Here is a 115,343-nt window from a genome sequence, read left to right on the forward strand (position 1 = left end):
CCTAGCTGCGATTCATTGCTTCGGCAATCTGCGCCAGCAGAACAAGATCTTCGCGCGAATCTGACAGAGATGTCTTGGGCGTCGTGCCTTCGGTCACATGGCCGTGGAACACGTCGAGCTCGACCTGAAAAGGGTCAAGGAAGTCCGGACCGTGCAGAGTGGTTCTGGTTTCGTCGTCATCAGACGTGACCACTTTCAGTTGGGTCGGCAGGTTTCGGATGTAGGGTGTGTCATAGCTGACCTCGAGGTGCTGGCGGTCAGACAGCACGTCGATCCGCGCTTCAAAGCGGGCAATGTTGTCGATCATGGCCTCGTAAACCGCTAGAAAAGGGCCGTAATCAAACACCACAACGATCGATTCACCGCCCTGCCGCCAGTTGGCGGAGATCACACGTTTTGGCAGGCCAATCAATTCGCGCATTGCCGACAGCGAATGCGACGACAGTCCCGTCAGCACCTGATACGCGCGTTTCAAACCGTCCGGTGCGTCCTCTCCGACAACTGTGCGTAGCAGGGCATCCGTTTCGGCCCGCCCCTGTGCGATGATCTCGGGATCAACGTCGCTGGAATAGTGAATCCGACGCGATTGCCCGATGAAGAACGGCCCTTCAGCAATCAGATCGCGAACCCGTACCGTGCGGATTTCAGAAGGATCCGGCATCATGTCCCTGGCCTTGATAAACGGCCGTGAGTAGCGGCGCATATAAGCGACGAAGAGTGTTTTGTCGCTCTGCTCTGCCAACGGCGCTGCCGCGTCGATTTCGCCTACGGTCAGGCACGCGGGTTTCTCCAGAAAGATGTGCTTGTCGGCTTTCAGCGACAATTCCAGTAGGCGGCCATGCGTGTTGTCCGGCGTCAGAATGAAGACAGCGTCGATATCCTGGTCGGCTATCAGCGCTTCTGCGCTCTCGAATGCTCTGGCGGTGGGGTAGCGCGCGCAGGCGTTGTCGATTGCGCTTTGTGATACGTCGAAGACACCCGCGATGGTGAAATTGTGGGCGTTATCCGCCAGGATCGGCAGGTGCATCAACTGACTTACTTCACCAAGTCCGATGATGCCGACGCGAATGGGATTTGTCATATTATTCTCCGATGAGATCGAGGGTCAGCCTTTTACCGCACCTGCTGTAAGACCAGCCATGATGCGCTTCTGGAAGATGAGGGCGAGTATAACCAGCGGGACGGTAACGATCGTCGACGCCGCCATGATCGCGCCAAACGGTGTCTCAAAGCGACTGTCGCCAGAGATAAGGGCGATAGCCACCGGAACAGTCCGGTTTTCGTCCGTAAGGATGAAGGTCAACGCGAACATAAACTCGTTCCATGCGGCGATGAACGCCAGCAGGCCGGTAGAGATCATGGCCGGGACCATCATCGGCAGGAAAATGTGAGTAAGGATTCGCAGCGGTGAACAGCCGTCCATGATCGCTGCCTCTTCAACCTCTTTCGGAAGGTTGCGCATGAACGCCGTCAATACCCAGATGTTGAACGGCAGCGTGAAGATCATATAGGCCACGATCAATGAGCCGATATGGTTGTACAGCCCCAGCCAGGTGATCAGTTCAAACAGGCCGGACAGCAACGCGACCTGAGGGAACATAGATACTGCAAGGACTGTCATCATGATCGAGCTGCGACCGCGAAAACTAACGCGGGCCAAAGCATAGGCCGCTCCAATGGCCAGTCCCAGCGAGATGAAGACGACGGACGTGGCCACAATGAACGAGTTCAGGATCGATCCGACAAAGACCTTGTCTTCCAGCATGATCTTGAAATTGGTCAGGTCGAAATCCGGCAGAAAGCTGGAATCGAACAGGGCCTGGCTGGATTTCAGCGCGGATGCGATCATCCAGTAGAATGGAAACAGGGTGTAGAGTGCTACGACGCCGAACAGGACGTAAATCGCGATTATGCGGGCGCGCTTTGTACCTTTTCCTCTTACCATCTCAGGCCCCCATGGTTTTACGGTTGACGCGGAAGATGGTCAGATAAACGACCGTGATGAACGCAAGCAGGAAAAACACCGCAGTCGAGGCGGCCGAGCCGTAGCCCATTTCCTGAAAGTTCACCAAAGTTTCGCGCGCGTAGATCGATACCGTTTTGGTGTCGTCACTGTTGGCTGAAAGCACATAGGCCAGATCGAACATTCGAAGCGCATCGAGCATCCGGAAGAGTGCTGCCACCGCAATGCCCGGCCCGACCAGCGGCAAAGTGATTGAGGTGAATTGCTTCCACGCGGGAACACCGTCGACGGCAGCCACTTCATAAAGGTTGCGGGGCAGCATTGTCAGCGCAGCCAGGATCAGCAAGACCATGAAGGGCGTCGTGATCCACACGTCAACGGCAATGATAACAGGCATGGCAAGGCTGGCCTTGGCAGTCCATGCGATCCCGCGCTCGATCAAACCAAGATTGATCAGGATGTTGTTGATAACGCCAAACTGGTCGTGCAGCATCCATTGCCACATCCGGGCACTGACGACGACAGGGATAGACCAGGGGATAAGAATGATCGCCCGCATCAGGCCACGTCCGCGCAGGTGCGACGACAACAGCAACGCAATCGCCAGCCCCAAAGCGGTTTCAATCGTGACGGAGACACTGGTGAAAATCAGTGTATTGCCGACCGATTTCCACCAAAGGGCGTCCGTTGCAAGGGCGTAGTAGTTGTCGAGACCGACCAGCGAGTAGTCTCCCGGGAGGGTGAGAATGGCATCCGTAAAAGAGAAATAGATGGTCCGGACAAGGGGCCAGAGGGCGACGGCCGACAGCACAACCAGGCTGGGCAGCAGGAAAAGCCAGGCCGTCCGGGTTTTCTTGCGGGCCAGCACGCTGGGGGCGTCATCCGCCAATGTGGGTTCTGCGGGAATTTGCTCGGTCGCGGCCATCAGCCCAGCTCCCGCTTCGGCCAGATCGCTGTATCGTCAGCACCAAAGACATAAGAATTGGCAAAATTGGCTCCGACGGTGATCGTTTCATCTTCGGCAAAAGCCGGCATACCGGTGTGGCGCGCCACAAGCTTCTGGCCGTCATGAAGTTGGAGGTGGACCAGTGCTTCTCCGCCCAAAGGCTCAACAAGAACCACTTTGGCACCAAAGTTGATGTCCGCTGGCCCAAACACAACGGACTCCGGGCGGATTCCGAAATTGACCGTGCCTTGGTGCAAGATCGGGAACTCGCGGCTCTCACCGGCGACCGTGATCTGTGTACCTTCCATTTCGGCCGTCAGAAAGTTCATTCTGGGTGATCCGATGAAGCCGGCGACAAACTTGTTGGCCGGAAATGAATAGAGTTCCATCGGTGATCCGACCTGAGCGACCTGACCGTCCTTGAGCACAACGATACGGTCGGCGAGTGTCATCGCCTCCATCTGATCGTGGGTCACATAGATTGTGGTTGCATCAAGCCGTTCGTGCAGTTTTGCGATTTCAACACGCATCTCCATCCGAAGGTCCGCATCCAGATTGGACAGCGGCTCATCGAACAGAAACAATTTCTGACTGCGAACCACTGCGCGCCCGATTGCGACGCGCTGTTGCTGCCCACCCGAAAGCTGGCTGGGTTTACGTTTCAAAAGATGTTCGATCTGCAAAATTTTGGCTGCGCGGTGCACCCGATCTTGAATCTCACCTTTCTCCATTCCGGCGGTTTCAAGCGCAAAACCGAGGTTTCTCTCGATATTGAAATGGGGGTAAAGCGCGTAGGATTGAAACACCATTGCGATGCCCCGCTTCGACGGCGGCACGTCATTTACACGATCTTCGCCAATCGCAAGGTCGCCGCCATTGATTTCTTCTAGGCCAGCGATCATCCGCAACAAGGTTGACTTGCCGGAACCCGATGGTCCGACGAATACGATGAACTCACCGGGGCGGACATCCAGATCAACGCCTTTGATTACGTCGACACCACCGAATTTCTTCCGGATCTGCCTGAGCGTCAAAGAAGTCATTTGCTAACATCCTTTTCTTGAAGTTCGGCTAGAAAGACAGCGCCAATTGCAGCAGCGTTGCCGTTAAGATTGCTGGCGGCGATGGGCAGGTTGCGCGCGCCTTCCGCCCAGATAAAATCTCTCGTCCGCCGAGACAGACGGTCAAAAACATCTGGCCGAGTGCCCATTCCCCCACCAATCACCATCGCGGCAGGATCAAGAGTATTGATCAGCTGACCGAGATAGGATGAGAGGGAATCTATGACCTCATCGACTAATTTTCGGGCGCCAGCGTCATTTTGACAGGCTTCGAACAGGTCCCGGGCCGAGAGATCCGGATTACCTTTCAACTCAGCATACCGTTCCCCTAGGGCCCGGCCTCCGGCAAAAAGCTCCAGATTAAATGGCGACAGGGTTTTGCACGTGTCGCATTGGGTCAGCAGATCACTGCCGGCAAAATGGAGGGCGTAACCGTTGGCTCCAGCATAAGGCTTTCCGTCGATCACCAGAGTATGGGCAATGCCCGTGGACAAGGTGACGTACAAAAACGGATCGGCATCTGCCAATCTGGACAGGCGGCTTTCGGCGAAGGCCGCGGCGCGGACATCGCTGACAATACGAACAGGCAGGCCCAGATCGAATGCGGTCTCAGGTTCCAGATCTCGCCAATCGAAATTCCAGTCAGAAGCGGGCTGGCCATTGTTGTCGACAAGTTCCGGTACAGCTACCCCAAGACACTGAACTTTCTGATCTGTCTCAGAGCAAAGTGTTCGGGCAAGTTCAGACGCCTGATCCAGAACCGCCTGTCCCCCTTCGCGCCGGGCTGTTGGCCAGGTGATTGACTTGACCGGTGCCTGCATGTCTCCGTCGAAAAGGCACCCCAACATCTTAGTGCCACCGATATCGATGCCGATGCTGACGCCGTTTCGCTCTTTGCCATAATCAAGCGCCATTTTGCACCTTCCCAGCGGCAGCGCGATCAGCATGGATCGCCGCGCGTTTACAAACGCTGGCTATTGTGGCGGGCCAGCTCGGTTCATAGGCTTTCGCTCGGGTGATCCTTTGAAAGGCATCCGTTTTGTCTGCACCCCAGAGGATCAACCCGACTTCATGGGATTGGTCTGCAATCGTTCCGATGCCGACAGTCAATCCGTGTTCGGGCACGTCGTCGACGCCGCAAAATTCCGGAAACGTGCTGAGATTGTCGATCTGAGTTTGGCGGGCAAGCCGTACTACGCGCGTCCGGCTGGCACGCTCCGCACCGGGAGGATTAAATGCAATGTGCCCGTCGCCAGCGCCAGATGCTAGGATGAAGTAATCCACCCCGCCCGCATCAGCGATCTTCTGGTCATAACCCAAAGGGTCGGAAAGATCGGGCACCCAAAGATTCCGCGACGGAATCTGACGTGATGCTGGAAGGTTGGCATTTATGAGCCCCAGAATGTCCCGCTCACCGAAACCACGGCAGGAAAAATGCGCGTTTCGGTCCGGTAGCTTCTGATCATCATCATGGCCGAGAACGTATTCATCCATCATGACAATGATCAGGTTTGACAGATCCAGACTCTGTTGGGCCGCCTTGTCGGCCAACGCATTGTAAATGGGTTTAGGACTGCGCCCGCCCGGGCACCCAAGCAGAAACGGCTTGCCGTGCCCCTTGGCTTCCAAAAGCAAGAGGATACGATCTGCAATCGCTTCACCGGCCATCCCGGGAGTGTCATATGTGAATACAGTGGCAGTCACAGCTTTGCCTCCGCGGATTGCGGAGTGGTCAGAAACGCCAGGTTTGATCTGGCAATCACCTCCGGGCTGCGGGGGTTTTCATCCCACAAGTCCTGCTCGACAACAACGAGACCTTGGAAATCGGTCTGTTTCAACGCGTCAACAACTGCACGTATGTCGACGCTTCCTTGATCCAAATCGGTCATGACGCCAATTTCGAACGCGGTATCGCAGTGGATGTTTTCCGCGTGAACGCGAGCCAGAACATCCGGATCGACATTCTTCAGGTGAACGGCAGAGATACGGTTGTGGTGTTTGTCGAAGAACGCAATCGGGTCAGCGTTCCAGTAGGCGTGATGCCCCGTATCCAGACACAGTTTCACCAGATCCGGATCGGTGTCATTCAGCAGCTTTTCGATCTGAAGTTCCGTTTCGACACAAGTTCCGACATGTGGATGGAACGAAAACTCAAGCTGGTGATCGCGGGCAATCTGAGCGGCTTCATTGATTTGAGTAACAACGTTTTTCCATTGCTCCGCAGTGACAACGCCCATTGCGTCCTTAGGATAAAACTCGGATTCGTCCATCAGAATGAATTGCGACGCACCGCAGGCAGAAAGCAGTTCGCACAACTCAGTCGTCTGCTGGCGCAGCTTCTCCATTGTTTCAATGTCGGCAAGTGTGTGTACATGCGCTGCGGCAACGATTTCGATGCCCTTTGCCTGGACAGAAGACTTCAGTTCATCTGCACTGGTTGGTCCGAAACCCAAAGGGCCCAGTTCAGTTTGCCGGTATCCCGCCTCGTGGATTTTCGACAGATACTCTTCCCAGGTCAGAGTATTGCCTTCAGGCCAGTAGACACCCCAACAGCAAGGAGCAATCGCAAAATTCATCGCTATTTCCACCTGATTAAAATAGAGTTTTTTAGGGTGCTCCGGCCATCACGACGGCGGCCAGAGCACCCTCTGGGAGATTCTATCTCCAGCCGCGCGACTTGATGCGCTCCAGATCGCTTTCGGCCTGCTCAACACCTTCAGCAGCCGTCACTTTACCGCTCAGAATATTGTGGACAGCGTTAAAGATTCGCTGTGAAGAACGGTTATAAGATGCACCAGTCACCTGCGAGGGCCGCGAAGCACTTTCAGCATAGGCCTGTTCCGCATCCTTCAGGAAAGGATTGGTTTCGAGAATTTCCTCGTCCTGATAAAGCGCCTCGATCGTTGGGCTATAGGCTTCCATTGCGCGTCGCTTCTGCTCGCGCGCGTTGGTCAGGAAAACTGCCAGGCTCGTCGCGGCTTCTGGGTCTTTCGAGTATTTCGAAACGCCCAGCATACCTGCGCCGTAACAACCGCTGGATTTTTCCCCTTCCGCTCCTACCGGCAGGGCCATTACGCCGACTTTATCCTGCAGCAGCGCGCCGTCTTCCTGCGACGTGCCCCAGACATAGCTCCAATTCCTGTGGAACACGGCATTTCCGGTTTCGAACACACCGCGCGACGCTTCCTCATCATAGTTCAGAACGCCCTCAGGGCTGATCGTACCGACCCAGGATGCCGCGAGGTCCAGCGCCTCGATGGCTTTAGGGTTGTTGACAGTAATGTCGCCATCCGGCGAAACGAAGTTACCGCCGCCAAAGGATGCAACCAGTTCGAGCGCATCACAGGTCAAACCCTCATAGGCACGACCTTGCCAGACGTATCCCCACATATCCGGGTTTCCGTCTTCGCGCTCAGCATTCTGTATGAACTCAGCGGTCTCGGTCAGTTCCTGCCAGGTTGTCGGCACCGGCTTGCCGTGCTTTTCCAGCAGATCCTTGCGATAGAACATCATCCCTGCGTCGATGTACCAGGGCATAGCCAGCAATTCGCCGTTGATCGTCGCGTCCGCAAGCGCGGAGTCAAAGTGTTGGTCCAGCTCTTCTGCTGGGACGTGTTCGCGAAGGTTCAGAAGATGCGGCGCAAGCGCGCCAACCCAGATATTGTCTAGCGTCATCAGGTCAATGTCACCGGACTTTCCCGCCAAAAGTTGCTGGTAAAGCGGTAGCGCTTCGCCCCAGCTGGCCGGCATCTTGTTGATCTTGACCGTGTTGCCGGTTTCTTCAGCCCATGCCTTGGACGCAGTTTCACAGAGCTCAAGCTCTGTGCCCGCAGAGCTGCAAAAAATCGATACTTCGGCCGCCGATACAGCGGTGCCGCCGGTGGTCAGGGCGACAGCTCCGGTGACCCCCCACAGAAAGTGCTTCGCCTCTGGTCTCATCTGAATTCCTCCCTTGCTGAAACTTGGCGCCTCCTCTGCCAAGTTGATTCCTTACTATACCGTCTGGACGGTATAGTCAATCGTAAGTAATCGCGCTGTTCACTCCCGTTGCTGATGTGGCCGTGCATCAAGCGGTGAGGGAGAAGTTATCGGGGGTTCTGATGGAAAGGACATCCCCTGATCTCTCCTCTGGTAAGTCTTGGAGATGGAAGCCATCAGGAAGTTAGCAAAAGGTTCTGAAGGTGTAGTCGCCCCTGCAGGCCCCAATGTGCTGTTGTGGGTTTGCAAACAGCCTAAATGAGGGCGTCTGTACCTTCAGAACCCGTCTACCATGAGTGTCGCCGCCGGCCCTAATCATGTCTTAGTTGGGGGAACAGGCGACCGCGCCAGCGCCCGGCGCAGTCACCTGTTTCACAGCGGCCGGTGGAGCTGCAGCCGAAACCTCAGCTGAATACCGCAATCGGTTCGCCCAGAACCTCAAGGATCGGACGGGTGCCGATGCCGGGAAGATCGGGCGCGGAGACAAAACGGCCCTCGCGGCGCGGAGGGTTGGTCACGGTTTCCTTCTTTATTCCCATCGGCATCAGGGCTGTCATCAAGCTGCGCGACGGGGTCGCCTGGCCCATGTGGGCAACTACAGCGCAGGCCAACTCGCTCCAGGAGGAATCCTGCAGGTCCATCGGCACCTTAAGCGCCGAGCAGACATCACGGATCACCCGCATCTTGGAAATACCGCCGACTTTGGCCAGCTTCAGGTTCAGCCCGTCCAGCACCCCGTCTGCCTTGGCGCGCAGCACAACATTCAGGTCGGAGGCACTTTCATCCAGGATCAGCGGTACGCCACTGCTGCGGCGCACGTCGCGGCATTCTTCGTAGGTGGCACAAGGTTGTTCGAACAGTACATCCACCTGCCCCGCCATGCGGGCGATCCGCAACGCTTCATCCACGCGCCAGCCGGCATTGGCGTCATATTTCAGGGACTCACCGGGGCGCATCAATTCACCAATGGTACGCAGGTATTCGATATCTGCTTCCGGGTCGCCGCTGGACTTTGACGAGAACCGCTTGTGGCCTTCATCTCGCAGCCGTTCTATCGCTTCGGCCAGTTCCGGGCCAACCGTGGGCGGAGCCGACCCGTAACATCCCAGTTTGGGCGTAAGCTTGCCGCCCAGAAGCATGTACAGCGGTGTGTTCAAGGCATGCCCCAGGATGTCCCAGCACGCCACATCCAGCGCAGTTTTGACATAGGGCTGACCGGTCATCTCCGCGTCCATCAGCTCGTTGATGGCTCCGGTCATGCGGGGGTCTTTGCCTATAAGCCCGGGGGCCAGCTCCATTAGGCCCGCACGCGCGCCAGCAGCAAAGGCCGGAATGAAGTTTGACCCCCAGGGCACACTGTCGCCCCAGCCTTCGATCCCGGAGTCTGTCTCGACCCGAACGATGGTCTCATCGAAGTTCTCCATGACCCGCCCATGGGAGATCTTGAAGGGCTCGATCGGGACATCGATCTGGTAGATGCTGATACGGGTAATTTTCATGCGATCTCGGTGCTTTCTTGTAGGTTGGAGGCGAGGCCGTTCAAGTCCTCCGCCTGGAGGTGGCAGGCAATTGCATGTCCGGGGCCTGTTGCCCGTTCCGGCGGCACGGTGCTGTCACAGGTGCCTGGGATCGCCAACGGGCAGCGCGCAAAGAACGGGCAGCCCGCCGCGTTGAGGTCAACTCCCCCGGAAATGCCCGCCTGGCTTTCACGCGACGCCATGGTGTCTTCCAACCAACCGGTGCGCATTTCGGGGACCGAGCCGATCAAAAGCTTGGTATAGGGGTGGAAGGGCGGTGCCAGAACCTGGGCGACCGGCCCCTTTTCTACCACTCGTCCGGCGTACAAAACCACGATTTCTTCCGCGAAGGACGCCACGGTACTGAGATCGTGGCTGATGAAGACGAAGGACACTCCGGTTTTTTCGCGCAAGCCCGACAGCAGCTTGATCACCGATGCGCCCACTATCGTATCCAGCGCCGAGGTCACCTCGTCGCAGAGGATGACCTCCGGATCCGCCGCCAGGGCGCGGGCCAGGTTGATCCGCTGTTTCTGCCCGCCCGACAACTCTCCTGGAAGGCGGTTGGCGAAACTGGGCGGCAACTCCACCATTTCAAGTATCTCTCCCACCCGCTGCTTGCGCTGACGGGCATTCAGGCCGGCATAAAATTTCAGCGGGCGGCCGATGATTTCGCCGATGGTCTGATGCGGGTTCAGCGCGGTATCGGCCATCTGGAAGACGAACTGTACCCGGCGCAGTTCTTCTCGGCTGCGGTTTTTCAGGTCAGCGGGCAGCTGCCTGCCCGAGAGCGAAACCGTACCATCCGCTGCAGGCAGCAGCCCGGCGATTACCCGCGCCAAGGTGGACTTGCCGCAGCCGGATTCTCCGATTACTCCGACCGCCTTGCCACGTCCGACAGTGACATTGATGTCCTTGAGAACCGGGAACTGCGGCTGGTGGTCGGTGATCGCGCCATATCCCGCAGTGACGGCTTTCACATCGAGACAATCCTCGTCTCCTCCGCCTGAGTCATTTGCGCTGTCCTTTGACTCCGGCATTGGATGCGCAGCGGCCATCAGCTTTTTCGTATAGGGGTGGCGCGGGTTGTTGATGATCTGTTCAACCGGCCCCTGTTCCATCACTTCGCCGCCATACAGCACGACGATATGGTCAGCGATCTGTGCCACAACGGCCAAGTCGTGGGTCACGTAGATCGCCGCCGAACCTTCCTCGCGGATCACTTTTTTGAAGGCCTTCAAAACCTCGATCTGTGTGGTGACGTCCAGCGCTGTCGTCGGCTCGTCCAAAACCAAGAGGTCGGGCTTTTCCACAAGCGCCATGGCAGCCATCAGCCTTTGCAGCTGCCCACCAGAGACCTGATGCGGGTAGCGCTCGCCAATGCCCTCCGGGTTAGGGAGTTCCAGCGCGCGGTAAAGCTCCAGTGCGCGGGCGTCGGCCTCTTCCTGGGTCATGGTGCCGTGCAGCATCACGCTTTCGGTGACCTGCTCGCCGATTTTCAGCGAGGGATTGAATGTAGCCGCCGCGGATTGTGCTAGATAAGCCACGTGCTTCCCGCGCATCAGGCGGCGCTCTTCGCTCTCGACCGTCAACATGTCGGTACCGCGCAGCAGCGCTTTGCCGCCGGCAAAATGCAGCCCCGGTTTGGTGTAACCAAGCGAGGACAGCGAAATGGTAGTCTTGCCCGACCCGGACTCGCCGATCAGCGCCACGACCTGACCTGCGGGCACATCAAAGGAGACACCTTTAACAATCGGAACTGGCGGCACCCCGAACGGCCGTGCTTCGATTTTAAGGTCTATGACCTGAAACAGCAGTTCGTTCATGTCATCTTCTCCGCCAATGCACCGCCGCTTTGGGCGGAAATGTCATCCACGATCAGGTTGATCGAAATGGTCAGGATCGCGATGGCGGCAGCCGGCGCTAGACAGGCGATGCCACCGTTCCAGAACCCATTGCCGAGGCCGGTCATGTTCTCGCGCATCATTGTGCCCCATTCGGCAAGGGGCGGACGCACACCCAGCCCAAGGAAGCTGAGGCTGGTGACGAAAAGGATTACAAAGACCAACCGCAGGCCAAAGTCCGTGGCCAGTGGCATGATCGCGTTGGGCAGCACCTCACGCGTGATGATCCACCACAGCCCCTCGCCGCGGGCGCGGGCGGCCTCGACAAAATCCTGTACCATGATGTCCAGCGCCAGCGCGCGGGCGATGCGGAACACGGCGGCGGCATAGACCACCCCGCCCAGAACGATCAGCAGCGGGATCGACGATCCGATGGCTGCAATCATGACCAGAGCCAGCATGATACTTGGGAAGGCCAGCACCGCATCATCGGCACGGCTGAGGATGGAGTCGGTCCAGCCGCCGGCCACAGCTGCGCCGATTCCCAATGTAATTCCTATCAGGTAGGCCAGCACTGTGGCGGCCAGGGAAATACCAATAGTTGTCCTTGCGCCGTAGATCAGCCGGGACAGCGTATCGCGGCCAAGATAATCGGTTCCCAGCCAGGCTTGTTCATTGGGTGGGCGATAGCCCGGGTCCAGAATGAACTCGCCAGTCAGGGTCTCTTCAATGAAATAGGCCTGATCGTAAGGAGCAATCATCGGGCCAAAGATCATCAGGAAGACAAAGCCCAGCAGGATACCTGCGCAGACCTTACTGGAAAGAGAAAGGCGGATGCGTTTTTTGGGCGGTGCATCGGGCAGATCGCCGAATTGCGCTGCATCGTCTGTACGTGTCGGTTGGGTCATTTCGGATGCCTCAAACGCGGGTTGGATAAGATAGAAGCCATATCGGCGATCAGGATGAGGACGATGTACGAGACGCAGAAGATCATCGCGCAGGCCTGAACCAGAGGCAGATCGCGCGACAGCACCCCATCAACCATCAGTTTCGCCAGACCCGGATAGGCAAAGATCGTTTCGACGATCACCACGCCGGACACCAGATAGGCCAGATTTAGGGCAATTACGTTCACGATTGGCCCGACGGCATTCAGCAGCGCGTGGCGCAATACGATACGTCTGCGCGGAATACCCTTGAGGATCGCCATCTCGATGTAAGGAGAGCCCATGACGTTCAGAACACCCGCGCGGGTCATCCGGACCATCTGGGCAGAAACTACGATCACCAGCGTCAAGATCGGCAGTGACAGAACGTAGAGAGATTGCCAAAACCCTTCGGTGCCGCTGAGATAGCTCACCGCAGGCGTCAGCCCCAGTTGAATCGCCAGCACGAAGATCAGGATTGTGGCGATCAGAAAGTCAGGCACCGAGATCAGCCCGAGGGTGGTGAGCGTCACCAGACGGTCAATCCGCCCGCCGGGGTTCATTGCCGCGATCAGGCCTAAGGATACGGACAGCGGAATGGCGATCATTGAAACCACCAGTGCCATGAAGGCCGTATTGCCGATCCGGTTGGCGATAAGGCTGGAAACGGTCGCCCCGCCGGCTTGGGAAATGCCTAGATCTCCGGTCAGAAGGTTACCCAGCCAGCCAAGATATTGTAGGGCCAGAGGCCGATCCAACCCCAGTTCTGCTCGCAGCGCCGCCAGGTTTTCCGCAGTGGCCTGTTGGCCTAGCCGGATTTCGGCAGCGTCGCCCGGCAGAATCTGGGTTGCGATGAAGATCAGCACCGACACAACCCAGACAAGAAGGGCGGCAATGCCTATTCGTTTCAATATCAGTCCAAACATTTCCCTGACCTAAAATAGATCATCCATGCCGCTGGCGGCGCGGATAAAGACGGTCGCAGGACACTCCTGCGACCGATCGGATTTTCAACAGGTTCAGCTGTCCAGCCAGGCGAACTCGGGCCATTCGTTGCCGCCAACAGGGCCGAGCGGCACCTTGGTCAGGCCGCGAACGTTTGAGGCAACGGCATCCTTGTAAGGAATATGCGCCGGAATGACCGAGCCGGAGCCATCCGCACACAGACGCTGCAGTTCGCAGTTCATCTCATAGCGTTTGGCAGGATCGGTGACGCCCCGCGATTCTATCAGGAGCTTATCGAACGTCTCGTTCTTCCAGGCGGATTCATTCCACTTCGCGTCCGAGATATTGCCCAGCGACATCATGATGTTGGCGGTCGGGCGTGCGTTCCAGTTCGTCACGAACAGTGGTTCTTTATTCCAGACAGCGCCCCAGAACCCATCGACTGGCACACGTTTCAGCTGCAGGTCAAACCCGGCCTTGGCCGCTTCGCGCTGAAGGATGACAGCCATATCCGTGAGGCCTGCGCTGACTTCCGCGACATTCAACTCAGCACCGGTTATCCCTGCTTTCTTGAAGTAGTGCTTGGCTTTGTCGAGATCATAGGGGTGCATGACCGGGTCGTTGATCTCTTTGCACCAGGACGCGCCGTAGGCGGGACCAATGGGCTGATCATTGCCGATATCGCCAAGCCCGCCGCTCGCAACCTGTAGGATTCGGTCGCGGCGCTGCAGGTGCTTCAGACCCTTGAGGAAATTGTAATGCTCCTTGGTGCCGCCGGCCGGGCTGTTGTCGTAGCGCGCAGCAATGCCGATATACTGGCCCGAGCTTACAACATAAGGCTCGACACCGGCGGCGGCCTCAATCTGGGGCACGGACTTGGTGTCCAGATTGGTCATGATCTGGACGTCGCCATTGATCAGCGCATTGACGCGGGCAACGGGATCGGTGATGCCGAACGTTTCGATCTCGTCCAGATAGGGGCCTTCGGACCCCCAGTAATTGTCGTTGCGCACCGCAACCGAGCGCACGCCGGGGACAAATTCCTTCAACTTGAAAGGACCGGTGCCGTTTGCGGTCGAGAAATCGGTGGTGCCGTCTTTGATGATCTTGAAGTGGTAGGTTGCCAGAATGATCGGCAACTCCGCCTGCGGTTCGCTCAGCACGGCTTTGACCGTGTGTTGGTCAACCTTCACCCATTCAGAGACCGGTTTTACCAAGATTGCGGCAAGAGATTTACTTTCGTCGCCCATGTGGCGATTCATCGAATAGATCACATCGTCAGCGGTCAGTTTGGAGCCATCGTGGAATTCCACGTCGTCGCGCAACTGGAAGGTCCATTCGGTGGCGCCCTGGTTGGCTTCGAAGCTATGCGCCAGCTCCGGTCCAGCCGTCAGGTCGTCCTGCATGCGGGTCAGGCTGTTAAAGTGCAGACGCCCCCGGATATAGTCGATCGATCCGTTCTGCAGGATCGGGTCCAGCGTGTCAGCCGGGCCGTGCTGGGCAAAGGCCGCACGAATCTTGCCGCCGCGCTTGGGCGTTGCGGCGACGGCTTCGGTGGCGCTGGCAACAATAGCACCAGCGCTGGTGGCCGTTGCGCCCATCGCCATCAGCCAGCCCATTACCTGACGCCGCGATGCGCCTTGTTTCAAGGACCGACCGGCAAACTCCCGGTCCGCCTCGCCCATGTCCCCAAAGCGGATACTGCTGGATATGTCTTTCCCAGATTTAATAGTCATTCTGCTTGCTCCCTATGGTCTGCTGTGTGGCACCGGAAGCCCCATGATTAAGAGCCTCCCGCATGCCGGGTCCCTCTTAATAGGGGTGGGGATAAGCTGTTCTATCTACCCTTTTTGCGCGAAAATTTACCCCAAAATGGGTGCTCGAATTAAGAATCCGGAGCATTTCTTGCGGCGCGTTTCATTGATCTGCGCTCTTGTGACGAAGGTGAAACACCGCACTGCCGACGTTTTCAGAAGGTTCCCGTTTCCGCTCGGCTGACGTGAATTTTTTCCTAAAAAGGAAACTTGTCAGCGCAATTGGGGCAGCGGGAAATCTGGTTCGGCAAAAGGGTACAATATGGATTCGTAAGCGGTCTGATCCGCCGCGGTGGAAGAAACGGCACCACACTTTGGGCGTGCCGGTTTTTTGGAGTTCCTGATAATGCCTGTTAAAAACAGATTGGCAGAATTGCACGATGAAATCACTGCCTGGCGGCAGGACTTCCACAAGCACCCGGAACTGGGCTTTGAGGTCCTCCGCACTGCAGGCATCGTCGCCAAAAAGCTGCGCGAATTCGGCTGCGACGAAGTGGTCGAAGGCATTGGCGAAACCGGCGTTGTTGCTGTGATAAAGGGCAATTCGAACAGCTCTGGCATGGTCATTGGCCTGCGCGCCGACATGGATGCACTGCCGATTCCAGAGGAGACCGGAGTGGACTATGCCTCTATCCACGAAGGCAAGATGCACGCTTGCGGTCATGACGGCCATACGGCGATGTTGCTGGGTGCCGCGAAATATCTGGCCGAAACCCGCAACTTCGACGGCACTGCAGTAATGATCTTCCAACCCGCCGAAGAAGGCGGCGGCGGCGGCGAGAAAGTGGTGCAGGATGGCATGATGGACCGTTGGAACATCCAGGAGGTCTACGCGATCCACAATATGCCGGGCTTTCCCTTGGGGGAATTCCGCTCGCGAACAGGGCCGGTCACGGCCGCGGGGGACTCGTTTGAGATCTATCTGGAAGGCAAGGGCGGACACGCCTCAGAGCCGCACAAGTCGGTCGACACCATGATGATCGCCTGCCACATGGTGCTGGCGCTCCAGACCATCCCGGCGCGCAACATCGATCCGGTGGATCCGATTGTGCTGTCGATCACCTCGATCGAAAGCTCGTCGAAGGCGACGAACGTGATCCCGCAGAAGATCACCGTCAAAGGTACCCTGCGTACCATGTCACGCGAGACCCGCGCTGTGGCCCGCGAACGCATTAGGGAACTGGCCGAAGGCACTGCCGCCATGTTCGGCGGCACCGTGACGCTGGATATGCCGTTGGGCTATCCGGCATCCATCAATACCGCCGAAGAAGTCGGCCACGCCGCGCAGATGGCGGAAATCGTCAGTGGTCAATACACTGAGTTGCCGTTGCTTATGGGATCCGAGGATTTCTCTTACATGCTGGAGGAACGCCCCGGTGCCTTCCTGTTCATGGGTATCGGCGACGGGGCGGCGCTGCACCATCCGGAATACAACTTCAATGATGAGGCCATTCCCTATGGCTGTTCCTGGTTTGCAGAGATGATTGAACGCAGCATGCCGACGGCTTGAAGAGACAGCCGTATGAAAATCAAAGAGAGTCATATCTACGCCCATGACCTGCCGGTCCGGGACGGCCCTTACACGATGGCGAGCGGCACGGTCTGGTCTTTGGATACGACCCTTGTGAAGCTGATTGCCGAAGACGGTACATCCGGCGCCCGGCTAGGCGTTGTGCGGGACGACAGTCTCTTTGGCGCCCCTGTGGCCTCATTCTAAGAAGGAAAAGAAATGATCCCTGAAACGATGCATGCGGTCCAGCTGACCGGGCACGGCGGTCTGGAAAAACTTGAGTACCGCACGGATGTACCTGTACCCCGCCCCGGACCGGGAGAAGTCCTGATTCAGGTCACTGCCGCCGGTGTGAACAACACCGATATCAACACCCGCATCGGTTGGTATTCCAAGGCCGTGACCAGTGACACCGACTCGGGCGGTGCGGGCGGCTATGACACATTGAACGATAATGATGCCAGCTGGTCTGGCACGTCGCTGACCTTCCCTCGAATCCAGGGGGCCGATGTCTGCGGCTATGTAGCCGCGGCAGGCGAAGGCGTGGACCCGGCCCGCATCGGCGAACGGGTGATTGTACGCAACATGCTACGGACCTATGTGGACTACCGCCCCTACGAATGCTGGACGATAGGCAGTGAATGCGACGGCGGTTTCGCGCAGTTCACAGTTGCACCCGCCCGCGAAACACATACCGTTGCATGCGACTGGGAGGATGCGGAATTGGCAGCGATCCCCTGTGCCTATTCTACCGCTGAAAATATGCTCCACCGAGCACAGTTAAAGGCTGAAACCGTTCTGATCACTGGGGCGTCGGGTGGCGTGGGGTCGGCTGCCGTCCAGTTGGCCAAGCGGCGCGGCGCGACGGTTATTGCGCTCTGCTCTCCGGCCAAAGCAGAGGCAGTCCGCGCGCTTGGTGCCGATCAAGTGCTGGGCCGCAACGCCGATCTTGTGGCTGAACTGGGCGAAGGCAGCGTCGACGTTGTGATCGACCTTGTTGCCGGTCCCGGCTGGGGAAGTCTGCTGGACGTGCTGCGGCGTGGCGGACGCTATGCCACCGCCGGGGCTATCGCAGGGCCGATCTGCGAGATCGACATCCGTACTCTCTACCTCAAGGATCTGACCCTTTTCGGGTGCACCTTCCAAGAGGACGAGGTCTTTGCCAATCTGGTGAAATATATCGAAGCCGGAGAAATCCGCCCGCTGGTCGCCCAAACCTACGCGCTGAAAGACATCGCCCGGGCGCAGGAGGATTTTCTGGAAAAATCCCACGCCGGTCAGTTGGTTCTGCTGCCGCCGCAGGCCCAGTCATGACACCGAATAAAGGCATGATGCTCTGAACTCTTGCGGCCGACGGAATCGAAATGACTTCAACCGCCGTCCGCAGGGAGCGACGAAAGAGGCAAACCCTGTGCGAATATTTTTGATTTCTGCTCCTCAAGGGCTTTTCTCATATGGCCTTTTCTTGCGCGGTCGAGCCGCTGCGCCTGGCCAATCATGTAGCGGGCAGGAGCTTTATCGCATTCGCCTCGCCTCGGAAGACGGTCGCTCTGCCGTCTGTCTTCAGGGTTTAGAACTCGCGGTTCACACGAGTTTAGCAGACCTGCCGAAATCCGACCAACGTGCGGCGCTCAGTGCAAAGCGGTGGTACGCCCAGAGGTTTCTGTCTGCGCATGACCGGATCAACTTAATTTTCCGTCTTCGCCGATACCAACTCACCGCAATCTCGTACCGCCACAAACGCTCAAATGCGTTCACCATCTGGGAATGTTACACAGCAGAAACGGAACCCTGAGAGCCGCGCAATAACACTTTTCATGCAGCCTCAAATGCCTTGTCTATACTCCTTCGACGGCTAAGTTTTCGAGCGTGAACGGCCAAAATTTTTGCACCAAAACTGAGGTGCACACTGATGCCAGTGGGGATAAAGAAGGAATCCGTGACCAACCCGCCGCGAGGGCCGCTTTGTCTCCGCGCCCGATCTTCCTGATTTCGGCGCCTGTCGGATCCTCGAGGTTCTGGGCGAAGCGATTGCTGTCTTCGGCTGAAGCTTCGGCTTCAGTTCCACCGGCCGCTGTGCAACAGGTGGCTGCGCCGGGCACTGGCGCGGTCACCGGTTGGAGAGCGGCCGAACTTCTTTCTATAAGCCGCGGAAAACTTTGATGCACTGGAATAGCCGCAGGCCGCGGAAATTTCCGCAAAGGACATCGTGGTCTCTGCCACAAGATCTTTCGCTTTGTTCAGCCGCAGGGTGAGGTAGTAGACCTTTGGGGTCATTCCTGCGCGTTCGGAAAACAATTCCTCAATCCGGCGACGGGACAGGCCCGCATGCTGGCAAAGCGTTTCGATGCTCAGGGGTGTTTCGATGTTGTCCCGCATCAGTGCAACCACCGTCTGCAACGCCGTTGGAAGCGACTGCTGCAATTGCTGTTCGCCCAGCGGGTCTTGTTGTTTATTGCTGCCCGGCAGCCCGCCGTGAAGTACGGTACGGGCTACTTCATCCGCGATACGTTGGCCCGAAATTGAGGCCAGAAGGTCGAGAGCAAGGTCAATTGTCGCCAGCCCGCCCGAGCTGGTCATAATATTGCCGTCGGCCGTAAAGCCCGCGGCGGTGACCTGCACTTTGGGGAACATCTCAGCAAAGGGCGCCAAGAAGTCGTAATGAACGGTCGCCTGCTTTCCGTCCAAAAGCCCGAGAGCGCCGAGGATGAAACCGCCCGAACTGATGCTGACCAAACGGGTACCACGCGACAGCCAACGGGTCAGCAGCGGACGGAGCCTGTCTGCCGGAAAATGATGCGGCACAAGGCTCGCGGAAAGGATCATAATATCGGGCCGAACGCCCAACTCGTCCAATGCGCAGGTCTCAACTTGAATCCCGCTCGAGGCTTTCACCCGCCCTCCGTCAAGTGAGACAAATTCCCATGCGAAAACTTCCCGCTCGGAGCGCAGGTTGCAGATCCGGAAAGGATCAACAAAGCCGAGCGTGGTGAAGAGGTTGAACTCAGGCAGCACTAAGATCGTAATTCTGGTTTGTTCTACCATTCTGGTCCACGTTGGCAGGCTTTTGTACGGGTCTGCAGCCTATCGGAAGGGGGTTGCAACTGGAAGCGCGCAGCTACCCTGTTTCTTTCGCATTTTTTCCATTGCCTCCGGCTCGAAGTGAACTTAGTTAAAGAAGTTATGTGCTGTTAGTATATTTGCACTGCGCAGGCGGCTAGGTTTTGACGGTAATCAGCAGAGCCAACGGTGGAATTGCGTGATGATGTTGGATCCCAAGAAGCCTTCTGCAGTTTTAGTGTAGCGAGGGGTACTGCCATTTGTGGACGGCCCCGATTTTGCAAGAGCAATCGAAGTGATGACGATCAATGCAGCCTCAATCGGAACACCCCGTGGTATTGCTAGGGCGTAGCAGCCCGTCAACTTGATAGGGATCCGGTCTGCGGACTTCATCAAGGCCGGCGGGCATATGCACCGCGTAAACAGGCCGGACAAATGAGGGCTAGCTAAAATCTCAGGCACTAACAAAACTCTTGCAAAATCGGGGCCGTCCACAAATGGCAGTACCGGTTCAACATCTTCCGCGGCTTTTATCTGTTCTACGGATTTCGGATCGAGATCTGCCATTGCCTGAATGTCGCCAGAAATAAGTGCGTTTACACGGGCAACCGGGTCTTCGATGCCGAAAACTTCGAACTCCTCAAAATAGGGCCCGTCATTTTCCCAATAATTGTCATTGCGGGTCTGAACAGAACGAATTCCTGGTTTGAATTCTTTCGAAATGAAGGGCCCGGTCCCGACAGGTGTTTGGAACTCGGTTTCGTCTGCCTTGTGCACCTTGATGTGGTAAGTGCCTAGGATAATAGGCAGTTCGGCGTTTGGCGAATTCAGCTATGCTTTAACTGTATGGTTATCGACCTTGATCCATTCATCAACATCCTTCACCAGCGGATTGGCTAGGTATTTGCTTTCCTCACCCAAATGGCGAGACATGGAGGCAACAACTTCGTCTGCGGTGAGTTTGGATCCGTCGTGAAACTCAACATCCTTGCGGAGCTTGAATACCCGTTCCATCGCGTCTGCATTGGCTTCGAATGAAGCCTGCAAGCTCAGGCGAGGCGGTCAAATCATCATTCAACCGGCAAAGGCCGTTATACATCGCTTTTGCGCGCGAGTAGTCTTGGGACCCGTTTTGTAGAATGGGATCCAATGTGTCCGATGGACTTCCGCCGTTTTTGGCAAACTGGACGCGTCCACCACGTTTGAGCGTGGCGCCGGTTACAATGGTGTCGGTCGTCGCAATTGTTGCCCCCATCGACATCAACCAGCCTATAACTTGCCGCCGGTTTGCACCTTTCTTGAGAGCATTAACTGCAAATTCTTTATCTGCTTCGGGCAGACTTCCGAATTTTGGTGTATCACCTATCGGCGCACTTGTTTTTTACTTTCGTCGTTTTCACTTTTCTTTTCCCTGTACTTTTACCCAGTTTAAGCTGGGCTCTTTCTAAAAGTCCGGTTCTGGCGCTCCCACGATTGAGTGGTTTGTTCGACGGTGTGCCCGGGGCACTAGTTGTGCAGCAGAGGAAATTGACGCGCTCTTGGGGTACGTATTCACCGCCCGCGAAGATCCAGTCACAGTTATCCGCTCCTTGATTGTTTGAGAGCGCATGGAGGTGTCAGGAAAAGCGATGTCAGGTATACCGTCCGCTAGGAGATCATCGGTTCCGTCAATGATTGTCGCATTGTCGATGGCTCTGTTTTTGTTGCCAAAACGTGCATTTTGGTCCGTGTTTTTTGCAAAGAAAACAGCGGCCCGCGGCGAAACGCACGCCTCACCTGGTACCGGCGGCGGGACAACTTCTGGGCTAGTCGGCACCTCATTTCCGCTGTTTGAGATGGAGCTCACAGAGGTCACTTTTTTGGGGGGCATACTTTGCCGCTCACTTGTCGTCGCTCCAAGGGTCATTGACAACGACAGCATCGGCCATGCGTGAATTCTCACGCAAACGATGTTTTCTCCGGTCTTTAGGCTTAAAAAAGTAATACAACACCCTAAACCTGTGCGTTCGAATGAGCCCTCAGAAATTATTTTTCAATCAGCGCTCGGCGCTGATTAATAAGTGTTTGGTATCAATGTGTTAAGAACACGATTTAGGCATTTGAAGGATGCGAAATACAAATCGACGCCAAAAACGGCAACCAACCCTATCTAAGCTCAAGCATATCGCCCCACCTAAATTCAATGGTTACGCCGACCCGTGCGAAGTGGTGAATCGTTACTTGGAATTACTTCCTGAATCCCGACCCGCGGTCTCTGACAACCACCTGAATAGAACCCTCGTTCGATCAGACGCTTGATTGTGTAACTTGACGTAAAAATCCAAAGGCGACGACACGGTTTCTGGTAACAGCTTAACCAGCTTGCCTGAGGCAACCAATTCCGAGGTCAATCCTTCCCAGCCGAGCACGGCACCCATGTCATCTCGCGCTGCTTGAAGCGCAATCACGTAGTTGTTCACACGGTGCCCAGATCGCAGTTGAAGGGATTGGCCCAATGCGTTTGCCCAAGCTTGCCAATCCGTCCAGCCGGATTCAGCTGCATCGAGATGGATGAGCGGGATGCGCGCCAGGTCCTCGACGCTGGCAGGCTTATGCTCACGGGCAAATCGTGGGCTGCCAAGAACCATTATCCGATCATGAAACAGGGCACGACAGTTGCTCGAATCTTCATCCATTCGACCATAATGAATGCTTAGGTCGCAATCCGCCGCGTTTGTGTTCTGGTCGCTCACCACCTGCGCCACAGAAATGTGGGGGTGGCGCTTCCAGAATTGCGCCAACCTTGGAGTCAGCCAGAGTGAACTGACGGCGGTTGTAGATCGTATGGTGACCGAACTACGCCCGTGCTGAGCGCGCAGTTGTCCAATCGCTTCATTGATCCCCTCAAAGCCACGTTGCAGCGCTACGAGCAAATATGCCCCACTTTCCGACAGTTCGACTCCGCGATGGAAACGGTGAAACAGGCTGCATTGCAACTCTTGTTCTAGCGCCTTGATCTGATGGCTGATCGCAGCGGACGTGACATTGAGCTCGTTGGCGGCTGCCTTGAAACTGACATTACGCGCTGCAGCTTCGAAGCTGACCAATGCAGTCATTGGAGGCAGGTCATATGGGTGAGAACGGCGGCCGTTGGACAATTTATTCTCGCATGACATTTTCCAGTTTGACCGCTTTTCAGTACAAACAGGAAGGTTTGGGTTACTTCAAATAATGCATGCTGAATTTTTTTGCAATTGTGTGATGAGCCAATTGATACAAAATAGCCTGGTTCGAGATCTGGTGCGCGAAAAGGAGCCCGGTGGTCATGAGTGTTACTCCAATCCGGCCCCAATCAGTCCCAGAGGAAAAGCTGACCGAACTTGGAAACAGGGCGGTCGCCGTTAACGCGGCAAAAAAACGGAAACACGAAACGACGATGAAGCCCACCGGCATTCCTGAAGGAAAAACACGATGAAGTCACATGCGAGAGTTGTGGTTGTTGGCGGAGGGTGCGTTGGCGCATCCATCCTCTATGGCCTTACGGAAAATGGGTGCTCGGACGCAGTGATGCTGGAACGCACCACCTTGACCTCCGGTTCGACCTGGCATGCAGCGGGTCTTTTGGTGACCTTCGTGCGCTCGCACGATGTCTCGAAGATGACGATGGAAACCATCCGCATCTACACCGAGGTGGAGAAAAAGATCGGCAACTCCGTCGGTCTGCGCAAGGTCGGGCAGCTGCGTGTCGCCAACACCGAAAAGCGCTGGGATGAGTTTCAGTCCTATATTTCTATCGCCGAAGCCGCCGGGGTACCGTGCAAGCTGGTGACGCCGGAAGAGATTGCCGAGATTCATCCGCTTCTCAACCAGTCAGAGAGCATTCGCGGCGGGATCCTGCACACGGAAGACGGCTATGTGAACCCGGCCGATATCACCATGGCGATGGCCAAGCTGGCGCGCGATGCAGGCGCCCAAGTCTATCAGAATACCGAAGCCCAATCCTATGAAAAGCTGGAGAACGGTCATTGGAAGGTGACCACCAACCAAGGCGAGATCACTTGCGAGCATCTGATCTTTGCCACCGGCAACTATGCCCGTGAAAACGCCCGCCGGGTTGGCCTGGACCTGCCCTGCATTCCGATCGTCCACCAATACTGGACCACGGATCACGTGCCGCTTCTTTTGGAGCGCAAAAAGCAGGGCCTGCCAGAATTCCCGATCCTGCGTGACGAAGATTATGGCGCTTACCTGCGTGAGGACGTGGGCGGCATCCAGTTCGGCCCGTACGAGTTCGAAAAGGACCTGAAGCTTTTTGCCGAAGACCGGGTGCCACCCGATTTCGGTGCCGACCTGCTGCCCGAGGATTTCGAAGCAGTGGAAACCCAATGGGAACGTGCGCTTGAGCGCGTCCCGGCGCTGGGTGAAGTGGGCATCAAGGCCAACACGCGCGGGCCGTTCCAGATGACCCCCGACGAGCTGCCGCTGGCAGGTCCCGCGCCGGGCCATGACAACCTGTGGCTGGCCGAGGGCATGCCCGGTGGCATCCTGTGGGGTGGCACCGTGGGGGAACGTCTTGCGCGCTGGATCGTCAATGGCGATCCGGGCATGGACATGTCCGAACTCGACCCGCGTCGTTTCTCCGACTACGCCTCCAAGCGCTGGACCATGGACAAGGTGCGCGAAGCCTGGGGAGTGCACATGCACGCCCACGTACCAGGCGAAGACCGTCCCTCGGCGCGCCCGATGAAGACCATGGGCAGTTACGACCTGCTGACCGCACAGGGCGCGGTCTGGACCAGTTTCAACGGCTATGAATTCCCACGCTGGTTCGCCAAATCACCGGAAGAGGCGATCCCCGAGCATTCATTCCGACGCACCGACCACATGGAGCTGGTGCAGGAAGAGGTCCGACGCACCCGTGAGGAGGCCGGGTTCATCGAAATGTCGCCCATGACCAAGTTCATCGTGCGCGGCCCCGGGGCAGCTGCGTGGCTCGACCGCATCATGGCCAACAAGCTGCCCAAGGTGGGCCGCATGACGCTGTCACTGATGCTGAACGAGAAGGGCGGCATGGACGCGGAATACACCATCGTGCGCTATGCCGAGGATGATTTCTATCTGATCTCGACCCCGAACTGGCGCGCCTACAACTGGGATCAGCTGCAACGTCTGGTACCCAAGGACGGCTCGGTTGCGATCGAGGATATTTCGGAGCAACTAGGCGTGATCGGGCTGGCCGGGCCGAAATCGCGTGAGATCCTGCAACCCCTGACCGACAACGACCTGTCGAACGAGGCCTTCCCGTGGTTGTCGGCGCAGATGGGCGAAGTGGGTTACGCCAAGGATGTGCACCTTTTGCGCGTCTCCTATACCGGCGAGTTGGGTTGGGAACTGCACCACCCGGTCGGCTACAACCGTCACCTCGTCGATCTGCTGCTGAAAGCGGGTGTGAAGCCCTTCGGTCTGGAAGCGCTGGAATCCATGCGGCTTGAGAAATCCTATCGCGCGATCAATCGCGAGATCTGCAAGGACATGACCCCGCTTGAGGCCGATCTGGATCGTTTCGTGGCCTACCGCGAAAAGATCAATGGCGAATTCACCGAGCGTGACTTCATCGGCAAAGAGGCCCTGCTGGAGCAGAAAAAGGCGGGCGATCATCATACGCTGGTCACACTGAAACTGCCCTTCTGCGACACCTCGGTGATGTTCGATGAAGGCGTCTATGCAGACGGCAAGCTGATCGGGCGCGTCACTTCGGGCGGGTTCTCGTACTACTGCAACCACGACATCGCCATGGCGCTGGTGCCGCAAGGCATGACCGCACCGGGGACCAGGATGCAGGTGCAGGTCCATAACGAAATGCGTGACGCAGAGGTCATCGACATCTGCGCTGTCGATCCTTCCAGCGCCCGCGCGCGCGCCTGATCAGAGGTAAGTCACATGGCTGAAAGAAAAGCACGAGGCGGCCGCGCCGCACGGGTCAGTGCCCGGACCAACCCGCCCCCTGTCTACCTGCCGCACCTGAACCGTCAGGTCGGCCCGATCGATCTTCTCGGTCCCGAAGGGGTCGAGAGAATCCATAACGCGGCCATGACGATTCTGGAAACGACGGGCATCGAGTTCCGCGACCCGGTCGCCCTGGCCGACTGGAAGAAATACGGCGCCGATGTTCAGGGCGAACGGGTGCGTATCGGTCGCGACATGCTTATGGACCTGATTTCGACCGTGCCGTCGGAATGGGGTTACGCAGCGCGCAACCCCGACCGCTCGTTGCGCGTGGGCAACCGAAACTCGGTTTTTGCCAACGCATATGGCGCCCCTTTCGTCTATGATCTGGACGGTAAACGCCGTCCGTCGATGCTCGAGGATGCCCATAACTTCTTCAAGATGAGCCAGATGAGTCAGTCGATGATGGTTCCGGGCATCCTGCCGGTCGAACCGCAGGACGTCCCGGTCCCGGAGCGCCATCTGGACCTGGTACATGCGGCGCTGACCCTGACCGACAAGCCGATCAAGGGGTCTGTGCTGTCGGAACAGGCGGCGATGGACACGGTCGAGATGGTGCGCATCGTTTTTGGCGAAGAGTTTGTCGACAACAATGTGGTGCTTGCGGCGCTGTTAAACTGCAACACACCGCTGGTCTGGGACGAGACCATGCTGGAAAGCCTGCGCGTTTACGCCAAGGCCAACCAGCCCTGTCTTTTGTCACCCTTTGTTCTTGCTGGCGCGTCCACGCCTGCCAGCCCGCAAGGCGGTGTCGCGTTGTTGATCGCGGAATCGCTCGCTGGCATGGCCTATAGCCAGATCATCCGCCGTGGCGCACCAATGGTGCTGGGCGTGGCGATCATGGGCGTCTCGATGAAGACCGGTGCACCGATGATGGGTTCGCCAGAACCGGGTCTCATGAACCTGCTGGTGGGTCAGATGGCCCGTCACTACGGGGTGCCCTGGCGCACCTGCACCATGTGGACCGGGTCAAAATCGCCAGACATGCAGGCCGCTTTCGACACCGCCAACACCATGTGGCCGGTGCTTTTGGGCGGGGCCAATTATATCGTGCACTCGGCCGGGTTCCTCGAAGGCGCGCTGGGGGTAAGCTATTCGAAATGGGTGCAGGACACCCGACAGCTGGAAAACTTCCACCGTTTCTTCTCGGGGCTGCAAGCGGAAAACCTCGACGCCCTGCTGGCCGACATCGAAAACATCGGCCCCGGCGGCCACTTCCTGGGCACCGACCATACCCGCGAAAACCCGATGCACATGAACCCGCTTCAAAACAACGACAGTTTTGAACAGTGGGAGGCCGAAGGCTCGAAAACCGCCGAAATGGTCGGCACCGAAGAGGCGCAGCGGATGCTCGACAATTATGTCCAACCACCCATGGACCACGACATCCGAGGAACCCTCGACGAGTTTGTCGCAAAAAAACGGATGGAATACCGCCCCGACGCGGCTTGACACCAATAAGGGGCGCTTGCGCCCCCCCCTAAACAAGGACAGGGATGGTCCATGACTGATATCTCGACGAAAACGCTCTCACTCGACGAGGTCCGAGACCTTGCCACCTCTGTCCTTGTGAAGGCGGGAATGAATAAGGAAGGCAGCGCAGTTCTAGCCGACATTGTCACATTGTCGGAACGCGATGGCCCGCGCAGCCACGGCCTGCGCATGTTGCCAGTCTACGAGCAGAGTTTCACCTCGGGCTATGCCAATCCCATCGCCAACCCAACAATAAAACGCCTGGCCCCCGGTGTACTGCGCGGTGATGGCGACAATGGTTATTATCAAATTGCTGCCCGGCAGGCCCACAAACAACTGATCGCCATGGCTCGCGAAAACGGTATCGCATCCTTTACCTGTGCCAATTGTCACCATCTGTCAGGTCTGCGCTTTGACGTAGAACCATTGGCCGAAACTGGGCTGATCGCAATCGCTGTCATCAATTCGCTGTCAATGGTCGTGCCCAAAGGTGGCGTGCGCCCTGTGTTCGGTACAAACCCGATGGCCTTTGCCTGTCCGCGGGATGGGGCCGCACCAGTGGTCTGGGATCAGGCAGCCTCAGTTGTTGCACTAATGGACGTGAAAATGGCCGCAGCAGAAGGTCACGACTTGCCGCGGCCAGGCGGCATTGACCCGGATGGGAACGAGACCACTGATCCCAACGCCATTCTGGAAACCGGTAGCTTGCTGCCCTTCGGTGAACACAAGGGCGCATCCATCGCATTTCTGGTCGAAGTTCTTGGCGCAGCGCTCGCTGGTGGCACGCTATCCGTCGACAATGACGAACGTTTGTCCCACGGCGCTCTTAACATCAAAGGCGGTGCCACGCTGATCGTCATTGATCCGACAAAATTCGGCAACGGCCAGTTTGGTGAGTACGTCACCCGCATATGCGCGGAAATCGAAGGCAACGGTACCGCCTTTGTGCCTGGTGACAACCGGCTGTCTGACCGTGCTCGCGCAGAACGGGACGGGGTCGCCGCCAGCACGGACCTACTTGAACAACTCGGCTTTCAGGGTTGAAGAAAGGCAAGAGGCGATGGTTGATGTGTTGGTGATCGGCGGCGGCATCGTTGGAATATCATGCGCGCTTGCGTTGCAGGCCGAGGGGCATAACGTCACCGTGATCGAGCCAGGCCCGGTAGGAGAAGGCGCCAGTTGGGCTTCGTGCGGCTGCATTGCGGTAGGTGAGATTGTGCCGCTGTCACAAACCGGCATGTTGACGAAAGTGCCGGGCTGGCTGCTGAGTCCCGAGGCACCGTTGGCCATGCGTCCCGCCTCTTTGCCAAGTATCCTGCCCTGGGTGACGCGGTTCGCCCTCAACGCCCGCCCCAGCAAGATGCGCGCTATCGCTGCCGACCTCGCGCGGCTTACGTTTTCCGCTACCGAGGATTTCAGGGCGCAGCTGGCCGATATCGGTGCGCCCGAGATTTTGGTGGAACGCCCTGTTCTCAAGCTGTTTGACGATGATCAAGACAAGGCCACTATGGGCGCTGCCTTTGGTCTTGCACGCGACCTCGGCTGCACCATCGACGAGATTTCCGGTCCAGAGGCGCATGAAATAGAACCGGCCATCGCGCCCGATTTCAAACATGCGGCCGTGCTCAGGGATTGGAGCTATGTCACTGATCCCAAGCGATTGGTCGAAGCACTGCATCAAGCATTCCGCGCCCGTGGCGGCACCGTCGAAAATGGGACTGCGGTCGGGGTCAAACGCGAGGGGCGCGAAATTCGCGCCGTACGTCTCGCCGACGGTCGAGAGCTGAGCGGCACTGAGATCATTCTGGCAGCGGGGACGCATTCGCGGGCACTGGCCAAAGGTATGGGCGTGCCTCTGCATCTTGAAGGGTTGATCGGGTACTCTACCGCGCTCAGCGACGCGGGTGCGGATCTGACCCACACCGTATTCTACCCCAAGGGTGGCTTTGGCATTACCCCCTATGACGGCGCGCTGGCCGTGGCTGGAACCATCGAGTTTGCAAGCCTCAATGCCACACCAAACTGGAAACGCGCTGAAGTTTTGGTCAAACGCGCACATCGGGTGCTGCCGGGACTGAACGCAAGCAGGGCCGAGCGTCGCATGGGCCGCCGCCCCTTTACGCCGGACACAAGGCCCATCATTGGTCGCAGCGCACACTTGGCAAACGTAACCTTTGCCACTGGTCATGGCCAGTTAGGCCTGACGCTGGGCGCCACAACAGCACGCCTTGTCGCGGCGGAAATCGCAGGTCGTGCGCAGCACATCGATATCCAGGCCTTCAGCCCGGACCGATTTTCGCCATGACAAACCGCATCAAGAACAGAAGCGAAGTCTCAAAACAAGGAAACCCGTGCCGTCCTTGAAAGGCACTCGAAAACCAGGTTGCGCGCGATGAAAATAAAAGAAATTCACATTTATTCCCATGGCCTTCCCGTCAAGAACGGTCCCTATGTAATGGCCAGTGGTGCGGTTGATAAGCTTGACACCACTCTTGTGAAACTGGTGGCTGAAAATGGCAAAGTAGGCTGGGGGGAGACCTGCCCCATCGGTTCGACCTACGCTGAAGCGCATGCAGAAGGCGCGCGGGCCGCACTAAAGGTTCTTGCCGTGGGGCTGCTCGGCGCCGACCTCTGGCCTGTAGCACTTGGGCGAAAGATGGATTCAATCCTGAATGGACACAACTACGCCAAGGCAGCGATCGACATTGCAGCACATGACCTGATTGGGAAATCGCTCGGGGTGAGTGTGGCAGACCTATTGGGAGGCGCGATGAACGACCGCATTCCATCCTATTATGCAACTGGCGTCGGAGCGCCGGATGACATTGCTCTGCTTGCAAAAGAAAAGCTCGCCGAAGGATTTCCCCGCCTTCAGGTTAAAGTCGGAGGTCGTCCGGTCGAAATTGACATCGAGACAATTCGAAAGGTGTGGGAAGTCGTAAAAGGCACCGGAATGCGCATTGCGGTGGACGGAAACCGCGGATGGCCAACCCGCGATGCGCTGAGGGTCAGCCGCGAATGCCCGGACGTTCCCTTTGTTATGGAGCAACCCTGCAATACCATTCAGGAACTTGAAAAAATCCGCCCACAGATTCAGCACGGAATCTATATGGACGAAAACGGCGTAGACCTAAACACAGTGATATCCGCAGCAGGGACAGGTCTCGTGGATGGGTTCGGTATGAAGGTCACTCGAATAGGCGGTTTGCAGAATATGCGTGCGTTCCGCGATATCTGCGAAGCACGTAGCCTGCCGCATACTTGCGATGACAGTTGGGGGGGCGATATCATCGCTGCAGCATGCACCCAAATAGGCGCCACCGTACGTCCCGACCTCTGTGAAGGTGTTTGGCTCGCCGCCCCTTATATCGACGGAAACTACGACGAGGAAAATGGCATCCGAATTGAAGGAGGATACATTAAGCGACCGACTGGAGCTGGCCTTGGTGTGACCCCAGATGAAACTAAGTTTGGTGCGCCGGTCGCATCTTTCGGGTGATGCCCGAAACAGGCTGAGGTTGTGCGAAGTCTGACTTGGATTGAAATTAGAGAAAATGCGTAAAGAACAACTGGGTCACTCCCAAGTCACGAAAACAAATGACGCGGCAAGGTAGACATGTTCCAAAAGTCGGTCAATTTGGCAGGCTAAACCAGGTTTTTTGTTTGCGCCCATCATAAGGTTAGGCTCGGAGGTCCCAGTCGCTTTGAAAAGTGAAGAAATAAGTCAGCGATTTTGCTTTTTGCTTGTCGACGGGTTTTCCCATCTCGCCTTTTCTTGCGCGATTGAGCCATTGCGACTTGCTAACAGGATCAGTGGAGAAAACCTGTATAGCTATAGCCTCGCCTCCGAAAGCGGTGCCTCTGCAACCTGCTTGAGCGGTTTCGAATTGGCAGTCCATTCGAGATTTGACAATCTGCCTTCCTGCGACAGGCTGTTCGTGCTGGCGAGCCAATCTATGAGTACGCGGACTTCCCGGACACTCATGGCGGCACTGCGTCGGGAAAGAGCACACGGGATACCGGTCGGCGCGCTATGCTCAGGTACATGGATTTTGGCCGAAGCCGGTTTTTTGGACGGCCGCCCTGCGGCAATCCACTGGGAATACCACGAAGGTATCAAAGAAAAATTTCCCGAGGTAGACCTTGTTGAAACGGTTTTTGTTGACGATACAAAACACCCAACAGCAGCTGGTGGTACGGCAACCGCAGACTATATGCTACATGTGATAGAACAGGATCACGGACCAGACTTGGCAACAACAGTCGCTGATCAAATGGTCTACAATTCTGTACGCGGTTGTTCCGCAGAGCAACGTGTTTCATATCAGACGCGAATAGGCATTCGTAATTCCCACATCGACAAAGCAATAAGGATAATGCGCAAAACCATTGAAACTCCGGTTTCACCCTCTTCGATTGCTGGACAAATTGGGATTTCCACACGCCAACTTGAGCGCTTATTTGCCAAATTTCTAGGCGCCACTCCAAAAAAACACTATTTGAAGATGCGGCTGGATCGAGCCAATAAGCTATTGCTGCAAACTGAATTTTCGGTAATCGAAGTTGGTCTTGCTTGTGGCTTTAACGATCCCGCGCATTTTTCGCGATTGTATAAGTCCCAATATGGTGTCTCGCCGGCGCAGCAAAAAAACAAGATCACTTGATTATTTGCGCGCTGATCATCAGCCAAGTTTGGAAGTGAGTTTTGGTTTACCGGTGAATTTCGCAAGTTCTTGCTCGTGCCATGATTGCGATGGGTAAATTGTTTTGGTCGAAATGACCGAAAAACTCAGGGACATGATTAGATTCAGTTTTCCAAACGACGCCTGAGTAATTTCGGGTGAAGAATTCGTTACAGAGACACACCGTACAAATCTTTGGAACTCTTGGAGAGGTATTGCCAAGTTACTCGAGGCGCGGCATCTCCTCGGGAAAGATCATGCTCCGCGCCTAACTCACTGCAAACACGTAATCTAGATGGCAATATCCGACAGCAGGGCGGGGTCGATATTCTGATAGCAGACGGGTCGCAGGAAGCGTCTGATCGACAGGGTTCCGACCGAGGTTGCGCCAAAATTGGTTGAGGCCGGATAGGGGCCGCCGTGGACCATGGAATCCGCCACTTCGACCCCGGTGGGGAAGCCGTTGGCGAGGATCCGTCCCGCTTTGCGTTCGAGGATCGGCATCAGGGATTGCGCGGCCTCGATATCTGCCTCGTCCATGTGGATCGTGCAGGTCAGCTGCCCAACGAGCGATTTGGCAATGGTGCGCATCTGGTCGAAATCGTCGACCTCGACGATGAGACCCAGCGGTCCGAAAACCTCTTCGGCCAGCGCTTCGTTGGCCAACCAGTCGGCGGCCGAGACCCGGTAGAGATAAGGGGTGGCGTCGCGTTGGTCGCACATAGTGGTCAGAACCTCCTGCACACCGGTACCTTTGGCCACGCGGGCCTGGCCGTTGCGGTAGGCGGCGGCGATGCCGTCTGTCAGCATGGTCTGGGCGCCAGTGACCTTCAGGGCGGCGGCGGTGCTGGCGGCGAGCGTGTCGGCCTGCTCTTTCAGCACCACGGCGATGCCGGGATTGGTGCAGAACTGGCCTGCGCCCATGGTCAGCGATCCGGCCCAGCCGGTGCTGATCTCGGCGCCGCGCGCCTCCATGGCGGCGGGTAGCAGGAACATCGGGTTGACCGAGCCCAACTCGCCGAAAAATGGGATAGGCTCGGGGCGCTGTGCGCAGAGATCAAACAGCGCCCGGCCCCCGGCGAGGCTGCCGGTGAAGCCCACGGCCTTGATCAGCGGGTGCTGCACCAGTCGGGTGCCCACTTCGCGCTTGCCGCCCTGCACCAGAGAGAACACGCCTGGGTGCACGCCGCATCTGGCGATAGCTGCTTGGATCGCCTCGGCGACGATCTCGCCGGTGCCGGGATGGGCGGAGTGGCCCTTGACCACCACTGGGCAGCCCGCGGCCAGCGCGGCGGCAGTGTCGCCACCGGCGGTCGAGAAAGCCAGCGGGAAGTTGGAGGCGCCGAACACGGCGACCGGGCCGATTGGGCGCTGGATCATTTTCAGATCCGGGCGGGGCAGGGGCGCGCGATCCGGCAAGGCTTCATCATGGCGCAGATCGAGATAGTCGCCCGCGAGGATATGCGAGGCAAACAGGCGTAGCTGGCCGGTGGTGCGACCGCGTTCGCCCTGAAGCCGCGCCTCTGGCAGGCCGGTTTCGCTGGTGCCGATCTGGGTGATCACCTCGCCGCGCGACTCGATCTCGTCGGCGATGGCGTTGAGAAAGTCGGCGCGGTCCTGACGCGAGGAATAGCCATAGGACCAGAATGCCTCTTCCGCAGCTTCGGCGGCGGCATCCACATGCGCCGGTGTGCCGACCGAGAACTCCTGCGCCGCGCCATGCGCCGGCTCAGAGGTGAATGTTGCTTCGCCTGCGACCCAGTTGCCGGCAATCAGGTGGTGTCCGCGTGGTGTGTAGGTCATCAGGGTCTCGCTGTGTCAAGAATCATTAACTGGATAATGTATCCAAAAATCTTCCTTGACAAGCTTTCTGTCGGCAAAACCTGCCGCTTCTTCAGTCGTCCTTGGCCCGTTTGGCTTCAACCATCTGAAGCAACTGGTCCTTTGTACGTTGAATGTGGTTGGAAAGCACTTTGCAACCTTCATCCACCCGACCTGTTCGTGCGTATTCAAGCAGTTTTCGGTGCTCTTCCTTGGCCGGTTCGCGCTGTTTCATCACGCTCAGGTGCAGACGGACATACCTGTCGGCTTGAAGGTTGATCCGGTCCAGAAGCTCTTTTGTCAGGCTGCGCCCAACGGAGGAATAGAGGGCCGTGTGATATTCGTGATTCAAAACCCCCCAGCGCGCCACATCGTCTTCGTCGTAGGATGTTTCCATCTGTTCCAGAATCGACTCACATTTGTCGAAATCCGTGCTTGTCATAAGGGGGATTGCTCGGCGGAACAGATCGACTTCGATCAGGATGCGAAGATCGAAGATCTCTCCGATTTCATCCAATGAGTGTTTCGTCACCGACCCGCCGCGGTTGTTGGCCCATTGGATCAGGCCTTCGGCATTCAGCCGCTTCAGGGCTTCGCGGACTGGCATCCGCGACACTTCGTATTCGTCGGCCAGAGCTTCCTGGCGGATCGCCTCGCCTTCGGCCATTTCGCCGCTCAGAATGCGTTCACGCAGATCGTCAGCGATGATTTCCGGCAGACTTCGTCTGGATACCGCCCGTTTGCCAACCATGCCCAACCCTTATGTGATGCGTTGAATTTTGGATACGTTTACTCTTTGCGCCCTGTTTTTCAAGGTCCTTGATATCAGTTGGGTCGAAAGATTTGGATTGAATGTCTAGGTTTGCCAAGTGTATCCAGTATCCAAAATATGACAACCGGCACGGAGAATTCTGGATGACACCTACCGTTCAGGTCGCTTTGGAAGATGTCAGGACGTCAGCGGATCGTGTGCTGACTGATGTGGGGTATGGGTCCGAACACGCACGGGCAATCTCGGATATGCTCTACACCTGTCAGCTGGACGATTGCCATTCACACGGGCTGTTCCGGTTGTTCATGTGCTGCGAAACCATGAAGGCCGGAAAGATCGACGGCCATGTGCAGCCAAAGATGCAGGATACGGACAGCGCCGTCGTGCGGGTGGACGCAAGGGGTGGCATGTCGCTGCTGGCCGTGGGCAAGGCCATGCCCGCCCTGATCGACAAGGCACGGCGTTTTGGCATGGCCGCGATGGCGGTGAACAACTGTTTCCATTTTTCCGCTCTGTGGCCCGAGGTTGAACGGCTGTCGGCCGCAGGCTTGGCCGGTTTGTCCATGGTGCCGAGCCACGCTTGGGTGGCGCCGGCGGGTGGCGCGCGTGGAACGCTGGGTACGAACCCGCTGGCCTTTTCCTGGCCGCGAAACGGCAAGTCCCCCTTTACGTTCGATTTTGCGACCAGCGCCTTTGCGCGCGGCGAAATCGAGCTTTACCTGCGCGAGGGAAAGCCGCTGCCGGACGGGGTGGCCGTGGATGCCGGCGGAAAACCGACCACAGATCCGCAGGCGGCATTGGGTGGCGCGATGCTGACTTTCGGAGGCTACAAGGGTTCGGCCCTGTCGATCATGATCGAACTGCTGGCCGGTCCCCTGATCGACGATCTGACAAGCCAGGAGAGCATGACCTTTGCCGAAGGCCACGGCGGAGCGCCTTATCACGGCCAGATTCTGCTGGCCTTTGATCCGGCGCATCTGAGCGGTGGGCGGGTTGCCGAAAACGATGCCCGCGCGGAACGGCTTTTTGCCGACATTCTGGATCAAGGTGCACGGTTACCCTCGCAACGCCGTTTCGAGGCGCGCAAGCGCAACCTCGCGCGGGGGTTTGTCGAGGTGCCGGAAGCGCTGCACAGGGACTTGCTGATGCTTCCGGCCTAAGATGTGGGCTTGTTCCCCAGGCCCCAGGTATCGCTCAGGCGGTAGCCGCCGGGCCATGGGTCATCGGGGTCCAGCATGTGCTGATGAATGCCGGTAATCCAGCCCCTGCCGCTGATCTCGGGTATGATGGCGTCGCGATCGCCAACTTGGGTGGTGCTGGCAATGCGCCCGGTAAACCGCGAGCCGATGATCGAAACCGCCTCGAAAACCTGACCGGGCTGCATCTGGCCTTTTGCGGCCATCAGCGCCAGACGTGCGGATACGGCTGTTCCCGTGGGCGAACGGTCAACCTTGCCGGGTTGGATCGCTACGGCGGATTTGCCGGTAAGTCCGGTCTCGGTCTCTGACAGCGGCCCGCAAAACGCGCAGAACGAAATGTGGTCCCAGTCCGGGATTTCGGGATGCGAAAAGCCAAGCTGCTGATTGGCGGCATTGGTGATCGCTACGCCCAGTCGGGCAATATCCCTAGCCTCGGACTCGATGATTTCAAAACCCAGCGACGCGGCATCCACGACCACGAAACTGTCGCCGCCATAGGCCGTGTCTACGATGATCGTGCCCAGGCCCTCGACCTCAAGCGACACGCCGATGCGGTCGGCAAAGCTGGGTAAGTTCTGCACATGGATACGCTCGGCCTTACCGTTCCGGCATTCGGCCCGCACCCGCACCAGCCCGCCGGGGGCTTCCAGCGTCAGGTGGGTTTCGGGTTCCTGCATTGGGAACAGCCCGCCATCCAGCAGCACGGTCGACACGCAGATCGAGTTCGATCCCGACATCGGCGGCGTGTCCTCGGGCTCCATGATGATGAAGGCGGCATCGGCCTGCGGGTTCTTGGGCGGTACCAGCAGGTTTACATGGCGAAATACTCCACCGCGCGGTTCGTTCAGAACGAAATTTCGCAAGGTTTCGTCGCGGGCGATGAAGCTGCGCTGCTCCCACAGGGTGTCGCCGGGTGGTGGAAGAACCCCTCCGACGATGACGTCGCCCACTTCGCCCTCGGCATGGGCCGAAATCACATGGATTGTCTTGTTGCTACGCATCATGCACCTCAAGAATAGCTTGCGACCGGCGCACCCAGCGCATCAAAGACCGGGCTGATCCCGAGGCCAGGGCGGTCAGAGGCCGTCATGCGGCCGTTGACCCGTTCCGGTGCACCCTCGGCAATTGTGATCGTGCCATATGAATTGAAATCCGTCGCTGAGAAAGTGAAATCGGACGGTGTGGAGCGCGCCAGATGAGCGATCGTGGCCGTGGTGATGTCGCCGCCCCAGGTGTCCTCGATGGTCATCGGGATGCCGTGGGCAACGCAGAGATCGCGCATCAGCCGGGCGCGACTCAGCCCGCCGACTTTGGAGATTTTCAGGTTGATCACGTCCATCGCATCCTCGGCAATGCCGCGCACCAGTGTGTTGGGAGTGTCGATCACTTCGTCCATGACAAACGGCAAGGCGGTGCGGCGGCGGATCGACACGCTTTCCTCGTAGGTCAGGCAGGGCTGTTCCACATAGACATCCAGTCCCGAGATTGCGCCGACAACGCGGGCGGCCTCGTGGCGGGTCCAGCCGGTATTGGCGTCTGCTACCAGCAGGTCGCTTTTCTTCAACACCGCGCGGGTTGCGTGGATCCGGTCAATATCGTCATTGGCATCACCGCCGACCTTCAGCTGGAACTTGGTATAGCCCTCGGCGGCATAACCTTCGATCTTGGCGGCCATGATCTCGGGCGCTTCCTGGCTTATGGCGCGATAGAGCACCACATCATCCTGTGCGGCGCCTCCCAGCAGCGTGTAAACAGGCTGCCCCGTCGCTTTGCCCAGCAGGTCCCAGCAGGCGATGTCAACCGGCGCTTTGGCATAGGGATGCCCGCGCAGTGCCGCATCCATCGTGCGGTTGATACCGCCGATATTCAGCGGGTTCTGCCCGATCAAGTGCGGCGCAAGCTCGGCCAGTCCTGCCCGCACGCCGAGCGCGAAGGAGGGCAGATAGGCCGACCCCAGCGGGCAACATTCCGCGTATCCTTTCAGCCCGTCGTCAGTAACGACTTCCAGAACCGTGCTGTCGAACACCTCGACGAAATTGCCATTCGACCAGTTGTAGCGGCCTTCTTTAAGGGGAAGATTGACCTGATAGACATTGAGTGCGGAAATTTTCATGCTGGTTCCTTTCAGAAACGTGTAGGAGAGTAAGCTTCGACCGGCAGGGCGGGGGGTTTGCCGGTGATCAGATCGCACACCAGTTCGGCGGTGCCTGCCGACTGAGTCAGGCCAAGGTGGCCGTGGCCAAAGGCGTAAAACACCGATGTCGCGCGGGGCGAGCAGCCGATCACCGGCAGGCTGTCGGGCATCGAAGGGCGAAAGCCCATCCACTGACGGCCACCATCGGTTTTCAGCCCCGGCATGAAGCGGGCCGCTTTGTTCAGCAGGACCTCGGCGCGCTTGTAGTTGGGCGGCAGGTTCAGACCGCCCAGCTCGACCGCGCCGCCGACACGCACGCCGTCGGCTATTCTGGTGACGACAAACCCGTGGTTGCCGAATGTCAGATGTGTGCGCAGATCAAAGGCGCCTGGCGGCAGGGTGGTGTTATAGCCACGTTCAGTTTCCAGCGGGATGCGGTCCCCCAGCGTCCGGGCCAGGTGATGCGACCACGCGCCGGCGGCAATCACGACCTTGTCGGCGACGAGGCGCCCGCCTTGCGTGGTCAGAACAGCCTGACTCTCTGCCTGCGACACGGCAGTGACATCCGCCTGTTCGATCGTGCCGCCGCCCTCGCAGAACCGCCGGGCCAGATGTTCCGCCCAGGCCTTCGGATCAGTGGTGTTCATCCAGCCCGGGGTAAAGGCGGCGTGGGTAAAGCGCGGGTCCAGCCCGGGCTGGATTTCACCAATGGCTCCGGCGCTTTCCAGCAGGGAAAATGCGATGCCGTGACGTTTGCGCAACTCCCAGCCCTCAAGGCTGGCGCGGAATTCCTTTTCGCCTTCGTATAGCTGCATCTGCCCGTCACGCTGCATCAGCTCTTCACCGTTCACGGCAATGATCTGGCGCTCCAGCGCTTCGCGGGACAACTCCATCAGCCGGGTTTGCGCCTGCACGGATTTCTCTAAACCGTCACGCCAGCTCGCGCGCCAGAAACGCAACATCCAGGGGGCGATCTGCAAGGCATAGGCCGGTGGCACGGATAGCGGCCCCATCGGGTCAAGCAGCCATTTCGGCGCCTTGCGCATTACCCCCGGCGTCGCCAATGGGACGATGTCGGTAAAGGCAAAGGCTCCGGCGTTGCCTTCCGAGGCCTCGGCTGCCACGCCCTTGCGGTCAAGGACCCGTACTTTCATACCCCGGGCCTGCAATTCCAGCGCCGCGCCGATACCGACAATTCCGGCGCCGACGATGATGATGTTTAGCGGTTTCATTGATTACCTCTAAAGCCCGACAAGGATCGACGGTAGCCAGGTGGCGGCTGCCGGAAAGAGAAGTAGTACGACCAGCACCAGCATTTGTGCCGCGACAAAGGGCAGAACCCCGCGATACATCTGCCCATAGGTCATGCTGCGCGGCGCGATGGAACGCAGGTAGAAGATAGACGGCGCCATTGGTGGGGTCAGATACGAGGTCTGGATCACCACCAGCACCAGCATGGCAAACCAGATCGGGTCGATCCCTGCGCTTTTGACGATGGGGGAGAAGATCGGGATGAAGATCAGCACGATCGACACCCAGTCCAGAACGAATCCGGCAAAGAACACCACCAGCAGGAAAAAGGCGATCACGCCGGCATTGCCAAATCCGACCGCAGCGACCGTGTCGCGGACAAGGTTGCCGCCTCCTGTCACTGCGAAAATGCTGGTGAACATGGTTCCTCCCGCGACGATTAGCATGATCATCGAGGTGACGCGCAAGGTGACCCCGAGCGAATCCAGCAGCAGCTTGAAGTCGAGCTCGCGGAACAGCAGCGTCAGAACGATGGTGCCCGCTGCTCCGACGGCCGCGGCCTCGGTGGCGGACGCAGCACCCGCCAGCAGTGAGCCCAAGACCATTACGATCAGCGCCAACGGCGGCAACATGGCTGTCACGGTAATCCGCAATTTCTGCGGCAGCGGCACCGCGCGTTCAGCAGCCTGCAACGGGGGTGCATCCTGCGGCGACCGCGTGCTGCGCAGCAAAACATAGCCTACGAAGAACACCACCATCAGGGTTCCCGGCAGGATCGAGGCGGCGAACAGTTGTCCGATGGAAAGCTGGGCGATGGACGCATAAACGACCACGATCACCGAGGGCGGAATGATCGTTCCCAGCGACCCGCCCGCACAGATCGTCCCGGCGATCAGGTCGTTCTTGTAGCGCGCCTTGGTCATTGCCGGAATCGCCATCAGGCCGACGACGATCTCGACCGCACCGACAACGCCCGAAGCAGCGGCGAAAATCGCGCACATGGCAATGGTCGACAGGGCCAAACCGCCGGGCAGCCCGCCCAGCCAGAGCTGCAGCGCCTGAAACAGGCGCCTGGCGATGCCGGAGCGTTCCAGCACCGCGCCCATGAAGATGAACAGCGGGATCGCGGCCAGAACGAAGTTCGACGCGGTGTGCAGCAACGGGCCGTAAAGCTGCAGGAAAATCAGGTCTCCGAACACCGCATAGCCGAACCCAACGGCCACGATGATCAGCGAGAACGCAACCGGGATGCCGGAAAACACCAGCACGAAAAGGGCAGCGAACATCAGAAGGGGGATCATGTATCAGATCTCCAGCTCTTGAATTTCGGATTCGGTATCACCGGGAATTCGTTCTCCCAGCAGGTATTTCAGGGCCTCGACGGCGAATTGCAGGGCAAAGGCCAGCAGCCCGATGGCGATCGCCGCGTAAAACGGCCAGACCAGCGGCGCCCAAGGGCTGACGCTTTCAACCTCGCCCGTGGCGAACGCCTTGATTGCCTTGGAGCCGGAGACCCAGGCGAAGGCCAGCCCGATCGGGAACATCACCAGCAGATAGACCAGACCGTTCAGGACCTGCTGTACCCGCGCCGGTAGTTTCTGTGACAGGAAGTCGATGCGCACATGGGCGTCGTTACGCAGGGAATAGGCTGAGCCCAAAAGGAATATGGACCCGTTAAGCATGTAGGAGATGTCAAAGGCCCAGAGCGTCGGCGCACCGAACGCATACCGCGCGATCACTTCGTAGAGCATGGCGACGATCAGCGCGAAAATGGCCAGCCGACCAATACCGCCAAGGATCGTCGAAAAACCCTCGATGCTGTTCCTGATTAAAGTCATGACGCCCTCCGGTACGGGATGGCGGGCAGACGCCGGCCACCCCGATTGCCTTGTGTTAGTTAGCGCTGTCGCGCACCAGGTAGCCTGAGTTCTCGGCCCAGTTCGCCTGATAGGTCAGGTAGCTATCCAGAACGGTCTGCATGCGCGGGTTGCCGGCATCTGACAGCTCTTTCGCCTTGGCCCGCGCCCAGTTGCGGCCAGCCTCGCGGATCTTTTCGGATTCGGCGCGCTCCATCAGCACCAATTCGACCTTGGTGTCGCGGTACTTTGCCATCGCCGTGATGTCGCTGTCGCCAAAGTGGGTGTAGCTTTCATAAGTGCTGAGCTTGGCGGCGGCCTCGATCAGGTTTTGCAGATCTTCCGGCAGCGCGTCCCAGGTTTCCTGCTTGACGAAGACTTCCCACAGGAAGGATGGCTGATGCACGCCGGGCATGATCATGTAGGGGGCCACTTCGTGGAAGCCTTCGGTGATGTTTGCACCCGGTGTCGACCATTCGATTGCGTCAACGCCCTTGCGTTGCAGCAAGGTGTAGATCTCGTTGCCCGGAACCACGGTGGGGACCCCGCCGAACTCCTCCTGCAGCACGGCGGCAAAGGCTCCGGAGGTTCGGTATTTCACGTTGTTCAGGTCCGCGACGGTTTCGATCTTGACGTTGGAATGCGCCATGATCTCGGAGGTGCCGATGCCAACCACGAGGCTGTGCAGTCCCATTTCAGCGCTGCGGAATTCCTGCAGAAGCTCTTCGCCGCCGCCCTCATAGACCCAGTGCAGGGTCGCCTCGGGCGACATGCCGCCGGGGAAGCTGGCAAAGATCGCATTGGTCGGGTCCTGGTTCACCAGGTAGGAGGGCGTAGAGTGACCGGCTTCGACGATTCCGTCCTGCACGACCTCGAACGCTTTAAACGCAGGGGCCAGAACCCCGGCACCAAAGGGCTGGATCTCGACCCGGCCCTGGCTGATCGTTCCGACATTGTCGGCAAAGCGCTGCATGAAGTTCTCGTACAGGAAAGAGCCTTCGCCAATGGCAGCGGTCATTTTCCATTCCACCTCTGCGGACAGGACAGGTCCTGAGACAGCGGTGGCGAGAGCCGCCGCGGCAATTGTTGAAAAAAGTTTCATTTTCTTCCTCTGTTTTGGATATGACGGACCGACCCGGTCACTGGAAAACATATCGAAGGGGTGACCCGGTTTGGCCGGGTTCTGTGGTTTCTTCAGGGAACGATGCCGTTCCTGAATGGATCACGATCACCGAAAATCAGTTTGCTTTCGGCCATCACGAAGGCCTGCCCGGTGATCGACGGGATCACACCGCCATTTGGACCAAGCTGGTAAGACAGGCGATAAGGGCTGCCGATCACGCTTTGCTGCACGATCTCTTCGCCTGGTGTCAGCTTGCCGTCCGCTGCCAAGCACGCCAGCCGTGCCGAACTGCCTGTGCCACAGGGCGAGCGATCATAGGTGTCATCAGGGCACAGCACGAAATTCCTGCTATGTACCGCGGCATCGCCGGATGCATCCTGAAAGATCACGTGATCCACGGGCTCGCCGTTCTCACCGCCCAAGCCCGCTGCGATAGCTGTCTCGCGCACGGCGATGGCGGCATCGATGAGGCTCTGGATGTTGCCGGGCTTCACCGGGATCGGGCTGGGATCAACGATGAAAAACCAGTTGCCGCCATAGGCCACGTCACCGGTCACGATGCCAAGCTCGTCGACGTCAATGGAGGCCGCGCCTAGAACCCGGCGGCATTCGACATTGGTCACGGTCACGGTGGCCGCGTCGGTCAGTTCTATCGTGACCACTCCGGCAGGGGTATCAATGCGCTGCCGGCCGACATCAATCCGGCCCAGATGCGCCAGCGTCACGGCCAACCCGATCGTGCCGTGACCGCACATCCGCAGGACCGCTTTCGCATCAAAGAAAATCACACCGGCGGCGCAATCCTCACCCTGCGGCTCGACCAGTAGGGCGCCGACCATGCCGGGCTGCCCGCGCGGTTCCAACAGGACGGATTTCCAGAACCCTTCATGCTCCTCCGCCAGTCGGCGGGCGCGTTCGGCCAATGACCCCGACCCGAGGTCGGGTCCCCCGTCGAGGATCACCCGCGTGGGCATGCCACCGGTATGGCTGTCGATCACATGCATTCAGCGATGATCCCACCCTGCGCGGACCAATCGGCGAACCAAGCGCGGAACAGCGCGTATTGCTGTTCGCAATAGTTGCGCTGTGCGTCTGTCAGGGCATCACTTTCGTTGAAATGCAGGCGGTATTCTTCTTCACCGTTCAGCACCAGCAGGTACTTGTAGTAGAGGACCAGGTCCGTGCCTTCATCGAAACTGGCCAGAACGCCAAAGGCTTCCTCCAGCTCACGCGCCCGCATACGGGCTTCGGCGTGACCGGCGGCGGCCTTCTGAGACAAGGCTGCCAGCAGCAGGGCTTCCTTGGGCAGGGCCGTGCCTATACCGGTGATCGAGCCTGTCGCTCCGCAATTGACAAACCCGTGATAGACTTCGGTATCGACGCCGACCATCAGCGTAACCTGATTGTCCTTCGAGGTGATGTGTTCGGCGGCGTAGCGCAGATCGCTCTTGCCGCCGAATTCCTTGAACCCGATCAGGTTCGGGTGTTCAGCGCGCAGCGCCAGGAACAGGTCGGCGCGGGTAGCAAAGCCGTATACGGGGCTGTTGTAGATGATCGCGGGGACATCAGGGGCTGCCCTGAGGATGGCTTTGAAGTGGTTCTTCTGCGCTGTGGGCGAGGACCCGCGCGACAGCACACGGGGGATGACCATCAGGCCGGCAGCGCCGATCTTTTGTGCATGGGCCGCGTGGGCAACGGCCGATTTCGAGTTGATCGCACCAGTGCCGACCACAACCGGAAGACCGGCGGCGACAAGTCGTTCCACGCCCTCCATGCGCTCGGCATCGGTTAGCAGCGGCCAGTCACCCATCGAGCCGCAGTAGACAACGGCGGACATGCCGGCCTCGATCATTTCGCTGCCCTTTTTCACAAGGGCGTCATAATCCGGTGTGCGGTCGGCCATGCAGGGGGTCATGAGCGCCGGCATGGTGCCGGTAAAGATGTTCGTGATCATTGTTCAGGTCCTTTGAATCTAAGTGCGGGCCGCGGGATCAGCGCACGTTGGCCAGGAATTTGCGGGTATGTTCGGATTGCGCCTCGCCGAAGATTTGTGCGGGCGGGCCGATCTCTTCCATCACGCCCTGATGGAAGAAGGCCACCCGGTCGGAAACATCGCGGGCAAAGCCCATCTCGTGGGTGACGCAGATCATCGTCATACCTTCCTCGGCCAGCATTCGCATGGTCTCGAGCACTTCGCCAACCAGTTCCGGGTCCAGCGCCGAAGTGGCCTCGTCGAACAGCATGTATTCCGGCTCCATCGCCAGCGCGCGGGCAATGGCAAGCCGCTGCTGCTGGCCGCCGGAAAGGGCCGAGGGATAGACATCCAGTTTTTCGCCCAATCCCACATGGCCCAGTTGCCGGGCCGCAATTCCAAGCGCTTCGGCCTTGGTCTTGCCCTTGACGATACGCGGGGCAAGCGCGACGTTTTCCAGAGCGGTCAGGTGCGGAAAGCTGTTCCATTGCTGGAACACCATGCCCAGCTTTTGGCGCAGCTTGTTGATGTCCGTGCCTTTGGCGTGGACGTCGGTTTCATCGACGACCACATGCCCGCTCTGGATCGGCTCCAGCCCGTTGATACAATAGAGCAGGGTGGATTTGCCTGAGCCGGACGCGCCGATAACCGAGAGAACCTCGCCTTTCTCGACGTCCAGATTGATACCTTTCAGCACGTGCAGCGCGCCGAAATATTTATGCAGGTCACGAATTTCGATCATTGGGCCCACTTTCTTTCAAGCGTCGCGGCATAGCGCGAAATGGGGAAGCTGAGTGCGAAGTAGAACGCACCGGCCAGAGAGAGGATGAGGAAGGGTTCCTGAGTGCGCGTGATCAGGATCTGGCTGGCTTTCAGGAGTTCGACATAGCCCAGAACCGAGACCAGCGCGCTGTCCTTCATCACGCCGAGCGCCACGCCGACCCAGGCCGGGAACACCGCGCGGCCACCGATCGGCAGCACCACATATCGTAGATCCTGCCAGTAGCTCATGCCGAGGCTGCGCGCGGCGCGGCGCATTGGGGTGCCGACGGCTTCGATGCCGCCGCGGGCCACGTTGGCAACGAGAGCTGCGGTATAGATCGTCAGGATCACCACGCCAGAGGCAAACGGGTCGAGGTTCAGCCCGACGATAGGGGCGAAGTTGTAGAACAGCACCAGCTGGATGATCAGTGGCACCGAACGGAACACGTCGAGGATCGGTGCAACGGTCAGGGTCGCAGTCAGTTTGCCTTCGTAGAGGATCCAGCCGAAAACGGCCCCCAGAACGGTGCCGATCGAGATCGACAGGACGGAAATCCAGAGTGTGCGCAGTGCGGCCTCGCCCAGAAACCACAGGTCATTGATGTTGAAGCCGCTGAAAAAGCTGACAGAGGGTTCCATTTGAGCTTCCTCAGTAGCGGAACAGCCGGGCCGCCATCAGGCGTGAGGCTATAAGGATGATTTTGACGATCACGTAGTAGATGACTGCGGTGACCGCGAAATATTCGAAGATGCGGAAGGTGCGGCTGGCGAAGAACTGGGTCTCGCCCGAAAGCTCGCGGAAGCCCACCAGCATGCCCAGCGAGGACATCAGCACGGCCCAGACCATCTGGTTTGTAATCGGGTGATAGACGATACGGAACACCTGCGGGATCACGATGCGGGTGTAGGCCTGCCATGCGGTCATGCCGAGCGAGCGCGACGCGCGCAGCTGGGTTTCCGGCACCGCCTGAAAGCCGCCGCGGAAGTTTTCGGCGAGATACCCGGCGCAGTTGAAGGTCAGACCTGCCAGCACGATCATGTAGGGCGACAGGTGCAGTCCGAACGCGCCTAGACCGAAGCCGAAAAAGAACAGCTGGAACAGGGCGGGCGTGTTGCGGGCCAGTTCGACCCAGGTCGAAGCGAACCAGTAGAGCGGTCCCTTTAGATGCAGCCGGGTCAGCGCCAGGCACAGGCCGATGATGATGCCCAGGATCATTGCCAGCACTGCCACCTGAAGCGTCAGAAAGGCCGCATCTATCAGGTCTGGCAGGCTCTTAAGTACTGGCCGCCAGTGGAAGTTATAGTCGAACATGAGTTCTGTTCCCGTAGCCCCCGCTCGACAGGCGAGCAGGGGCAGGTTCCGTGAGTGGGTTAGATCAGTACATCACGCCGGGGATGCGCAGTTCGGGCGCTTCGCCGCCGACATACTTGCCCCAGAGCTCGGCGTAGCGACCCGAACGCGCCTGATGGGTGACGAACAGGTTGAGGAAGTTCAGCCACGTTACGTCCTCACGCTTGCCGACGACCGAGGTATAGTCGGTGGTCCAGGGCATACGCGGCCCGGCATCGACGGTGTCATACTGCTGAGTGATCGGCAGCACGGCGGTGTTGGTGGTGATGCCAATGTCGGCCTTGCCCTGCGCCACGGCCAGGAACACTTCATTCTCGGACTGGTAGCCCTGATAGTTGCCTTCCTCGCCCCATTCTGCCGCGATCTTCAGCCATTCCTGTTCCGGTACGGTGCCGATGGCGGCGGCAACGCGTTTGCCGCGGATGTCCTCAAAGCTTTCGATGCCGCTGTCTTTGTTCACCACACCCTGGGCGTAGTATATTGCGTAGGGAATGGTGAAGCCGACCGTGCGGGCGCGGGCCAGGCTGTCCGAGGTGGCGCCGAACACCACGTCTGCACGCCCGGTGACGATCACCGGCAGACGTTCGGCCCAGGTTACCGGCAGGATTTCGGGCTCGACTTCAAGTGCCGCGGCCAGATCGTTGCAGTAGTCAACGTCAAAACCGGCAGGTTCGTTGTTTGCATCGCGATACCCGATTGGTGGGAAGTCCAGAACAACGCCACAGCGCAGGGTGCCGCGGTCTACAACGTCGTCCAGCGTGTCAGCCAGTGCGGGGATGGCCGCAAATGTGGTGAAGGCCGCGGCAGCGGCGAGTTTCTTGAGCATGGTTTCCTCCCGAAAAAAGATGATGTACCGTGCTATAGGTCATTTTGTATCCAAAATCCAATATAAAAAATAGAAACGCACAGCATTGAGTGATCTTCGCGGAAAGAAGAATTGACTAAGACGTTGTAAAAGGGGGGAAATCGACTGAGGTGAGAGTAAGTGTGCTGCTAGCCGAATAGTGCCCGGCTGGTTGTGGTAATCCAAATTTGGGTCCGAATCCCCCGGAATTGAGCACCTCGCGGCCGCTCATTTTTCCCGAATTTCTCTTACGAGTCGCGTGCTGCGCTACGGAGTTCCAAGGGGGTATGCCTTCGTGGTTCCACGCGGGGCGCGAAAAACTCAACAAACAGAGTTTCCTCGCAAGTGTCAGAAATCAAACAACTTTACGGAAAGTGGTGCTTAATCTGAGGTGCGTCGCATGGGTGCTTTTGGTATTGGTCCCGGTTTCGAGCGCTTGACTGGCAACGCGCGATGCGGATATTGTATCCAATATATGAACCCACACGTTCATACGCCTGACCGTTCGGCGAGTGGGGACATTCTTAAGAAGCGAACGGGTCCACTTGGGAGGAAATAATGAAATTCACAATGGCAGTGGCAACTGCGGCGATCGCGTTTTCGGCGACGACGGCATTAGCCGGCAATCTGGTATATTGCTCGGAAGGATCGCCCGAGGGGTTTGATCCCGCGCTGTTTACAGCGGGAACGACTTTTGATGCTTCTTCGCATCCGATCTACAACCGGTTGCTCGAATTCGAAACCGGTACAACCAACGTCGTTCCCGGTCTGGCAGAAAGCGTCGAAGCCAGCGATGACGGACTGGAATACACTTTCTCTCTGCGCAAGGGCGTCAAGTTTCATTCCAACGACGATTTCACCCCCAGCCGCGACTTCAACGCGGATGACGTCGTCTTTTCCTTCGCACGTCAGCAGGACGAGGCGCACCCCTACCATTCAGTGTCCGGCGGTACCTGGGAATACTTTCAGGGCATGGGGATGCCCGGCCTGATCAAGTCGGTGGAAAAGATCGACGACTACACTGTGAAGTTCACGCTGACCAAGCCCGAAGCACCATTCGTCGCCAACTTGGCCATGGATTTTGCTTCGATCGTTTCAGCGGAATACGGGCAGGCGATGCTGGATGCCGGCACGCCCGAAAAGGTGAACACGGCACCGATCGGCACCGGTCCGTTTGAATTCGTTGCTTATCAGAAAGATGCCGTGATCCGCTACAAGGCCAATGCCGAGTATTGGAAGGCACCGGCCGAGATCGACAACCTGATCTTTGCGATCACGCCTGACGCCTCCGTTCGCTACCAGAAGCTGAAAGCGGGCGAATGCCACGTCATGCCGTATCCGAACCCGGCTGACATTCAGGCAATGACGGATGATCCTGACATCAACATGATGGAGCAGGAAGGACTGAATGTCGGGTATCTTGCCTACAACACCACCATCGCGCCCTTTGACAATCCGAAGGTCCGCAAGGCTCTTAACATGGCGATCGACAAGCAGTCGATCGTCGACGTCGTGTTCCAGGGGTCCGGGCAGGCTGCCAAGAACCCAATACCGCCGACAATGTGGAGCTACAACGACTCTATCGTGGATGATCCCTATGATCCCGAAGCGGCCAAGGCAGCGCTAGAAGCCGAAGGTGTCAGCGACCTGAGAATGAAAATCTGGGCAATGCCCGTTCAGCGACCCTATAACCCGAACGCCCGTCGTATGGCCGAGCTCATCCAGGCGGACTTCGCCAAGGTCGGCGTGGGTGTCGAGATTGTCTCCTACGAATGGGGCGAATACCTGTCCCGCTCTAAGGCGATGGACCGTGACGGCGCCGTGCTCCTGGGATGGACCGGTGACAACGGCGACCCGGACAACTTCCTGGCCGTTCTGCTGGGTTGCGACGGTCGCGAGGCTTCCAACCGCGCCCAATGGTGCCACCAGCCGTTCGAGGACCTTATCCTGAAGGCAAAGCAGATTACCGATCAGGCAGAACGGACCAAGCTCTATGAAGAGGCGCAGACCATCTTCAAAGAGCAGGCACCCTGGGCCACCATCGCACACTCGGTCGTCTTCATGCCGATGCGCAATGAAGTGAAGGGCTACAAGGTGCATCCTCTGGGTGGCCACATCTTCTACGGCGTAAGCGTCGAATAACCCTCCCCTCCCTGCCGGGGCTACCGTGTTCGCATGTGTGGCCCCGGACCTTTGTTGAATACGAGGCGCTGATGTCTTCTCTTTCCGAATACCGCCAGGTGGCCCGCGCGCTTTCCGTGGACGCCGTGGCGCTTGTGCCGGGGCCGAACTTCAACCGGGCCTTCGGCAAACCCTTCATGAGCCACGAGCGCCCGTTTCTTGTCATCCTCCCCGCCGACGGAGAGCCCGCCGCCATCGTGCCGAACCTCGAACTGGGCAGCTGGGCGTTGGTGGATTTTGATGGCGCGGTTTTTGACTGGCGTGATCAGGATGGATACGAGGCTGCTTTTGATGCGCTGGCCGGGCACCAGAAGCTGAACTCGCTGGCCGTCGAAGGGCAGGTGATGCGCGTCTTCGTGCATCACGCGCTGAAAAAGGCGATGCCGGATCTGAAGATCATCGACGCAGAAAAGGAAATATCGGGCCTTCGCGCCATCAAGACCGAGCAGGATATCACGGCGATTCAAATGGCGATCAACATTTCTGAACGCGCCTTGCTCCGGGTGCTGGATGGGGTCCGCATCGGACAATCCGAGAAACAGGTCGAACAAGCACTGATCCAGGCACTGTTTGCCGAAGGGGCGGACGACCAGGCGTTTTATCCCATCGTGGCGGCCGGCGATAACAGCGCCCGACCCCATGCCAAGGCCCGTAGCAATTATGAGATCCGCGACGGTGACGCCTTGCTGTTCGACTTCGGCGCGCGCAAGGACGGATTTGCCGCCGACATCACGCGAACCGTTTTTGTGGGAAGTGTCTCGGACGAGGGTCGGGCCGTCTATGAAACCGTTCTTGCCGCCAACCTGAAAGGGTTCGAGGTAGCGCGCCCCGGCGTGACGGCCCATGACATCGACGACGCGGTGACGAGCGTGCTTGAAAACTCGCCCTATGCCGACCGTATCCGGACCAAAACCGGTCACGGACTCGGGCGCGAAGTTCACGAAGCGCCCTATATCATGCGCGGCAACGACGAGGTTATGCAGGCCGGGATGGTTTGGACCAACGAACCGGGACTCTATAAGCTTGGCAAGTTCGGCGTACGCATCGAGGATGACGTTCTGGTCACCGAGAACGGATGCCGGTCCCTGACCGCGTTCCCGAAAGACCTGATGGTTGTGGCGCGCTGATGACACGCTTTATTCTGACCAGGCTCGGGACCTTCATTCCGACCTTCATCGGCGTCACGCTGATTTCCTTCATGTTCATCCGCGTCCTGCCAGGTGATCCGATCATTGTCATGGCCGGAGAGCGCGGAATGACCGATGAACGCTATCAGGAGATGGTCAAGAAACTGGGCTTCGACAAGCCGGTGCTACAGCAATATTGGGATTACCTTGTCGGCGTTCTCCAGGGCGATCTCGGGGAATCCTTCATTACCAAAAAACCGGTCTGGGACGAGTTTTTCGCGTTGTTCCCTGCGACGCTCGAACTGTCCATCTGCGCGATGATCTTCGCAATCATGCTTGGACTGCCAGCCGGTGTGATCGCGTCGGTCAATCGCGGAAAGTTCTTCGATCGTGCGCTGATGTCCTCTGCGTTGGTGGGGTATTCGATGCCTATTTTCTGGTGGGCGCTTCTGCTGATCATCGTGTTTTCCGGCAACCTGGGCTGGACCCCGGTGTCGGGCCGGATCGACCTGCTGTACTTTTTTGAACCCGTCACCGGTTTCATGCTGATCGACAGCGTGCTTTCAGGGCAGGAGGGGGCGTTCAAATCTGCAGTGCGCCACCTGATCCTGCCGACGATCGTCCTGGGCACCATCCCGCTGGCGGTGATTGCGCGGCAAACCCGCTCGGCCATGCTGGAAGTTCTCGGCGAAGACTATATCCGCACAGCCCGCGCCAAAGGGCTTTCTCCAACGCGGATTAATGGAGTTCATGCACTGCGCAATGCGTTGATACCCGTTGTCACCGTGATCGGCCTCAGCGTCGGCACGCTGCTGGCCGGTGCCATCCTGACCGAAACGATTTTCAGCTGGCCGGGCATTGGCAAGTGGATGGTCGACAGCATTTTCCGCCGGGATTATCCGGTCGTTCAGGGCGGTTTGCTGATGATTGCGGTCATTGTGATGATCGTGAACCTCACCGTCGACATGCTTTATGGCGCCATCAATCCCAAAATCCGGAGGCGGTCATGACCAGCCAAGCGGCAAGCCCACTGCAGACCAGCGGCCAGTCGCCCGCGCGCCCCAGCGCATTGCGCGAGTTCTGGTACTACTTCAGCGAAAACCGCGGGGCGGTAATTGGTCTGTGGTTCTTTGCGGCCTTCACCTTTCTTGCAGCCTTCGGACCGCTCATCGCGCCCTATGACCCGACCGAGCAGTTCCGGGATCACATCCTGCAACCGCCAGCCTGGCAGGAGGGCGGCAGCTGGGCCTTCCCGCTGGGGACTGATCCGCTGGGCCGCGACATGCTTTCGCGTCTGATCAACGGCGCGCGGTATTCCTTCTTTGTCGGGATCGTGGTTGTCGTTGTTGCGGCTTCGGGGGGCATCATTATCGGATTGCTGTCCGGCTTTGCGCCGAAAATGATCGACACCATCATCATGCGTGTGATGGACATCATCCTGTCCTTTCCGTCGCTTCTGCTTGCATTGGTTCTGGTCGCCATTCTCGGCCCTTCCCTGACAAATGCGATGATTGCCATCGCGATTGTGTTCCAGCCCCATTACGTGCGCCTGACCCGTGCTTCAGTTCTGGCGGAACGGCAGAAGGACTATGTGACTTCGGCGCGTGTGGCCGGTGCCGGAAAGGCACGGCTGATGTTTATATCTGTCCTGCCAAATTGCTTGGCACCGATCATCGTGCAGGCGGCGCTCAGCTTTTCGACCGCCATCCTCGATGCGGCAGCGCTTGGGTTTCTGGGGATGGGTGCCCAGCCGCCGACGCCGGAATGGGGCACGATGCTGGCCGAAGCCCGTGAATTTATCCTCCGCGCTTGGTGGGTCGTGACCTTCCCCGGCCTAGCAATCCTGGTCACGGTGCTGGCAATCAACCTGATGGGCGACGGGTTGCGCGATGCGCTTGACCCGAAGTTGAAGCGGAGCTGAAGACATGAACCTGTTACGTATCCGCAATCTCTCGGTCGATTTTGCCACGGCCGCCGGCAAGTTCCGGGCCGTGGACGGCGTGGACCTGACCGTGGACCGCGGCGATATTCTGGCCATCGTTGGGGAAAGCGGCTCTGGCAAGTCCGTCTCGATGCTGGCGCTCATGGGGTTGTTGCCCTGGACAGCGACGATCACCGCGGATGAGATGAGTTTCGAAGGCCGTGACCTGAAGACCATTTCGCCCCGACACCGACGAGAAATCATTGGCAAGGATCTCTCGATGATCTTCCAGGAGCCGATGTCGTCGCTGAATCCGTGTTTCACCGTCGGTTACCAGATTAAGGAGGCGCTGCGCATCCATCTGGGTCTCGACCGGGCCGCGCGCCAAGGGCGTGCCATCGAGTTGTTCGAACAAGTCGGGATCCCCGCCCCCGAAAGCCGGCTCAGGGTCTTTCCGCACCAGATGTCCGGCGGCATGAACCAGCGGGTGATGATTGCCATGGCCATCGCTTGTCAGCCCAAGCTGTTGATCGCCGACGAACCGACTACGGCGCTGGATGTCACGATTCAGGCGCAAATTCTCGACCTTCTGGTGTCCCTGCGCGACGAGTTCGAGATGGGCCTGGTGCTGATCACCCACGACATGGGGGTGGTTGCCGAAACCGCCGAGCGGGTCTGCGTGCAATACGCCGGCCAAAGAGCTGAGGAACAGCCGGTTCGGGATCTGTTCGAGCACCCATTTCACCCGTATACGTCGGCGTTGCTCAGCGCGTTACCGGAACGCGCAACAAGCAAACTGCTGCCAACGATCCCCGGCGTCGTGCCCGGCCAGTTCGACCGCCCCAACGGATGCCTTTTTGCGCCGCGCTGCCAGTTCGCGGACGAAAAATGCCTCAAGACACCCCCTGCACCCTGCGGCCCTGAGGCAGGTCGGGCACGGTGCCATTATCCGCTCGCCAATGTCCAGGGAGATGCACGATGAAAGCTCCGATTGTCCGGGCCAGGAACCTGGCCCGCCATTATAACCTAGGCGGAGGATTGTTCGGCAGGGCCAAGACCGTGCGGGCCCTGTCCAACGTCGATTTCGAAATGTCACCGGGCAAGACCCTTGCCGTTGTTGGGGAATCCGGATGCGGAAAGTCCACGCTTGCCCGGCTGGTCACGATGATCGAAGAGCCGACCAACGGAACCCTAGAAATCAACGGTGCCGAAGTGACCCCGCGACACTGGGCGGGGCTGCGAAGTTCCGTGCAGATTGTGTTTCAGGACCCCTACGGGTCGCTCAATCCGCGCCAACGGATCGGTTACATCCTTCAGGAACCGCTGATCATCAACAACCCCGAGCTTTCGGCCCTGGACCGTGAAGAGCGGGCGCGGCAGATGATCGAACTCGTCGGTTTGCGCGCCGAGCATTACGACCGCTATCCGCACATGTTCTCGGGCGGGCAGCGTCAGCGCATTTCGATCGCGCGCGCCCTTATGCTGAATCCCAGGGTTCTGGTGCTGGACGAGCCGGTTTCGGCGCTCGACCTGTCCATTCAAAGCCAGATCCTCAACCTGCTGGTTGAATTGCAGGATCGGCTGGGTCTAGCCTATCTGTTCATCTCGCACGACCTGTCCGTTGTGAAGCATTTCGCCGACGAGGTGATCGTGATGTATCTGGGGCGCGCGGTTGAACGCGGCAGCAAGGAAACCCTTTTTGCTGCGCCCCGTCATCCCTATACCAAGGCGCTTCTGTCTACGACTCCGCACGCCGATCCAACGGCAACCAAGGAGCGGATCAAGCTCGAAGGAGAATTACCCTCGCCGATGGACGACCTCAAAGGTTGCGCCTTCGCCCCGCGCTGCTGGAAGGTCACCAGCCGCTGCCGGACGGACTTCCCTGAACTTGATGACAATCCTCACGCGGTTGCCTGTTTTCATCCTGTGAGTGATACCTGAACCGCGTCTCTTAATGGCGTTCAGGGTAGGGTGTAGGCCCGACGGCATTGCCAAGTTGTTCCCCGCGATGGTCTGGTCTAATCGATGCGGATGAAGATACCGACGACCATGCCGCGCCTGAAAGGCTTCCGTTTCCCTCGCGAAATCATCGCCTACGCGGTTTGGTTATATCACCGGTTCGCACTAAGCACGGCTGACGTTGAGGACCTGCTCGCAGAGCGCGGCGGGCAGTCAGTCGTGAAAGTGTCCGGCAATGGATCAATCGTTTCGGTTGCCATTTCGCCGATTGCATTAGGTGCGACCGGCCTGCGGCTGCCGACAATTGGCACCTGGACGAGGTTGTCATCTCTATGGGTGGTGAAAGCTATTGGCTCTGGCGGGCGGTTGATGCCAATGGCAGCGTGCTAGATTTCCTGGTGCAAAGGTAACGCAATGCGAAAGCCGCCAGGCGTCCTCTAAACCGACTGATCGACCGGTTCGGCGAACCGCGTGTCATCGTCACCGACAACCTACGCAGTTACGTCAAACCGATTAGAGAACTATGTCCGACCGCTGACCACCGAGCGCACAAGCGGTTGAATAATCGCGTTGAAGGATCGCACCGGCCGACCCGAAAACGCGAAAAACTAATGGGCCGCTTCAAATCTCCGAGGCAGGCCCAGTGGTTCCTTTCCGCTCACGACCAGATCAACATCATGTTCCGACCCTGCCGCTATCACCTCCCCGCTATCTCCTACCGCCACGCTCGATCGGATGCACACGATCTTTGGAATGGCTATGCCCTTGAGTTAACCTCCTGAACGCGCCGTCCACAGCGCTTTTCAACCGTTCTCAAACAACTTGGCAATGCCCCAGCGTTCCTTCGATATGCAGATGAAGCTCTGCCTTGGGCAGATTATCGATCAACGCTTGTGCGAGGTTTAGCATTTCGAAGCAGCTCCCAATTTACCTTTCTGCAAAGGTATTTTTGAGTTGAGTGCACCACGAAAGGACAAACATGGCGGACCGAGTCCCGATTCAGATGCTTCTTCAACGTATCAAGGTCGACTGGCCGGAAGCGTTTTCTTCGGAAACCGACATCATACTTTCAGTGATCCGTTTGCATGAACTGATTAGGGCGAGGACTGAAGAAGCGTTGATTGAGTTCGACCTTATGCATTCAGCGTTTGGGGTATTGGTTGCGCTTCGGGCTCAGCCGAATCCGCGCCGACTTACGCCATCCGAGCTTTGCGGCTCCGCTCGCCTGACCACGGGTGGTACGGCCAACATCCTTATCGAACTAGAACGGCGAAACCTGATACTTCGTTCGCCAAATCCGAAAGACGGACGCAGCAAGATCGTGAAATTGACGGAAGTCGGCAAACGGTTGATTGAGCGCGCAATGAAAAGCGTTATGGAAAAGGACAAAATGCACTTTGAAGGATTTCACGAGTCGACTGAGACCGGGAAACTGCGGGATGTGTTCTTGTCGATGATGATAACGGTCGAAGCATAGTCTCGGCCCCTACGACGTGTTGACAAAAGGGATTCAAATCCGGCGAAAGACATGATTCAAGCTGGCATCTATGATGGAGACCAGCTTGGCACGAGACCTGGGGTCAGAATGCATTTTTTTTCACTGCGCAGCGTGATTCACCGCTCGAAAACGGAGCGGGGTATTGCCAAGTTATTGACTGGGTTTGATAAAGGTATGTCAGCCCATGAATTTTCCAATTGATATGCAGCGCCTTAAGGGTTTCCGCTACCCGCGTGAGATCATTGCGTACGCTGTTTGGGCCTACCATCGATTAGCGTTGAGCACGGCTGATGTTGAAGACCTGTTGGCAGCGCGGTGTGTGATTGTCAGCCGGGAAGCGATCCGGCTGTGGATCGATCGCTTTGGTCGACACTTTGCAGATTGCATTAGGCGGGATCGTCCACGGCCGAACGACAAGTGCACATGGACGAAGTCGTGATCATCACACGTGGCAAGAAACACTGGCTGTGGCGTGCGATCGACGCCAATGGTGACGTTCTTGATATTCTTGTTCAAGCCCGCAGAAATGCCAAAGCGGCAAAAGCCATTTTCAAAATACTGGTTGCCAAGTACGGCGAGCCGAGAGTGGTCATCACCGACAAATTACGTAGCTTTACAAACCGATCCATGCACTGGCCGCAGGCGCTGACCATCGCGCCCGTAAAGGCCTAAACAACGCGATCGAGGTCTCGCACCGGCCGACCCGAAAGCGATAGAAAATATTTGGCCGGTTCAAATCTCACCGGCAGGCTCAGAGGTTTCTATCCGCACATGACCTGATCAACCTGGTCTGCCGCCCTGGCCGCTATCAACTCACCGCAACATCATACCGCCACGCCCGCAACGAAGCGTTTAGCCTCTGGGTCGATTACACTGCTGAAATGTCGACATGATCCAACCATTGCCAATGAAGAACAATCTGACGCCAACAACTTGGTAGAACCCATGTGTAGGTTTAAGTCATTCAGATCCGCTTCGGCCAAGCTTGATGGGATCGAAGTCGCCAATAGGATTCGGAAAGGTCAGCTCACGCCCGGAATCTGTCGGTTTCAGCGGTTCGCGGAACTGGCTGCATAACCAGCTAGCTCGGCGTGAGCTCTTCGGTCAGTAAGAAACTTTGCAACAAAACCTTCCGATACTCCGTAGGTCCGTCACTACTGCTTTAGATGTAGACTACGCAGCGCCAGGCTCACTTAGCACAAAGATGGAAAAAACTCGCAGCCTACAAAGTTTCGGTTCTGATTGCCGATTGACAACTGTGTTTTCAACGGCGGCGTGAATAACCTTACGCATTATTTCCTGAAGAAACTGCGCGCAAAGAGCTGTCTTCTGATAGCGCTAGGTTTAGCGCAAGCGAAACTGGCTATGCTATCAATATGGGATGCGCGTTCGACTAATGAATTGGCGCAAAGCGAACCGTGAACGCACCACTCGTAATCCCGGTAACCGCATTAGTTTTGTCTGTAGGAACGTCTCAAACTCTTCAAGGCTTTCAACCGCAATTTCCAACAAGAAATCCTGTGCGCCGGTCATCAACGTTCCAGTTACCACTTCGTCAAACAGCGCGACCTGGCGCTGGAAGTCGGCCACTTTTTCGGCGTCCTGCCTCTCCAATTCGACCGAGACAAAAGCTGTGATTGGAAAGCCTGCCGTTTTACGGTCAATTCGGGCGCTGTAGCCCGAAATCAATCCAGATTCCTCAAGGCGCGCCAACCGGCGTTTGCAAGGCGTGGCGGACAGGCCAATGCGTTCCGAAAGTTGGACCAATGACATGCGTCCATCCTCTTGCAGCGCGCGAAGAATCTCTCGATCTGCTTGATCAGTAGCGTAAGGCACCATGAATCCCTATTTTTGTAGTGAATCCCACTAAGATTGTTTTAAAGTACCTTAGAAAAGCGGTTTTTCAACCCATTACTGGACCATAGGCTGGAAGTGATGATCCTGACGGATCGAATTGACGACACTCCTGCCATGCAAACGAATGGTGAAACCATGCCTCTCATCATCACGGAAGAAACCCCACCGCCCGGATATGAACGTCTGATCTTTGCCGAGGATTCCAACAACGGGTTGCAGGCTTACATCTGCTTGCATTCGACAGTTTGCGGCCCGGCGGCGGGTGGCTGTCGAATGTGGGCTTACGACAGTCGGGAGGCTGCGCGCGAGGACGTGCTGCGACTGGCACGCGGCATGACAGCCAAGAACGTCATGGCTGGGCTCGGGCTGGGCGGTGGCAAATCGGTGATCATCGGCAATGCCCGCGAAGACAAAACTCCGGCAATGCTGCGCGCATTTGGCCGCGTGGTCGATGCGCTGGAGGGGCAGTATTATACGGCCGAAGATGTTGGGTTCTCGCCCGAAGACATTCGGATTGTAGCTGAGGAAACGGAATTTGCGGTTGGCCTCGAAGGGGGCGAGCATGGCAGCGGCGACCCGTCACCCTTTACCGCCGAAGGGGTATTCCAATGCCTGAAGGTTGGCGCACACGACGTGTTCGGCAGCGACGATCTGACCGGGCGTCGTGTGCTGATTCAGGGTCTGGGCCACGTAGGCATGAGCCTGGCGGAAAAACTGTATGCTGCGGGTGCGTCGCTGATCGTGTCGGACATAAATCAGGCCGCGCTGGATTTGGCCCGCGACCGGCTGCGTGCGGATATCTGCCCCGTGGATCAGGTCTTTGACGCACAGATGGACATTTTCGCACCTTGTGCTCTGGGTGGTATACTGACGCATGAAAGCGCGCAGAAACTGTCGGCGCGGCTGGTCTGTGGCGCGGCCAACAACCAATTGGCTGAAGACGACGTTGCCGAGACCCTTCGCGCACGCGGAATTCGCTATCTGCCAGATTACGTAGTTAATGCAGGCGGCATCATCAGCGTGGCAGGTGAAATCCACAAGGCCGGTGAGACATATCGCCAGTCCAGGCTCAAGGAGATCGCGACGCGTATTGCCGAAATCCTGGAAACCTCGAAACGCACCGGCCAATCGACCACACGGGTCGCCGATCAGATTGTCGGTGACATTCTGGACCGTGCACGTGGCCATCAACAGGAGGGGGCAGCATGAGCGATACAACCAAACCGCTTTCGCTTAACGTACCTGAGCCGGGCTGCCGACCAGGCGATACGCCTGATTTTTCGGACTTCGAGATCCCCCGCGCTGGTGAGGTCCTGCGCCCGCCGGTCGACGTGGCAGCGGATGACATTCGTGACATGGCTTTTTCGATTGTTCGGGTTCTGAACAAAGAGGGACAGGCCGTCGGTGAATGGGCAGGGGCACTGACGCCGGATGAGCTGCGTACCGGCTTGCGCCATATGCTGACCCTGCGCGCCTTTGACAAGCGTATGCTGATGGCGCAACGCCAGGGCAAGACAAGTTTCTATATGCAGCATCTGGGCGAAGAGGCGATCAGCTGTGCATTCGCGCGTGCGTTGCAACCCGGTGATATGAACTTCCCGACATATCGTCAGGCCGGCCTTCTGGTCGCGGTGGATTATCCGATGCTGACGATGATGAACCAAATCTATTCCAATGCCGATGACCCGCTGCACGGGCGGCAATTGCCAATCATGTATACCTCGAAAGAACACGGCTTCTTTTCGATCTCGGGTAATCTGGGCACGCAATTCGTGCAATCGGTTGGTTGGGCTATGGCCTCGGCCATTTCGGGGGACACCAAGATTGCCGCTGGCTGGATCGGCGACGGTTCAACCGCGGAAAGCGATTTTCACGCGGCGATGGTGTTTGCCTCCACTTATAAAGCGCCGGTGGTGCTGAACATCGTCAACAACCAATGGGCTATCTCGACCTTTCAGGGGATCGCCCGGGGCGGTGTCGGTACATTTGCCGCGCGCGGCCATGGGTTCGGCATCCCTTCTCTTCGCGTCGATGGTAACGACTATCTGGCCGTTCATGCGGTCGCCAAATGGGCCGCCGAACGCGCGCGTCGCGGGCTGGGCCCGACCTTGATTGAATATGTGACCTACCGCGCGGGCGGGCATTCTTCGTCTGACGATCCCTCGGCCTACCGCTCGGGTGAGGAAGCCAGCGCCTGGCCGCTGGGCGATCCGATAGAACGCCTGAAACAGCATCTGATCACGATCGGCGAATGGTCAGAAGAACGCCATACACAGGCCGAGGCCGAAATTATGGATGGGGTCATAGCAACGCAGAAACAGGCCGAGAGCGTCGGCACCCTGGGCGACGGTAAGGCACCATCGCCCCGCGACATGTTCGAAGGTGTCTATGAAACGATGCCACCGCATCTGATCCGGCAACGCCAGCAAGCGGGGTATTAAGCGATGGCCCAAATGACAATGATCGAAGCCATTCGCGATGCCCATGATGTGGCCATGGCGGCCGACGACCGTGTGGTGGTGTTTGGTGAGGATGTAGGGTTCTTCGGCGGGGTTTTCCGCTGCACCGCAGGTTTGCAGGAGAAGTACGGCAAAAGCCGCTGCTTCGATGCGCCAATCAACGAAAGCGGCATCGTCGGCACCGCAATCGGTATGGCCGCATATGGTCTGAAACCGGTGATCGAGATTCAGTTCGCCGACTATGTCTATCCCGCCTATGACCAGATCGTGAGTGAAGCCGCGCGTTTGCGACACCGTTCGAACGCCGATTTCACCTGCCCGCTTGTCATCCGCATGCCCACTGGCGGCGGTATTTTCGGCGGTCAGACCCACAGCCAGAGCCCTGAGGCACTGTTTACCCATGTGTCGGGCCTCAAGGTGGTGATGCCGTCCAACCCTGCGGACGCAAAGGGGCTATTGCTCGCGTCGATCGCCGACCCCGATCCGGTGATCTTTTTGGAACCCAAGCGGCTTTACAACGGGCCGTTTGACGGGCACCACGACAAGCCGCTGACAACCTGGAAAAAGCACGTCCAAGGCGACGTCCCAGAAGGCGAAGAGATCGTGCCTCTGGGCAAGGCCAAGGTCACCCGCGAGGGCGCGGATGTGACCGTCTTGACCTACGGGACCATGGTTTACGTCGCCGAAGCCGCCGCAATGGAAACTGGCATTGACGCCGAGGTGATCGACCTGCGGACACTCATGCCGTTGGATCTGGATACGATCACCGCCTCGGTGAAGAAAACCGGTCGCTGCGTGATCGTGCATGAAGCCACGCGCACCTGCGGCTTTGGCGCCGAGCTGCTGAGCCTTGTGCAAGAGGAATGCTTCTACCACCTCGAAGCGCCGATTATCCGGGTCACCGGGTGGGACACCCCTTATCCGCATGCTCAGGAATGGCAGTATTTCCCGGGTCCCGCGCGGTTGGGCGAAGCCCTCAACACCGTCATGGAGGACTGAGCCATGGGCGTACATACAATCCGTCTTCCGGACATTGGCGAAGGTATCGCCGAAGCCGAATTGACCGAATGGTTGGTCAAACCCGGCGATATCGTCAGGGAAGACGATGTTCTGGCAGTGGTGATGACCGACAAGGCTGCGGTCGAAGTGCCGTCCTCCGTGGAGGGCAAGGTTCTGGAACTGGGGGGCGAGATCGGCGAGTTGATGGCCGTTGGCGCCACTCTGATCCGCATTGAGGTTGATGGCGAAGGCAACGAAGGCGACGTTCCTGCCGTGGCCGAGGTGACCGAAGTTGAGCCGGAAACTGAGCCAGAGCCAAAGGCCGAGCCAAAGCCCGAACCCGTAAAGGCACCCGAGCGGGCCGCACCTGTCGTGGCACGAGCCCAAGGCACCAAGCCGCTGGCCTCACCTTCGGTGCGCGCCCGTGCCCGTGAAGAAGGGATCGACTTGCGCCAGGTGCCGGGGTCCGGCCCGGCCTCGCGGATCAGCCACAGCGATCTCGACCAGTGGATTGCCTCGGGCGGCATTCAGCAGGGCCAAATCACCCGTGGGGCCAATACCGGCATCGAAGAGGTGCGCGTCATCGGGATGCGTCGCAAGATCGCCGAAAAGATGCAGCTTTCGAAACGCCAAATCCCCCATATCACCATCGTTGAAGAGGTCGAAATCGAGGCGCTCGACGCCTTGCGGGTGGCGCTGAATGACAAGCACAAGGGCGACAGGCCAAAGCTGACCATGCTGCCTTTCCTGATGCGTGCGATTGTCGAGGCGGTGCGTGAACAGCCCGGACTGAACGCGCGTTTCGACGATGAGGCCGGTGTCATCCATCGCCATGGTGGGGTGCATGTGGGCATCGCCACTCAGACACCAAACGGGTTGAACGTGCCGGTGATCCGTCACGCCGAGGCGGGCAGCCTGTGGGACAATGCCGCTGAGTTGACCCGTCTGGCCGAGGCCGCCCGTGACGGCACGATCAAGCGCGAGGAATTGCAGGGTGGCACCATCACCATTACCTCGCTCGGGCCCCTGGGTGCGTTGGCCACCACGCCAATCATCAACCACCCCGAGGTGGCCATTGTCGGCGTCAACAAAATGCAGATCCGCCCGGTTTGGGACGGCCAGCAGTTCCAACCGCGCAAGATGATGAACATCTCGTGCAGCTTTGACCACCGGGTGGTCGATGGCTGGGATGCGGCCGTTTTCGTGCAGAAACTGAAATCCTTGCTGGAAACCCCGGCCATGCTGTTTGTGGAGGGCTGAATGTCGGACCTGAAATGTAAGTTGCTGATCATCGGCTCTGGTCCAGGCGGGTATGTTTGCGCCATTCGTGCGGGGCAGTTGGGCATCGACACGATCGTAGTGGACGAGGCCAAGCCCGGCGGCACCTGTCTGAATGTGGGCTGTATCCCCTCCAAGGCGCTAATCCACGCTGCCGACGAGTTTCACCGGATCACTTCGGTGAATGACGGCCCGCTGGGCATCACCGCCTCAGCCCCGAAAATTGACCTCGCCAAGACTGTTGCTTGGAAGGACGGTATCGTCAAACGGCTGAATACCGGTGTCTCGGGCCTGATGAAAAAGGCAGGCGTCAGGTTCGTTTCGGGCTGCGCCCGGTTTCTGGATGGAAAGACCGTGTTGGTCAGCGATACCGATGGTGAGAGCCGTGAAATCACTGCTGAATACATCGTTATCGCGTCGGGTTCGGCCCCGGTCGAACTCCCCTTCCTGCCATTTGGCGGCGATATCCTGTCTTCGACCGAAGCTCTCGCGCTGGGTGACGTGCCTGAAAGCCTTGCCGTTGTCGGCGGCGGTTATATAGGGCTGGAATTGGGCACGGCCTTTGCCAAACTGGGTACCAAGGTCACGGTGATCGAGGCCGAATCCAGCATCCTGCCCACCTATGACAAAGCGCTGACTGCACCGGTGGCGAAACGTCTGTCGGCTCTGAACGTCACGGTAATGACCGGCACCAAGGCACAAGGCTTTTCCGAAGGTGTTTTGGCCACGGATCAGGGCAATGTTGTCGCCGACAAGGTACTGGTGACCGTCGGCCGCCGTCCGCGCACCCATGGCATCGGAGTTGAGGAGCTGTCGCTAACCATGGACGGACCGTTCATCCAGATCGATGAATCCTGTCAGAGCTCGATGCGGGGCATTTATGCAATCGGGGATGTCACAGGCGAACCCATGCTCGCCCATCGCGCCATGGCGCAGGGCGAAATGGTTGCCGAACATATCGCGGGCCATACCGTCGAGTGGGACAAACGCGCGATCCCGGCAGTTTGCTTCACCGATCCCGAGGTCGTCACCTGTGGCGCACTACCCGGCGAGCTTGACGGCACAAAGGCCAACGATTTTCCGTTGGCAGCCAATGGCCGGGCCATGACATGCGAACGTGAAGACGGATTTGTCCGCGTGGTCTGGCGAGAAAGCGATCATGCTGTTGTCGGCATTCAGGCTGTCGGCGCGCAGATGTCGGAACTCTCGGCGGCCTTTTCGCTCGCCATCGAAATGGGCGCCTGCCTTGAGGACATCGGCGCAACCATCCACGCCCACCCGACACAGTCTGAAGGCTTGCAGGAAGCTTGTCTGAAGGCCTTGGGTCAAGCCCTGCATATCTGAAGTCAGGTTAAAGCTCGATCAGCCCGGCATCGGTCGGGCTGGTCTTTTCTATGGAAACCAAACCAGGTGCTTCTTGACGCGATGCCGGCGCCCTGCAGAGTGAGCTACTTGCGTTTTGTGGACGGCGATAGGATTTGAGGTTCCAACCATTCAGCGCCGTCCTTGCGTAGTTGACGGGGGGCATTGCCAAGTTATCTGACATGGAATGGAATATGCGTGGGACCGCACAATCAGGCCGATATTTCCGCAGCATAACCTTCCCACAACTTGAACGCGTCGGCTCTGGCATGGCGGTAGGAGAGAGTGGAAAGGCGATAGCGGCGGGGACGAAAGATCGTACTGAATTGGTCGTGGGCGGCGAGAAATCGTTGTTCCTGGCGTGGTGACTTGAGCCGACCCATCATCGTTTCCCGCTTTCGCGTCGGCCGGTGTGACCCTTCGATCCGATTATTGAGCCCCTTGTGCGCCCGATGGTCGGCGCCCGGCGCGATGGCCTTGATCGGCTTGGTATAGCTGCGCAGCTTGTCCGTGATCACGACACGCGGTTCGCCATAGGCAGCAACTAGTCGGCTGAAGAAACGCTTAGCGGCTTTGGCATTACGTCGAAGTTGAACACAATGTCGAGTATATCTTCATTGCCATCGATCGCACGCCGCAGCCAATGTTTCACGCCGTTAATCGGGACAACCACTTAGTCCATATGCCATTTGTCGTGCGGCCGGGGCCGGTCGCGTCGGATACAAGCCGCGAACTGAGACCCGAAAGGGTTCACCCAGAGACGAACCGCTTCACGACTGACGAAGACGCCACGCTCCGCCAGGAAGTCCTCGACATCCGCCGTGCTGAGAGCAAACCGATAATATGCCCACACCGCATTGGCGATGACTTCGCGAGGAAAACGGAAGCCCTTCAGCCCCGGCAATGAGGTCGGTATGGTCATGGCACCGCGCTATCCGAGAAGGACAACGCGATCAACTTGGCAATGCCAATCTAACTACCGGCATTCAATCAAGGTTGAAAGCCAGCGGCCCAATCCTCGCCCCACGCATCTTTCCAGAGCCACGGTTTGTCGGAGTTAGATTGCGGTGCGCCACCCCGCCAGAGGTCGTAGCGGGGGTCGGAATACTGGGCGAAAAACGCCTCAATCCGCCCCGTCAGTTCTCTTGAGGTCGCTGCATGTTCCGGCCGGTCGATCAGGTTGTGTTTCTCCAGTGGGTCGTTTCTGAGATCATAAAGCTCGTCCGGATAGGGTGGCTTCGGTGCATTCTGGAAGCGGCGTTTGTAAAGCCACTCTTGGGTGCGGATGGCACGAGTTTCTTCCTGCTCCATGAACACTTCGTCCGGTTTGGCAAAGACTCCAGTGCCAAGGGCACTTGCAAAACTGACCGCTGGGGAGTCGGCGTTGTGCCCATCCGGGGCGATCCCGGCAAGCTCCAGCAGCGTCGGGAACAGATCAATCTGGCTGACGTGGGTGGCAGTTCTTGTGTTCAGCATTCTGTCGCCGTGGCGAAATATCAATGGAATCGAGAAGGTTTGGCGATGGGTGTTTGACGGCAGCGTGGCCTGAGAATGCCCCCAAATGCCGTGATGGCCCAGCGAAAACCCATGATCGGTCGTGTAGACGATCAGAGTGTCGTCATAGAGGTTTAGGCGTTGCAGTGCAGCAAGAACACGACCGACACCGTCGTCCACCATGCTCATCTCGGAAAAATAGTTTCTGAGCGTGTCCAGATCGTTCGGAATGCGCAGTTCCGAGCTGTGATCCACCCCGCCGACGCTGTCGGATGCCTTTCGCAGAAATCGGGCGATTGCATTTTCGTGCAGCCCTTCGCGGGGGACGGAGTGCATGTCGACACTGTCATAGAAATCCCTGAACCGGTTTTTCGCTCGCCCCTTCAGCGCAGGCCAATGGCCATAAGGCGCATTGTAGGGAACGAAGGCAAAGAACGGCGCGTCGCTGGACTGGCTGTCGAGATATTCGATGGTCTTGTCGGTGTAATAATCGACGCTGTGGCCCGCATAATGTTTGCGTTCGCCATTCTCGATATAGTCGCCGTTCCAGAAATCGGTCACATGGCCATGCGGATCGGTGATCCAGTGTTGAAACCCGTTCTGCGGCGCATCGGGTGCCCCCATGTGGTATTTACCGATCAGGGCGGTGTTATAGCCATGCGCGGCCAAAATCGCGGGCAGTGTCTTGAACTCGGCAATCGCATTCCAGCCCTTGGGCCAGAGGTGGCGCAGGCGGTCGTCGATCCAAGTGTGGATACCATGCTGGGACGGCATCAACCCCGTCATGACTGAGGCGCGGCAAGGCGAACACATCCCGTTGACGCAAAATGCGTTTTCAAATGTGAATCCCTCGGCTGCGAGGGCATCAATATGCGGCGTGCTGATCTCAGAGTTTCCATAACAGCCCAGCAGCTCTGCTGGCTGGTTGTCTGTCATGAAGAAGAGAATATTGGGGCGTTTTGACATCGAAGAAGTCTATCGTGTGTCAAGACAGTATGTAAGGGCCGTCCTGGCGATTTGAATGGGTTTTGTTGCGAAGTTTCCGACTGAACGAAGAGATCCCGCAGGACCGACGGGTTAAGCAGCCAGTTCCGCAAATTGACGAAACGGGCAGGGTCAGGGCGTGAATTGACCTTTACGGATCATGTTCGCGACTTCGATACTATCCAAAGTTGCTGCTGCAGAAGCAAAGGCTTTGAACCCCAGTATCGGTCGAGTGCGCCGCTTGATAAATCGGTGGTCCTGCTCGACGATGTTGTTCAAGTATTTCCGCTTCACAATCTTCCCCGGCAGTCTATTTGCCTCCAACATCCTGGCGCGGAACGTGGTGGCGGCTGGTTTGTTTCGACGTCGTGAAGGCATGAAATTAAGGGTCTTGCCGTGTTTGTCGACAGCTCGATAGAGGTAAACCCGCGCGCCTTTAACTTTGATGTAAGTTTCGTCCATTCTCCACGAACGATCACATGGCCCTTTGCGGCGACGTGCTGCCTCAGCGATTGCACCAGAATACCGTATTACCCATCGGTTTAGCGTGGTGTGGTCCACTGAAACACCGCGCTCGGTCATGATTTCTTCCATAATCCGGTATGACACACCGTATCGGACATAGAAAAACACCGCGAACAGGATCACATCCTTCGGATATTGCGCGCCTTTGAAGGAGATCATCAACTAACTTTCGACTGATCATACCGAAAGCCATTCGCCCGCAGCATCTGATCTCGTCAACAGCCAAAAGTTTGCAACAGATCCCCAGTTCGACCCCGACTATCTGGCAATGAACCCGGCCGCGGTGGTGCCAACACTGGTCCATAACGGCAGGCCGGTGATCGAGTCGACGGTGATCATGGAATATCTTGAGGATGTCTTCCCCGAGAAACCCCTGCGCCCGGCTGATCCCTGGCACTCAGCCACCGCGCGGCGGCTGATGATGAAGCTCGACGCCGGCGACACCTCGATTCATTTCGCGGCCTCGGTTCTGACATATGCCATTGCCTATCGACATCACCTGATCGAAGAGGCAGGCGGCATGGATCACGACAAGCTGGTCGCCGTGATCGACCGAAACATGAACCCCAAAAGTCGCCGCTGGCTGGAGGACGTGGTTTTCAACGGCATCCAATCCGAGGTGTTCCACCGTTCGATCATGGCCTTTGACGATGTTTTGGAAGAATTCGAGACGCTGCTGGGTCAGACCAAATGGCTGACCGGCAACAGCTATTCGATCTCGGATACGTCGTTTACCTCTTACATGATCCGGCTTGATCTATTGCAGACCGGGTTCTTGTGGCGGGATCGGCCCAGAGTCACCGATTGGTATGCGCGGCTGCGGTCACGTCCCAGCGCGGCGACGGTCACGGACACCTATTACCCCGAGAACGTCAAGACCCTGACCACCAGGGGCGCCGAGCAGGCCGAGGAGGTGGAGTCCATCGTTGTCAGAAAACGGGCAGCTCGGGCCTAATGGCTATCGGCTTAGTAACACCGGCAGGGATCTGTTGCGAAGTTTCTTCCTGGCCGAAGAGGTCACGCCGGACTAGGTCATGATGACAAAGGGGTCGAGTGCGGCTGAGTGCGTTGTCACGTTAACCGTCGTTCGGTTGCCGATGATGTTATTTGGACGTAGATGACATCGATGAATTCATCATCCATCAGCTACAAGCGTCACCGATTTCCCCCTCAGATCATTACCCACGCGGTGTGGCTTTACGTTCGCTTCAATCTGAGCCTGCGGGAAGTTGAAGAGATGCTGCTGCAGCGCGGAATCGATGCCTCTTACCAAGACTGTCCGGCGTTGGGTCATCAAGTTTGGACCGCGGATCGCTCGAAATTTGCGGCGGAGACAGGGCCGACCAGGCGACGTCTGGCACCTCGATGAGGTTGTCGTCTGTATCTCCGGTCGCAAGTATTGGCTTTGGCGCGCAGTCGATCAGCATGGCGTTGTGCTGGACGAAATCCTCCAACCGAAACGGGACAAATGGGCGGCAAAACGGCTGTTGCGCCGCCTAACAAAGCGTCTTGGTTTCATTCCCAAGCGGATCACCACGGACAAACTGCGCTCATATGGCGCCGCTAATCGAGAGGTCGCGCCGGGGTTGGATCATTGGTCGCACACGGGCTTGAACAATCGAGCCGAGAACAGCCACCCCCCCCATTCCCAAAGCGGGAACGGACGATGCAGGGCCATCGGTTTCCAGGAGCGTTACAATGGTTCGTAGGCCACCCATTCAGCCATTCGGAATTGCTTCTGTGTTCCCGCGCGTCGTCGTTCAGCTTTAACAATCTGATATCACCGCCTCGAGGCCTTTGACGCCTGGAACGCCGCCACTCAAGCCGCATGAAATCCGAAAACCAGGATCTCTTTGTGGATCGAAAGTTAACGTGACAACACCGTAATCTGGCTGCAGGAGGAGGGTCCTACCGTGCGCCATTGAAGGAGATCATGAGTAGCCTCTCAACCGATTACCAATGCAGGCCTTTCACTCGTTAAGCTCGCGAGCGTCAGTGCTCAAATCTTTGCAACAGGTTTTTTGCCCTAGTATTTCGGGCAGTACGGCTCCTGCCGCGCCAGACGGCGGCCTGGTTCCAGCAACCGCTGATAAGGTTGTGGCGACATCTACAGTATGAACTTGCCGAGATATTTTTTGTGGGTTCACCCCTTGGCCCGCAAACATGATCGGTACAAATGTGTCGTAGCGCCAAGGAGAACCATGGGTGACAGTGACTGACAATCCATCCATATCGTTGATGAACCACTCTGGCTGGAAGACCACGTAAATGTCTCCGGATCGGTCCGGGTGATAGTTGTTCAGGACTGCCCGCATAAGAGCATTGTCGGGCAATGAACCCTCGCGAAGTCGCGAACTGGGCACCGCATAGGCAACTCCCTCAAAGGCGACAAGTTCTTCAGAGATTGCCGTTTCCAATGCGACCCTGTCGATGTTCCGGTTGTTGAGAATAGTGTCGGACAGCGTCAGATACGGGTGATCGTAGCCCGCGAACAGGGGACCCGTCAGGCCAAAGCGCTTCCTGATCCGGTCAACAGCAGGGGTTGTCTCCCAATCACCGGGAGTAACATAGCCTCCGGGCAAGCCGATAGATTCCAAATACCCTGGTGCCTCAGGCGCACCGTGGTCCGAGGAAAGCACGATCAGTGTGTTTTCCAATCCAATCTCTGCGTCGACAAAAGCAAACAGATCGGCCAGCGTACGGTCGAGGTGAAGCAAATTGTCTTCGGCCTCAAGGCTCGATGGGCCAAACAGATGGCCGACGTAATCTGTTACGGAGAAGCTGACGGCCAGATAGTCGGTGACTTTGTCATCGCCCAACCCTTCCGCGCTAATTAGGGTCTTTGCGAAGTCCGCCGTTATCTGGTCTCCAAACGGGCTGAATGTCAGGAGTGTTGTGAAATACTTGCCATCGACCGAACCCAACCGGTGAGGAAATGTACGCCCGAACCCCGCGAAGTCCGGCTCCCACTCCTGATCGTCACGATCCGCAAACAGATAAGTGTCTATTGGGTTGAGAAGCGTCCAGGATTGCCCACTGAAGCTCTTCGGCAAGCCTTTGGCATTCCAGGCATCAACCCATTCTGGATAGGCGTCAAAATAATAGCTGCTCGTAACGAACTGGCCGGCAGATTTTGAGAACCAGAATGCCTTTCCCGCATGCCCCGCCATAGCCACGGCACCGCGATCCTTGATAGAAACACCGAATACCTTGGCTGCGCCTGCGGTTGTGACAGCCAGTTCGTCTCCAAAGGTAGAAGTCAGGATTGCGCGGGGTGAGCGACCATCGGTGTTTGCCGCGCGTTGAGTTGGGTCGATCTCAGTATCGTCATCTACGTCCGCGCCGCTGGTGAGAATTGAATAATCAGGGTCTTCAATATTGTATACTGTTCGTCCTTGATCCCGATCGTACCAAAGATTGCCGACCATACCGTGAGCCGCAGGGTTCGCGCCTGTTGCGAGCGTGGTGTGGCCGACGATGGTTTCGGTGTTGGCGTGGGTGTGATGAGCGTTGGTGTAGTGAATCCCTTCGTCCATGAGATAACGGAACCCACCTTCCCCGAACTCGTCATAATGCCGAGCGGGCATGTCTCCGCGAAGTTGGTCCACTGTAATTTGCAGTATCAAACGAGGTTTGTCCTGAGCGTGCAAGGCAAAGGGAGCCACACAAAGAGCGAACAGAAACAGCTTTCCGGTTTTGGTCAAAATCGCCACGGGAGCTCCAGTATAATGAATGGCTGAAACCGCGATAATGCAACGCCAATCCTGATCAAACAAGCTTGTAAACGAGCGCCCTCAGGCCGATTTCCCAAGGCGATTATTCCGAAAACTCTCGATTGATTTAGGCCCACTATGATAGTCAAGAAAACTGTTGAAATGGGCGTAGCACAGTTACGATTTGGCCCTTTCGGATCATGTTGACCAATTCGATACGTAAAGAACGTTGTTTCTGCAACTTTGTACCGGCGTTTGGACAGCCAAAAAACAAGAGTCTTTTCGTGTTTTTCGATCGAGCGACAAAGATAGACCCAATTGGTTTTGCCTCTGGCTTGTTTTTTTCCGACAGAAAACCCTGGCTCACGTCAGTGCCAGGTTTCAAGGGGGGCAGCTCAACAGTGGAACAGATCAACCACAAAAAAGAGTGTTCTCTGACATCGGTCCTGACTGCCAAAAGCTCGACCTTAAAAGATGACGTTCAGGCATTCTCACGAAGTATTTCAAAAGAATAATCCGCTCTATAGAGTAACGTGGAATCTTTGCACTTAAGGAGGTTTCTTCTTGATGAAACTTAAAAATCTCTTAGCGGTGGCGGCCCTCATTTTGTCGCCTGCAATGACATTGGCGCAGAGTCCTGACCGCCCCAACATCCTTGTCATTTGGGGCGACGATGTCGGAATGTGGAACATCTCTGCCTATCACCGCGGAATGATGTGCTGTGACACGCCAAACATCGATCGCATCGCGGAAGATGGTCTTCTTTTTATGGATCACTATGCCCATGCCTCCTGTACGGCGGGACGCGCAGCGTTCATTACCGGGCAGTAACCAATCCGGACAGGCCTATCGACCGTCGGCTTGCCGGGCGCGGAACAAGGCCTTCAGCCAGAAGACCCGACCCTGGCTAAAATGCTCAAGCCATTAGGATATCGGACTGGTCAGTTTGGCAAGAACCACCTTGGCGACCGGGACGAGCACCTTCCGACAGCGCATGGTTTCGACGAGTTCTTCGGCATTCTGTATCACCTAAATGCCGGTGAATATGTAGAGCAGGCTGACTATCCTACGGAGTTTTTTGAAACGTCACCATTCGCACAGCGCGGTGTCATCCATTCCCTCTCAGCCGAAGACGGAGGCGAACAGAAGATCGAGGATCTTGGCGATTTTGGAACAGAGCGCCAACGCACTCTGGATCAAGAAGTGCTTGACGAAAGCACGCGTTTCATTCGCGACGCGGTAGAGGCGGGAGAGCCGTTTTTCGTTTGGCACAACACCACGCGGATGCACTATCGCACCAACCTGAGCGATGAATACGACGGCATTACGGGCACCGGCAACGTTTATGCAGACGGCATGGTAGAACTTGACGACGACGTCGGAGCGCTGCTTGAATTACTTGATGAGTTGGGTGTGGCGGACAATACGGTCGTGATGTTCTCAACAGACTATGGTGCCGCTTCGAACTCCTGGCCGGATGGTGGCAATCATCCGTTCAGAGCCGACAAGGGTGTTGGGGGCTATGAGGGCGGCTTCAAAGTTCCCGCGATGATCAAGTGGCCCGGCGTGGTGGAACCGGGAACTACGACGGGTGAACTCGTCACGATGGAGGATTGGGTTCCCACGATCATGTCGCTTCTCGGCCAACCGAGCCTCGCAGAAGATCTGCTCGACGGGGCTGAGATCAATGGCGTCGAGTATCGTGTTCATATTGACGGAGTCGACCAGACGCCTGTGCTAACTGGTGAAGGTCCATCCAGCCGAATGTTCTTCCCGTTTTTCTCGGAGACGACCTTCCATGGTCTGCGATTTGGAGAGTGGAAGTTTCTCTTCACCGAACAGGACAAGTGGTTCAATGGAATCCAGAACCAGTTGGTGACGCCCCTGATCACCCGCCTCGATCTCGATCCTTTTGAGCGGTTTCACGAAACGCGTGGATTTGACGAGTGGCAGGAAAACCGCTCATGGGCGCTGGGTCCGGCTGCAGCAGTTGCTCTGGAATTCTTTGCTTCATTCAAGGAGTATCCACCTCGGCAGGCAAGCTTCGATCTGGACGTCCAAGGCATAATGGATGCCATGATGGACCCGAACGCTCGCTAGCAGGTCAAGAGCACAGACCGTTTCCGTCCGCCGGGATGAGCCCACGTTGGATAGCTCAAGACTTGCCAGCGTCGCCCGGCTGATCGCTTATGCCTTCACGGTGGGTTGCCAAGGGGCGCTGCAGTATTTCTGAGGCAGCGCCCCTGAAACAGTGGTTGGATTGCGTTTTGAACGTCACACCTGCCCGATCCAACCGCCATAGTTGGACCAAGAGAAAGGCGTTCAACGCCTAATAACTTCGACCTTTGCGGTATTAACTGACGCACCGGTCCCGATCGAACTTTCCAATTTTCACCATCGAATGTCTTACCTCATTGGCCAATCGACTACGCGCTGCAGAAAATGTCTGCAAAGGGCCCTTTGCGACGCGAACAATAAACTATCGTTCCAGGTCTGGCTGGAATTCCGCTGAAAGAAAGCAAGGCATCTTGTATCTTTCTGATTTCGAAGTGTAACTTGTCGCAAAGGCGTTTGGCGGTCCATTTCTGACCGAACCGGGTGCGCCTGTTAAATTACACACATTTATCGGGAGATACCATGCAACGGTTAGGTCTACTCTGTTCTCTTACAATAACTGCCGGAGCCGCGCCGTTGGCGGCTCAGGAACAGACCATCATTCCGATACCGGAAGCAAGCGCCACCTATTCGCCTTATCTTGAGCAGGATTTCCCCAATCAGGTCCTTTTCGGGGACACTCACCTGCATACGGCCTATTCGGCGGATGCGGGGTTGGCATTGGCCACGCTGAGCCCCGACGATGCATATCGGTTTGCCAAAGGCGAGATGGTGGTTTCATCGCTGGGCGTGCCGGGACGCCTGAAACGGCCGCTCGACTGGCTGGTGGTGGCGGATCACGCTGAAAACCTCGGCCTTCCTGTGGCCATGACATCGGGCGATCCAGTCATGCAAGCCAATGAATGGGGCCGCGAAATCAGCAAGGTATTCGCGCCCGGCACCATGGATGGCGTGCGCGAAGCCTATGGCATGTGGTTTGGAAACGTGAACAACCCCGGTGCCACCGATCCCATGGCCGGGACCGGCCTGATGGAGACCTACTGGCAGAAGACCACCGAAGCCGCCGAGCGTCACAACAATCCCGGCGCGTTCACCGCGTTCATCGGCTATGAATGGACCTCGGCACCAGATGGCAGCAACCTGCATCGCAACGTGATTTTCCGGGATGGCAGCGACAAGGCAAATCAGATCGTTCCGCTGTCGGCTTATGACACCGAGAACCCCGAAGATCTGTGGGATTGGTTGCAGGCCTACGAAGACAAGACTGGCGGGCAGGTTCTGGCACTGGCCCATAACGGCAATCTTTCGAACGGCCTTATGTTCGATGATGTCAGAGCGTCGGGTGAGCCGCTCTCTTCGGATTATGCCACACGCCGTCAGCGTTGGGAGCCAATTTACGAGGTTACCCAGATGAAGGGTGATGGCGAGGCGCACCCGCTTTTGTCGCCCGAAGATGAGTTCGCGGATTTCGAAACCTGGGACAAAGGGAGTTTTGGCACACAGCTCAAGACCCCTGACATGTTGCCCCGCGAATATGCTCGTGAGGCCTATAAACGCGGCCTTGCTTATGAGCAGGAACTGGGCGTGAACCCGTTCAAGTTCGGTATGGTTGGATCAACCGACAGTCACACGGGCCTGTCGACCGCCGCTGAGGATAATTTCTTTGGCAAAGTTACCGTTCTGGAACCCACCGACAATCCGATCCGTATGGAAGAGGCCGTCACCGGTGCGTTGACGCCAGATGATCCGTCGGATGATATCACCGCTGCTTACACTTCTGCCGCGGGACTTGCAGCCGTCTGGGCCCGCGAGAATACCCGTGAGGCGATCTGGGATGCGATGAAGCGCCGCGAGGTCTATGCAACTACCGGAACCCGCCTGCGTGTTCGCGTGTTTGGCGGTTACGGTTTTGCTGAAGATGACCTTGCCCGCCCGGACTTTGCCGCGCATGGCTACGCCAACGGAGTGCCGATGGGTGGCGATCTGGGCGCCTCGCAGGACGGCACAGCACCAACATTGGTGATTCAGGCGCTGCGCGATCCTGAAGGGGCCAATCTGGACCGGGTGCAGGTGATCAAGGGCTGGCTCGATCAGGATGGAGAAGTTCACGAAGCCATCTATGACGTCGCCTGTTCCGACAATCGCGGTACGGCTGCCAACCACCGTTGCGACGCGCCGGTCGGAAACACGGTCGATGTGGAAAATGCCAGCTACACCAATACGATTGGTGAACCGATCCTGACGGCTCATTGGCAGGATCCCGAGTTCGATCCCGCGCAAAGCGCATTTTATTATGTACGCGTGATCGAGGTTCCAACGCCGCGCTGGACCACCTATGATGCCAAGCTGTTTGACGCCGAAGTGCCTGGGGACGTGCCCTCTACCGTTCAGGATCGTGCCTATACCTCTCCGATTTGGTATACGCCAAGTTAAGCCAGACCGGGTTCGGCTCGTCCGGCCCCTCTTGGATTTGTCAGGAACAACTGATCGAATGATGGAGTGTACATGACCTTTTACAGGGAACCTCTGTTCCATTTTGCGCTTGTGGGCATCGCCGTTTTTGGATGGTTCAACTATCTGAACCCCACGGACAATGTGCAGGAGCGCGAAGACCAGATTGTCATCGACGATCAGGACATCGAGCGGTTAATCGGGCAGTTCCAGACAACCTGGCAACGGCCACCCACAGCTGCAGAATTAGCAAATCTGCAAGACAATCTGCTGCGTGAAGAGGTTCTGGTGCGTGAAGCCCGCGCACTGGGGCTGGATCGCGGTGACAGTATTGTGCGCAAACGCCTGGCCCAGAAGATGGACTTCCTGACGACCTCAGTGGCGCAGGCCATCGAACCGGAGGAACCGGTGCTGCTTGATCATCTGACCGAAAACCCGGACAGGTTCATGCCGCAGGGCAAGCTTGCTTTCCGTCAGGTCGGGCTTGATGCCGACAGCGACCCCGCCGGTATAGAAGCTGCTGTGCAAGCGTTAAACGATGGCGCGGATCCCTCCACATTCAGGTCGATCAGCCTGCTGCCGGACGCGCTGCCCCTGACGACGGCGGGGCAGATCGATGGTACGTTTGGGCGTGGTTTCTTTGAGGGACTGAACAAGCTGCCCCTGAATCGCTGGGTAGGGCCGGTCAGATCCGGGTACGGGCTGCACCTGGTCTATTTGGAGGACCGGCAGGAGGCCGCTCTGCCTTCGCTGGAGACCATCCATGACGATGTGTTGTTCGACTGGCGGCGTGATCTGATGTCTGAACTGTCTCGGGCCCAGTTCGAACAGCTGAAATCGAAATACGAGATTACGGCACCCACGCCCGATCAACTGGCTGAAAGAGTTTCGCAGTGATGCTGCGCCGTCTTTTGTTTGTAACGCTGCTGGTATGCCTGCCAGGTGTAGCGGCGCTGGGACATGCGCTTGAGCCCGGGTATCTGGATGTCCGGCAACTGACGACGGACAGTTGGCAGGTTTTCTGGCGCAAGCCGGATGTGACCGGCGCGCCAATGAAAATCGACGTGACCTTGCCGGAAAACTGCACGCCCGAAATTGGGCCAGCACCAAATTTCGACGGCGCGGCCTGGATATCGGCCTGGGTGTCCGACTGTCCCGGTGGTTTGGTGGGGGGCAATATCTCGATCTCTGGCCTGTCCGCGCAGCAGACGGATGTTTTGTTGCGGCTGCAGCCATTGGACAGCGCTCCTGTCACGGTGCGCCTTACTCCGGATCAGACCAGCTATATCGTTCCTGCGAAACCATCGACGCTGGGCGTGTTCGGCAGTTATGCGGCCCTTGGCTTTGATCACATCCTGGAAGGCTGGGATCATCTGCTGTTCGTCTTCGCCTTGCTGATGCTGATCCGTAACGTTTGGCGTCTGGTTGGTGCGATCACCGCGTTCACTATTGCCCATTCTATTACGCTGGCGCTGGCCACGTTGGGCCATATCTCGGTCCCCGGCCCGCCGGTCGAGGCAGTGATCGCGCTGTCGATTATCTTCATGGCGGTCGAAATCCTCAAATCCCGGAGCAGAAAGGACCGTTTGTCCGAGCGTGCGCCCTGGCTGATCTCGTTCGCCTTCGGGCTGTTGCACGGGCTTGGCTTTGCGGGCGCCCTGCGTGACATCGGCCTGCCCGAGCAGGACATTGTCACCGCGCTTCTGGCCTTCAACGTCGGTGTTGAGGCCGGGCAGCTTGCCTTTGTGAGTGTCGTTCTGATCGTGGCGGCGCTGATACGTAAGGCGCTGCCTGTTGCCGCGCAGAGCTGGCAGAGGCGGGACAGTCTGGCCAATTTGGCGTTGGGTTATGTGGTCGGGTCCGTGGCGACCTTCTGGTTTGTCGAGCGGGTGTTGTCGTTCTGATTTGCGGAGCGTAGGAGGGACTTGTTTCGCATTGGGCTTCGGCGCAGAATTCCTGCTGCACAAAGTTGAATATTTGTACAAATCCTGCGGCCATGCGACGGAATTTCGGCCACCGCAAGCAGGGCAGGTACCTCGGGAGAAAACAAATGGGTCGGTTTCAGAACGCAGTAACAGTGTTTTTTGCGATATCGATGACTGCCACTGCCATGGCGCAGGATACTCCGCCGCCATCGGGTGCAGCAATTGAGTATTCGCCGTATCCTGGGCAGGATTTTCCTAACAACGTTTATTTCGGCGATACACATCTGCACACAACCTACTCTGCCGATGCCGGGCTAGTCGGGGCGACGCTGGGACCAGATGACGCCTATCGGTTCGCACGTGGGGAAGTTGTCGTTTCAAGCTCCGGCGTTCCGGCGCGACTGGAGCGCCCGTTGGACTTTCTGGTGGTTACGGACCACGCAGAAAATCTGGGCCTGCCGCCAGCGATTGCCGAAGGTAATGAGGACCTGCTGGCCAATGACTGGGGCAGAAAAATCTATGACTTATCGAAAATTGGCACGTTCGAGAGCCAGTTGGAAGCGTATGAAGAGTGGCAGAAGGCGTTGAATGCGCTCGACGATCCGCTGCGCGAGGAGACAGCCCTTGCTAAAACCATGTGGGGACGGATCACAGAATCTGCCGAGCGTTTCTATACACCGGGCCTGTTCACCGCGCTGATCGGCTTTGAATGGACGTTGCAGGCCGACGGCAACAATTTGCACCGAAACATCATTTTCCGGGATGGCAAGAGCGAGGCCGATCAGATCGTGCCCATTTCGCAATACGACACGCAGGACCCCGAGGAACTGTGGGCCTGGATGGGCGATTACGAGGCGATGACAGGCGGTAAGGTGCTGGCGATTCCGCATAACGGCAACCTGTCCAACGGGCTGATGTTCGACGATGTGACGCTGAGCACGAAAACCCCTATCGATCAGGGCTTTGCCGAACGCCGCATGCGTTGGGAGCCGCTGTATGAAGTCACACAGATGAAAGGTGACGGTGAAACACATCCCCTGCTGTCCCCCGAGGACGAGTTTGCGGACTTCGAAACATGGGACAAAGGCAGTTTCGGGGCGCAACCCAAGACGCCGGACATGTTGCCGCGGGAATATGCCCGCGAAGCATTGAAGCGTGGTCTGAGCTACGAGGCAGAACTGGGGGCGAACCCGTTCAAGTTCGGCATGATCGGTTCTTCCGACGCCCATACCGGCCTGGCCACGGTCGAAGAGGACAATTACTTTGGCAAGGTCTCGATGCTGGAACCCACCGCAGACCCCATCCGTTTTGACGAGGTCGTAGCGGGCCGTCCGGGGCCAGAGGAAACCAAGCAATATGCGCGCCAGATTTCTGCCTCGGGCCTAGCGGCCGTCTGGGCGCGCGAGAACACCCGGGAAGCCATCTGGGACGCTATGGCCCGCAAGGAAGTTTTTGCCACAACCGGCACCCGCATCCGGGTCCGCGTCTTTGGTGGCTACGATTTCACCGCAGCAGATCTGGACCGCGCCGATTTCGCCAGACATGGTTACGAGACCGGCGTGCCCATGGGCGGCGATCTCAAGGCATCCGACACGGCCCCAACCTTTCTGATCCGGGCGCTGCGCGACCCTGATGGTGCCAATCTGGACCGGGTACAGATCGTCAAGGGCTGGGCTGACGCGGCAGGCGAAACGCATGAGCGGATCTACGACGTTGCTGTCTCGGGCGAGCGCGAGATTGACGCCAATGGGCGGGCTACTACACCAGTAGGCAACACGGTCAATATAGAAGAGGCGACCTATTCCAACAGTATCGGTGCCGGGTTTCTTGACGGGTTCTGGACTGACCCCGATTTTGAACCCGCACAGCGGGCATTCTACTATGTCCGGGTCATCGAAATCCCGACCCCGCGCTGGACAACCTATGATGCCAGGTTCTTTGGCACCGACCTGCCGGAAGGTCTTCCTGCCAGTATCCAGGAACGGGCCTACACCTCGCCGATCTGGTACACACCTGGATAAGGCTTTTCGCGACAAAGCCCGCGGGCTCTAATTTCCCACGCGAAAGTGGGAGTTTCGGGTATTGAGTTGGAAGCGGATCGGGATTAACCCTCCCGGATTGCGTTTGAAAGAAGAAGAAAAGGCCAGATCATGGCAAGACAAGAAACCCGGGGTTTTGCATTGTTACTGAAGGCGGCGGTTCTGGCGGTGGGCTGCACCTCTGCGGTGTTGGCCGAACAATCGCTGGAAAGCGAGGCGAGCGATCCCACGGCGTCTCTGATGGCATTTCTGGTGCAGGATTTCTATTCCCCGAGTCTGCACAACAGTTCCGGGTCGCAGAACGTAACGCAATTCCGTGCCGCCATTCCCTATCAGCTTGGCGGAACCAACAACATCGCCCGACTGACCGTACCTTATGTGACCCAAAATGCTGCCGGGGATTCAGGTCTCAGCGATTCCACATTGTTCAACCTGACCACCTTCGACCGTGACTGGGGCCGCTACGGTGTCGGGCTTGTTGCCCTGCTGCCAACGGGTGCTGATGGGTTAAGTGCCGAGAAATGGGGGCTGGGACCTGCGGTTGGTTTTGTTGCCCAACCCGATTGGGGCCTGGTCGGCGCATTCAACCAGAACATTTTTACCATCGCTGGCGATGACTCGCGACCGGACGTGAATATCTCTACCCTTCAACCGATCCTGGATGTTTCGCTGGGAAACAGCTGGTCGGTGGGCGCGTCCGACATGACCTTTACTTATGATTGGGACCGCGGCGAATTCGTCACTTTGCCAGTTGGCGTGAAGCTGTCGAAACTGACCAGTATCGGTGGTCGACCGGTGCAATGGCAGTTGAGCTATGAGCGTAATTTCTATGACACCGGAACAGGCCCCAAAGACACGATCGGTCTGATCGCAAAGTTGCTGGTTCCGAAATAACCGCACTTCCTTTTTGCGACTTCTCAGCAGACTACTGCATTCTCCGCGTTTGTACCTATTTTGCGTATACGGTCAGAATCACTTCGGTCTCGCAACAACCCTGCAATTGGACGTCTCGCCAAATTTCTCGTTTAGTTGTTATAGGTTCAGTCGTCGCTGTTGCCCTCTAACGGCATAGGTTTGCCGCTATGGCTCAACCTCTTTACATGTCTCCTACGCGATTAGCCCACCTTAATGAGACGGTGGGCTGACGGGTTTTGCCGGGCTCAGAAGCGGATTTCGAATCCAATTTGGCCAGCGAAGCCATAGTCGTCAGAACTGCTGCCGAGCCCGGTTTCGCCTGACACTTCACCGTACATCGTGGTGTTCGCTGTGATCGCCATATGGCCACCAACGGTCAATGCGGCTGTGTTCTTGTCTCGCTTGGTCAGGATGGTGTCCTGGCCAAATGTCACGCCGGTTCGATTGTCGAACGCATGATAGTAATCAACCTGTCCAAAGACGATGCCAGTGGATACGAACGCATGTTCTACCCGCAAACCAAGACGTGCGGTCAGCGTGTCACCGTCGGCCAATGAGCCGGTCAGGCCCCCACCCGCAACGCCGACGACATCGTCTGTATCAAGGCTACTGTACATCAGTTGCGCCTGCGGGATCAGGCTCAACCCGTTTTCCAGCGCGAACGGCTTGCCAACCTCGACGGACAGGCCATACCCGTTGCCGTCAGTGTCGACTTCTGCACCACCATTGGGACGGGTTGTACCGTTGAAGTAGGCATAACGCAGCTGCCCGTCGAGATAGAGTAGGCTGTCGGCCAGCCACAACGTGCTTAGCGTCACGTCATAGGCATCAGTATCGACCTTGGCTTCCGCCAGCGAGGTACGCACCGTCGTAGACAGGTTTGATGCGCCAAATTCCAGACCGCCAACCAGCTGCCCGCCTGCGATCTCGGCCATGGGCAGACTGGCTCCGACCCGCAGGCCGCCGCTGGTTGTATCGACGTCCCGGTCATCGACGGCGTAGCTGTCACGCCCACCTTCGACTTCCATCCAGATCACCGGCTGTTTCGTGGTGGTGAGGTCGTAGAGCGCCCGGCTGACGGTGTTAACCTGTGTTGAACCCCCACGCGAGCTTCCGGTCACTCGTTGCAGCGTTCCGCCCAGAGACAACCGGTCGCTGAACTGCTGGACGCTGGCGGCCAAAAAAGAACCGCCCGGGTTGTCGTTCAGCCCACCGGAATTGTCGAAGGGTGACAGGACAAATTCGCCCGTGGCCGCATCATATTCCAGAAGGTAGGTAACATCGCCGTCACTGATTGCCTGCTGACCCTCAGTGGTGACGAAATCGGCGTTTACAAGCTGGAAGTCACTTTCGGTGCTTGCGCCGGAGACAGTGGCCAGTGTGAACTCCTGCAAGACCCCATTGCCACTGCCGGATTTCTCCACCTCCAGGCCCTGGCTTGCACCCGCACTGTCGCCAGTCACAAAGATCTCGTCATTTGTCCCGGCCGTCAGATCAACGTCAAGCTCGATAGTTCCGCTGCCCGACAGGTTGCCGCCAATGGTCAGCCGGTCACCGCTTTGCCCATCGGCCAGAGAAAGCAGGCCGTGGTTGAGGACATTGCCGTTGATATCAACGGCACCCAGGCCGTTAAATCCGGCGAGGAAGCTGCCGGTTGTACTGATTTGCAATTGACCGCCAAAGGAGAAGTCCGTGTTTTCGGCCGTAACACTGGCGTCATTGCGGATGCTCAGCACGTCGAAACCCGCTGCCGCGCTGTTAAGGGTCAGGTCGCTGCCATTGTCAGCAACTAGGGTTTCCCAGTTGGTAAAGAGGGTGTTGTCGAACGTACCGGTGAAACCTGAGAGGGTCAGTTCGTCCTCGGCGCCGTCACCACCATCGAACAGCGTTGCGGCGCTGATATCGGCTCCACCGTTGACCGTAAGCGCATCCTTGCCATCATCCAGGCGCACTGCGCCTGCTACAGCTGAACCCGCCGTCAGTGTCACCTGACTATCGCCCTCATTGTTGCTGATGGCTTCGCCGGATCTGGCGGAAACTGACGCGCCGCTCTGTAATTCAATCACGGTCAGCTGACCAGCATTCGTCTGAGTGGAAATTGCGGACCCAGAGCCACCGACAAGATTGCCTGACGCAGTAACTGTCAGCGTTCCGTTGCCGTAGTTTTGCGCGAATATCGCAGCGCTGTCACCCGTGACGGTGCCGGTTGTTGTGATCGAAAGGTCAGTGCCGTAGTTACTGGCGCGAATGCCTTCCGAGCTTCCGCCCGAGACATCCGCGGCTGAAATCGTCAGCGCACCGCTGCCATTGTTGCGCGCATCTATTCCGTTCTGGCCACCATTCACCGTGCCGGTCGCGGCGATCGACAGGTCGACGCCAGAGTTGGCGGCATAAATCCCATCGCTTGAGTTTCCGGTGGCGCCAGCCGTATTGATCGTCAGTGTGCCGCTGCCTCGATTGCGTGCCCAGATTCCGTTTGCGGCACCACTGACTACACCGGACGTGGTGACAGTCAGTTCAGTGCCCCTATTGTCGGCCCGAATCCCGGTGCTGCGTTTTCCGGTGGCGTTGGCAGCGTCGATCGTCAGCGCTCCGCCGCCATAATTTCTGGCGTTTATCGCGGTGCTACCCGTGACGGTACCAGTTGTTGTGATCGAAAGGTCGGTACCGTAGTTCCTGGCGTTAATGCCTCCGAAGCTTCCGCCCGAGACATCTGCCGCTGAAATCGATAGCGCGCCAGAGCCGTAGTTTGTTCCGACAATACCACTAAGACCGCTGACCGCACCCGTCGTAGTAACGGATAAATCAGTGGCTGCGCCGGAGTTGTTCGCCGCATAAATGCCATTTCGACTTCCGGTGGCGTCCACCGCCGCGATCGTCAGAGCGCCGCTGCCACCGTTAAGCGCAACAAGGCCTGTAAATCCACCCGTTACGGCGCCGGAGGTGGTGACCGAGAGGTCGGTGCCACCATTGTTGTATGCCCATATCCCGTAGTAACCCGCTCCGGTGACGTCTGCCGCGTCGATTGTCAGCGCTCCACCGCCGTAGTTGTTTGCGACGAGGCCGGAAGTGGCACCGGTAATCGCGCCCGAGGACGTAAAGGATAAACCGCCAGTACCGGGGTTGCTTTCTACATCAATCCCCGTGCCGTATTGTGATGTGATCGTCGATCCATAAATATCCGTGAAAGTGACGTCTTCACCGCTCAGAGACACGCCATCGCCAGTGGATACATCCAGACCAAACCCGGCGCTTGTGAGGACAGAGACCGGCCCGGTGGCAGGGTGGATACTAACCGTGGTGTCCACTCCCGCAGCAGCCGGCCCGGAGCACAGATACGAGCCATCGGGCTGCAGGGCGCAACTGCCCGCCTGTGCCGCACTACCGCTGAAGGATACGGCCACGCTGAGGGCTGAAGCCGAAACGCCGAACATCAGGCAACTGATTGATGGCGCAAAACTGGCAGCGTGCCCCTTAAGTTTTGTCATCCGCCCGCCGCGCAACAGAACCCTTTGGTTCCACGGTTGGATCGATCCGCTACTCGTCTTTTTCACAAATCCCGTCCCTTATTTTGGATGTGATCCGGTCTCACGCCGGTTTTGCTACAGTGATCAATTCTGCCGCCTCAGGAGTACTGGGGGTGATGGCCAGCGGGCAGAGATGGCCGGGCAGCAATTCGAGGTCGTAAAGCTCGGCCACCGCACCGTCGATCCGCAGCCAGTCGACGCAGGTACCGGTCTCGAGATCGATGATCTGAATGCCGCACCAAGGCACGCTGTCGGCATCGGTTAACCGCTCGTCCAGCGCCAAACCCTCGAACCGTTTGTAGCGCGGTTTGGATAAGCCGACGAAGGCAAACCGGCCGTGCACCGCCAACCCGCGCGCAAAGCCCGGGCAGAAGACACGCGGCACAAAGCGGCCCTTGCCGTTAGGGCCGAACTCCACCGCACCCAGCTCTCCAGTGCCCGAATTCAACAGCCACAGCCGTCCATTGTGCAAGCGGGGGGAATGGGGCATCGACAGACCTTCGCAGACGATATCGCCGGTCTCCACATCGATGACGATCCCGCCATCGGCGCGACGGTCGCGCCAGCCGTCGATCGTGTCTGAACGGCTAACGGCAGTGACATATCGGGGCCGGCCGTCCTGCATCGCCAACCCGTTCAGGTGGCAGCGGTCTTCATCCACCAGTGCCGAGATAAACGGAGGCCGCCAGACTTCGCGGAAGCTGTGACGCTGGTCAGGCGTGGCCAGGCAGTTGTAGCGGGTGTTTACAAAGATCGACCGCCCATCTGCGTCGATGCCCAGATCGTGCAGATCAAGCCGCCCGGTGAACTCGCTTTGCCGAGGCATGAAGGCGGCATCGAACAAGGCGTTCATCCGTTCATGCGGCTCCAGTACATTCTGCAAATGAAGAATCTGATCATCGGCGGCCAGCGACAAACCGTGTGCCCCGTGCCGGTGTAGCCCCATAGGGCGCGGAAAGGCCATCTGATGGATGTTGATTCCGCTGTCCGGCTTGACACCGATCAGATAGAGGAGCCCGGATTGATACGAAGAAAAGGCCAGAGACAACCCCAGTCCGTTTAGCCGCGCTGCAAGACCTGTGGAAACGGAATATTCGACCTTACTTTCCGTCGCTTCCGGTATCGTACTTGTGGCTGTGCCCGTATTGATCTCTTCGGCCTGATCACTCGAAGATCCGCCCATCTGTGGCATGTTCACAACTGTTTCCACTTCACGCTAATGTAGTTTTTTGCCAATGTTCCGGGAAGCTTGAGCATCTCTCACTTATTGGCTTTGCGATTTCTTTGGCGCAAATCGCCGGTAATTGCGGTGGTATTGAAGCCCTCGCTCTGCTTTTTGTGGCACCACACAATATGGCCGTACATTGCTTCCCTGGGGCCAATTCAACCTGGCTCCAGGGAACCATTTCTCTTTACTCGTTAAGCGTGAAACTCGTTAATCGTGAAGTAACTCTGGCTTTGTACGCAGTCAGCGGCCATCAATCTGCAACATCAATTCCTATTTTTTTAACTTGAAGTTGAGTTGCGCTGTGGAATCACACGAAAATTACACCTAAACAGAAAAGAAAACGGTGTGAGGTTCTGCAGTATGAACTTTGAATCCTCTTCGATCAGCTATGGGCACTGGAGTTTCGACGTTAAGCGAAGATTGCTATATGTCGACGGCGATGTCGTGCGGTTGCAACGAGGTGTCCTGAAGCTGTTTCAATTCCTGGTTCGCCGAGAGGGCGAAGTGGTGGCAAAAGATGAGCTTATTGAAGCTGTTTGGGACGGCCGAGAGGTCTCTGACGCCGCGATTTACAATCGGGTCAGCGCGTTGCGAAAAGCACTAGCGGATGACAAAAGCCCGGAGCATTGCATTCAATGGGAGTATGGCCGGGGACTGCGCTTTGTTCGTCCCAAATTCTCTCGCCATGAAGACACTTTTTCTGCACCTGAGATTGCACCGTCATTGACGCACAAAAATCGTGCGACCTCCGCTGGAAATGTAGACAGCCAAGAACATGTCGGACGCTTTGCCGGCACCAGTCCGCTCCAGGAATGGCAGCACGTTCTCGGGATTTACAACACATTCTATCGTACACCGTCATGGCCCAATGTGATCAAAGTCGGTGTAACGGTCTTGAAAGAGGTTGATGGTCAGGTTGCCGTTTGGACGTCGGAACGCGGCGAAGACCGCAAAGTCGGCACGAGGCAACGCGCACGCTATCAGGGCTCGGCTGTATTCATACATGGGCGTGTGTATGTGACGGAACAAAAATCTGTCCCTCCGTATTCTGTGTGCCTGTCAACTCTGGATGCGCCTCATGCGTACAGACCAGATATCATGACAGGCCTAATGCACGGCAGTTCATGGCGGTTGGGTGGTGCACCATACGCCACAAGAGTGGTGTGGCGTCGTGTACCCACTAAAATGGGACTTCGGGCCGCACTTGAAATGTCTGGCCCGCAATTGGAAGACAATGGTCTTATCGAGCCTGCCATCCTCAATAGTATTGGGCCTGACTGTTTGACCTTTCATGAGCCGACCAGTGCCCTTTGAAGAAGCTTGCCAATAAGTGAGAGCTTAGCAAGACCAACCTCGGCGTCACCGTAATATGAGGGCGGAGCGATCAGTTCGTTAATCCGCCCGACGCGTGTCATGACTTTCCGGCCCAAGGGTTGCCATGAAGCCGAAGAAGCTGATGGGTCGGCTTCGGCTGCCTTCGCAACAAACTGCCTGCCGAAGTGCGCGTCTCAATCCCGTATGAAACGCAGATCCCGCGTGGCGCAAGAAGGCCCTCAACGTTTCTAAAGCTGAGGGCAAATCAATGGTACATCCAGACAGCATTGCCGATCACGGCACGAGAAAACGAAAGCCTTTGATGCGAGGCAGGCCTGTTAAACTCGGCATGGCACTTCGCTTCGCCATCGTTGCGAGGCCAACAACCTGACGAAACCATCTACACCTTCGCAACCTTTCTCGCCAATGAAGCAACACGGCTCCACCGGATGGATGGTCGTGTTGCGATGAGGTGGGCTTAATTCAAAACGGTAAATAAAAATTAGCAAACAATATTTTTAGATAAAAAAATTTGAGCAACATGCGGAATCGTCTAACAACGCAGAAACAACCAACTCATCTCGGAAGGCAAAACGCGGTGCTGAACGAAATCAAAGAATTCAAAGTCGTCCTCGGGGTGATTGGCGTCGACTGCCATGCCGTCGGAAACAAGATCATCGCCAGTGTCCTGAACGCGCAGGGAATCGAAGTAGATAACCTTGGTGTGATGGTCAGTCAGGATGAATTTATCACGGCCGCCATCGAAGGTGGTGCGGACGCCATTCTGGTATCCTCGATTTATGGACATGGAGAGATTGATTGTCAGGGTTTCCGGGCGCGGTGCGAGCAGCAAGGTATCGGAGACATCATCCTGTACGTTGGCGGCAACCTCGTCATTGGCAAACGCGATTTTGCTACTGTGGAAGCGCAGTTTTGGGAAATGGGTTTTGATCGCGTCTTTAAGCCCAGCGACGATCTCGATCGAGTTTCCCAAATTCTGAAAGAAGATATTCGGGCGAAACGCCCGGCGGCCTATGGTCATAATTCGGCTGCCTTGTGGAGCCAAGTCGCAGCCTACGACAAATCAACCTGACACCACCATAATTCACGCAACGTTCCTTCGGCGCCTTTGGCGCCGACCCAAAAGGGATGTCCTTACGAACGCTCAAGAATCGGTCTGATAAACCAATGCTCAATGCGACAGATATACTGAACACGCGCCTTGACCAGGCCACCTTCGAAGCTGAACGCGCAAAGGTTCTGTGCACATGGCCCACGGGACGCGATGCAAGTTTCAAAGACGGCGTCGCGCTTCAACAGTCGCTTTCGGAAGACAAGCGATTTTCCACCGTTTTGGCAAATGCCGAGGCTGCGGGAGAAACTCTTCTGCAGCCTCGCGCGGGCGTGGCCCTGCTGCGCGAGCATACCGCGCTTTTGAACGGTCTTTCACCATATTGCGACGTGCTGCCGACAACCGTGGACGCCTATACGCGCCACAATCGTTACGACGAGGCCCAAAAGGGGATCGACAAGTCCCGCGCCGCGGGTACATCGCTGCTGAACGGGTTTCCGGCTGTTAACCATGGCGTAGACGGCTGCCGCCGCCTTGTCGAGGGCCAGTGCAAGCCCGTACAGGTTCGCCATGGGACGCCCGACGCCCGCCTGATGGCGGAAATCACGCTTGCGGCCGGATTCACCAGCTTCGAAGGTGGAGGGATTTCCTACAATATCCCCTACGCCAAGAAGATCTCTCTGGCCCAATCCATCCGCCATTGGCAATATTGCGACCGGCTTGTTGGTCTTTATGAAGAAGTAGGCGTTCGCATCAATCGCGAACCGTTCGGACCGCTGACCGGGACGCTGGTGCCGCCCTTCGTGTCGCATGTCGTCGCCATCATCGAGGGCCTGCTGGCATTGGAGCAAGGTGTGAAATGCATCACCCTCGGCTATGGTCAGGGTGGCAACATGGCCCAGGATATCGCTGCTCTTCGCAGCCTGCGCAACCTGGCGCATCACTATTTTATGGCCGCGGGCCATGAAGACTATGCCCTGACAACGGTTTTTCATCAATGGATGGGAGGGTTCCCCGAGGACGAAGCCAAGGCAACAGCCGTGATCTGCTTGGGCGCCATGGCAGCGAAATACGCCCGTGCGACCAAGATCATTGTGAAGACGCCGCACGAAGCCAGCGGCATCCCAACGCTCGAGGCCAACAAGGCCGGATTGCTGGCAACCCGCCAGATGGTCAACATGGTTTCCGACCAGAACCGCATGGAAACACCCGAGATCGCGCAGGAAGTCGAAATGATCGAAGCCGAGGTCCATGCCGTCATGCACAAGGTGCTGGGACTGGGGCAGGGGGACATCGCACAAGGCGCAGTGTTGGCCTTCGAAAGCGGCGTGATGGACGTGCCCTTCGCGCCGGCGAGAGCCAATGCCGGTCGCATGACACCGGTGCGCGACAATTTCGGCGCTATTCGGGTTTTTGATCGAGGGGATGTGCCGTTGCCCGACGATGTCATCGCCTTCCACAACGACAAGATTGCGGAACGGGCCAAAGCGGAGGGGCGGGACGCTTCTTTCAAGATGGTGGTCGACGATGTCAATGCCATCTCTGCTAGCAAGCTCATCGGGCGGCCGAAAGCCGAAATCTCCTAGGATTTAAGACCAAAAATGAAGATAATAAACGCAAATTTCGCACCGGGTTTCGCGGCCTTCTACTTTGACGATCAATCCGCCATCAAGGCTGGGGCGAAGCAGGATGGCTTCACCTATATCGGACCGGCTGCGACTTCCGGCTTCGAAAGCATCCGCCAGCGCGGCGAAAGCATTTCTGTACTGTTAGAGCTTGAGAACGGCCAAATCGCTGAAGGCGACTGCTCGGCCGTTCAGTATTCAGGCGCGGCGGGGCGCGACCCGCTTTTCACCGCCGAGCGTTTCATTCCCTATTTGCAAGAACATATTGCGCCATTGCTTTTGGGTCGCGATATCGACGACTTCCGCGGAAACGCCGCGTTTTTCGACGTTCTCGAGATTGATGGTGAACCATTGCACACGGCAATCCGCTATGGTCTCAGTCAGGCGCTGCTAGACGCTGCTGCGAAAGCCAGCGGGCAACTTAAGGTCGAAATCATTTGCCGCGAGTACGATCTGCCGATCATCGCGCAGCCGCTGGCGCTGTTTGGTCAAAGCGGGGATGACCGCTATGGCGCGGTGGACAAGATGGTGCTGAAGCGGGTCGATGCGCTGCCGCACGGGTTGATCAACAATGTGCAGACCAAGCTTGGCAAAAATGGTGGCAAGTTGGTGGAATACGTTACCTGGCTGACCCGCCGCATTCAAAGCTTGCGAAAGGATGCCGATTATCAGCCGCAACTGCACATTGATGTCTACGGTACGATCGGGCTGATATTTGACAATAATGCGGAGTGCATCGCCGAATATCTAGTGGGTCTTGAAAAGCGCGCCTCTCCGTTCCAGCTCTATATCGAAGGTCCGGCGGATGCAGGATCCAAGAAAGGGCAGATCAAGTTGCTGGGCGAAATCAAATCCGCTTTGGATGCGCGCAAAAGCACCGTGCGTATCGTTGCGGATGAATGGTGTAACACATATCAAGACGTGATCGATTTCGTTGATGCGGACTGCTGCCACATGGTACAGATCAAGACGCCTGATCTGGGCAGTTTACATAACACAATCGAAGCGGTGCTCTATTGCAAACAAATGGGAGTGGAAGCCTATCAGGGCGGCACTTGCAACGAGACAGACATCTCAGCTCGCGCGTGTGTCAACGTCGCCCAGGCTACGCGGCCCCAACGCGTTCTCGTCAAACCCGGCATGGGATTTGACGAAGGCATGACCATCGTTGCCAACGAGATGCATCGCAACCTCACTATTCTGACAGCTCGAAGGGCTACCTGACATGGCAGAACCGATTATTAATACCTATGAAGGCCTGGTGGTTGTGTCTGTCGAACAGGCCGTTGCAGCTCCTCTGGCCTCCTGTCACTTTGCTCAGGGTGGGGCGCGGGTGATCAAGATCGAACGTGATACCGGAGATTTCGCACGCAAATACGATGGTGCGGTGAAAGGCTCGGCTTCCTATTTTGTTTGGGCCAATCACGGCAAGGAAAGCTTGTGCCTGGATATTAAATCACCGGAAGACGCTGCGCTGCTGCACCGAATTCTCGATACGGCCGACGTGTTTATCCAGAACCTTGCCCCCGGCGCTATTAGCCGGGCCGGTTTTGGTTCGGACGTGCTGCGCGCCCGCAACCCTCGCTTGATCACTTGCGATATTAGCGGCTATGGCGAAGCCGGTACCTATCAGGACATGAAGGCTTATGACTTCCTCGTGCAATGCGAAAGCGGGCTGGTGGCCGTTAATGGTGCTCCCGGAGCACCAGGCCGGATCGGCGTTTCGGTCTGCGACATCGGCGCAAGCATGAACGCGATCATCGGCATTCAAAAAGCACTGATCGCGCGTGAGAAAACCGGGCAGGGCAGCGCGGTCAAGGTATCGCTTTTCGATACTGCCGCTGACTGGATGACTGTGCCGCTGATGCATACTGTCTACACCGGCAAGGCCCCTAAGCCTGTTGGGCTGCACCACCCCTCGATTGCGCCATACGGCGGCTTCTCCACTGCGGATAGAGAAACCTTGGCGATCTCGATCCAGAATGAGCGCGAATGGAAACGGCTCTGCGCCAAAGTGCTCGTCCAACCCAAACTGGCAACCGACACCCGGTTCTGCGACGCGGCCAAGCGTGTAGAGAACCGCGCAGCCTTAGATGCCATTGTTGCCGGATTTTTCCTGACGAAGACGCGTGCAGAGCTGGAGCCGATGCTGCGTGAAGCGGCCATAGCCTATGGCGCTGTGAATTCTGTCGAGGACTTCGCTGAACACCCTCAATTGCGCTATACGCCCGTAACCCTGGAAAATGGAGACACCGCCCACCTGGTCGCCGCGCCGGTGCAGCATAGCTTCGACCCAGAAAAACCACGTTTCGGACGAGTGCCGGCGCTCGGCGAGCACTCGGAGGATATCCGGCGCGAATTTGGCGTAGACATTTTGGCCGCAGGCGAATGATCCGCTCCTTTCTATTCACGCCGGCGCATCAGGAACGGTTCATCGCCCGCGCCCACGAGCGGGGCGCGCATGCCATCGTGCTCGATCTGGAAGACAGCGTGCCTCTGAACCAGAAAGACATCGCCCGTGGTTTGCTGCCTGCAAGCGTTGCCCGGATGGCGGAGCAGGACGCGCAAGTGGCGGTGCGCGTGAACCGGGATCTGGCGGTTTGCGCGTCCGATCTAAAGGCGGCCACTCTTCCGGGCGTCGGCGCAGTGATGCTGCCCAAAGTGGCGGGCCCGGATCATGTTGAGCTGGTGGATGAATATCTCAGTGCATGTGAGCGCGCCGCTGGCCTCCCGGATCGGCAGATCAAGTTAATCGCCTTGATCGAAACACCTGCAGCACTGCGAAAGGCCACAGAAATTGCTACAGCGTCCCCCCGCCTTTCAGCATTGGCCTTAGGCACGGAAGATTTCTCGACCGAATGCGGCTTTGCTCCGACCTCCGAAAATCTCATTGGTCCCAGCCAGCAATTGATACTGGCAGCCCGCGTCGCCGGGGTTCAGGTTATCGGTTTACCCGGTTCCATTGCAGAGGTCAGTGACTCTTCCAAGTTTGCGGCCACTGTGCAGCGAGCAAAGGCAATAGGGTATGACGCTGTACTGTGCATTCATCCCAATCAAGTCCAAGTGGTCAACCAGGTCTTTGCCGTTACCCCGCAGGAACGCGAACAGGCCGTTCGTATCGTCACCGCCTTCGAACAGGCAATTGCAAATAACTGCGCCGCGGTTCAGCTGGACGGCAAGATGATCGATCCGCCTATCGTGGCGCGAGCACAGGCACTACTGGCTACAGATACTCCCCAAAAAAATCCTGCATGAAGTTGGGGCCGTCATCCTTGACGAACTGACGAAACTTCAGCGCTGCTGGCGACAATTTCTTGCCGTTCAGATGTAAAACGAACCAGTCACGAAGCTCTGGCATGCCTGTTACGTCCAACACGGTCAGCTTGCCGGCGCCTCGCTCCAAAGCAATTGTATGGGCTGAAATGAACGCCAATCCCATACCAGCCATAACGGCCTGTTTTATGTTGGCATTGCTGTCCATCTCTTGTGCGCGAGGTGGTGCCAACTGGGCTTCTTCAAAAAAGTGGTCATGTACCATGCGCGTCCCCGATCCGGGCTCACGCACGATAAACCTGTGTGCCGCCAAATCCGCTCGTCGAATCTTCTTGAAACGATTCAGCGGGTGCTCCGGATGAGCGACCAGTACGTATGGGTGTTTGGCGAATTTGAAGGCCTCTACTTCGAAGCGACGGGGCATGCGTCCCATCAGCGCCAGATCAATCTGCTGGTGTTCAAGCTGCGCAATCACGCCCTGCCGGTTGGCGATTGAAATTTCTACCTTCATGTCGGGATTTTGTTTTTTGAACGCCTGAACCAGATGGGGGCCGAAATTGCGTGCTGTCGAAACCATTGCGATCCGCACCAGATTGTTCAACTCGCCCTGAAGTGCCTGGACGACTTCCTTTGCCTCACGAACGGTTTCTGTCACCCGCTCGGCATACGGCATGAGCGTGGTCGCGGCAGAAGTCGGCTGTATCGAACGCCCGTCCTTTTCAAACAAAGGCGCGCCCAGTTCTTCGCTCAGGCGTGTCATCTGCATAGAGACCGCAGGCGGGGTCAGCCCCAATTGCTCCGCTGCTCGGATGAAATTGCGGTTCTCTACCGCGGACAGGAATATCTCCAATTGCCGCAAGGTGATCTTTGATACGCCGTCTTCGCTCATCCTGGACGCTTCGTTTCAAGATTGGGTTTGCGGGTGAAGAAATCGCCCCCCTTGTTGTCGATGATGATGAATGCAGGGAAATCTTTCACTGTGATCTTAAAAACGGCTTCCATCCCGAAATCCGCAAAATCCAGCGTTTCAATGCTCTTTATCACCTCTTTGCCCAAGACCGCCGCCGCGCCGCCGACAGAACCTAAAAAGAAACCGCCATGAGTTTTGCAGCTGTTCACCACCTGCGGAGAGCGGTTGCCTTTTGCTATCATTACGCGCGATGCGCCTTGCGCCTGTAATTCGGGCACATACGGATCCATGCGCGCTGCCGTCGTTGGCCCGAAGGAGCCCGATGCATGGCCTTCCGGTGTTTTCGCCGGCCCTGCGTAATAGACCGGGTGGTCATGGATGTAGCTTGGCAGCGGTTTACCTTCCCTGATCATGCGGCCCAATTCCGCATGTACCAGATCGCGTGCCACGATCATGGTGCCCGTAAGCAAAACCGGTGTGGAGACGTCTAGATCGGACAATGCAGCGCAGATGTCGTCCATGGGTTGATCGAGATTGATCCGCCGCGCCGCGCGGGCTTCGAATTTCCGTTCGGGTAAATAGGCCGCCGGGTTGCGCTCAAGTTCTTCCAGCCAGACACCATCGCGGTCGATGCGGCCTTTGATCTGCCTGTCGGCCGAACAGCTTACACCCAGACCAACCGGCAAGCTGCCGCCGTGACGAGGCAGACGTATTACCCGAACGTCGTGGCAGAAATACTTGCCGCCGAACTGCGCGCCCAGCCCCATCTGCCGGGTCAGCTCTAAAACCTCCGCCTCTAACGCAACATCACGAAACGCGCGACCGGTCTCGTCGCCCGATGTCGGCAGATCGTCCAACTCTTTGGCCGAAGCCAATTTGACGGTCTTCAGCGTCTGCTCTGCTGACAATCCGCCGATCACGATCGCAAGGTGATAAGGGGGGCAAGCCGTCGTGCCCAGCGTGCGGATCTTTTCGTCGAAAAAAGCCAAGAGGCGCTCCGGTTCCAGCAATCGCCGGGTTTCCTGAAACAGAAATGTCTTGTTGGCCGAGCCGCCTCCTTTGGCCATGAACAGGAATTCCAATGCATCGCCGTCAGTCGCCTCTATATCGATTTGTGCCGGCAGGTTGGAGCCGGTGTTCATCTCATCGTACATAGTCAGCGGCGCCATCTGCGAAAATCGTAGATTGCGGGTTTGCCAAGTGTCCCGAACTCCCTGGCACAAAGCATCGTGAAGATCGCCTTCGATCAGCACATTTTGCCCTTTTTTTCCGGTTATTATGGCGGTGCCGGTGTCCTGGCAGCTTGGAAATTCCTGATCGGCCGAAATAACCGCGTTCTTTAATAGCTCAAGCGCCACGAACTGATCGTTTTCAGTTGCGTTCGCGTCTTCCAGGATGTCCTTGAGCTGGCCCAGATGCGCGGGCCGCAACAGATGGGAGACGTCGTCAAATGCCGCGCTGGTAAGCTGGCTGACCGCGTCATGAGACACTTTCAGAAACGTCTCGTTCTCAAACGAAACCACTCGCAAGCCTTTGGTTCCGATTTTTCGAAAACGAGTATTTGAAACTCCACGTTGAAACAGTTTGGGGAAGCTAGCAGCTGGTTCGCCGATGGAGTCATGCATTAGGTTAAATTTCCTTACTAGTTTCACAAAAGCAGTAAGAAGTTTTTATCTCATGTCAATTGCTTTCGGCGAAGAATGGACTCATCGGTAGAGAGGATTTCTCTTGGGAAGGAAACCAAAGGCGTTTTGACAACTTCCACAACATCCGTATTGCGGCCTGTTTGTCCCGCTTCGGTAGGAGTGTTTCATCCGTCACGATGCCATACAGATTAACTGCGCGCAGGCTCAAATTGAAGCGAAAGCACATCCAAATTGCGTGAGCAACGATCTGAGCAGGAAGGCGGTGGCGTTTGTCGCTGATTGAAGACGACTTCGTCGACGTCACCTACGCCCAAATCGGGTCATCGGTAAAAGAACGACAGTTGATGTGAAGACACTGGCGGAAAAAGAGCAGAGTCGCGGTTTTGGATACAATCGGGCATTCCGTTCAAAAGTCCGGATAGGACTGACAGAAGGCCGCGCCCGTGTATTGGGCTTGCATCTCTGGAATTCCGTATTCCGGGGCGGCCTGCGCCTCAGTGAGCACATTCAGTGGCTCGACATATTCGCGGATATTGTTGGCCAAAACCGACGCCGCCTTGTTCCAATCGGGATATTGCTCCAACGCGTCGAGCCAATAGGCGCGCCCGGCCAAGTAGCCCGAGCACCCCGCAGCATAAGCGTAGCTCATAATTCGTCGAAATTGCTCCATATCCGCACCCATCGACATCATGATCCACGGGCGACCGGCAAGCTCACCTAACCTTTTGTAACAGTTCAGTACCATGTCCGAACCGTCAGTGCCGAATTTGGGAACTTCGATTGCCGGTACCGGGCTTTCGACAAGAAAGGCGTCAACGTGAAATTCAGGACGGGCAAAGGTCGCGACAGAGCCCAGCACCGTTTCACTCAGCGTGTCCGACAGTGTTCTGCCTGGATAGGCAAGCAATTCCAGAATGAACGGAATGTCATAGTGCTTGCACTGCTCGCCAACCTGGCGGACCAGATTCTGCTGATGGGCGTTGACCTCGGGCGCGCCGTCCGGACGATACCAGATCAGGAGTTTCACAGCGTTTCCGCCAACGCGCTTGGCTTTGCCCACCGTCCAGTCCTTGACAAGTGTTGTCTCTGTAGCCCCCGGACTGGTCTTTGGGGAATATGGGTCCTCCAGTGAGATGAACAGACCTGTGTCCGGTTCCATAGCGTCGAGGCAACCAGCAATCGCATAGCCCGGATCGAGAAGCATCGCCGTCATGGAATCCTGAAACCCTTCCAAAATCAGACGTTTGAACCGGATCATTTCCATGTCCAGATTCGCATCTGCCGCCAGGTTTGGACGCAATGCATCCCGGATCGGTGGTACCTGATCCAGAGATGTCATCCGAAAGACACCCTTTTCGTCCGTCATCCTCCGAAGCGAAAAAGCTTTTCCCATCGACATTTTGCGAATTCTCCTTCGTGGCGGTGTGGTTGTGCCAGCAAATCGCGCGGGCTTCAGGCGATTGCCTTTTCAAGGAGGGCTTCGGGCACGTTCTGATAGCAGACTGGCCTGGTGAACCGACGGATAGCCAAAGTGCCCACGGATGTTGCCCCAAAATTGGTTGATGCGGGGTAGGGACCGCCGTGAACCATGCTGTCACACACTTCGACACCGGTTGGGAACCCGTTGACGAGCACCCGCCCAGCCTTTCGTTCGAGCACTGGCAGCAGCTGGCCCGCCTGTTTCATGTCCTGCTCGTCCATTTGCAAGGTGCAGGTCAGTTGCCCGTCCAGCCCAGCTGCGATCTGCGTCATTTGCTCCATGTCACGCACCCGAACGACGATGCCCAGAGGACCGAATACCTCGTGATGCAAGTCGGGATCATTCAGCCAGGTTTCGCCCGAAACCGACAGCAGAACCGGCGCAGCGGCGCGGGTTTCACCCGTAGAACCCTTCACTTTGGTCACGCCAGCGCGACCCGTCACCTTGGCAGCACCATCGCGATAGGCCTGGGCAATACCGTCGGTCAGCATCGTCTGGTCGGGCACCTGCGCCAGCGCCACCTCAGCCGCGGCCAGGAAAGCGTCCGCTGCAGAACCATCCTCAACCAGAACGACGCCGGGGTTTGTGCAGAACTGGCCAGCGCCCATGGTCAGCGCGGCGGACCAGCCGGTTGCGATGTCGCCCGCGCGGGCTTCGGCGGCGGCGGGCAGCACAAAGACCGGATTGATCGAGCCCAATTCACCAAAGAACGGAATCGGCTCGGGCCGGGCTGCGCAGAGGTCGAACAGGGCGCGCCCGGCGCGCAGACTGCCGGTGAACCCGACCGCGCGGATCAGCGGGTGCTGGACCAGCCGGGCGCCGACCTCGATCGAGCCGCCTTGCACCAGCGAGAACACTCCGGGATGTTCACCGCAGCTTTGAACTGCGGCAGCGATGGCTTGGGCAACGATTTCCCCGGTGCCTGGATGTGCCTCATGCCCTTTTACCACCACCGGACAACCCGCTGCCAACGCCGCTGCCGTGTCACCGCCGGCGGTCGAGAATGCGAGTGGGAAGTTCGACGCGCCAAATACGGCCACAGGGCCAATGGGGCGTTGTATCATACGCAGATCCGGACGGGGGAGAGGGGTCCGGTCTGGCAAGGCGGGGTCATGCCGAAGGTCGAGGTAAGCGCCTTGTTCGATATGATCCGCAAACAGCCGAAGCTGCCCGGTGGTGCGGCCACGTTCGCCAACTAACCTAGTTTCGGGCAAACCGGTCTCTTGCGTGGCCATCTGTGTTAGTTCATCGCCGCGCGCCTCAATTTCATCGGCAATAGCGCGCAAAAGCGCCGCGCGGCGCTGCCGGCTGGCCCAACCAAAGCTGAGGAATGCAGCTTCGGCGGCTTCGACGGCCTGATCAACAAGCACAGGTGTACCTTTTGCAAAGGACCGCGCTGGCCCGTCGACGGGGGCCGAGTTGAATTTTTCGGTGCTGTCGATCCAGTCACCGGCGATGTAGTGTTTTCCAGAGGTCATGTGGGTTTAGTCCTTCATTATCGGCGCCGCTGCAAAGGCGCCGCCCTGAAATCTAGCCGCGATGTCATCCGGTGCAGGCTTTTCGACTTTCGCATCCAGCCCGGCGCGGAATTTTTCCGAATTGTCTTTGGGCGACCAACCCAGATCAGCGATCTGGCCGTTGTCCCACCAACCTGCATCGTTGTCAGAGGCCCCATAGATGATTGGGCATCCCAGCCTTTTGATTTGAAAAACCCGTGCGATCAATGCGATGAAATCATCCGGGCTGAGCCAGGTGCTGAGCATCCGATGATCTTTCGGCTCAGCGTAGCACGAGCCGATGCGCACGATGGCCGTTTCCTGCCCAAGCTTGTCGAAATACATGGTCGCCAGTGCTTCGCCGAAAACCTTGGACACGCCGTAAAGGCCGTCTGGGCGCGTCACCGAACTGGCGTCCAGTCTTTCTGTCACCTTATGATACCCGATGGTATGGTTCGAGCTGGCGAACAGGATGCGCGGCTGACCCGCCTTTTGTGCTGCATCGTACAGGTTGTACATGCCGATGATGTTGCCCTGAAGAATTGGCCCAAAGGGTTGTTCGACCGATATGCCGCCCAGATGCAGCACCCCGTCGCACCCGTCCACCAGGCGATCGACAAAGGCTGCGTCCGCGAGGTCGCCAATCATCAGTTCTTCATTGGGGCCATTGAGCGGGATGTCCCGTCGTGCGGTCACGCGCAGCGATTTTGCGACGTGGTCAAGCCGGGTGCGCACCATTTTGCCCAATGCCCCGCCAGCACCGGTGATCAGTAGTTTTTCGAGCATTGCGACTACCTCATTCAAACAAGCTTGGAAGGGTCAGCGAGATCGCCGGGACATAGGTTGTCAGCATCAGCGCGGCAAAGATCGCCAGATAGAAGGGCCAGATGGTTTTAAGCACGCTTTCGATACGAACCTTCGCCACAGCGCAGCCGACAAACAGGCAGGAGCCGACAGGTGGCGTCGTTAGGCCGAGGCCGAGATTCATCATCAACAGCATGCCGAACTGGACCGGATCCATTCCGAACTGACGTACAACAGGAAGAAAGATCGGTGTGCAGATCAGTATCAATGCCGCCATGTCCATGAACATGCCCAGGACCAGGAGCGCGACATTGATCATCATCAGCACGACGATCTTGTTGTCGGATATGCCCGTCATCAAGCCAAGGATTTTGTCCGGAACCTGGTAGAGTGCCAGGAAGTAGGCAAAGGCTGTTGCCGCTCCGACCAGGATCATGACCAGCGCCGTTGTCCGGATCGCCTGGGTGATCGATTGCCAGAAAGCGTTCCAGGTCAACGACCGGTAGACGAACAACGTTACCAGCAAGGCCCAGATGGCTCCGATCGCCGCGGATTCCGTGACGGTGAAAATGCCCGATAAAACCCCTCCGATGATCACGACAGCAGTCATGAAACCCGGAAGTGCTGCAACACCTGCGACGGCAACTGCGCGCCAGCCGGGGAAGGGTTGTGCAGGATAGCCGCGCCGCACGGCGACAAGATACGTAGCCACAGTCAGGATCACGCACATCATGATGCCAGGCACGATGCCGGCCAGAAACAGAGACGAGATCGAAACACCGCCTCCGGCAGCAAGCGCATACAGGATCATATTGTGGCTCGGGGGGATCATGATGCCGGCTATCGATGAGGTTACGGTGACATTCACGGAATAGTCGTCGTCATATCCCTGCTCTCGCATCATCGGGATCATCACCGACCCCAGAGCCGATGTATCGGCCACGGCTGAGCCGGAGATGCCGCCGAACAACATCGAGCTGAGAACGTTGACCACACCCAGACCGCCGCGGACCCGCCCGACTATGCTTTCGGCAAAGCGCACCAAACGGAGCGCAATACCGCCATGCATCATCAGCTCTCCCGCGAAGACGAAAAAGGGAATGGCCAGCAGAGTAAAGCCGCTCATGCCCGAAACCATGCGTTGAAACACGATCGGTTCCGGCAGGCCTTCGATTAACGCCGCTGAAAACGCCGCGATGCCAAGACAGAACGCAATCGGAATGCCGGCCAGCATGGCGATGGCAAAAACGCCTAGAAGAATAGCAAGCCCCATCTCAGCTTCCTTCGTCTACTGTATCTGCTGCAGACGCGGACGCGCCTTTCAGCAGAAAAAACAATCTTTCGATCATGAAGAGCACGATCAGCACGCCGCAGAACACGAGTGGCAGGTATTTGACCCCCTGCGGTATCCCGATCAACGGAATTAACCGGTTCCAGGTGCCGCTCACCAAGCCCCAGGAATGCCAGGTCATGGCCAGTCCGAAGACCAGCAGGATCACCGTATTGAGGACTTTCAGGCCCGCCTGAACAACCGTCGGCAGGCGTTCCGTGAGGAAGTCGAGGCCTAGGTGGAAGTTTTCACGCAGTCCGATCGCCGCGATTGGCAATGACACCATCAAGATAAGCAGAAGCGCCAGGCTTTCCGCCCAAGTCGGTGTATCGTTTAGGACGTATCGTCCCCAAACTTGGTAGCCCATGATCCCGATCAGAGCGATCAGGGAAACTCCACCAATCACGATGACGAACCCTGACAGCCAGTCGAAAAGTTTCCAATGCATGAGGCCCTCACTTTCGCGGGGCAGACGGGTTGCCGTCTGCCCCGCTGTTTCCTAAGAAATCAGCCTAGTCTACTGATTGGATTTGTTCGAGAATATCGCGCACCACTGGATCGGTTGCGAACTCCTCGTAGACAGGTGCCATCGCGGCGATGAAGTCGGACTTGTCTTCCAACTCTACAATGGTGTTGCCTGCCGCGCGCACGATCTCTTCAGACTTGGCCTCGCGTTCGGCCCACAGTTCCCGCTGCAGGGTTGCGCTTTCGATTGCAGCCTGCCGCAAGACTTCCTGATCTTCGGCGCTCAACCCGTCCCAGACACTCTTGTTCACTGCGAAGACTTCGGGAACGATTGTGTGCTGGTCCAACAGATAGTGGCCCGCCACCTCAAAATGCCCGGTTGATTCATAGGAAGGCCAGTTGTTCTCTGCACCGTCCACAACGCCTGACTGAATCGAGGTGAACACCTCACCAAACGGAATTGGAGTTGCGTTTCCGCCCAGAGCCTCGACCATCGCGACATTCACATCCGAATTCTGCACGCGGATTTTCAGTCCCTTAAGGTCGGCCATCGAGTTCAGCGGCTGATTGGCATAGAATGATCGGGCGCCACTGTCATACCAGGCCAGCCCTACCATGTTCGCCTCTTCCATCTTGGCGCTAATGGCGGCCCCAACGTCACCATCCAACACACGGTGCATGTGGTCGATTGACTTGAACGCATACGGAAGGGTTGTGGCTCGGGTGGCCGGAATAATGTTATTCAACGGCACAAGGTTGAACACCGCAAAGTCAATGCCGCCGAACTGCATCTGTTCGATTGCGTCGTCTTGCTCACCCAGCTGAGCCGAGTGGTACGTGCGCGGTTCGATCCTGCCCTCGGTGCGCTCGGCAACCAGTTCGCCGAAGCGGTCCATGGCGATGGAAACGGGGTAATCCGGCACGTGCGTGTTCCAGCCGCGCAGCTCCTCCGCCGAAACAGATGCTCCGAGCGTCAGGGCAATTATGCTGGTGGCCACGCTGAATTTGGTAAACTTCATGAGATCCTCCCTCTCAAGGTCGATAGTTGTCATACATGTTGCGATAATATTGCAAACATATATGATGAGTTGTGTCAATGAGAAATTCGTTAGTTGTAGGATAACCGACTTCACGGTAAAAATCGAAAAACCTGAGATATAAGGAGCGCAGCTGAAAACATGGGTGGTCAAGAAAATCCCAAGAAGGCCCCTAAGCCGCGGCAGGGGCGAGCAAATATGGTGGCGGCATTGGCGGCCACGCTGCGCGAGCCGATCCTCAGTGGGCAGGTTCATATTGGAGAGAAATTGCCAAGCGAGGCGGAGTTGACCGCCGCGCATAAAGTCAGCCGTACGGTTGTGAGGGAGGCAATTGCTTCGCTTCGCTCGGATGGGCTGGTCGAGGCCAGGCAAGGTGCGGGCGTGTTTGTGATTCGGCAGGCCATGCCCTCCGCTACAATGTTGAAATCCTTTGATACCAACAAGATATCGTCAATAATCGAAATCCTTGAGCTGCGCACAGCTGTAGAGGTTGAGGCGGCGGCCCTTGCGGCCAAGCGCCGTTCTCCGGCCCAGGAGGGCGCGATTCTCGAAAGCTGCCAGGAAATGGGTGCACTGATTCGCGAGGGAGTGCCGACGGCTGAGGCAGATTTTGCCTTTCACCAATCAATTGCAGCAGCCACTAATAATCCGCGGTTTACCGAATTTTTCGAATTGATGGGCAATCGCGTCATCCCGCGTAAGCGGCTTGAGCGCAGTGAGGGAGAGGCGGCTACGCAACGGTATTTGCAACAGATTCTGTCGGAGCACGAGAAAATTGCCAAGGCAATCTCGGATCAGGACGAGCAGGCCGCGCGCGACGCAATGCGACTTCACCTGAAGGGTAGCGGTGACCGATATCGGGACTTGGTTCGATAAATTGCTGCTAACTTATATTATAAGTTGTTGACAGTGTCGCATCCGACCATATGCTGTATCTGACGTTCAAACTCGAACAAGGAACACCAATATGGACCCCCAGATTCTCAAAAGCGCACTTGGCGCTGGCCTTCTTTCGTTTCCGGTGACGCCCTTTAACGACAACGGACAATTCAATCGTGCGCCTTACGAAAAGCACATTGACTGGTTGGCTGGCTTCGAAGCGACCGCATTATTTGCTGCCGGAGGAACCGGCGAGTTTTTCTCGCTTGACCCAAGCGAGGTCCCGGAAATCGTCGCTGCCGCCAAATCTGCAGCTGGGGACACGCCGATTATCGCAGGGTGTGGGTACGGGACGACTATGGCTGCCGACCTGGCGCGCGCTTCTGAGAAGGCAGGCGCAGACGGCATTCTGCTGTTGCCCCACTATCTGATTGATGCGCCGCAGGAGGGGCTCTACGCTCATGTCAAAGCTGTCTGCGACTCTGTTTCCATCGGTGTTATGGTCTACAACCGGGGCAATACGGTTCTTGAAGCAGATACACTGATGCGACTGTGCGATGCGTGCCCCAACCTTGTCGGGTTCAAGGATGGCACGGGTGATATCGGTGAAGTACGAAAGATCACAGCCACGGTTGGCGACCGCCTGACCTATCTGGGTGGAATGCCCACGGCAGAGTTGTTTGCGGAGGCCTATCTCGGGGCAGGATTTACAACCTATTCTTCGGCGGTATTCAATTTTGTGCCGGCGCTTGCGCAGGACTTTTACAAGGCGTTGCGGACCGGAAACAAAGACCGCACTGAAGAAATCCTCAAAAGCTTCTTTTACCCCTTCATGGACATTCGTGATCGTAAGCGCGGATATGCCGTATCGGCGATCAAGGCCGGTGTTCGTCTTGTCGGGTTCGACGCAGGTCGAGTGCGCCCTCCATTGACGGATCTGACTGAAAAAGAATCTGCTTCTCTATTGGAGCTCATTGAGGCGCATGCAGGATGAAGATTGAGTCCGTTCAAACCCATGTCCTGGATTTCAAGCTCGATGCCGCCTTCGAAAGTGCTTCGATGCGCTTTGACCGGCGCCAGCACGTTCTGGTCGAAATCACTTGCGACAATGGACTGACCGGCTGGGGAGAATGCCTCGGCCCTGCCATGCCCAATGCCGCGGTGGTCCAGGCTTACGCGCCGATGCTGACAGGGCGCGATCCGTTGGAAACCGAAAAAACGTGGATTGAGCTTTACAATGCCTTGCGCGACCAGGGTCAGCGCGGGTTGACCGTGACAGCCCTGTCGGGGATCGACATCGCGCTTTGGGATATTAAGGGCAAACACTTTGGCGTGCCCGTATCCACTTTGCTGGGCGGGCGGTTCCGTGACAAGGTGCGCGCCTATGCCACCGGTTCGTTCCGCAAGGACGATGTAGATCGGGTCGCCGATATTGCAGCCGAAGTGGGCAGCTATCGCGAGCAGGGATTCCACGCGGTTAAGATCAAGATTGGCTTTGACGTCGAAGAGGATCTGCGTGTAATCGCCGCTGTTCGTGATGCCATCGGACCGGACATGCGTTTGATGATTGATGCCAATCACGGCTATGACGTTCTGGAGGCCATCGAAGTCGGACAGCGGGCGGCACAGTACAGGGTGGACTGGTTCGAAGAGCCGGTTTTGCCGGAACTTCTGGACGCCTATTCCGAAGTCAAGGCGAAGCAACCGATTCCCGTCGCGGGAGGGGAAACCTGGCACGGGCGCTGGGGGATGAAAGATCCGATCGAACAGCGCCGAGTGGACATCTTGCAGCCTGATATTTGCGGCACTGGCGGTTTCACGGAAGGGCGCCGCATCGCAGATATGGCTGCTTTGCACGGCATCAGACTTGTTCCGCACGTATGGGGGACGGCAATTCAGATTGCGGCCAGCCTGCAATTCATGGCGGCTTTACCACCGAACCCGCCACGCAAGGGACCTGTCGAGCCGATACTGGAATTCGACCGCACCGAGAATCCGTTCCGGCAAGCAGTCGTAACGACCCCGATTGAGCATCAAAATGGCGTTGTGCAGATCCCGAACGCACCAGGCTTAGGTATCGAAATCGACCGGTCGGCTCTAAAACGCTTCGCGCCACAGGACTCATGAACATGGTGCGCCGCCAACTGAACGGAGCGCCCCCGAAAATCCAGGTGCCAAAGGGGGCAGTGGACACACAACTGCATGTCTATCTAAAGGGATATTCCGCCCAACCTGGTGGCCCGGCCATCCCAGACGGTTGCCCGGATCTTGAGCAATATCTGCAGGTGGCCCAGTGGCTGGGAATTGACCGGTTCGTAGTCACAGTGGCCAATGCGTACCAGTTCGATAACTCATGCCTGCTTGAGGTGCTGCGGCAGGCCACCGGTCGCGCAGTAGGAGTTGCGGCGATTCACGGCAAAACAAGTGAATCCGAACTTCGGTCGCTGGTGGATGCAGGCATTGTCGGCGCTCGCGTCATGGATCTGCCCGGAGGCGCTATTGGTCTGCGGGAATTGAAGGATGTCGATGCTAAGACTTCTTCGTGTGGCTTGGCAATTGCTGTTCAGTTCGACGGCAGCCATATCCTGGATCATGAACATACTCTTCAGTCGCTGCAAAGCCGCTACGTGATCGATCATCATGGTAAGTTCTTTTGCGGCGTTACACCGGATAGCCCTCAGGTCGATGCACTAAAACGCCTGATTGATCGGGGTAACTGTTGGTTCAAATTTGCGGGGTGCTACGAGTCTTCCCGGTCCGGGAAACCGGGCTTTGCCGACATTGGTTTAGTTGCTCGGGAAATAGCCCGATATGCGCCCGAACGGATCGTCTGGGGAACAAATTGGCCACACAATATGGCGACTCGGACCGAAGACTATCCTAACGATGCAGAACTTCTGGACCTGGTAATAGGATGGGTGCCTGAAGCATTTCGTCGCCGTGTATTTGTCGATAACCCGGAGGAGTTGTTTGGGTTGGCTTCCAGCTAGATGAGGGAATTGTCGCAATCTAGTTATGAGCACGGTTATTTAGTTGTTGTACTGTCTGAAGGCCCTCTAATCCGCTCGGCCGATCATTGTCAGGCGATTTGGCACAGAATTGTGTGATCCGTGTTCACAGCTCTGGCTTGCAGGAACTCTTCGCGCAAAGGGGACAGTATTCCACACTATTGGGGTATCGTTAACCTCGATTTCGTCTAGGAATGCCGCCTAAGCTAAGATAAGATCTGGGGTCTTCCCACGTAAATATTACCAATAACTCTGTCTACCTGCTTGATATTTCGCTGGCCATCCCGCCAACCTACCCCAACAAGACTTACAAGACCTTTGACGACACCATCGTATGGACAGATACTGATACTGGCCTAATCGGATGGGGTGAAGTCTCCCCAAGGGGCCACTCTATCAGCCTGAGCATGCTTAAGGTGTCCGTTCGGCAATCGCTGAAATGGCGGACGGGTTAATTGGCCGGGATCCGATTCAGATTGGTGCTATTAACGCGGAGATGAATGACTGGTTGATGGGCGGCATCATCGGGATGCGGCTGATCCGTGATGTTATAGGAGCGGCCGGCAAGTTCCTGAGTAGTGACGACTTGTGGGGCGCAGACCTGGCGGCAGCGACGCAAGCGCAACTAACCGTTTCGACAATTATCCAAACTGATCGCCTAATTCTGGTATAAATCCTACAATAACGTGCCCATTCCGAAGCCATTCAGATGGGGTAACGCGGAAATTTGGATTATTCCAGCAGGGCTTCAACGTCCCTGCCAGAACAACATGATGGCAATGCCGCTCAGCCTGGTCAGCCAAACGCAACATAACCCGTTAGATGGCTCTAGGGTCAGACCGGTTCCAAGACTTCTTGTTCCGCATTGATCATCTTCTGCAGGCGGCGGCGGAATAGAAGAGGTCCGGCATCAATCGCCAGATCGACGTTGCGGGTGGATTTATCATCCATCCCCTTCTGCACTTCGATCAGAATGTCTCGATCTTCGTTAAAAGCAAACTCCACCGAGTCGCTCATGTATTGCGAAATCTCTGCATCGTCTGCATGCACATTTCGAATTTGGAACCAGTAGTATCGGGTGGTTTTTTCGTCCACCGGCGTCATGAAGTTGTAGCTGTCCATCTGAAAGTACTGCCCCTCAGGCAGATTGGTCGCATCACCGCCAGTGCCAGCAGGCGTGAAGATCGCCTTGATATAGGCAAGCGAAGGATAGCGAACTTCGTAGTGCTGCTCGCGGTCGCAATTACCTTCGAATGGCACCAGCTTTTTGTAGAAGGGCGCAACTTCGACATCATACATCCAGCGCGACACGATCACCCCGTTTTCGGCACCTGTCACGGTCAGCGGCTCCTCTTCGCAAGCAGCGTTACCGAATGAGCTTTGATGCACCCAGGCCACGTGAGACGGATCGAGCAGATTGTCGGTGATAAAGAGGTAGTTGCAAGGGAATGGCATCGCATCGCCCCTGTTTATGCCCCAACCCGGTTCTTCAAAATGTTCAACTTCAAAAATCTTGTCTGTATCCGCCAGCGCCGGATCGCCCATCCAGATCCAGACCAAGCCGTAGCGGCTTTCGACCGGGAATGAGTGGATGTTTGTAGCCGCGGGAATTTTATCCTGACCGGGTACTCGCACGCAGCTGCCGGAGCAGTCAAAGGTCAGCCCGTGATAGCCACATTCGATGTGGTCACCCTTGATGCGGCCCTTGCTGAGCGGCAGTTTTCGGTGCGGACACGCATCGATCAAGGCAACAGGCGTGCCAGCCTCGGTGCGGTAAATCACAATCTTTTCACCCAGAACTTTGATCTGGCGCGGCTCGCGAGTGACTTCGCTGTCCCATGCAGCGACATACCAGGTGTTGCGGAGATACATGTTCAACCTCTTCTGTCTGGAGCGCCGGGGACAACCGGGCGCGGATAGGTGGATGGATCGGTAGGGTCATGACGAAAGGCCAGGGCGCGCAAATAGTCTGCAAAAGATTGCGCGGCCGAGCGGAAAACGATCAGGTTCACATCGCGTGTGTTATGCCACCATATGGTGCAGTCATAGCAGCCAAGCCGGGTGCGAGTGCAATGGGTCTGACGTGTCTGGGGGGAAAACAGATCAGCGCAAGTGTAATGATCCAGAAAATGCAGGGCCTCGACCCCGCGCAGGCGAAAGCGGGTCAAGCCGTGGCCGATGTCCACCTGGCGGTAAGTTCCAGCGGGGGCAGGCCCGCCGCACCAGACAGTTCCCGGCCATAACCGCAGCAGGAAGGTCTCGCCACCTTGCTGAACATGGCCAAATGGCAGCAGTGCATCCAGAGCATCCGGATTTGCATTCAATGCGATCAGCGGAAAGAACTCCTCATCCAGCCGCAGACCCAGCGAACCGGGTAAGAACCCGACGGCATTGCTTGCACGGGTGATTTGCAACGCCTCAGTCATGAAGCCTGTCCCCTTCTGGATCATAGAAACAGGGCTCGACAACCCGAACCGGCACCGATGTACCGGCCACCGGGGAATGCGCCCAAATCACATCGCCAATCCGGGCTCGGCCCGCTTGCAGGAACCCAAGCGCAATCGGATGGTCGAGTGCTGGACTGTGTATTGCGGCGGTCAAATGGCCGATTGTGACGGTTTGTCCACTCTCATCGAGGTCGCTGTCACTCAGGTGCGATGCGCACGGTATTGTGGTAGCTCCGTCCTCAGGCACCAGCCCCACCATCTGTTCGCGTGCGTTGCCTTGCAGGTTTGGGCGCTGTAGCAGGGCGCGGCCCAGAAAGTCCTTCTTTTTTGAAACCATTCCGGCCATCCCAAGATCCCCCGGCGTCCGGCGTCCGTCTATTTCGGTCCCCACCGACAAATGGCCTTTTTCGATCCGCAACACATCCAGCGTTTCAAGGCCATAGGGTGTGATATCCCATTCAGCGCCCCGTTCCAGTACGCGCGTCAGCAGGGTTTCGGCATATCCTGCCGGCACATTTATCTCGTAACTCAATTCGCCCGAGAAGCTGACCGAGAACACCCTGACGGGCAACTGGTCCAGATGCCCCTCGCGTATCGCCGCAAAGGGGAAATCGTCGCGCGCAATGTCGAAATCAGGTTTCAATGCAGCCAGTAGTCCGCGCGCATTCGGACCGGCTATTGCCAGAGAAGCCCAATGGTCGCTGACATCCGTGAGGGACACATCCAGATCGGGCCATTCTAGCTGGGAGCATTTCTGCATGTATCGCCAGACGGACCCGGCATTGGCTGTCGTAGAAGTCACAAGGAAATGCTCTTCGCCGAGGCAGGCGATGGTTCCGTCGTCAAACACATAACCGTCTTCCCGCAACATCAAGGCATAGCGCAGGCGACCGGGTTTGATTGTATCGAAGTTGTTGCAGTAAAGACGTGAGAGAAACTCAAGCGCGTCCGGTCCCTGAACGTCGATCTTGCCCAAGGTGGACATGTCAACGCAGCCGAGTGAATTGCGAACGGCGCGGGTTTCACGCATGATCGCCTGGGCCATCGTTTCCCCCGCTTTCGGGAAGTATCGGGAATAGAGCCAGTCGCCGGAGGTCTGGAAAACGCAACCCAGTTTCTCGAACCCGGTATGGAAAGGGGTGCGCAAGACGGGTGTCATTTGCGCGCCAACCTCTGCACCGACCAGCGCGCCAAGTGAGACTGGAGAATAAGGCGGGCGATAGGTTGTGTGACCGATATCGGTGGGGTCTTGCCCTGACAAAGCGGCGATCTCCAGCAGACCATTGGTCCAGCTGGTTTTGCCTTGATCAGTGCCCATTCCAAGAGTGGTATAGCGCTTGGTCAGTTCGATATCTCGATAGCCTTCCCGCTGTGCGAGTGCGATGTCGTCGCAGGTGACATCATTCTGAAAATCAACGAAGGCTTTGCCTTTGCCCGCGTCGAAATCCCCGGCTGAGCTGGGCTTCGGGTCCGGGCGTGGCAGGTCGAGGAATTTGTGCATCTCCAGCTCTGCCATGGCCTGATGCGCGGCCGCTTTACCGTCGGCTACGCACTCGGCCGTATCCAGTACGCCACGGGCGCCGCCTATGGGGCGTAATCGACCGTCCGTCTCTGGCGGCAACAGGCTTTGGGTGTATGCCGAGAAACTGAGGCGCTCTCCCGTCTGCGCAAACAAATGCGCAGTCGGCATCCAGCCTGCGGACATGGCTATCAGATCGCAGGGAGTGTGATGCTTGTGACCTTGAGCATCCCGCCAGACAAGACCGGTCAGGTGCCGTTTGCCTCGCGTGGAGAGGAGCTGCGAACCGGTTGGCAATTCAGCTGCGATCTGGATTCCAGCCTCTTGCAAGGCAGCGACCGTATCTGCGCGCTCCTGAGGGTCACGAACCGCCACCACAACACGGCGCCCTGGGGCAACACCGAAGCGGCGGACATAACAACGAACGGCGCCCGCCAACATAATGCCAGGTCGGTCGTTGCCGGGGAATACCAGCGGGCGTTCGATAGCCCCGGCCGCCAGCAGGATGCGCCTTGCCCGGATCTTCCAGAAGACCGCGTTGCATATACTTTCGTCAGGACGTGTCTCCACCGCTTGAACCAATCCGTGATCGTACTGACCAAAGGCTAACGTTCGCGGCATGACTGTGACGTTTGACAGAACCCGCAGCGCGTCCTCGGCGTCGTTTGCCCAATCAAACGCGGACAACCCTTGCAGAGTTTCGTTGGCGGACAGCAGTGACCCACCCAGCGCGTGGTCCTGTTCAAGCAGGATCACCGTGGCGCCTGATTGTGCGGCGGTAATGGCTGCTGAAAGCCCGGCAGGACCGCTGCCGATCACAAGTATATCACAGCTTTTGCGTCGCTTGTCGTAAAGCGCCGGATCGGGGGCGGAGTCCACTGTCCCGTGCCCCGCTGCCTGCCGGATCTTCGGTCCAAAACGCCGGTGCCAAACCCCTTTTGGCCACATGAATGTCTTGTAGTAGAAACCCGCTCCGATCATCTTGCCCAATAGCCCCAGTATCGCTGCCCGGTCGTTTTCAAGGGACGGTAGTGCATTCTGGCTGGTCACCTCCAACCCTTCGCGCAGCGGGATTTCGGTCACCTTCATATTTGGTGTGCACCCGGACTGTTCCCGGACCGTAAGCATGGCCGAGGGTTCCTCCAACCCTGCCGAGATGATCCCGCGTGGCCGGTGGTACTTCAGCGATCGCGCCACAAAATGGCGGCTGTTGGCCAGCAAAGCCGAGGCCAGTGTATCGCCGGGGTGGCCGGTCAGGGCCTCTCCGTCGAAGGTGAAATGGAGCGTCTGACTGCGGTCGATCAAACCCCCGGACGGCAAGCGGTTCATTCCGGACCTCCCGCTTCGGCGTCGACGAACTCATGATTGGTCGTGTTGCGGGTGATTTCGACCCAACGCTCGCAGCCGCTGCCGTGATACCAAATCTCCCGTAGGGGACCGCGAGGGTTGTGCCCCGTGGACATGGCATGGTTCCAGACGGCAGCATCTGTCCGCCCGTCCAGCGGGGGTAACACACGCCGAGGGCCGCCATATGTAAACTCGCTTTCTTCGCGAAGGCCGCAGTGGGGGCAGGGGATCAACAGCATCTCGTTGTTCCTAATGCAGCCAGGGGTACGGGCCGATGCCTGCATCGTCCTGTTCGGCGCCTTGGGTGAAGCGATCATAGGCAAATGGCCGCAACAGTTCGGGCATCTGCCCTGTCGCCAACAGTTCTGCCATTTGGTGGCCGACTGCGGGTGTCGCCTTGAATCCGGCATAGCCCCAGCCGGCGTTGATCATCAGCCCCTCCACCGGGGTAGGACCAAGGATTGCATTGCCGTCCATCGGAATATCCGCAGTCCCCGACCAATGCCGCATTAGCCGTAGCCGTGACAGGAAGGGGAACATTTGCAGCGCACGGGCCAGCACGTCTTCAATCCGTTCGAAACTGCCGCGCCGAGCGAACGAGCTGTAGCCATCGGTCGCGCCGCCCAGCACGAACTCGCCTTTGCTGGTCTGGCTGACATAGGAATAACCCGCGTTATAGTTCACCACAGTATCCAGTGCAGGCTTCACGGGTTCAGTCACAAAGGCCTGCACGTTGATCGAATTCAGCGGCAGGTCCAGTCCGGCCAATGCTGCCACCTGAGTGCTGGCGCCAGCTACGGTAACCAATGCCTTGCCGCAGGTGATCCGCCCTTTAGGGGTCTCAATCGCTGCCAACTTTCCATTCTGCACGTCGATTCCGGTCACCGGGCAGTTCTGAAACACATGAATGCCAGCTTGTGACGCCTTACGGGCAAAACCCCAGGCTACCGCGTCATGCCTCACAACACCGCCAGCCTCCTGCACCAGTGCACCAGTAATAGGGAACCGCTTGTCAGAGGACAGGTCGAGTTCGGGTACCCGGTTTTGCAAAGCGTCTCCGGTCAGGATCGCAGCATCCGCCCCGCCCAACCGCATCGCGTTGGCGCGCAGCGTGAAATGCTCCAGTTCACCGTCCGAATGGGCCAGATCGACGTATCCCCGAGGCTCATACATCAGGTTGAAATTTAGATCCTGACTTAGATCGTCCCACAGTCGCAAGGCAAAGTCCTTAAGCCGGAAGCTGGAATTCAACAGATAATCAGAGCGTACAATTGTTGTGTTACGAGCAGTGTTGCCACCGCCGATCCACGCGGACTCCAACACCGCGACATTGGTTATTTCATGGTGCTTAGCTAGGTAGTAGGCCGTTGCCAGCCCATGACCGCCACCGCCAATGATGACGACATCATAGGACGAACGCATCTCGGGCGTGCCGATGACCGCCCGCCAGTGCTTGTTTGCGGTCAAGGCATGACCCAGTATGGAAAACGCAGAATAGCCCATTCCGGAAGTCCTAATTCAATCTGTGATCACAGATAGCGGAGGCTGTCTGACTTGGCAAGCTTGAGATTGCCGTTGATCTGTGATCACAGTTCAGTCATATACTGAAGAGTATCAATGGGCCGGAGGCAGACCAAATGGCAAATCTACCGCTTGCAGACTTTGAGCCCGGCGTGCGCAACCTGCTGCAGTCTTGTGCCTGTGCACAGACCGGGGATCGAATACTGCTGGTGGGCGAGGCAGGTGACGATCGGTATTTTGAACCGGACCTATGCGCTTATACGGCCCAGATCGCCGAAGGGATGGGTTTGAAGCCGGAAATCATCATGGCTGCTCCGGTGGCAAATTCCGGAGAGTTTCCTGATACGGTCCGCGAAGCGATGGGACGGGCGGATCGGACGATCTTTTTCTCACGCTTGGGCGATCAGGTCCGTTTTAACCTGGAAGGGGGCAAAGCGGTAATGACGTATACCCTTACACTGGAGCATATGGCCGCCCCCTTTGCCCGCGCTGATTTCAGTGCCATGAAACAAGTGCATGACTCATTGCTGGGTTTGATCCTAAACGCCAAATCATGGAAGATGACCGGTGAATGCGGCACCGATCTGATTGGTGAAATCAAACCGGGCCGGGACAGCGCAATCGCCGAGTTTGCGCTTGAGTTGTTCCCGGTGATGATCTTTCCGCCGGTACATTGCCACAATATGAACGGTACTCTTGCCATCAAACATTTCGTGACCTCTTCGTCGACCCGTGCGTACGACGACAGTACACTGGTGCTGGACAAGACGATTCTGGCTCAGGTCGAAAACTCGCGCATGGTAGATTTTGATGGCCCTGCAGATTTGGTGGCGCGACTGAAAACGCAGTTGGAACGCGCAGCAGAGCTTACTGGCGGCGATCCTTGGCTGGTCAATTCTTGGCATACGGGCATCAATCCCGGCACTTTCTACAGAGACGATCCTTATGATGATCTGGAGAAATGGGGCACTGTTGCCTATGGATCGCCACGCTATACCCATATGCATGCGGCGGGGATTGATCCCGGTGATGCGGCTTTTCATCTGATGGATTTGACGATCTCGCTCGACGATCAGACCGTCTGGGATAAAGGTCGGATGGTTTTTCTGGACAGACCGGAAATTCAAGCCATGCTGCCCGCAAGTCAGCGCGGGCTTTTGAATTCTTCCGTGCTGCATGACATCGGGATTTGAAAGCCATGAAACACCCCATCGCCTGGGTCGAGGTGATTTCGCAGGACGACGCCGTAGGTGCCGTGGCTGAGGCTTATGACGCAGTCAAAGATGAGGGAGGTCGAGTCGAGAACCTATACTTGGCGATGTCGCAGACTCCGGCGGCGATTCAGCCGGCGGATGCCCATTACCTGGCCCTATTGCATAACCCTGACAACCCTTTGAAACCCTGGCTGGCAGAGCTTGTCTCGACCTATGTTGCGATCCTTTGTGGGTGTCGGTACGCGGTCGCCAATCACGGCGCGAATTTCCGGATGTATCTGCAGGATGACATGCGCGCAGACGCAATATTGCAGGCGCTGGTGGCAGGCGATGAGCCAGCCGAGGAAGACACGCAGATGCTGGCCGCCCTTCGCTATGCACGCAAGCTTTCGATGACACCAGAGCGCATGAGTGCCGAGGACCTGGAGCCGCTGCGAGCCGCAGGGTTTTGTGACAAAGGAATTTCCTATCTGATTCAGATCACCGCTGCGTTTGCTTATTGGGCGCGAATGATTAATGGGTTAGGAATCCAGTTGGGCGAGACAGTCGGATTGGCGAACACTCCAGCACCTATACGTGGGGATTAGGATTATGCCTGACGACGCGCTTGCTCCGCAGCATGCGCTGTACGCATCCGCTCGACGGCTGACCGCTGGCAGATTGTCTCGCGATGTCGGGCAATGTTTGGATAGGCGGTGATATCGCCGTCCGGAAAGATGATGTCCCACACAGCTTGCATGCCCAAAATGAAATCTGGCACCGTTGGCAGATTGCCAAAGAAATACGGGCCATTGGCCAAAGCCGTGTCCAGTGTTTCAAAAACACCCTTGAGGCGCGTCATTGAAGCTGCCTTCAGCGCCGTCTGGCACTCTGGCGCCTGATGGTAGAACTCCGGGTGGTATTGTATGATCACTTCGGGCTGCAATGTGGTGGCCAGATAATGGAACCACTGCAAAAAAGCACCGCGGTGCGGTTCACCGGGAGGGATCACAAGCCCGGCCTCTGGGTGGCGCTCGGCCAGGTACAGGCACACCGCACCTGTCTCGAACACCGTGCCATCCGGTCCTGCTAAAGCAGGGGTTCGGCAGTGAGGGCTGGCAGCCAGAAAATCCGGATCGGGGCTTTCGTCGAATAACCTAACCCAGCGGACGGTGTAGTTTGCGCCGATTTCCTCCAACACGGCATGGGCGCTCATGGCATAAGTATCGGGCGCGCAGAATAGGGTGTATTCGGACATTTCAGAGGCTTCCCAGCAAATCCATGGTCTTTTCACGCAGCAACTTGGTCAGGCCCGGCTGCCCTGCTTCCTGCCAGTTTTCGATCCCTTCGCGACGAAACAGGGAAGGAAACCACATTTCGGTCTGATACCGTTCCAGCGTATGTGGATCGGTTAAAAAGCTATTGTCTTGCGAGGCACGGGCAATGACTTCGGTGGCGAGCGTATCGGCGCTGACTTCCAGTCCAGCGCCAAACTGGCTTGCCATGCCAGCCAGTTCATCGCAGGCCACCAGCATCTCCATCGATCCGGTACGACCGCTGGACAGCACTCCAAGATTATGGGTCAGCGCCGTTCCCGACAGACAGGTGCCGTGCAGGCTGGCGCTGGCTTCGGCAAAAGCCTGGGGTCCGGGTTCATGTGCGTCAGTACAGCCCGAGCCAACCCAACAGGGAATGTTGAGATAGTTGAACACATCCGCCGCACCCAACCCGGCCAGTGTATATTCGGGTGATCCGATGGCCATGTCCGCCCGGCGCATATCCATTGGCATTACCGATGAGCCTGACATCACCGGTGCACCCGGGCTGGCCAGTTGGCTTATGACAATTCCCGCAAGCGACTCTGCTGTTGACTGGGTAATCGCGCCAGCCAGTGTCAACGGACAAGCCATGCCGGGAAAGATCGCCGGATAGCAGACGACAGGCAAATGCAATCTGGCTGCCATCAGCAGGCGCTGGCAGGTCTCTTGGCCCAGCTTTAGCGGCGACACCGGGCCAACCAGATCAAGTCCAAATGGCTTCGCAGAAAGATTTGCCATGCCGCCGGCCCGTGCGGCCATCTCCTGCCAGATCGCAAGCACGCCATGTTCGTCATGGCCAGTGAAGAAGATAGGTTTAGAGGTCGTCTCCAACAATGCCTTGGCGCTCGCGAGAGCCTCTTCGTCAGCATCCACATCGCTTGGATAGCCAAGTGAGGCAGCGATATCGATATGTGGCAAGGCCTGCTGAAGCCTACCGTGATCTGCGATATCCGCGAGGCAACAGGGGCGGTAATCGCCGCTGCGCGGATCAAGGATTTGCACGCAGTTAACCGCAGTTCCAAAGCGCGAAATTGGGTCACTGGTTGTAAAGGCAGGTGTGCCATCCTGCGAATAGAAGGCTATTATAGGTGGCACCGAAGCTATAGCGGCCCGCACAGTGTCCGGCGGATAGAACACGCGGCCGTCGTGCTCCTGACAACCCGCTGAGGCCAACAGCGCGCGCGCCTCAGGGTCTTCGACAAGAACACCAACCTTGTGCAAGACGTTGAGAACGGCCTCCACGACCTTTTCAGCTTCGGTCGCTGAAATGGTTGTGGTTTGCATCCTGCGTTCCGGCCTGATCAAGGCGGGA

The 115,343-nt window shown here is 57.5% G+C and carries 92 protein-coding genes and 7 pseudogenes (1 of these 99 only partly in view); 47 read left to right on the plus strand and 52 right to left on the minus strand.

Translation table 11 applies throughout. The features are described from left to right. Position 1: 1 nt before the first annotated feature. The 13 genes from AC2TDA_RS17340 to AC2TDA_RS17400 form a co-directional block, all read right to left on the minus strand. Positions 2-1,081: a Gfo/Idh/MocA family protein gene (locus AC2TDA_RS17340; RefSeq protein WP_480879980.1), complete on the minus strand. Its 1,080-nt coding sequence runs from the start codon at positions 1,079-1,081 to the stop codon at positions 2-4. A 24-nt stretch (positions 1,082-1,105) separates the two neighbouring features. Beyond that, positions 1,106-1,945, minus strand: a complete 840-nt coding sequence (locus AC2TDA_RS17345; RefSeq protein ID WP_480879982.1) for a carbohydrate ABC transporter permease — start codon at positions 1,943-1,945, stop codon at positions 1,106-1,108. Between the two features lies 1 nt (position 1,946). Further along, complete coding sequence (locus AC2TDA_RS17350) at positions 1,947-2,888, minus strand: carbohydrate ABC transporter permease (protein WP_480849746.1); 942 nt, start codon at positions 2,886-2,888, stop codon at positions 1,947-1,949. Continuing rightward, positions 2,888-3,952 (minus strand): ABC transporter ATP-binding protein, encoded by a 1,065-nt coding sequence (locus AC2TDA_RS17355; RefSeq protein ID WP_480879984.1) that lies wholly within the window; start codon positions 3,950-3,952, stop codon positions 2,888-2,890. Before AC2TDA_RS17355 ends, AC2TDA_RS17350 begins: the two co-directional genes overlap by 1 nt. Next, positions 3,949-4,884 (minus strand): ROK family protein, encoded by a 936-nt coding sequence (locus tag AC2TDA_RS17360; RefSeq protein WP_480879986.1) that lies wholly within the window; start codon positions 4,882-4,884, stop codon positions 3,949-3,951. Before AC2TDA_RS17360 ends, AC2TDA_RS17355 begins: the two co-directional genes overlap by 4 nt. Further along, positions 4,874-5,674: a 6-phosphogluconolactonase gene (locus tag AC2TDA_RS17365; protein ID WP_480879988.1), complete on the minus strand. Its 801-nt coding sequence runs from the start codon at positions 5,672-5,674 to the stop codon at positions 4,874-4,876. Before AC2TDA_RS17365 ends, AC2TDA_RS17360 begins: the two co-directional genes overlap by 11 nt. Continuing rightward, entirely contained in the window at positions 5,671-6,546 is an 876-nt protein-coding gene (locus tag AC2TDA_RS17370) for a sugar phosphate isomerase/epimerase family protein (protein WP_480879990.1), read from the minus strand. Before AC2TDA_RS17370 ends, AC2TDA_RS17365 begins: the two co-directional genes overlap by 4 nt. An 82-nt stretch (positions 6,547-6,628) precedes the next feature. Continuing rightward, positions 6,629-7,909 (minus strand): ABC transporter substrate-binding protein, encoded by a 1,281-nt coding sequence (locus AC2TDA_RS17375; RefSeq protein ID WP_480879991.1) that lies wholly within the window; start codon positions 7,907-7,909, stop codon positions 6,629-6,631. Positions 7,910-8,352: 443 nt separating this feature from the next. After that, entirely contained in the window at positions 8,353-9,447 is a 1,095-nt protein-coding gene (locus tag AC2TDA_RS17380) for a mandelate racemase/muconate lactonizing enzyme family protein (RefSeq protein WP_480879992.1), read from the minus strand. Beyond that, complete coding sequence (locus AC2TDA_RS17385) at positions 9,444-11,291, minus strand: ABC transporter ATP-binding protein (protein ID WP_480879993.1); 1,848 nt, start codon at positions 11,289-11,291, stop codon at positions 9,444-9,446. The genes AC2TDA_RS17380 and AC2TDA_RS17385 overlap by 4 nt, the downstream gene beginning before the upstream one ends. After that, positions 11,288-12,217, minus strand: coding sequence for an ABC transporter permease (locus AC2TDA_RS17390; RefSeq protein ID WP_480879995.1), 930 nt, complete (start codon positions 12,215-12,217; stop codon positions 11,288-11,290). The genes AC2TDA_RS17385 and AC2TDA_RS17390 overlap by 4 nt, the downstream gene beginning before the upstream one ends. Beyond that, positions 12,214-13,161 carry an ABC transporter permease gene (locus AC2TDA_RS17395; protein ID WP_480849728.1) on the minus strand — a complete coding sequence of 316 codons (948 nt, stop codon included), beginning with the start codon at positions 13,159-13,161 and terminating at the stop codon, positions 12,214-12,216. The genes AC2TDA_RS17390 and AC2TDA_RS17395 overlap by 4 nt, the downstream gene beginning before the upstream one ends. A gap of 93 nt (positions 13,162-13,254) precedes the next feature. Then, positions 13,255-14,916, minus strand: coding sequence for an ABC transporter substrate-binding protein (locus AC2TDA_RS17400; RefSeq protein WP_480879997.1), 1,662 nt, complete (start codon positions 14,914-14,916; stop codon positions 13,255-13,257). 424 nt (positions 14,917-15,340) lie between these two features. Here AC2TDA_RS17400 and AC2TDA_RS17405 point away from each other — a divergent pair, with 424 nt between their 5' ends. The 3 genes from AC2TDA_RS17405 to AC2TDA_RS17415 are packed head-to-tail and all read left to right on the plus strand — an operon-like array spanning position 15,341 to position 17,818. Continuing rightward, complete coding sequence (locus AC2TDA_RS17405; protein WP_480879998.1) at positions 15,341-16,504, plus strand: M20 aminoacylase family protein; 1,164 nt, start codon at positions 15,341-15,343, stop codon at positions 16,502-16,504. 12 nt (positions 16,505-16,516) lie between these two features. After that, positions 16,517-16,711 (plus strand): hypothetical protein, encoded by a 195-nt coding sequence (locus AC2TDA_RS17410; RefSeq protein ID WP_480849723.1) that lies wholly within the window; start codon positions 16,517-16,519, stop codon positions 16,709-16,711. A gap of 12 nt (positions 16,712-16,723) precedes the next feature. Further along, entirely contained in the window at positions 16,724-17,818 is a 1,095-nt protein-coding gene (locus AC2TDA_RS17415) for an alcohol dehydrogenase family protein (protein WP_480879999.1), read from the plus strand. Between the two features lie 744 nt (positions 17,819-18,562). Here AC2TDA_RS17415 and AC2TDA_RS17420 read toward each other — a convergent pair. Together AC2TDA_RS17420 and AC2TDA_RS17425 are read right to left on the minus strand one after the other, a co-directional pair. Then, a complete protein-coding gene (locus AC2TDA_RS17420) occupies positions 18,563-19,549 on the minus strand; it encodes a GlxA family transcriptional regulator (RefSeq protein ID WP_480880000.1) in 987 nt (328 codons plus the stop codon). 189 nt (positions 19,550-19,738) lie between these two features. Continuing rightward, a pseudogene (locus AC2TDA_RS17425) lies at positions 19,739-20,611 on the minus strand (ABC transporter substrate-binding protein). Positions 20,612-21,234: 623 nt separating this feature from the next. Here AC2TDA_RS17425 and AC2TDA_RS17430 point away from each other — a divergent pair. Next, the gene (locus AC2TDA_RS17430; RefSeq protein ID WP_480880001.1) at positions 21,235-21,498 is read left to right on the plus strand and encodes a hypothetical protein; all 264 of its coding nucleotides are present in this window, start codon (positions 21,235-21,237) and stop codon (positions 21,496-21,498) included. Between the two features lie 282 nt (positions 21,499-21,780). On the opposite strand, the gene AC2TDA_RS17435 is transcribed toward AC2TDA_RS17430, so the two are convergent. Further along, positions 21,781-22,659: a LysR substrate-binding domain-containing protein gene (locus AC2TDA_RS17435; RefSeq protein ID WP_480880003.1), complete on the minus strand. Its 879-nt coding sequence runs from the start codon at positions 22,657-22,659 to the stop codon at positions 21,781-21,783. Between the two features lie 355 nt (positions 22,660-23,014). Between AC2TDA_RS17435 and AC2TDA_RS17440 the strand changes: the two genes are divergently transcribed. The 6 genes from AC2TDA_RS17440 to AC2TDA_RS17465 all read left to right on the plus strand — a co-directional run bounded on the left by AC2TDA_RS17440 (position 23,015) and on the right by AC2TDA_RS17465 (position 31,686). After that, entirely contained in the window at positions 23,015-25,468 is a 2,454-nt protein-coding gene (locus tag AC2TDA_RS17440; protein ID WP_480880004.1) for a GcvT family protein, read from the plus strand. Between the two features lie 15 nt (positions 25,469-25,483). Next, complete coding sequence (locus tag AC2TDA_RS17445) at positions 25,484-27,001, plus strand: trimethylamine methyltransferase family protein (RefSeq protein ID WP_480880005.1); 1,518 nt, start codon at positions 25,484-25,486, stop codon at positions 26,999-27,001. 51 nt (positions 27,002-27,052) lie between these two features. Further along, positions 27,053-28,066: an Ldh family oxidoreductase gene (locus AC2TDA_RS17450; RefSeq protein ID WP_480880007.1), complete on the plus strand. Its 1,014-nt coding sequence runs from the start codon at positions 27,053-27,055 to the stop codon at positions 28,064-28,066. Between the two features lie 16 nt (positions 28,067-28,082). Next, positions 28,083-29,327: an NAD(P)/FAD-dependent oxidoreductase gene (locus AC2TDA_RS17455; RefSeq protein ID WP_480880008.1), complete on the plus strand. Its 1,245-nt coding sequence runs from the start codon at positions 28,083-28,085 to the stop codon at positions 29,325-29,327. An 87-nt stretch (positions 29,328-29,414) separates the two neighbouring features. Continuing rightward, on the plus strand, positions 29,415-30,521 hold the full coding sequence (locus AC2TDA_RS17460) for a mandelate racemase/muconate lactonizing enzyme family protein (protein WP_480880010.1): 1,107 nt from the start codon (positions 29,415-29,417) through the stop codon (positions 30,519-30,521). 205 nt (positions 30,522-30,726) lie between these two features. Beyond that, positions 30,727-31,686, plus strand: a complete 960-nt coding sequence (locus AC2TDA_RS17465; RefSeq protein WP_480880011.1) for a GlxA family transcriptional regulator — start codon at positions 30,727-30,729, stop codon at positions 31,684-31,686. 309 nt (positions 31,687-31,995) lie between these two features. Here AC2TDA_RS17465 and AC2TDA_RS17470 read toward each other — a convergent pair whose 3' ends face one another. Both AC2TDA_RS17470 and AC2TDA_RS17475 read right to left on the minus strand, forming a co-directional pair. Beyond that, positions 31,996-33,507: an aldehyde dehydrogenase (NADP(+)) gene (locus tag AC2TDA_RS17470; RefSeq protein WP_480880012.1), complete on the minus strand. Its 1,512-nt coding sequence runs from the start codon at positions 33,505-33,507 to the stop codon at positions 31,996-31,998. Between the two features lie 91 nt (positions 33,508-33,598). Continuing rightward, complete coding sequence (locus AC2TDA_RS17475; RefSeq protein WP_480849698.1) at positions 33,599-34,276, minus strand: GntR family transcriptional regulator; 678 nt, start codon at positions 34,274-34,276, stop codon at positions 33,599-33,601. Positions 34,277-34,440: 164 nt separating this feature from the next. Between AC2TDA_RS17475 and AC2TDA_RS17480 the strand changes: the two genes are divergently transcribed. Further along, positions 34,441-35,457, plus strand: coding sequence for an Ldh family oxidoreductase (locus AC2TDA_RS17480; protein WP_480880013.1), 1,017 nt, complete (start codon positions 34,441-34,443; stop codon positions 35,455-35,457). On the opposite strand, the gene AC2TDA_RS17485 is transcribed toward AC2TDA_RS17480, so the two are convergent. The 12 genes from AC2TDA_RS17485 to AC2TDA_RS17540 all read right to left on the minus strand — a co-directional run bounded on the left by AC2TDA_RS17485 (position 35,454) and on the right by AC2TDA_RS17540 (position 46,771). Continuing rightward, complete coding sequence (locus AC2TDA_RS17485; protein WP_480880014.1) at positions 35,454-36,497, minus strand: trans-3-hydroxy-L-proline dehydratase; 1,044 nt, start codon at positions 36,495-36,497, stop codon at positions 35,454-35,456. The two genes, AC2TDA_RS17480 and AC2TDA_RS17485, sit on opposite strands and share 4 nt — an antisense overlap. Before the next feature lie 8 nt (positions 36,498-36,505). Beyond that, the gene (locus AC2TDA_RS17490) at positions 36,506-37,609 is read right to left on the minus strand and encodes a cis-3-hydroxy-L-proline dehydratase (protein WP_480849692.1); all 1,104 of its coding nucleotides are present in this window, start codon (positions 37,607-37,609) and stop codon (positions 36,506-36,508) included. 11 nt (positions 37,610-37,620) lie between these two features. Beyond that, a complete protein-coding gene (locus tag AC2TDA_RS17495) occupies positions 37,621-38,862 on the minus strand; it encodes an NAD(P)/FAD-dependent oxidoreductase (protein WP_480880015.1) in 1,242 nt (413 codons plus the stop codon). A gap of 9 nt (positions 38,863-38,871) precedes the next feature. Further along, positions 38,872-40,182, minus strand: coding sequence for a TRAP transporter large permease (locus AC2TDA_RS17500; RefSeq protein WP_480880016.1), 1,311 nt, complete (start codon positions 40,180-40,182; stop codon positions 38,872-38,874). 3 nt (positions 40,183-40,185) lie between these two features. Next, positions 40,186-40,719, minus strand: a complete 534-nt coding sequence (locus tag AC2TDA_RS17505) for a TRAP transporter small permease subunit (protein WP_480880019.1) — start codon at positions 40,717-40,719, stop codon at positions 40,186-40,188. 55 nt (positions 40,720-40,774) lie between these two features. After that, positions 40,775-41,755: a TRAP transporter substrate-binding protein DctP gene (dctP, locus tag AC2TDA_RS17510; RefSeq protein WP_480880020.1), complete on the minus strand. Its 981-nt coding sequence runs from the start codon at positions 41,753-41,755 to the stop codon at positions 40,775-40,777. 176 nt (positions 41,756-41,931) lie between these two features. Next, the gene (locus AC2TDA_RS17515; RefSeq protein WP_480880021.1) at positions 41,932-42,864 is read right to left on the minus strand and encodes a 4-hydroxyproline epimerase; all 933 of its coding nucleotides are present in this window, start codon (positions 42,862-42,864) and stop codon (positions 41,932-41,934) included. Then, positions 42,855-43,814: a dihydrodipicolinate synthase family protein gene (locus AC2TDA_RS17520; protein WP_480880023.1), complete on the minus strand. Its 960-nt coding sequence runs from the start codon at positions 43,812-43,814 to the stop codon at positions 42,855-42,857. Before AC2TDA_RS17520 ends, AC2TDA_RS17515 begins: the two co-directional genes overlap by 10 nt. A gap of 37 nt (positions 43,815-43,851) precedes the next feature. Then, the gene (locus tag AC2TDA_RS17525; RefSeq protein ID WP_480849679.1) at positions 43,852-44,574 is read right to left on the minus strand and encodes an amino acid ABC transporter ATP-binding protein; all 723 of its coding nucleotides are present in this window, start codon (positions 44,572-44,574) and stop codon (positions 43,852-43,854) included. After that, positions 44,571-45,233, minus strand: coding sequence for an amino acid ABC transporter permease (locus AC2TDA_RS17530; RefSeq protein ID WP_480849677.1), 663 nt, complete (start codon positions 45,231-45,233; stop codon positions 44,571-44,573). Before AC2TDA_RS17530 ends, AC2TDA_RS17525 begins: the two co-directional genes overlap by 4 nt. Before the next feature lie 10 nt (positions 45,234-45,243). Continuing rightward, complete coding sequence (locus AC2TDA_RS17535) at positions 45,244-45,906, minus strand: amino acid ABC transporter permease (RefSeq protein WP_480849675.1); 663 nt, start codon at positions 45,904-45,906, stop codon at positions 45,244-45,246. Positions 45,907-45,970: 64 nt separating this feature from the next. After that, on the minus strand, positions 45,971-46,771 hold the full coding sequence (locus AC2TDA_RS17540; RefSeq protein WP_480849673.1) for a transporter substrate-binding domain-containing protein: 801 nt from the start codon (positions 46,769-46,771) through the stop codon (positions 45,971-45,973). 576 nt (positions 46,772-47,347) lie between these two features. Between AC2TDA_RS17540 and AC2TDA_RS17545 the strand changes: the two genes are divergently transcribed. The 9 genes and pseudogenes from AC2TDA_RS17545 (at position 47,348) to AC2TDA_RS17585 (ending at position 56,368) form a co-directional block, all read left to right on the plus strand. Further along, entirely contained in the window at positions 47,348-48,931 is a 1,584-nt protein-coding gene (locus AC2TDA_RS17545; RefSeq protein ID WP_480880024.1) for an ABC transporter substrate-binding protein, read from the plus strand. Positions 48,932-49,002: 71 nt separating this feature from the next. Further along, the gene (locus AC2TDA_RS17550) at positions 49,003-50,097 is read left to right on the plus strand and encodes a M24 family metallopeptidase (RefSeq protein ID WP_480880025.1); all 1,095 of its coding nucleotides are present in this window, start codon (positions 49,003-49,005) and stop codon (positions 50,095-50,097) included. Further along, positions 50,097-51,107 (plus strand): ABC transporter permease subunit, encoded by a 1,011-nt coding sequence (locus AC2TDA_RS17555; RefSeq protein ID WP_480880027.1) that lies wholly within the window; start codon positions 50,097-50,099, stop codon positions 51,105-51,107. Before AC2TDA_RS17550 ends, AC2TDA_RS17555 begins: the two co-directional genes overlap by 1 nt. Next, positions 51,104-52,018: an ABC transporter permease subunit gene (locus AC2TDA_RS17560; RefSeq protein WP_480849665.1), complete on the plus strand. Its 915-nt coding sequence runs from the start codon at positions 51,104-51,106 to the stop codon at positions 52,016-52,018. The genes AC2TDA_RS17555 and AC2TDA_RS17560 overlap by 4 nt, the downstream gene beginning before the upstream one ends. Before the next feature lie 4 nt (positions 52,019-52,022). Then, a complete protein-coding gene (locus AC2TDA_RS17565; protein ID WP_480880028.1) occupies positions 52,023-53,000 on the plus strand; it encodes an ABC transporter ATP-binding protein in 978 nt (325 codons plus the stop codon). Beyond that, entirely contained in the window at positions 52,997-53,959 is a 963-nt protein-coding gene (locus AC2TDA_RS17570; protein ID WP_480880030.1) for a dipeptide ABC transporter ATP-binding protein, read from the plus strand. Before AC2TDA_RS17565 ends, AC2TDA_RS17570 begins: the two co-directional genes overlap by 4 nt. Before the next feature lie 90 nt (positions 53,960-54,049). Further along, a pseudogene (locus tag AC2TDA_RS17575) lies at positions 54,050-54,759 on the plus strand (IS6 family transposase). Between the two features lie 197 nt (positions 54,760-54,956). Then, positions 54,957-55,454: a MarR family winged helix-turn-helix transcriptional regulator gene (locus AC2TDA_RS17580; protein WP_480880031.1), complete on the plus strand. Its 498-nt coding sequence runs from the start codon at positions 54,957-54,959 to the stop codon at positions 55,452-55,454. A gap of 205 nt (positions 55,455-55,659) precedes the next feature. Further along, positions 55,660-56,368 (plus strand): annotated as a pseudogene (locus AC2TDA_RS17585) (IS6 family transposase). A 478-nt stretch (positions 56,369-56,846) separates the two neighbouring features. Here AC2TDA_RS17585 and AC2TDA_RS17590 read toward each other — a convergent pair. After that, positions 56,847-57,314: an Lrp/AsnC family transcriptional regulator gene (locus tag AC2TDA_RS17590; protein WP_480849657.1), complete on the minus strand. Its 468-nt coding sequence runs from the start codon at positions 57,312-57,314 to the stop codon at positions 56,847-56,849. 96 nt (positions 57,315-57,410) lie between these two features. Here AC2TDA_RS17590 and AC2TDA_RS17595 point away from each other — a divergent pair, with 96 nt between their 5' ends. Genes AC2TDA_RS17595 through lpdA form a run of 5 tightly spaced genes read left to right on the plus strand, consistent with a single transcriptional unit; the run spans position 57,411 to position 63,412 of the window. Next, the gene (locus AC2TDA_RS17595) at positions 57,411-58,541 is read left to right on the plus strand and encodes a Leu/Phe/Val dehydrogenase (RefSeq protein ID WP_480880032.1); all 1,131 of its coding nucleotides are present in this window, start codon (positions 57,411-57,413) and stop codon (positions 58,539-58,541) included. Beyond that, a complete protein-coding gene (locus AC2TDA_RS17600) occupies positions 58,538-59,773 on the plus strand; it encodes a thiamine pyrophosphate-dependent enzyme (protein WP_480880033.1) in 1,236 nt (411 codons plus the stop codon). The genes AC2TDA_RS17595 and AC2TDA_RS17600 overlap by 4 nt, the downstream gene beginning before the upstream one ends. A gap of 3 nt (positions 59,774-59,776) precedes the next feature. Then, a complete protein-coding gene (locus AC2TDA_RS17605; protein WP_480880034.1) occupies positions 59,777-60,790 on the plus strand; it encodes an alpha-ketoacid dehydrogenase subunit beta in 1,014 nt (337 codons plus the stop codon). 3 nt (positions 60,791-60,793) lie between these two features. Continuing rightward, complete coding sequence (locus AC2TDA_RS17610; RefSeq protein ID WP_480880035.1) at positions 60,794-62,050, plus strand: dihydrolipoamide acetyltransferase family protein; 1,257 nt, start codon at positions 60,794-60,796, stop codon at positions 62,048-62,050. Then, positions 62,051-63,412 carry a dihydrolipoyl dehydrogenase gene (lpdA, locus tag AC2TDA_RS17615; protein WP_480880036.1) on the plus strand — a complete coding sequence of 454 codons (1,362 nt, stop codon included), beginning with the start codon at positions 62,051-62,053 and terminating at the stop codon, positions 63,410-63,412. It abuts the gene before it with no gap. 230 nt (positions 63,413-63,642) lie between these two features. On the opposite strand, the pseudogene AC2TDA_RS17620 reads toward lpdA, so the two are convergent. From AC2TDA_RS17620 to AC2TDA_RS17630, 3 genes and pseudogenes are all read right to left on the minus strand, one after another. After that, positions 63,643-64,352: pseudogene (locus AC2TDA_RS17620) on the minus strand (IS6 family transposase). Positions 64,353-64,420: 68 nt separating this feature from the next. Continuing rightward, entirely contained in the window at positions 64,421-65,890 is a 1,470-nt protein-coding gene (locus tag AC2TDA_RS17625; protein WP_480880037.1) for a sulfatase family protein, read from the minus strand. Between the two features lie 150 nt (positions 65,891-66,040). Beyond that, complete coding sequence (locus AC2TDA_RS17630; protein WP_480880038.1) at positions 66,041-66,592, minus strand: IS6 family transposase; 552 nt, start codon at positions 66,590-66,592, stop codon at positions 66,041-66,043. A 79-nt stretch (positions 66,593-66,671) separates the two neighbouring features. Between AC2TDA_RS17630 and AC2TDA_RS17635 the strand changes: the two are divergent. The 3 genes and pseudogenes from AC2TDA_RS17635 to AC2TDA_RS17645 form a co-directional block, all read left to right on the plus strand. Next, positions 66,672-66,794: pseudogene (locus tag AC2TDA_RS17635) on the plus strand (glutathione S-transferase family protein); the annotation flags it as partial. A 60-nt stretch (positions 66,795-66,854) separates the two neighbouring features. Then, positions 66,855-67,388 carry a glutathione S-transferase C-terminal domain-containing protein gene (locus AC2TDA_RS17640; protein ID WP_480880114.1) on the plus strand — a complete coding sequence of 178 codons (534 nt, stop codon included), beginning with the start codon at positions 66,855-66,857 and terminating at the stop codon, positions 67,386-67,388. A gap of 171 nt (positions 67,389-67,559) precedes the next feature. Continuing rightward, positions 67,560-68,211, plus strand: a pseudogene (locus AC2TDA_RS17645) (IS6 family transposase). A 192-nt stretch (positions 68,212-68,403) separates the two neighbouring features. Here the strand turns inward: AC2TDA_RS17645 and AC2TDA_RS17650 are convergent. Continuing rightward, positions 68,404-70,146, minus strand: coding sequence for an alkaline phosphatase family protein (locus tag AC2TDA_RS17650; protein ID WP_480880039.1), 1,743 nt, complete (start codon positions 70,144-70,146; stop codon positions 68,404-68,406). 618 nt (positions 70,147-70,764) lie between these two features. On the opposite strand from AC2TDA_RS17650, the pseudogene AC2TDA_RS17655 reads away from it, so the two are divergent. From AC2TDA_RS17655 to AC2TDA_RS17680, 6 genes and pseudogenes are all read left to right on the plus strand, one after another. Next, positions 70,765-72,246, plus strand: a pseudogene (locus AC2TDA_RS17655) (arylsulfatase). Positions 72,247-72,783: 537 nt separating this feature from the next. Then, positions 72,784-74,694 (plus strand): DUF3604 domain-containing protein, encoded by a 1,911-nt coding sequence (locus AC2TDA_RS17660; RefSeq protein WP_480880040.1) that lies wholly within the window; start codon positions 72,784-72,786, stop codon positions 74,692-74,694. 72 nt (positions 74,695-74,766) lie between these two features. Next, positions 74,767-75,609, plus strand: coding sequence for a peptidylprolyl isomerase (locus AC2TDA_RS17665; RefSeq protein WP_480850337.1), 843 nt, complete (start codon positions 74,767-74,769; stop codon positions 75,607-75,609). After that, positions 75,609-76,616, plus strand: coding sequence for a HupE/UreJ family protein (locus AC2TDA_RS17670; protein ID WP_480880041.1), 1,008 nt, complete (start codon positions 75,609-75,611; stop codon positions 76,614-76,616). The genes AC2TDA_RS17665 and AC2TDA_RS17670 overlap by 1 nt, the downstream gene beginning before the upstream one ends. 146 nt (positions 76,617-76,762) lie before the next feature. Next, a complete protein-coding gene (locus tag AC2TDA_RS17675; RefSeq protein ID WP_480880042.1) occupies positions 76,763-78,658 on the plus strand; it encodes a DUF3604 domain-containing protein in 1,896 nt (631 codons plus the stop codon). Between the two features lie 129 nt (positions 78,659-78,787). Next, positions 78,788-79,570, plus strand: coding sequence for a hypothetical protein (locus tag AC2TDA_RS17680; protein ID WP_480880043.1), 783 nt, complete (start codon positions 78,788-78,790; stop codon positions 79,568-79,570). Positions 79,571-79,836: 266 nt separating this feature from the next. Here the strand turns inward: AC2TDA_RS17680 and AC2TDA_RS17685 are convergent, their stop codons facing one another. Together AC2TDA_RS17685 and AC2TDA_RS17690 are read right to left on the minus strand one after the other, a co-directional pair. Continuing rightward, entirely contained in the window at positions 79,837-83,079 is a 3,243-nt protein-coding gene (locus tag AC2TDA_RS17685) for an autotransporter outer membrane beta-barrel domain-containing protein (RefSeq protein ID WP_480880044.1), read from the minus strand. A gap of 100 nt (positions 83,080-83,179) precedes the next feature. Then, entirely contained in the window at positions 83,180-84,310 is a 1,131-nt protein-coding gene (locus AC2TDA_RS17690; RefSeq protein ID WP_480880115.1) for a TIGR03032 family protein, read from the minus strand. A gap of 396 nt (positions 84,311-84,706) precedes the next feature. Here AC2TDA_RS17690 and AC2TDA_RS17695 point away from each other — a divergent pair, with 396 nt between their 5' ends. The 6 genes from AC2TDA_RS17695 to AC2TDA_RS17720 all read left to right on the plus strand — a co-directional run bounded on the left by AC2TDA_RS17695 (position 84,707) and on the right by AC2TDA_RS17720 (position 91,612). Continuing rightward, positions 84,707-85,660, plus strand: coding sequence for a winged helix-turn-helix domain-containing protein (locus AC2TDA_RS17695; protein WP_480880046.1), 954 nt, complete (start codon positions 84,707-84,709; stop codon positions 85,658-85,660). A gap of 598 nt (positions 85,661-86,258) precedes the next feature. After that, on the plus strand, positions 86,259-86,753 hold the full coding sequence (glmS, locus tag AC2TDA_RS17700) for a methylaspartate mutase subunit S (RefSeq protein WP_480880048.1): 495 nt from the start codon (positions 86,259-86,261) through the stop codon (positions 86,751-86,753). Positions 86,754-86,848: 95 nt separating this feature from the next. Then, positions 86,849-88,318, plus strand: coding sequence for a methylaspartate mutase subunit E (locus AC2TDA_RS17705; protein ID WP_480880050.1), 1,470 nt, complete (start codon positions 86,849-86,851; stop codon positions 88,316-88,318). 15 nt (positions 88,319-88,333) lie between these two features. After that, positions 88,334-89,581 (plus strand): methylaspartate ammonia-lyase, encoded by a 1,248-nt coding sequence (locus tag AC2TDA_RS17710; RefSeq protein WP_480880051.1) that lies wholly within the window; start codon positions 88,334-88,336, stop codon positions 89,579-89,581. Position 89,582: 1 nt separating this feature from the next. Further along, entirely contained in the window at positions 89,583-90,749 is a 1,167-nt protein-coding gene (locus AC2TDA_RS17715; RefSeq protein WP_480880052.1) for a CaiB/BaiF CoA transferase family protein, read from the plus strand. Continuing rightward, positions 90,746-91,612: an HpcH/HpaI aldolase/citrate lyase family protein gene (locus tag AC2TDA_RS17720; protein WP_480850317.1), complete on the plus strand. Its 867-nt coding sequence runs from the start codon at positions 90,746-90,748 to the stop codon at positions 91,610-91,612. The genes AC2TDA_RS17715 and AC2TDA_RS17720 overlap by 4 nt, the downstream gene beginning before the upstream one ends. On the opposite strand, the gene AC2TDA_RS17725 is transcribed toward AC2TDA_RS17720, so the two are convergent. The 8 genes from AC2TDA_RS17725 to AC2TDA_RS17760 form a co-directional block, all read right to left on the minus strand. After that, positions 91,581-92,519, minus strand: a complete 939-nt coding sequence (locus tag AC2TDA_RS17725; RefSeq protein ID WP_480880053.1) for a LysR family transcriptional regulator — start codon at positions 92,517-92,519, stop codon at positions 91,581-91,583. The two genes, AC2TDA_RS17720 and AC2TDA_RS17725, sit on opposite strands and share 32 nt — an antisense overlap. Beyond that, entirely contained in the window at positions 92,516-94,165 is a 1,650-nt protein-coding gene (locus tag AC2TDA_RS17730; protein ID WP_480850313.1) for a FumA C-terminus/TtdB family hydratase beta subunit, read from the minus strand. The genes AC2TDA_RS17725 and AC2TDA_RS17730 overlap by 4 nt, the downstream gene beginning before the upstream one ends. 427 nt (positions 94,166-94,592) lie before the next feature. After that, entirely contained in the window at positions 94,593-95,585 is a 993-nt protein-coding gene (locus AC2TDA_RS17735) for a tagatose 1,6-diphosphate aldolase (RefSeq protein WP_480880055.1), read from the minus strand. Positions 95,586-95,638: 53 nt separating this feature from the next. After that, positions 95,639-97,144, minus strand: coding sequence for an aldehyde dehydrogenase (NADP(+)) (locus tag AC2TDA_RS17740; RefSeq protein WP_480880057.1), 1,506 nt, complete (start codon positions 97,142-97,144; stop codon positions 95,639-95,641). Positions 97,145-97,150: 6 nt separating this feature from the next. Next, on the minus strand, positions 97,151-97,948 hold the full coding sequence (locus AC2TDA_RS17745) for an NAD-dependent epimerase/dehydratase family protein (RefSeq protein WP_480880059.1): 798 nt from the start codon (positions 97,946-97,948) through the stop codon (positions 97,151-97,153). A 10-nt stretch (positions 97,949-97,958) separates the two neighbouring features. Beyond that, positions 97,959-99,239, minus strand: a complete 1,281-nt coding sequence (locus AC2TDA_RS17750; protein WP_480850350.1) for a TRAP transporter large permease — start codon at positions 99,237-99,239, stop codon at positions 97,959-97,961. Position 99,240: 1 nt separating this feature from the next. Beyond that, positions 99,241-99,744: a TRAP transporter small permease gene (locus AC2TDA_RS17755; protein ID WP_480850305.1), complete on the minus strand. Its 504-nt coding sequence runs from the start codon at positions 99,742-99,744 to the stop codon at positions 99,241-99,243. A gap of 64 nt (positions 99,745-99,808) precedes the next feature. Beyond that, positions 99,809-100,780, minus strand: coding sequence for a TRAP transporter substrate-binding protein (locus tag AC2TDA_RS17760; protein ID WP_480850303.1), 972 nt, complete (start codon positions 100,778-100,780; stop codon positions 99,809-99,811). Positions 100,781-100,939: 159 nt separating this feature from the next. Here AC2TDA_RS17760 and AC2TDA_RS17765 point away from each other — a divergent pair, with 159 nt between their 5' ends. The 5 genes from AC2TDA_RS17765 to AC2TDA_RS17785 all read left to right on the plus strand — a co-directional run bounded on the left by AC2TDA_RS17765 (position 100,940) and on the right by AC2TDA_RS17785 (position 105,358). Beyond that, on the plus strand, positions 100,940-101,674 hold the full coding sequence (locus AC2TDA_RS17765; protein ID WP_480880061.1) for a FadR/GntR family transcriptional regulator: 735 nt from the start codon (positions 100,940-100,942) through the stop codon (positions 101,672-101,674). A gap of 91 nt (positions 101,675-101,765) precedes the next feature. After that, positions 101,766-102,671: a 5-dehydro-4-deoxyglucarate dehydratase gene (gene kdgD, locus AC2TDA_RS17770; protein ID WP_480850299.1), complete on the plus strand. Its 906-nt coding sequence runs from the start codon at positions 101,766-101,768 to the stop codon at positions 102,669-102,671. Next, on the plus strand, positions 102,668-103,804 hold the full coding sequence (locus AC2TDA_RS17775) for a mandelate racemase/muconate lactonizing enzyme family protein (protein ID WP_480880063.1): 1,137 nt from the start codon (positions 102,668-102,670) through the stop codon (positions 103,802-103,804). Before kdgD ends, AC2TDA_RS17775 begins: the two co-directional genes overlap by 4 nt. 2 nt (positions 103,805-103,806) lie before the next feature. Then, positions 103,807-104,667 carry an amidohydrolase family protein gene (locus AC2TDA_RS17780; protein ID WP_480850295.1) on the plus strand — a complete coding sequence of 287 codons (861 nt, stop codon included), beginning with the start codon at positions 103,807-103,809 and terminating at the stop codon, positions 104,665-104,667. 457 nt (positions 104,668-105,124) lie between these two features. Further along, entirely contained in the window at positions 105,125-105,358 is a 234-nt protein-coding gene (locus AC2TDA_RS17785) for a hypothetical protein (protein ID WP_480880065.1), read from the plus strand. A 161-nt stretch (positions 105,359-105,519) separates the two neighbouring features. Here the strand turns inward: AC2TDA_RS17785 and AC2TDA_RS17790 are convergent, their stop codons facing one another. From AC2TDA_RS17790 to AC2TDA_RS17810, 5 genes are read right to left on the minus strand one after another with little or no spacing between them, the layout of a single operon-like run. Further along, entirely contained in the window at positions 105,520-106,557 is a 1,038-nt protein-coding gene (locus tag AC2TDA_RS17790; RefSeq protein WP_480880066.1) for an aromatic ring-hydroxylating dioxygenase subunit alpha, read from the minus strand. Positions 106,558-106,559: 2 nt separating this feature from the next. Beyond that, on the minus strand, positions 106,560-107,111 hold the full coding sequence (locus AC2TDA_RS17795; RefSeq protein ID WP_480880067.1) for a hypothetical protein: 552 nt from the start codon (positions 107,109-107,111) through the stop codon (positions 106,560-106,562). Next, positions 107,104-109,980 (minus strand): 2Fe-2S iron-sulfur cluster-binding protein, encoded by a 2,877-nt coding sequence (locus AC2TDA_RS17800; RefSeq protein ID WP_480880068.1) that lies wholly within the window; start codon positions 109,978-109,980, stop codon positions 107,104-107,106. The genes AC2TDA_RS17795 and AC2TDA_RS17800 overlap by 8 nt, the downstream gene beginning before the upstream one ends. Then, the gene (locus tag AC2TDA_RS17805) at positions 109,977-110,237 is read right to left on the minus strand and encodes a sarcosine oxidase subunit delta (RefSeq protein ID WP_480850286.1); all 261 of its coding nucleotides are present in this window, start codon (positions 110,235-110,237) and stop codon (positions 109,977-109,979) included. The genes AC2TDA_RS17800 and AC2TDA_RS17805 overlap by 4 nt, the downstream gene beginning before the upstream one ends. A gap of 10 nt (positions 110,238-110,247) precedes the next feature. Then, entirely contained in the window at positions 110,248-111,501 is a 1,254-nt protein-coding gene (locus tag AC2TDA_RS17810) for an FAD-dependent oxidoreductase (protein ID WP_480850284.1), read from the minus strand. Positions 111,502-111,635: 134 nt separating this feature from the next. Between AC2TDA_RS17810 and AC2TDA_RS17815 the strand changes: the two genes are divergently transcribed. Further along, complete coding sequence (locus tag AC2TDA_RS17815; RefSeq protein ID WP_480880070.1) at positions 111,636-112,712, plus strand: hypothetical protein; 1,077 nt, start codon at positions 111,636-111,638, stop codon at positions 112,710-112,712. Between the two features lie 5 nt (positions 112,713-112,717). After that, positions 112,718-113,320, plus strand: coding sequence for a peroxidase-related enzyme (locus tag AC2TDA_RS17820; RefSeq protein ID WP_480880071.1), 603 nt, complete (start codon positions 112,718-112,720; stop codon positions 113,318-113,320). 2 nt (positions 113,321-113,322) lie between these two features. Here the strand turns inward: AC2TDA_RS17820 and AC2TDA_RS17825 are convergent, their stop codons facing one another. Next, the gene (locus AC2TDA_RS17825) at positions 113,323-113,970 is read right to left on the minus strand and encodes a glutathione S-transferase family protein (RefSeq protein WP_480880072.1); all 648 of its coding nucleotides are present in this window, start codon (positions 113,968-113,970) and stop codon (positions 113,323-113,325) included. Position 113,971: 1 nt separating this feature from the next. Further along, on the minus strand, positions 113,972-115,343 hold the 3' portion of the coding sequence (locus AC2TDA_RS17830) for a trimethylamine methyltransferase family protein (RefSeq protein ID WP_480880074.1). It continues 32 nt past the right edge of the window; the window shows 1,372 of its 1,404 coding nt (coding positions 33-1,404); its start codon lies off the right edge, out of view — the gene reads right to left on this strand; the stop codon is at positions 113,972-113,974.

Source organism: Ruegeria sp. HKCCD6426 (genome assembly GCF_057221115.1).

Bases quoted from the DNA above. Each gene is read 5' to 3' on its own strand.
- AC2TDA_RS17340 (WP_480879980.1), bottom strand. From the start codon at position 1,081: ATGACAAATCCCATTCGCGTCGGCATCATCGGACTTGGTGAAGTAAGT.
- AC2TDA_RS17345 (WP_480879982.1), bottom strand. From the start codon at position 1,945: ATGGTAAGAGGAAAAGGTACAAAGCGCGCCCGCATAATCGCGATTTAC.
- AC2TDA_RS17350 (WP_480849746.1), bottom strand. From the start codon at position 2,888: ATGGCCGCGACCGAGCAAATTCCCGCAGAACCCACATTGGCGGATGAC.
- AC2TDA_RS17355 (WP_480879984.1), bottom strand. From the start codon at position 3,952: ATGACTTCTTTGACGCTCAGGCAGATCCGGAAGAAATTCGGTGGTGTC.
- AC2TDA_RS17360 (WP_480879986.1), bottom strand. From the start codon at position 4,884: ATGGCGCTTGATTATGGCAAAGAGCGAAACGGCGTCAGCATCGGCATC.
- AC2TDA_RS17370 (WP_480879990.1), bottom strand. From the start codon at position 6,546: ATGAATTTTGCGATTGCTCCTTGCTGTTGGGGTGTCTACTGGCCTGAA.
- AC2TDA_RS17375 (WP_480879991.1), bottom strand. From the start codon at position 7,909: ATGAGACCAGAGGCGAAGCACTTTCTGTGGGGGGTCACCGGAGCTGTC.
- AC2TDA_RS17380 (WP_480879992.1), bottom strand. From the start codon at position 9,447: ATGAAAATTACCCGTATCAGCATCTACCAGATCGATGTCCCGATCGAG.
- AC2TDA_RS17385 (WP_480879993.1), bottom strand. From the start codon at position 11,291: ATGAACGAACTGCTGTTTCAGGTCATAGACCTTAAAATCGAAGCACGG.
- AC2TDA_RS17390 (WP_480879995.1), bottom strand. From the start codon at position 12,217: ATGACCCAACCGACACGTACAGACGATGCAGCGCAATTCGGCGATCTG.
- AC2TDA_RS17395 (WP_480849728.1), bottom strand. From the start codon at position 13,161: ATGTTTGGACTGATATTGAAACGAATAGGCATTGCCGCCCTTCTTGTC.
- AC2TDA_RS17400 (WP_480879997.1), bottom strand. From the start codon at position 14,916: ATGACTATTAAATCTGGGAAAGACATATCCAGCAGTATCCGCTTTGGG.
- AC2TDA_RS17405 (WP_480879998.1), top strand. From the start codon at position 15,341: ATGCCTGTTAAAAACAGATTGGCAGAATTGCACGATGAAATCACTGCC.
- AC2TDA_RS17410 (WP_480849723.1), top strand. From the start codon at position 16,517: ATGAAAATCAAAGAGAGTCATATCTACGCCCATGACCTGCCGGTCCGG.
- AC2TDA_RS17415 (WP_480879999.1), top strand. From the start codon at position 16,724: ATGATCCCTGAAACGATGCATGCGGTCCAGCTGACCGGGCACGGCGGT.
- AC2TDA_RS17420 (WP_480880000.1), bottom strand. From the start codon at position 19,549: ATGGTAGAACAAACCAGAATTACGATCTTAGTGCTGCCTGAGTTCAAC.
- AC2TDA_RS17430 (WP_480880001.1), top strand. From the start codon at position 21,235: ATGATTGTCGCATTGTCGATGGCTCTGTTTTTGTTGCCAAAACGTGCA.
- AC2TDA_RS17435 (WP_480880003.1), bottom strand. From the start codon at position 22,659: ATGACTGCATTGGTCAGCTTCGAAGCTGCAGCGCGTAATGTCAGTTTC.
- AC2TDA_RS17440 (WP_480880004.1), top strand. From the start codon at position 23,015: ATGAAGTCACATGCGAGAGTTGTGGTTGTTGGCGGAGGGTGCGTTGGC.
- AC2TDA_RS17445 (WP_480880005.1), top strand. From the start codon at position 25,484: ATGGCTGAAAGAAAAGCACGAGGCGGCCGCGCCGCACGGGTCAGTGCC.
- AC2TDA_RS17450 (WP_480880007.1), top strand. From the start codon at position 27,053: ATGACTGATATCTCGACGAAAACGCTCTCACTCGACGAGGTCCGAGAC.
- AC2TDA_RS17455 (WP_480880008.1), top strand. From the start codon at position 28,083: ATGGTTGATGTGTTGGTGATCGGCGGCGGCATCGTTGGAATATCATGC.
- AC2TDA_RS17460 (WP_480880010.1), top strand. From the start codon at position 29,415: ATGAAAATAAAAGAAATTCACATTTATTCCCATGGCCTTCCCGTCAAG.
- AC2TDA_RS17470 (WP_480880012.1), bottom strand. From the start codon at position 33,507: ATGACCTACACACCACGCGGACACCACCTGATTGCCGGCAACTGGGTC.
- AC2TDA_RS17475 (WP_480849698.1), bottom strand. From the start codon at position 34,276: ATGGTTGGCAAACGGGCGGTATCCAGACGAAGTCTGCCGGAAATCATC.
- AC2TDA_RS17480 (WP_480880013.1), top strand. From the start codon at position 34,441: ATGACACCTACCGTTCAGGTCGCTTTGGAAGATGTCAGGACGTCAGCG.
- AC2TDA_RS17485 (WP_480880014.1), bottom strand. From the start codon at position 36,497: ATGCGTAGCAACAAGACAATCCATGTGATTTCGGCCCATGCCGAGGGC.
- AC2TDA_RS17490 (WP_480849692.1), bottom strand. From the start codon at position 37,609: ATGAAAATTTCCGCACTCAATGTCTATCAGGTCAATCTTCCCCTTAAA.
- AC2TDA_RS17495 (WP_480880015.1), bottom strand. From the start codon at position 38,862: ATGAAACCGCTAAACATCATCATCGTCGGCGCCGGAATTGTCGGTATC.
- AC2TDA_RS17500 (WP_480880016.1), bottom strand. From the start codon at position 40,182: ATGATCCCCCTTCTGATGTTCGCTGCCCTTTTCGTGCTGGTGTTTTCC.
- AC2TDA_RS17505 (WP_480880019.1), bottom strand. From the start codon at position 40,719: ATGACTTTAATCAGGAACAGCATCGAGGGTTTTTCGACGATCCTTGGC.
- dctP (WP_480880020.1), bottom strand. From the start codon at position 41,755: ATGACCGCTGCCATTGGCGAAGGCTCTTTCCTGTACGAGAACTTCATG.
- AC2TDA_RS17515 (WP_480880021.1), bottom strand. From the start codon at position 42,864: ATGCATGTGATCGACAGCCATACCGGTGGCATGCCCACGCGGGTGATC.
- AC2TDA_RS17520 (WP_480880023.1), bottom strand. From the start codon at position 43,814: ATGATCACGAACATCTTTACCGGCACCATGCCGGCGCTCATGACCCCC.
- AC2TDA_RS17525 (WP_480849679.1), bottom strand. From the start codon at position 44,574: ATGATCGAAATTCGTGACCTGCATAAATATTTCGGCGCGCTGCACGTG.
- AC2TDA_RS17530 (WP_480849677.1), bottom strand. From the start codon at position 45,233: ATGGAACCCTCTGTCAGCTTTTTCAGCGGCTTCAACATCAATGACCTG.
- AC2TDA_RS17535 (WP_480849675.1), bottom strand. From the start codon at position 45,906: ATGTTCGACTATAACTTCCACTGGCGGCCAGTACTTAAGAGCCTGCCA.
- AC2TDA_RS17540 (WP_480849673.1), bottom strand. From the start codon at position 46,771: ATGCTCAAGAAACTCGCCGCTGCCGCGGCCTTCACCACATTTGCGGCC.
- AC2TDA_RS17545 (WP_480880024.1), top strand. From the start codon at position 47,348: ATGAAATTCACAATGGCAGTGGCAACTGCGGCGATCGCGTTTTCGGCG.
- AC2TDA_RS17550 (WP_480880025.1), top strand. From the start codon at position 49,003: ATGTCTTCTCTTTCCGAATACCGCCAGGTGGCCCGCGCGCTTTCCGTG.
- AC2TDA_RS17555 (WP_480880027.1), top strand. From the start codon at position 50,097: ATGACACGCTTTATTCTGACCAGGCTCGGGACCTTCATTCCGACCTTC.
- AC2TDA_RS17560 (WP_480849665.1), top strand. From the start codon at position 51,104: ATGACCAGCCAAGCGGCAAGCCCACTGCAGACCAGCGGCCAGTCGCCC.
- AC2TDA_RS17565 (WP_480880028.1), top strand. From the start codon at position 52,023: ATGAACCTGTTACGTATCCGCAATCTCTCGGTCGATTTTGCCACGGCC.
- AC2TDA_RS17570 (WP_480880030.1), top strand. From the start codon at position 52,997: ATGAAAGCTCCGATTGTCCGGGCCAGGAACCTGGCCCGCCATTATAAC.
- AC2TDA_RS17580 (WP_480880031.1), top strand. From the start codon at position 54,957: ATGGCGGACCGAGTCCCGATTCAGATGCTTCTTCAACGTATCAAGGTC.
- AC2TDA_RS17590 (WP_480849657.1), bottom strand. From the start codon at position 57,314: ATGGTGCCTTACGCTACTGATCAAGCAGATCGAGAGATTCTTCGCGCG.
- AC2TDA_RS17595 (WP_480880032.1), top strand. From the start codon at position 57,411: ATGATCCTGACGGATCGAATTGACGACACTCCTGCCATGCAAACGAAT.
- AC2TDA_RS17600 (WP_480880033.1), top strand. From the start codon at position 58,538: ATGAGCGATACAACCAAACCGCTTTCGCTTAACGTACCTGAGCCGGGC.
- AC2TDA_RS17605 (WP_480880034.1), top strand. From the start codon at position 59,777: ATGGCCCAAATGACAATGATCGAAGCCATTCGCGATGCCCATGATGTG.
- AC2TDA_RS17610 (WP_480880035.1), top strand. From the start codon at position 60,794: ATGGGCGTACATACAATCCGTCTTCCGGACATTGGCGAAGGTATCGCC.
- lpdA (WP_480880036.1), top strand. From the start codon at position 62,051: ATGTCGGACCTGAAATGTAAGTTGCTGATCATCGGCTCTGGTCCAGGC.
- AC2TDA_RS17625 (WP_480880037.1), bottom strand. From the start codon at position 65,890: ATGTCAAAACGCCCCAATATTCTCTTCTTCATGACAGACAACCAGCCA.
- AC2TDA_RS17630 (WP_480880038.1), bottom strand. From the start codon at position 66,592: ATGATCTCCTTCAAAGGCGCGCAATATCCGAAGGATGTGATCCTGTTC.
- AC2TDA_RS17640 (WP_480880114.1), top strand. From the start codon at position 66,855: ATGAAGCTCGACGCCGGCGACACCTCGATTCATTTCGCGGCCTCGGTT.
- AC2TDA_RS17660 (WP_480880040.1), top strand. From the start codon at position 72,784: ATGCAACGGTTAGGTCTACTCTGTTCTCTTACAATAACTGCCGGAGCC.
- AC2TDA_RS17665 (WP_480850337.1), top strand. From the start codon at position 74,767: ATGACCTTTTACAGGGAACCTCTGTTCCATTTTGCGCTTGTGGGCATC.
- AC2TDA_RS17670 (WP_480880041.1), top strand. From the start codon at position 75,609: ATGCTGCGCCGTCTTTTGTTTGTAACGCTGCTGGTATGCCTGCCAGGT.
- AC2TDA_RS17675 (WP_480880042.1), top strand. From the start codon at position 76,763: ATGGGTCGGTTTCAGAACGCAGTAACAGTGTTTTTTGCGATATCGATG.
- AC2TDA_RS17680 (WP_480880043.1), top strand. From the start codon at position 78,788: ATGGCAAGACAAGAAACCCGGGGTTTTGCATTGTTACTGAAGGCGGCG.
- AC2TDA_RS17685 (WP_480880044.1), bottom strand. From the start codon at position 83,079: ATGACAAAACTTAAGGGGCACGCTGCCAGTTTTGCGCCATCAATCAGT.
- AC2TDA_RS17690 (WP_480880115.1), bottom strand. From the start codon at position 84,310: ATGCCACAGATGGGCGGATCTTCGAGTGATCAGGCCGAAGAGATCAAT.
- AC2TDA_RS17695 (WP_480880046.1), top strand. From the start codon at position 84,707: ATGAACTTTGAATCCTCTTCGATCAGCTATGGGCACTGGAGTTTCGAC.
- AC2TDA_RS17705 (WP_480880050.1), top strand. From the start codon at position 86,849: ATGCTCAATGCGACAGATATACTGAACACGCGCCTTGACCAGGCCACC.
- AC2TDA_RS17710 (WP_480880051.1), top strand. From the start codon at position 88,334: ATGAAGATAATAAACGCAAATTTCGCACCGGGTTTCGCGGCCTTCTAC.
- AC2TDA_RS17715 (WP_480880052.1), top strand. From the start codon at position 89,583: ATGGCAGAACCGATTATTAATACCTATGAAGGCCTGGTGGTTGTGTCT.
- AC2TDA_RS17720 (WP_480850317.1), top strand. From the start codon at position 90,746: ATGATCCGCTCCTTTCTATTCACGCCGGCGCATCAGGAACGGTTCATC.
- AC2TDA_RS17725 (WP_480880053.1), bottom strand. From the start codon at position 92,519: ATGAGCGAAGACGGCGTATCAAAGATCACCTTGCGGCAATTGGAGATA.
- AC2TDA_RS17730 (WP_480850313.1), bottom strand. From the start codon at position 94,165: ATGCATGACTCCATCGGCGAACCAGCTGCTAGCTTCCCCAAACTGTTT.
- AC2TDA_RS17735 (WP_480880055.1), bottom strand. From the start codon at position 95,585: ATGTCGATGGGAAAAGCTTTTTCGCTTCGGAGGATGACGGACGAAAAG.
- AC2TDA_RS17740 (WP_480880057.1), bottom strand. From the start codon at position 97,144: ATGACCTCTGGAAAACACTACATCGCCGGTGACTGGATCGACAGCACC.
- AC2TDA_RS17745 (WP_480880059.1), bottom strand. From the start codon at position 97,948: ATGCTCGAAAAACTACTGATCACCGGTGCTGGCGGGGCATTGGGCAAA.
- AC2TDA_RS17750 (WP_480850350.1), bottom strand. From the start codon at position 99,239: ATGGGGCTTGCTATTCTTCTAGGCGTTTTTGCCATCGCCATGCTGGCC.
- AC2TDA_RS17755 (WP_480850305.1), bottom strand. From the start codon at position 99,744: ATGCATTGGAAACTTTTCGACTGGCTGTCAGGGTTCGTCATCGTGATT.
- AC2TDA_RS17760 (WP_480850303.1), bottom strand. From the start codon at position 100,780: ATGAAGTTTACCAAATTCAGCGTGGCCACCAGCATAATTGCCCTGACG.
- AC2TDA_RS17765 (WP_480880061.1), top strand. From the start codon at position 100,940: ATGGGTGGTCAAGAAAATCCCAAGAAGGCCCCTAAGCCGCGGCAGGGG.
- kdgD (WP_480850299.1), top strand. From the start codon at position 101,766: ATGGACCCCCAGATTCTCAAAAGCGCACTTGGCGCTGGCCTTCTTTCG.
- AC2TDA_RS17775 (WP_480880063.1), top strand. From the start codon at position 102,668: ATGAAGATTGAGTCCGTTCAAACCCATGTCCTGGATTTCAAGCTCGAT.
- AC2TDA_RS17780 (WP_480850295.1), top strand. From the start codon at position 103,807: ATGGTGCGCCGCCAACTGAACGGAGCGCCCCCGAAAATCCAGGTGCCA.
- AC2TDA_RS17785 (WP_480880065.1), top strand. From the start codon at position 105,125: ATGGCGGACGGGTTAATTGGCCGGGATCCGATTCAGATTGGTGCTATT.
- AC2TDA_RS17790 (WP_480880066.1), bottom strand. From the start codon at position 106,557: ATGTATCTCCGCAACACCTGGTATGTCGCTGCATGGGACAGCGAAGTC.
- AC2TDA_RS17795 (WP_480880067.1), bottom strand. From the start codon at position 107,111: ATGACTGAGGCGTTGCAAATCACCCGTGCAAGCAATGCCGTCGGGTTC.
- AC2TDA_RS17800 (WP_480880068.1), bottom strand. From the start codon at position 109,980: ATGAACCGCTTGCCGTCCGGGGGTTTGATCGACCGCAGTCAGACGCTC.
- AC2TDA_RS17805 (WP_480850286.1), bottom strand. From the start codon at position 110,237: ATGCTGTTGATCCCCTGCCCCCACTGCGGCCTTCGCGAAGAAAGCGAG.
- AC2TDA_RS17810 (WP_480850284.1), bottom strand. From the start codon at position 111,501: ATGGGCTATTCTGCGTTTTCCATACTGGGTCATGCCTTGACCGCAAAC.
- AC2TDA_RS17815 (WP_480880070.1), top strand. From the start codon at position 111,636: ATGGCAAATCTACCGCTTGCAGACTTTGAGCCCGGCGTGCGCAACCTG.
- AC2TDA_RS17820 (WP_480880071.1), top strand. From the start codon at position 112,718: ATGAAACACCCCATCGCCTGGGTCGAGGTGATTTCGCAGGACGACGCC.
- AC2TDA_RS17825 (WP_480880072.1), bottom strand. From the start codon at position 113,970: ATGTCCGAATACACCCTATTCTGCGCGCCCGATACTTATGCCATGAGC.